This window comes from Aeromonas sp. FDAARGOS 1417, from assembly GCF_019046985.1.
In the GTDB taxonomy this organism is placed as follows: Bacteria; Pseudomonadota; Gammaproteobacteria; order Enterobacterales; family Aeromonadaceae; genus Aeromonas; species Aeromonas veronii.
The window spans coordinates 2,827,036-2,935,000 of record NZ_CP077221.1; the positions used below are offsets into that span (position 1 = coordinate 2,827,036).

Annotated in this window: 93 protein-coding genes, 1 tRNA gene and 2 rRNA genes (2 of these 96 running past the window's edge); 44 read left to right on the forward strand and 52 right to left on the reverse strand. The window is 58.8% G+C overall.

Annotated features, from left to right (window positions below):
• Nucleotides 1–3 carry the start of a chromophore lyase CpcT/CpeT gene (locus tag I6L47_RS13010; protein WP_216947566.1) on the reverse strand. Its footprint begins 648 nt before the window's first position, so the window shows 3 of its 651 coding nt (coding positions 1–3); it begins with the start codon at nucleotides 1–3; the stop codon falls past the left edge of the window.
• Between the two features lie 122 nt (nucleotides 4–125).
• Nucleotides 126–1,979: a methyl-accepting chemotaxis protein gene (locus tag I6L47_RS13015; protein WP_216947567.1), complete on the reverse strand. Its 1,854-nt coding sequence runs from the start codon at nucleotides 1,977–1,979 to the stop codon at nucleotides 126–128.
• 146 nt (nucleotides 1,980–2,125) lie between these two features.
• Between I6L47_RS13015 and rraA the strand changes: the two genes are divergently transcribed.
• Nucleotides 2,126–2,611, forward strand: a complete 486-nt coding sequence (gene rraA / locus I6L47_RS13020; protein ID WP_005340678.1) for a ribonuclease E activity regulator RraA — start codon at nucleotides 2,126–2,128, stop codon at nucleotides 2,609–2,611.
• 270 nt (nucleotides 2,612–2,881) lie between these two features.
• Here the strand turns inward: rraA and I6L47_RS13025 are convergent, their stop codons facing one another.
• From I6L47_RS13025 to I6L47_RS13035, 3 genes are all read right to left on the reverse strand, one after another.
• On the reverse strand, nucleotides 2,882–3,556 hold the full coding sequence (locus tag I6L47_RS13025) for a 7-cyano-7-deazaguanine/7-aminomethyl-7-deazaguanine transporter (RefSeq protein WP_005340680.1): 675 nt from the start codon (nucleotides 3,554–3,556) through the stop codon (nucleotides 2,882–2,884).
• Between the two features lie 159 nt (nucleotides 3,557–3,715).
• Entirely contained in the window at nucleotides 3,716–4,003 is a 288-nt protein-coding gene (locus tag I6L47_RS13030) for a DUF3630 family protein (protein ID WP_216947568.1), read from the reverse strand.
• Between the two features lie 10 nt (nucleotides 4,004–4,013).
• Entirely contained in the window at nucleotides 4,014–5,441 is a 1,428-nt protein-coding gene (locus I6L47_RS13035; RefSeq protein ID WP_216947569.1) for a YdiU family protein, read from the reverse strand.
• A 105-nt stretch (nucleotides 5,442–5,546) separates the two neighbouring features.
• On the opposite strand from I6L47_RS13035, the gene I6L47_RS13040 reads away from it, so the two are divergent.
• Nucleotides 5,547–5,849: a cytochrome c gene (locus I6L47_RS13040; protein WP_005340687.1), complete on the forward strand. Its 303-nt coding sequence runs from the start codon at nucleotides 5,547–5,549 to the stop codon at nucleotides 5,847–5,849.
• A gap of 66 nt (nucleotides 5,850–5,915) precedes the next feature.
• On the opposite strand, the gene recQ is transcribed toward I6L47_RS13040, so the two are convergent.
• A complete protein-coding gene (recQ, locus tag I6L47_RS13045) occupies nucleotides 5,916–7,751 on the reverse strand; it encodes an ATP-dependent DNA helicase RecQ (protein WP_139710577.1) in 1,836 nt (611 codons plus the stop codon).
• A 133-nt stretch (nucleotides 7,752–7,884) separates the two neighbouring features.
• Here recQ and I6L47_RS13050 point away from each other — a divergent pair, with 133 nt between their 5' ends.
• Complete coding sequence (locus tag I6L47_RS13050; RefSeq protein ID WP_005355465.1) at nucleotides 7,885–8,349, forward strand: thioesterase family protein; 465 nt, start codon at nucleotides 7,885–7,887, stop codon at nucleotides 8,347–8,349.
• 124 nt (nucleotides 8,350–8,473) lie between these two features.
• Nucleotides 8,474–9,001 (forward strand): hypothetical protein, encoded by a 528-nt coding sequence (locus tag I6L47_RS13055; RefSeq protein ID WP_005356927.1) that lies wholly within the window; start codon nucleotides 8,474–8,476, stop codon nucleotides 8,999–9,001.
• Nucleotides 9,002–9,261: 260 nt separating this feature from the next.
• On the opposite strand, the gene I6L47_RS13060 is transcribed toward I6L47_RS13055, so the two are convergent.
• The 9 genes from I6L47_RS13060 to I6L47_RS13100 all read right to left on the reverse strand — a co-directional run bounded on the left by I6L47_RS13060 (nucleotide 9,262) and on the right by I6L47_RS13100 (nucleotide 18,456).
• Nucleotides 9,262–9,338 (reverse strand) — tRNA-Pro (locus tag I6L47_RS13060).
• Between the two features lie 155 nt (nucleotides 9,339–9,493).
• Nucleotides 9,494–10,198: an MOSC domain-containing protein gene (locus tag I6L47_RS13065; RefSeq protein WP_103250827.1), complete on the reverse strand. Its 705-nt coding sequence runs from the start codon at nucleotides 10,196–10,198 to the stop codon at nucleotides 9,494–9,496.
• A 45-nt stretch (nucleotides 10,199–10,243) separates the two neighbouring features.
• Complete coding sequence (locus tag I6L47_RS13070; RefSeq protein ID WP_041202837.1) at nucleotides 10,244–11,086, reverse strand: ABC transporter permease subunit; 843 nt, start codon at nucleotides 11,084–11,086, stop codon at nucleotides 10,244–10,246.
• Nucleotides 11,086–11,991, reverse strand: a complete 906-nt coding sequence (locus I6L47_RS13075; RefSeq protein ID WP_005340703.1) for an ABC transporter permease subunit — start codon at nucleotides 11,989–11,991, stop codon at nucleotides 11,086–11,088. Before I6L47_RS13075 ends, I6L47_RS13070 begins: the two co-directional genes overlap by 1 nt.
• Nucleotides 11,988–13,142 carry a polyamine ABC transporter ATP-binding protein gene (gene potA / locus I6L47_RS13080; RefSeq protein ID WP_005340704.1) on the reverse strand — a complete coding sequence of 385 codons (1,155 nt, stop codon included), beginning with the start codon at nucleotides 13,140–13,142 and terminating at the stop codon, nucleotides 11,988–11,990. The genes I6L47_RS13075 and potA overlap by 4 nt, the downstream gene beginning before the upstream one ends.
• 78 nt (nucleotides 13,143–13,220) lie before the next feature.
• Nucleotides 13,221–14,306 (reverse strand): polyamine ABC transporter substrate-binding protein, encoded by a 1,086-nt coding sequence (locus tag I6L47_RS13085; RefSeq protein ID WP_005355476.1) that lies wholly within the window; start codon nucleotides 14,304–14,306, stop codon nucleotides 13,221–13,223.
• A gap of 119 nt (nucleotides 14,307–14,425) precedes the next feature.
• A complete protein-coding gene (locus I6L47_RS13090) occupies nucleotides 14,426–15,523 on the reverse strand; it encodes an extracellular solute-binding protein (RefSeq protein ID WP_005340709.1) in 1,098 nt (365 codons plus the stop codon).
• Nucleotides 15,524–15,576: 53 nt separating this feature from the next.
• The gene (locus I6L47_RS13095) at nucleotides 15,577–16,938 is read right to left on the reverse strand and encodes an aspartate aminotransferase family protein (RefSeq protein ID WP_216947570.1); all 1,362 of its coding nucleotides are present in this window, start codon (nucleotides 16,936–16,938) and stop codon (nucleotides 15,577–15,579) included.
• A gap of 186 nt (nucleotides 16,939–17,124) precedes the next feature.
• Complete coding sequence (locus tag I6L47_RS13100; protein WP_088868211.1) at nucleotides 17,125–18,456, reverse strand: glutamine synthetase family protein; 1,332 nt, start codon at nucleotides 18,454–18,456, stop codon at nucleotides 17,125–17,127.
• Between the two features lie 479 nt (nucleotides 18,457–18,935).
• Between I6L47_RS13100 and I6L47_RS13105 the strand changes: the two genes are divergently transcribed.
• The 9 genes from I6L47_RS13105 to malZ all read left to right on the forward strand — a co-directional run bounded on the left by I6L47_RS13105 (nucleotide 18,936) and on the right by malZ (nucleotide 27,579).
• Nucleotides 18,936–19,322, forward strand: coding sequence for a TraR/DksA C4-type zinc finger protein (locus I6L47_RS13105; RefSeq protein ID WP_005356952.1), 387 nt, complete (start codon nucleotides 18,936–18,938; stop codon nucleotides 19,320–19,322).
• Between the two features lie 147 nt (nucleotides 19,323–19,469).
• Nucleotides 19,470–20,327: a hypothetical protein gene (locus I6L47_RS13110; protein WP_216947571.1), complete on the forward strand. Its 858-nt coding sequence runs from the start codon at nucleotides 19,470–19,472 to the stop codon at nucleotides 20,325–20,327.
• A gap of 430 nt (nucleotides 20,328–20,757) precedes the next feature.
• Nucleotides 20,758–21,204 (forward strand): DUF962 domain-containing protein, encoded by a 447-nt coding sequence (locus I6L47_RS13115; RefSeq protein WP_043850626.1) that lies wholly within the window; start codon nucleotides 20,758–20,760, stop codon nucleotides 21,202–21,204.
• Nucleotides 21,205–21,230: 26 nt separating this feature from the next.
• Nucleotides 21,231–21,725, forward strand: a complete 495-nt coding sequence (locus I6L47_RS13120; RefSeq protein WP_216947572.1) for a CreA family protein — start codon at nucleotides 21,231–21,233, stop codon at nucleotides 21,723–21,725.
• 74 nt (nucleotides 21,726–21,799) lie between these two features.
• Nucleotides 21,800–22,789 carry a 2-hydroxyacid dehydrogenase gene (locus I6L47_RS13125; protein WP_216947573.1) on the forward strand — a complete coding sequence of 330 codons (990 nt, stop codon included), beginning with the start codon at nucleotides 21,800–21,802 and terminating at the stop codon, nucleotides 22,787–22,789.
• 92 nt (nucleotides 22,790–22,881) lie between these two features.
• On the forward strand, nucleotides 22,882–24,243 hold the full coding sequence (gene yegD, locus I6L47_RS13130; RefSeq protein ID WP_216947574.1) for a molecular chaperone: 1,362 nt from the start codon (nucleotides 22,882–22,884) through the stop codon (nucleotides 24,241–24,243).
• Nucleotides 24,244–24,408: 165 nt separating this feature from the next.
• The gene (locus tag I6L47_RS13135; protein WP_005340725.1) at nucleotides 24,409–24,825 is read left to right on the forward strand and encodes an META domain-containing protein; all 417 of its coding nucleotides are present in this window, start codon (nucleotides 24,409–24,411) and stop codon (nucleotides 24,823–24,825) included.
• Between the two features lie 88 nt (nucleotides 24,826–24,913).
• The gene (locus I6L47_RS13140; RefSeq protein ID WP_005355498.1) at nucleotides 24,914–25,744 is read left to right on the forward strand and encodes an HDOD domain-containing protein; all 831 of its coding nucleotides are present in this window, start codon (nucleotides 24,914–24,916) and stop codon (nucleotides 25,742–25,744) included.
• A gap of 5 nt (nucleotides 25,745–25,749) precedes the next feature.
• Complete coding sequence (malZ, locus tag I6L47_RS13145; RefSeq protein WP_120416355.1) at nucleotides 25,750–27,579, forward strand: maltodextrin glucosidase; 1,830 nt, start codon at nucleotides 25,750–25,752, stop codon at nucleotides 27,577–27,579.
• A gap of 99 nt (nucleotides 27,580–27,678) precedes the next feature.
• Here malZ and I6L47_RS13150 read toward each other — a convergent pair whose 3' ends face one another.
• A complete protein-coding gene (locus tag I6L47_RS13150) occupies nucleotides 27,679–28,212 on the reverse strand; it encodes an ATP--cob(I)alamin adenosyltransferase (RefSeq protein WP_216947575.1) in 534 nt (177 codons plus the stop codon).
• Nucleotides 28,213–28,301: 89 nt separating this feature from the next.
• On the reverse strand, nucleotides 28,302–29,444 hold the full coding sequence (locus tag I6L47_RS13155) for a DUF5610 domain-containing protein (RefSeq protein ID WP_216947576.1): 1,143 nt from the start codon (nucleotides 29,442–29,444) through the stop codon (nucleotides 28,302–28,304).
• Nucleotides 29,445–29,614: 170 nt separating this feature from the next.
• Here I6L47_RS13155 and trmA point away from each other — a divergent pair, with 170 nt between their 5' ends.
• Nucleotides 29,615–30,748: a tRNA (uridine(54)-C5)-methyltransferase TrmA gene (gene trmA, locus I6L47_RS13160; protein ID WP_216947577.1), complete on the forward strand. Its 1,134-nt coding sequence runs from the start codon at nucleotides 29,615–29,617 to the stop codon at nucleotides 30,746–30,748.
• Between the two features lie 67 nt (nucleotides 30,749–30,815).
• Here trmA and I6L47_RS13165 read toward each other — a convergent pair whose 3' ends face one another.
• From I6L47_RS13165 to I6L47_RS13190, 6 genes are all read right to left on the reverse strand, one after another.
• Complete coding sequence (locus I6L47_RS13165; RefSeq protein ID WP_216947578.1) at nucleotides 30,816–32,549, reverse strand: methyl-accepting chemotaxis protein; 1,734 nt, start codon at nucleotides 32,547–32,549, stop codon at nucleotides 30,816–30,818.
• A 51-nt stretch (nucleotides 32,550–32,600) separates the two neighbouring features.
• Nucleotides 32,601–33,611 carry a galactose/methyl galactoside ABC transporter permease MglC gene (gene mglC, locus I6L47_RS13170; protein ID WP_005342585.1) on the reverse strand — a complete coding sequence of 337 codons (1,011 nt, stop codon included), beginning with the start codon at nucleotides 33,609–33,611 and terminating at the stop codon, nucleotides 32,601–32,603.
• Nucleotides 33,612–33,627: 16 nt separating this feature from the next.
• Nucleotides 33,628–35,148, reverse strand: coding sequence for a galactose/methyl galactoside ABC transporter ATP-binding protein MglA (gene mglA / locus I6L47_RS13175; protein ID WP_033136359.1), 1,521 nt, complete (start codon nucleotides 35,146–35,148; stop codon nucleotides 33,628–33,630).
• 53 nt (nucleotides 35,149–35,201) lie between these two features.
• A complete protein-coding gene (gene mglB / locus I6L47_RS13180) occupies nucleotides 35,202–36,188 on the reverse strand; it encodes a galactose/glucose ABC transporter substrate-binding protein MglB (RefSeq protein WP_005340747.1) in 987 nt (328 codons plus the stop codon).
• Nucleotides 36,189–36,464: 276 nt separating this feature from the next.
• Entirely contained in the window at nucleotides 36,465–39,524 is a 3,060-nt protein-coding gene (locus tag I6L47_RS13185) for a beta-galactosidase (protein ID WP_216947579.1), read from the reverse strand.
• A 189-nt stretch (nucleotides 39,525–39,713) separates the two neighbouring features.
• Complete coding sequence (locus tag I6L47_RS13190) at nucleotides 39,714–40,721, reverse strand: substrate-binding domain-containing protein (RefSeq protein WP_005356970.1); 1,008 nt, start codon at nucleotides 40,719–40,721, stop codon at nucleotides 39,714–39,716.
• 201 nt (nucleotides 40,722–40,922) lie between these two features.
• Between I6L47_RS13190 and galE the strand changes: the two genes are divergently transcribed.
• The 5 genes from galE (at nucleotide 40,923) to bacA (ending at nucleotide 46,117) form a co-directional block, all read left to right on the forward strand.
• Nucleotides 40,923–41,936, forward strand: coding sequence for a UDP-glucose 4-epimerase GalE (galE, locus tag I6L47_RS13195; RefSeq protein WP_216947580.1), 1,014 nt, complete (start codon nucleotides 40,923–40,925; stop codon nucleotides 41,934–41,936).
• Nucleotides 41,937–41,996: 60 nt separating this feature from the next.
• A complete protein-coding gene (locus I6L47_RS13200; RefSeq protein WP_216949356.1) occupies nucleotides 41,997–43,055 on the forward strand; it encodes a UDP-glucose--hexose-1-phosphate uridylyltransferase in 1,059 nt (352 codons plus the stop codon).
• Nucleotides 43,052–44,200, forward strand: a complete 1,149-nt coding sequence (gene galK / locus I6L47_RS13205) for a galactokinase (protein ID WP_216947581.1) — start codon at nucleotides 43,052–43,054, stop codon at nucleotides 44,198–44,200. The genes I6L47_RS13200 and galK overlap by 4 nt, the downstream gene beginning before the upstream one ends.
• On the forward strand, nucleotides 44,197–45,186 hold the full coding sequence (gene galM, locus I6L47_RS13210; RefSeq protein ID WP_216947582.1) for a galactose-1-epimerase: 990 nt from the start codon (nucleotides 44,197–44,199) through the stop codon (nucleotides 45,184–45,186). The genes galK and galM overlap by 4 nt, the downstream gene beginning before the upstream one ends.
• Nucleotides 45,187–45,301: 115 nt before the next feature.
• Entirely contained in the window at nucleotides 45,302–46,117 is an 816-nt protein-coding gene (gene bacA / locus I6L47_RS13215; RefSeq protein ID WP_159142725.1) for an undecaprenyl-diphosphate phosphatase, read from the forward strand.
• 66 nt (nucleotides 46,118–46,183) lie between these two features.
• Here bacA and I6L47_RS13220 read toward each other — a convergent pair whose 3' ends face one another.
• From I6L47_RS13220 to I6L47_RS13230, 3 genes are all read right to left on the reverse strand, one after another.
• A complete protein-coding gene (locus I6L47_RS13220) occupies nucleotides 46,184–46,879 on the reverse strand; it encodes a ChrR family anti-sigma-E factor (RefSeq protein WP_216947583.1) in 696 nt (231 codons plus the stop codon).
• The gene (locus tag I6L47_RS13225) at nucleotides 46,872–47,441 is read right to left on the reverse strand and encodes a sigma-70 family RNA polymerase sigma factor (protein WP_005355542.1); all 570 of its coding nucleotides are present in this window, start codon (nucleotides 47,439–47,441) and stop codon (nucleotides 46,872–46,874) included. Before I6L47_RS13225 ends, I6L47_RS13220 begins: the two co-directional genes overlap by 8 nt.
• A 140-nt stretch (nucleotides 47,442–47,581) precedes the next feature.
• The gene (locus tag I6L47_RS13230) at nucleotides 47,582–48,148 is read right to left on the reverse strand and encodes an LON peptidase substrate-binding domain-containing protein (protein ID WP_139733598.1); all 567 of its coding nucleotides are present in this window, start codon (nucleotides 48,146–48,148) and stop codon (nucleotides 47,582–47,584) included.
• Between the two features lie 310 nt (nucleotides 48,149–48,458).
• Between I6L47_RS13230 and argS the strand changes: the two genes are divergently transcribed.
• From argS to mgtE, 9 genes are all read left to right on the forward strand, one after another.
• Nucleotides 48,459–50,204: an arginine--tRNA ligase gene (gene argS / locus I6L47_RS13235; protein ID WP_216947584.1), complete on the forward strand. Its 1,746-nt coding sequence runs from the start codon at nucleotides 48,459–48,461 to the stop codon at nucleotides 50,202–50,204.
• Nucleotides 50,205–50,207: 3 nt separating this feature from the next.
• Nucleotides 50,208–51,053, forward strand: coding sequence for an SPOR domain-containing protein (locus I6L47_RS13240; RefSeq protein WP_005340771.1), 846 nt, complete (start codon nucleotides 50,208–50,210; stop codon nucleotides 51,051–51,053).
• A gap of 187 nt (nucleotides 51,054–51,240) precedes the next feature.
• Nucleotides 51,241–51,774, forward strand: coding sequence for an ATP-dependent protease subunit HslV (hslV, locus tag I6L47_RS13245; RefSeq protein ID WP_139437848.1), 534 nt, complete (start codon nucleotides 51,241–51,243; stop codon nucleotides 51,772–51,774).
• Between the two features lie 66 nt (nucleotides 51,775–51,840).
• Nucleotides 51,841–53,169: an HslU--HslV peptidase ATPase subunit gene (hslU, locus tag I6L47_RS13250; protein WP_216947585.1), complete on the forward strand. Its 1,329-nt coding sequence runs from the start codon at nucleotides 51,841–51,843 to the stop codon at nucleotides 53,167–53,169.
• A gap of 264 nt (nucleotides 53,170–53,433) precedes the next feature.
• Nucleotides 53,434–55,980: a nitrite reductase large subunit NirB gene (nirB, locus tag I6L47_RS13255; protein WP_216947586.1), complete on the forward strand. Its 2,547-nt coding sequence runs from the start codon at nucleotides 53,434–53,436 to the stop codon at nucleotides 55,978–55,980.
• Nucleotides 55,980–56,297, forward strand: coding sequence for a nitrite reductase small subunit NirD (gene nirD, locus I6L47_RS13260; RefSeq protein WP_041202829.1), 318 nt, complete (start codon nucleotides 55,980–55,982; stop codon nucleotides 56,295–56,297). The genes nirB and nirD overlap by 1 nt, the downstream gene beginning before the upstream one ends.
• A gap of 134 nt (nucleotides 56,298–56,431) precedes the next feature.
• Nucleotides 56,432–57,244, forward strand: a complete 813-nt coding sequence (gene nirC / locus I6L47_RS13265) for a nitrite transporter NirC (RefSeq protein ID WP_216947587.1) — start codon at nucleotides 56,432–56,434, stop codon at nucleotides 57,242–57,244.
• A 12-nt stretch (nucleotides 57,245–57,256) separates the two neighbouring features.
• Entirely contained in the window at nucleotides 57,257–58,657 is a 1,401-nt protein-coding gene (gene cysG, locus I6L47_RS13270; protein ID WP_216947588.1) for a siroheme synthase CysG, read from the forward strand.
• Nucleotides 58,658–58,803: 146 nt separating this feature from the next.
• Nucleotides 58,804–60,228 (forward strand): magnesium transporter, encoded by a 1,425-nt coding sequence (gene mgtE / locus I6L47_RS13275; RefSeq protein WP_216947589.1) that lies wholly within the window; start codon nucleotides 58,804–58,806, stop codon nucleotides 60,226–60,228.
• A gap of 81 nt (nucleotides 60,229–60,309) precedes the next feature.
• Here mgtE and I6L47_RS13280 read toward each other — a convergent pair whose 3' ends face one another.
• On the reverse strand, nucleotides 60,310–61,251 hold the full coding sequence (locus I6L47_RS13280; protein ID WP_216947590.1) for a hypothetical protein: 942 nt from the start codon (nucleotides 61,249–61,251) through the stop codon (nucleotides 60,310–60,312).
• A gap of 348 nt (nucleotides 61,252–61,599) precedes the next feature.
• Between I6L47_RS13280 and I6L47_RS13285 the strand changes: the two genes are divergently transcribed.
• Nucleotides 61,600–63,591, forward strand: a complete 1,992-nt coding sequence (locus tag I6L47_RS13285; RefSeq protein ID WP_160880614.1) for a bifunctional 2',3'-cyclic-nucleotide 2'-phosphodiesterase/3'-nucleotidase — start codon at nucleotides 61,600–61,602, stop codon at nucleotides 63,589–63,591.
• Between the two features lie 266 nt (nucleotides 63,592–63,857).
• Here the strand turns inward: I6L47_RS13285 and I6L47_RS13290 are convergent, their stop codons facing one another.
• From I6L47_RS13290 to I6L47_RS13305, 4 genes are all read right to left on the reverse strand, one after another.
• Complete coding sequence (locus tag I6L47_RS13290; protein ID WP_021230728.1) at nucleotides 63,858–64,823, reverse strand: ABC transporter permease; 966 nt, start codon at nucleotides 64,821–64,823, stop codon at nucleotides 63,858–63,860.
• A gap of 2 nt (nucleotides 64,824–64,825) precedes the next feature.
• Nucleotides 64,826–65,944: an ABC transporter permease gene (locus tag I6L47_RS13295; protein ID WP_005357011.1), complete on the reverse strand. Its 1,119-nt coding sequence runs from the start codon at nucleotides 65,942–65,944 to the stop codon at nucleotides 64,826–64,828.
• Nucleotides 65,944–67,509 (reverse strand): ABC transporter ATP-binding protein, encoded by a 1,566-nt coding sequence (locus I6L47_RS13300; RefSeq protein WP_005342527.1) that lies wholly within the window; start codon nucleotides 67,507–67,509, stop codon nucleotides 65,944–65,946. The genes I6L47_RS13295 and I6L47_RS13300 overlap by 1 nt, the downstream gene beginning before the upstream one ends.
• Nucleotides 67,510–67,594: 85 nt before the next feature.
• A complete protein-coding gene (locus tag I6L47_RS13305) occupies nucleotides 67,595–68,593 on the reverse strand; it encodes a BMP family protein (RefSeq protein ID WP_005340803.1) in 999 nt (332 codons plus the stop codon).
• Nucleotides 68,594–69,236: 643 nt separating this feature from the next.
• Between I6L47_RS13305 and I6L47_RS13310 the strand changes: the two genes are divergently transcribed.
• The 4 genes from I6L47_RS13310 to I6L47_RS13325 all read left to right on the forward strand — a co-directional run bounded on the left by I6L47_RS13310 (nucleotide 69,237) and on the right by I6L47_RS13325 (nucleotide 74,741).
• On the forward strand, nucleotides 69,237–71,207 hold the full coding sequence (locus tag I6L47_RS13310; protein ID WP_216947591.1) for a hypothetical protein: 1,971 nt from the start codon (nucleotides 69,237–69,239) through the stop codon (nucleotides 71,205–71,207).
• Nucleotides 71,208–71,242: 35 nt separating this feature from the next.
• On the forward strand, nucleotides 71,243–71,665 hold the full coding sequence (locus I6L47_RS13315; RefSeq protein ID WP_167571523.1) for a hypothetical protein: 423 nt from the start codon (nucleotides 71,243–71,245) through the stop codon (nucleotides 71,663–71,665).
• Between the two features lie 69 nt (nucleotides 71,666–71,734).
• Nucleotides 71,735–73,906, forward strand: a complete 2,172-nt coding sequence (gene uvrD / locus I6L47_RS13320) for a DNA helicase II (protein WP_216947592.1) — start codon at nucleotides 71,735–71,737, stop codon at nucleotides 73,904–73,906.
• A 169-nt stretch (nucleotides 73,907–74,075) separates the two neighbouring features.
• On the forward strand, nucleotides 74,076–74,741 hold the full coding sequence (locus I6L47_RS13325) for a hypothetical protein (protein ID WP_216947593.1): 666 nt from the start codon (nucleotides 74,076–74,078) through the stop codon (nucleotides 74,739–74,741).
• A gap of 96 nt (nucleotides 74,742–74,837) precedes the next feature.
• Here I6L47_RS13325 and I6L47_RS13330 read toward each other — a convergent pair whose 3' ends face one another.
• Nucleotides 74,838–75,377 (reverse strand): transposase, encoded by a 540-nt coding sequence (locus tag I6L47_RS13330; protein ID WP_216949357.1) that lies wholly within the window; start codon nucleotides 75,375–75,377, stop codon nucleotides 74,838–74,840.
• A 623-nt stretch (nucleotides 75,378–76,000) separates the two neighbouring features.
• A complete protein-coding gene (gene ydfZ, locus I6L47_RS13335; RefSeq protein WP_216947594.1) occupies nucleotides 76,001–76,198 on the reverse strand; it encodes a putative selenium delivery protein YdfZ in 198 nt (65 codons plus the stop codon).
• Nucleotides 76,199–76,444: 246 nt separating this feature from the next.
• Here ydfZ and I6L47_RS13340 point away from each other — a divergent pair, with 246 nt between their 5' ends.
• Together I6L47_RS13340 and I6L47_RS13345 are read left to right on the forward strand one after the other, a co-directional pair.
• Nucleotides 76,445–76,669 (forward strand): hypothetical protein, encoded by a 225-nt coding sequence (locus I6L47_RS13340; RefSeq protein ID WP_216947595.1) that lies wholly within the window; start codon nucleotides 76,445–76,447, stop codon nucleotides 76,667–76,669.
• Between the two features lie 158 nt (nucleotides 76,670–76,827).
• Nucleotides 76,828–77,328 carry a DUF1993 domain-containing protein gene (locus I6L47_RS13345; RefSeq protein ID WP_216947596.1) on the forward strand — a complete coding sequence of 167 codons (501 nt, stop codon included), beginning with the start codon at nucleotides 76,828–76,830 and terminating at the stop codon, nucleotides 77,326–77,328.
• 99 nt (nucleotides 77,329–77,427) lie between these two features.
• On the opposite strand, the gene I6L47_RS13350 is transcribed toward I6L47_RS13345, so the two are convergent.
• From I6L47_RS13350 to I6L47_RS13385, 8 genes are all read right to left on the reverse strand, one after another.
• Nucleotides 77,428–77,874, reverse strand: a complete 447-nt coding sequence (locus I6L47_RS13350) for an SRPBCC family protein (protein WP_216947597.1) — start codon at nucleotides 77,872–77,874, stop codon at nucleotides 77,428–77,430.
• A 79-nt stretch (nucleotides 77,875–77,953) separates the two neighbouring features.
• The gene (locus I6L47_RS13355; RefSeq protein ID WP_216947598.1) at nucleotides 77,954–78,466 is read right to left on the reverse strand and encodes a cupin domain-containing protein; all 513 of its coding nucleotides are present in this window, start codon (nucleotides 78,464–78,466) and stop codon (nucleotides 77,954–77,956) included.
• A gap of 30 nt (nucleotides 78,467–78,496) precedes the next feature.
• On the reverse strand, nucleotides 78,497–79,009 hold the full coding sequence (locus tag I6L47_RS13360; protein WP_216947599.1) for a cupin domain-containing protein: 513 nt from the start codon (nucleotides 79,007–79,009) through the stop codon (nucleotides 78,497–78,499).
• 241 nt (nucleotides 79,010–79,250) lie between these two features.
• Nucleotides 79,251–79,907, reverse strand: coding sequence for a DUF3313 domain-containing protein (locus tag I6L47_RS13365; protein ID WP_216947600.1), 657 nt, complete (start codon nucleotides 79,905–79,907; stop codon nucleotides 79,251–79,253).
• Nucleotides 79,908–80,299: 392 nt separating this feature from the next.
• Complete coding sequence (locus I6L47_RS13370; protein WP_216947601.1) at nucleotides 80,300–81,430, reverse strand: PotD/PotF family extracellular solute-binding protein; 1,131 nt, start codon at nucleotides 81,428–81,430, stop codon at nucleotides 80,300–80,302.
• Nucleotides 81,431–81,487: 57 nt separating this feature from the next.
• Nucleotides 81,488–82,123, reverse strand: a complete 636-nt coding sequence (locus I6L47_RS13375; RefSeq protein WP_100652235.1) for a LysE family translocator — start codon at nucleotides 82,121–82,123, stop codon at nucleotides 81,488–81,490.
• Nucleotides 82,124–82,163: 40 nt separating this feature from the next.
• On the reverse strand, nucleotides 82,164–82,985 hold the full coding sequence (locus tag I6L47_RS13380) for an AraC family transcriptional regulator (protein ID WP_216947602.1): 822 nt from the start codon (nucleotides 82,983–82,985) through the stop codon (nucleotides 82,164–82,166).
• A gap of 60 nt (nucleotides 82,986–83,045) precedes the next feature.
• Entirely contained in the window at nucleotides 83,046–83,762 is a 717-nt protein-coding gene (locus I6L47_RS13385; RefSeq protein WP_216947603.1) for an ABC transporter substrate-binding protein, read from the reverse strand.
• A 299-nt stretch (nucleotides 83,763–84,061) separates the two neighbouring features.
• On the opposite strand from I6L47_RS13385, the gene I6L47_RS13390 reads away from it, so the two are divergent.
• Entirely contained in the window at nucleotides 84,062–84,601 is a 540-nt protein-coding gene (locus tag I6L47_RS13390; RefSeq protein ID WP_216947604.1) for a hypothetical protein, read from the forward strand.
• A 41-nt stretch (nucleotides 84,602–84,642) separates the two neighbouring features.
• On the opposite strand, the gene I6L47_RS13395 is transcribed toward I6L47_RS13390, so the two are convergent.
• Nucleotides 84,643–85,842, reverse strand: a complete 1,200-nt coding sequence (locus tag I6L47_RS13395; protein ID WP_216949358.1) for a 3-deoxy-D-manno-octulosonic acid transferase — start codon at nucleotides 85,840–85,842, stop codon at nucleotides 84,643–84,645.
• 236 nt (nucleotides 85,843–86,078) lie between these two features.
• Between I6L47_RS13395 and I6L47_RS13400 the strand changes: the two genes are divergently transcribed.
• Nucleotides 86,079–87,140, forward strand: a complete 1,062-nt coding sequence (locus I6L47_RS13400) for a glycosyltransferase (RefSeq protein ID WP_216947605.1) — start codon at nucleotides 86,079–86,081, stop codon at nucleotides 87,138–87,140.
• 27 nt (nucleotides 87,141–87,167) lie between these two features.
• On the opposite strand, the gene I6L47_RS13405 is transcribed toward I6L47_RS13400, so the two are convergent.
• The 6 genes from I6L47_RS13405 to rfaD form a co-directional block, all read right to left on the reverse strand.
• Nucleotides 87,168–88,235, reverse strand: a complete 1,068-nt coding sequence (locus I6L47_RS13405) for a glycosyltransferase family 9 protein (RefSeq protein WP_254204742.1) — start codon at nucleotides 88,233–88,235, stop codon at nucleotides 87,168–87,170.
• Nucleotides 88,236–88,249: 14 nt separating this feature from the next.
• Nucleotides 88,250–88,915 carry a glycosyltransferase family 25 protein gene (locus I6L47_RS13410; protein ID WP_216947606.1) on the reverse strand — a complete coding sequence of 222 codons (666 nt, stop codon included), beginning with the start codon at nucleotides 88,913–88,915 and terminating at the stop codon, nucleotides 88,250–88,252.
• On the reverse strand, nucleotides 88,912–90,120 hold the full coding sequence (locus I6L47_RS13415) for an O-antigen ligase (RefSeq protein ID WP_216947607.1): 1,209 nt from the start codon (nucleotides 90,118–90,120) through the stop codon (nucleotides 88,912–88,914). The genes I6L47_RS13410 and I6L47_RS13415 overlap by 4 nt, the downstream gene beginning before the upstream one ends.
• Nucleotides 90,121–90,123: 3 nt before the next feature.
• The gene (locus I6L47_RS13420) at nucleotides 90,124–91,884 is read right to left on the reverse strand and encodes a polysaccharide deacetylase family protein (RefSeq protein ID WP_216947608.1); all 1,761 of its coding nucleotides are present in this window, start codon (nucleotides 91,882–91,884) and stop codon (nucleotides 90,124–90,126) included.
• Entirely contained in the window at nucleotides 91,881–93,062 is a 1,182-nt protein-coding gene (locus I6L47_RS13425) for a glycosyltransferase (protein WP_216947609.1), read from the reverse strand. The genes I6L47_RS13420 and I6L47_RS13425 overlap by 4 nt, the downstream gene beginning before the upstream one ends.
• A 64-nt stretch (nucleotides 93,063–93,126) precedes the next feature.
• A complete protein-coding gene (gene rfaD / locus I6L47_RS13430; protein WP_021230709.1) occupies nucleotides 93,127–94,086 on the reverse strand; it encodes an ADP-glyceromanno-heptose 6-epimerase in 960 nt (319 codons plus the stop codon).
• A gap of 158 nt (nucleotides 94,087–94,244) precedes the next feature.
• Between rfaD and I6L47_RS13435 the strand changes: the two genes are divergently transcribed.
• From I6L47_RS13435 to I6L47_RS13455, 5 genes are all read left to right on the forward strand, one after another.
• A complete protein-coding gene (locus I6L47_RS13435; RefSeq protein ID WP_042054294.1) occupies nucleotides 94,245–94,889 on the forward strand; it encodes a TetR/AcrR family transcriptional regulator in 645 nt (214 codons plus the stop codon).
• A 115-nt stretch (nucleotides 94,890–95,004) separates the two neighbouring features.
• The gene (locus tag I6L47_RS13440) at nucleotides 95,005–96,195 is read left to right on the forward strand and encodes a glycine C-acetyltransferase (protein WP_005342487.1); all 1,191 of its coding nucleotides are present in this window, start codon (nucleotides 95,005–95,007) and stop codon (nucleotides 96,193–96,195) included.
• Nucleotides 96,196–96,250: 55 nt separating this feature from the next.
• The gene (gene tdh, locus I6L47_RS13445; RefSeq protein ID WP_005340852.1) at nucleotides 96,251–97,279 is read left to right on the forward strand and encodes an L-threonine 3-dehydrogenase; all 1,029 of its coding nucleotides are present in this window, start codon (nucleotides 96,251–96,253) and stop codon (nucleotides 97,277–97,279) included.
• Nucleotides 97,280–97,476: 197 nt separating this feature from the next.
• Nucleotides 97,477–97,932 (forward strand): cytochrome c5 family protein, encoded by a 456-nt coding sequence (locus I6L47_RS13450; RefSeq protein WP_058056430.1) that lies wholly within the window; start codon nucleotides 97,477–97,479, stop codon nucleotides 97,930–97,932.
• Nucleotides 97,933–98,016: 84 nt separating this feature from the next.
• Nucleotides 98,017–100,293: a bifunctional diguanylate cyclase/phosphodiesterase gene (locus I6L47_RS13455; RefSeq protein WP_139399871.1), complete on the forward strand. Its 2,277-nt coding sequence runs from the start codon at nucleotides 98,017–98,019 to the stop codon at nucleotides 100,291–100,293.
• A gap of 2 nt (nucleotides 100,294–100,295) precedes the next feature.
• Here the strand turns inward: I6L47_RS13455 and rep are convergent, their stop codons facing one another.
• Nucleotides 100,296–102,308 (reverse strand): DNA helicase Rep, encoded by a 2,013-nt coding sequence (gene rep, locus I6L47_RS13460; protein ID WP_216947610.1) that lies wholly within the window; start codon nucleotides 102,306–102,308, stop codon nucleotides 100,296–100,298.
• Between the two features lie 181 nt (nucleotides 102,309–102,489).
• On the opposite strand from rep, the gene I6L47_RS13465 reads away from it, so the two are divergent.
• Together I6L47_RS13465 and I6L47_RS13470 are read left to right on the forward strand one after the other, a co-directional pair.
• Nucleotides 102,490–103,710, forward strand: coding sequence for an aminotransferase class V-fold PLP-dependent enzyme (locus I6L47_RS13465; protein ID WP_216947611.1), 1,221 nt, complete (start codon nucleotides 102,490–102,492; stop codon nucleotides 103,708–103,710).
• Nucleotides 103,711–103,723: 13 nt separating this feature from the next.
• Nucleotides 103,724–104,158, forward strand: a complete 435-nt coding sequence (locus tag I6L47_RS13470; protein ID WP_041209816.1) for a SufE family protein — start codon at nucleotides 103,724–103,726, stop codon at nucleotides 104,156–104,158.
• A 21-nt stretch (nucleotides 104,159–104,179) separates the two neighbouring features.
• Here the strand turns inward: I6L47_RS13470 and tcdA are convergent, their stop codons facing one another.
• From tcdA to I6L47_RS13485, 3 genes are all read right to left on the reverse strand, one after another.
• Nucleotides 104,180–105,016, reverse strand: a complete 837-nt coding sequence (gene tcdA, locus I6L47_RS13475; RefSeq protein ID WP_064339107.1) for a tRNA cyclic N6-threonylcarbamoyladenosine(37) synthase TcdA — start codon at nucleotides 105,014–105,016, stop codon at nucleotides 104,180–104,182.
• 193 nt (nucleotides 105,017–105,209) lie between these two features.
• Nucleotides 105,210–105,324, reverse strand: a 5S ribosomal RNA gene (rrf, locus tag I6L47_RS13480).
• A 78-nt stretch (nucleotides 105,325–105,402) separates the two neighbouring features.
• A 23S ribosomal RNA gene (locus I6L47_RS13485) occupies nucleotides 105,403–107,965 on the reverse strand; it runs 327 nt beyond the window's last position.

Sequence of the window (107,965 nt, forward strand, 5' to 3'; positions counted from 1 at the left end):
CATCGAATCCTTCCGAATCATCATAGTGGCGGCGATTATATGAGCGAATTTCCCCAATAACAGCCATTACGATCAAATCATTGCCACTCTGGTGCAAAAACCTCACAAGGATGCCAGTCCGCTCACTAAACCCGATATTTTGCCACCGCCTTGTTGAGCAGCTGGGCCTGCTCGTTGAGACCCTCGCTGGATCTCGCATTTTCCTCCGCCATGATGCTCGACTCCTGGGCGATGTCGCGGATGTTGTTGACGTTGCGGTTCACCTCGTTGGCCACCAGACTCTGCTGTTCGATAGCCGCAGCAATCTGGGTGCTCATGTCCATGATGTGGGTAACATCCTGAGTGATCTGCCCCAGCAACTCCCCTGCGGTACTAGCCTGATCCGAGCTGCGGTTGCCCTGCTCGCGGCAGGTCGCCATCACATCGACGATGCTGCCGGTCTGTTTCTGCAGCGAGCTGATGATGCCGGCGATCTCCTGGGTCGATTTTTGGGTTCGGATGGCCAGATTGCGCACCTCATCGGCCACCACCGCAAAACCACGTCCCTGATCCCCTGCCCGAGCTGCTTCGATGGCTGCGTTGAGGGCCAGCAGGTTGGTCTGCTCGGCAATGCCGCGGATCACATCGAGCACGGAGCCGATGGTCTCGCTCTCTTTTTGCAGCTGGCTTACCTCGCGGGATGAACTCTCCAGATTGCCTGCCAGCGAGCGGATCTGCTCGACAGTATTCTCGACCGCAGTCCGCCCCTCCATCGCCTTGTTGTTGGTCGCCTGCGCATTGTTGGCCGCCTGCTCGGTGTTGCGGGCGATCTCTTCGATGGTGGAGCCCATCTCTGTGGACGCGGTCGCCACCATGTCGGTCTCCTGCAGCTGGCGCGCCGCCCCTTCGCTGGTGCGTTTGACGTTGGCCGAGAGGTGATCCGCCGCTTCGGTCAGGGTGTGCACGCTCTGCTTCACATCGCCAATCAGGTTGCGAAACCCGCCCAGCATCACGTCGAGATTGCCTGCCAGCTGGGCCATTTCATCTGCCCCGCGCAGCTCTATCTTCAGGCGCAGGTCATTATCCTGGCGAATGCGGTTGACGGTATCATTCACCTGAGTAATGGGACGGTCGATGCTGCGCCCCAGCAACACGCTCATGATGCCGATCAGCACCACAATCACCCCGCCACAGACCAGCATCAGGCTGTTGAGGCGAGCGCTCTGCCGCTCCAGCTCAGCGACAATGTGCTGATCGACGGCGGCAAACCCCTGTTCGGTCTGATGCACCAGATCCCGCATCTGGTTGCGCAGCCCCTCATCCTCTTTCAGCCCCAGTACCTGCATCCCCTGCACCAGCGCCACAAAGTCCTGCCGGTACTGCTTGCTGGCCTGCTCCAGCTTGCCGCGACCCGCCTCCGGCAAAGTGGCAAGGCTATCCTGAAAACTCTTGTGCAAGGTCTCGAAACGCTCCAGATACTGGATATCGGAACGCAGCATGAAGTCTTTCTCCGCCCGCCTCAGTTGCAGCATGGTGATGAGCAACCCCTGCTGATCCAGCTGCTTGAGCCCATTCTCCACCTCATGCACCGCCGCCCTCAGCTTGCCATAGAGCCCCTCCTCCGGCCCCAGACCAATCTTCTGCTGCTGGGCCACCAGATCGTTGAAGGCTCTGCCATAGCCGCTGATCTGCTGATCCAGTCTGGTCAGCTCCCCCTCGACAGCCGCCAGATTGTCATCGGTCACCAGCTCCCGATTGTGCTGGTGAAAATCTGACAGCCCCTGATTGAAGCGCTCGACGAAGGTCATATCCTTGCGGATCAGAAAATCCTTCTCGGCCCGCCGCAGGTTGAGCATGGCGATCTCCAGCTGGTCGATATTGCGCTGAGCTTCGGTCAGGTGACGGTGCACCTGGCTGGAGTAGATAAACAGGCCGCTCAGTACCAGCATGGCAACGGCAACCAGCACGGTATTCAGGATCAACTTATGACGGATAAGCACGATGGACCTCTCGCAAACAGGCAGTGAACTGCATTGAGCTTATGCAGAAAAGCGGCGACAGGTGATCTGTGCAAGGAATATTCATTGAAATGCCACACCCACTCCTTATACTGGTTGCACCTGTTTCCAGCCGTGGATTTGACACTATGGAATACAATACTTCTGAACTGTGCGACATCTATCAGGACATGGTGGATGTGCTTGAACCCATGCTCTGCTCCTTCGGCGGCCGCGCCTCTTTCGGCGGTGTCATCACCACCGTCAAATGCTTCGAATCGAATGGTCTTATCCGTGAACTCGTCAAAGAGAACGGACTGGGACGCGTCTTGCTGATCGATGGCGGTGGCTCCATGCGCCGCGCTCTGATCGACAGCGACATCGCCACAACAGCAGCAGAGAACGATTGGGAAGGGATTGTCTGCTACGGCTGCGTCCGCGAAGTCGACATTCTGGAAGATCTGGATATCGGCATTCAGGCACTGGCAGCCATTCCGGTCGGTGCCGACAGCAAGGATGTAGGGGAGACCGATCTGCCGGTCAACTTCGGTGGCGTTACCTTCCTGCCTGATGACCACCTCTACGCCGATACCACAGGGGTGATCCTCTCCCCCGAGGCACTCGATATCGAGTAAGCCACAGACAGCGTGACGACGGGAGCCTTGGCTCCCGTTTTTTATGCCTGCAACTTGCTGAAAAATGACAAAAAAAGAGGGCCAGATAAACTGGCCCTTAACTGGAAGCAATGTGAGCAATGTCGTGCCTTCACAAGAAGTCCATCACGTTGGAACGAATGAAGTCTTTCCCGGAAAACAAGTTAACAATAATCATTCTCATTTAACTAGGCAAGCGCTATTTGCAGAAAGTGCAAAAAAATTGACCACCGCGAAGGGTGGTCAATCTGGTCAGGCTTGCCGGGTGGCCGTTTGCAGGCTGGATAATCCGGCCTCGCCCACCAGCTTGCGGCTGAGGTAGCGCAACAAGACACCGTAGAGCGGCACGAACAAACCAAGGCTTATCAGCAACTTGAATACGTAATCGACGGTTGCGATCTCGACCCAGTGCTCTGCCATGAAAGGATCTGTGGTGCGCCAGAAGGCCACACTGAAGAAAGCGATGGTATCAACCAGATTACCGAACAGGGTGGAGGCCGCAGGTGCAATCCACCACTGCTTGAGCAGACGCAGGCGGTTGAACACCACCACATCCATGAACTGCCCTACCAGATAGGCCATAAAGCTGGCCAGCGCGATACGCGCCACGAACAGGTTGAATTCGGCCAGATGACCAACGCCCTGGAAGCTCCCTTCGAAGAAGAGCACGGAGAGCGCATAGGAGACCGCCAGCGCAGGCAGCATCACGGTCTGGATAATCTTGCGCGCCAGACCGGCACCGAAGATCCGCACTGTCAAGTCGGTCGCCAGGAAGATAAACGGGAAGCTGAACGCACCCCAGGTGGTGTGGAAGCCAAACACGGTGATCGGCAGCTGCACCAGATAGTTGCTGCTGGCAATGATCAGGATGTGGAACAACGACAGGCGAACGAGCGCCGTTTGGTACTGCGCAGGGGTCAGATTCATCTTGTGACCTTTTTGGTTAATGGGGTTAGGGAACCCATATCGCCACCATTGGCGATAATCGAGGGGCGAGATTATACGCCCCCAAACCGATAGTTCAATCTTTATGCGATTACGCTTGTCCAGGTTGGCCAGCGGCAGAGCAGGCCTTGCAGGCGATAGTCACACCTTGTGCTGTCTGGCGAGCCAGAGCAGCGCCTCCCGATCCGCCGGGCGCACCGCCTCCAGCCAGCAACCGCTGTAGTGTTCATACTCCAGCCGAAACTGGCTCTCTTCAAACTCCAGCAACCAACTATGGCGGTCGGCCCCGGCATCCTGATCGAGCGGCTGCAGCTCCCATTCTCGCAGCAAGGCCTGCGCCAACAGCGGGAACGTGTCCCAGTCGAGCGCCGGACAATCCAGCGTCACCACGCCAGCGTCGCTATCTACCTGTTTGATTTGCCAACTCATGCCCAATCTCTCAGCTACTGCAGGAGAGCTCACCACCGCAATACCATGCCGGAGTCGGGGTGGCGAGATCCTCATATTCGGGTTGTTCATCATAGGGGCGCTGCAAGGCGGCGAACAGCCGCTCGAAAGGCCGCATATCCCCTGCGTCGGCGGCGTCGATCACCTGCTGGGCCAGCGCATTACGCAGCACATACTTGGGATTGATGGCATCCATCTGCGCCTTGCGCACGGCATCCTTGCTTCCTTCGCGCATTAGCCGTGTCCGATAGCGTTCCAGCCACGCCAGCCAAACACCTGGTTCAGACAGCAGGGCCAGCAGAGACGCGGGCCACGCCCCCTCTTGCGTTACCTCACCGAGACGGCGCAGGAACAGGTGGTAATCCACCTTGTGGGCCGCCAGCAACCGGAACAACTCGCGAAACAGCGCCGGGTCATCCTCCTCCCACACTGCCAGCCCGAGTTTGGCCCGCATCAGCTCGGAGTAGTGCAGCATCAGCTGCTGCTCGTACTGGGCCAACGCAGCAGCCAGCTCATCACTGTCTACATGGCCAGCCAACGCCTGCGCCAGCTTTTGCAGATTCCAGTAACCGACCGCGGGCTGCTGATCCAGCGCGTAGCGGCCCGCAGGGTCCGAGTGGTTGCAGACAAAATCGGGCACATAGGCATCGATAAAGCCGTAGGGGCCGTAATCCAGCGTCAGGCCGAGCAGCGACATGTTGTCGGTATTCATTACCCCGTGACAGAAGCCCGCAGCCTGCCATTTGGCAATCAACCGCGCGGTGCGGCGCACTACCTCGGCAAACAGTTCGGCACCACTCTCCAGTTCGGGGAAGTGGTGGCGCAGCAGATAGTCGATGAGTGGCGGGATCTTCTCCCCCTGCCCGCTCCAGGCGAAATACTCGATATGGCCGAAGCGCAGATGGCTGGGGGCGGTGCGCAGCACAGTCGCCCCGGTCTCCACCTGTTCGCGATAAACAGGCTCCTGACTCCCCACCAATACCAGCGCCCGGGTGGTCGGGATGCCGAGAGCATGGAGCGCTTCGGAGGCGAGATATTCGCGGATGCTGGAGCGCAGCACGGCGCGACCGTCGCCAAAGCGGGAAAACGGCGTCTTTCCTGCCCCCTTCAGGTGCAGATCCCAGCGCTGACCATCCGGCGCCTGCTGCTCACCCAACAGCAGCGCACGACCATCCCCAAGCCGGGGGCTATAACCCCCGAACTGATGGCCGGCATAGACCTGCGCTACCGGCTGCATACCGGGCAGCACTTTTCCCTCGCCACAACAGGCGATCCAGTCAACCTCGCTGACGCCTCCCAATCCCAGCTCATCCAGCAAAGTCCGGTTGAGATGAAGCAACCGGGGTTGCTGCAGCGGCTGGGGGACCACGGGCTCACAGGCCCAAGGCAGCTCGGTCGCAAAAGTGTTGATCAACTTCATGGTTGTGCCATTCGTCCCTGCGTATGCTCGTGTCACTCTTTATACTGCCGTCAGCCATGCTTGTGCTCACTGGCAACCATCATTTTTCAATTCAAGGAGAAGAAGATGCAAAAATGGGTATATGCCCTGCCCTTGCTGGCACTGGCGTGGGGTCATCAGGCCAAGGCTGCAGATATCGAGGCAGGCAAGGCCAAGGCGGCGGTCTGTGCCGCCTGTCACGGCGTAGAAGGCAAGGCGATGATCCCCAACTATCCCCATCTGGCGGGCCAGAATGCCGCCTATCTGGTGAAACAGTTGAAAGCGTTCAAGGATGGCACCCGCAAAGAGCCCTTGATGGACCCCTTCATGGCGCCGCTGACCGATGCGGATATCGACAATCTGGCGGCCTTCTACGCCAGTCTGAAATAACCTCGCGTCTGACCCAGGTTCTTCCGAGCCGTGCTTGCCGTGGTCGATTAGGTTGCCTAATCGACCCTACCGGCGGCAGTAATCGATGATCAGGTCCATAAAGGCTTCGCCAAAGCGTTCCAGCTTGCGGTGACCCACACCGTTGATAGCCAGCATCTCGTCTTCGGTCATCGGCATCAGCTGAGCCATCTCCACCAGGGTCGCATCGTTGAATACCACGTAGGGCGGCACCTCTTCATCCTCGGCAATCTGCTTGCGCAGGCCGCGCAACTCCTTGAACAACCGCTTGTCATAGTTGGCATTGTCGAGCAGGCCATTGCGCTTCTCCTTGCGGCTGGAGATGGGCTGCAAGCGGGGCACCGCCAGCTCCAGCTTCACCTCGCCACGCAGCACGGGGCGGGCCGCTTCGGTCAGCTGCAGCACCAGATTGCGGGTGATGTTCTGGGTCAGCAGCCCCTTGTGGATCAGCTGGCGGATCACGCTCATCCAGTATTCGTGGCTCTGATCCTTGCCGATGCCGTAGGTCGACAGCTTGTCGTGGCCGTGATCCTTGATGCGCTGGTTCAGCGACCCGCGCAGCACCTCCACTACATAGCCCACCCCGAAATTCTGCCCCACCCGCCAGACGCAGGAGAGCGCCTTCTGGGCATCTTCGGTGCCGTCATAACTTTTGGGCGGATCGAGACAGATATCGCAGTTGCCGCACGGCTTGTCGTTGTACTCGCCGAAGTAGTTGAGCAGCACCTGACGGCGGCAGGTTTGCGCCTCGGCAAACGCCGCCATCACGTTGAGCTTGTATTGCTCCACCTGCAACTGCTGGGGATTCTCGATGTTGTCGAGCAGGCGGCGCACCCGGCCGATATCGGCGGGATCGTAGAGCAGCAGCGCCTCGGCGGGGGTGCCATCGCGCCCGGCGCGGCCGGTCTCCTGATAGTAGGATTCGATGTTCTTCGGGATATCGTAGTGCACCACGAAGCGCACATTGGGCTTGTCGATGCCCATACCGAACGCCACCGTCGCCACCACTATCTCGATGTCATCCTTGAGGAAGGCATCCTGGGTCTGCTGGCGCTGCTCGAGCGGCAGCCCCGCATGATAGGGCGCGGCCTTGCAGCCGTGGCGGGATAGCCGCTCGGCCACCTCCTCTACCCGGTTGCGGCTGGAGCAGTAGACGATGCCGCAGTTGCCCTTCTGGCTCTGCACGTAACGCAGCAACTGCTCGGCCGCCTTGAACTTCTCCACCAGGCTGTAACGGATATTGGGGCGATCGAAGCTGGCAGTGTGAATGAAGGGATCGCTCAGTTCCAACCGATGCAGCATGTCGCTGCGGGTCGCCTCGTCGGCAGTCGCAGTTAGCGCCACCACCGGCACCTGCGGGAACCACTGTTTTAGTCGCCCCAGCGCCGCATACTCAGGCCGGAAATCGTGGCCCCACTGGGAGACACAGTGCGCCTCATCGATGGCGAACAGCCCGAGCGGCAGCTCGGCCAGCCGATCCATAAACTCGTGCTGCAACAGTCGCTCGGGGGAGACATAGACCAGCTTGATCTCGCCGCGGCGCATGGCGGCGAAGTTCTGGATCATCTCCTCCCGACTGAGGGCCGAGTTGATGTAGACCGCCGCCACACCGTTGGCGCGCAGGCTGTCGACTTGATCCTTCATCAGCGAAATAAGGGGAGAGACCACCACCCCGAGCCCGGGCCGCAGCAGTGCCGGGATCTGGTAGCAGAGCGACTTGCCGCCACCGGTGGGCTTGAGGACTAGCGCATCGCGCCCCGCGACGATCTGCTCGATGATCTCGAGCTGACCCGGCCGAAACTGCTGATAGCCGAAGACCGCCTGCAGCAGGGCAAGCGGACTCTCTGGCTGAGGATCTGGCAGGGTCTCGGCAATCGCGGTCATGGGCTCTCCTTTGGGGTCGCCATTCTAAAGCAGCCGCCGCCCACAATAAACCTGCCATTGCGACTGTTAAGGAAGTGTTGCAGACTGGCTGGAGTTTTTACTCGGCTTTGATGACAAGGATTGGGAGCAGAGAATGAAACAGATGCTCAAGAAGATGGCGCTCAGTGGCATTGCCAACCTGTTTGCCGAGAAGATGCCCTTCAACAAGCTGATCGGCATGCAGGTGACCCACTACGACTTCGACAAGGTGGAGCTGCGCATCAAGATGGATGAGAAGCTGATCGGCAACCCCTTCCACAACATCCTGCACGGCGGCGTCACCGCCACGCTGCTGGATGTAGCGGGCGGCATGATCGTCGCCGCTTCCTGCATCGACGAGCTGGAGGAGTTCTCCCCCAGTTATCTCAAGGAGCGCTTCGCCCGCCTAGGCACCATAGATCTGCGGGTGGACTACCTGCGCCCTGGGCGCGGCAACGAGTTTATCGCCACCGCCCACATCATCCGGGCTGGCAGCAAGGTGGCCGTCGCCAGGATGGAGCTGCACAACGAAGAAGGCACCCACATCGCCTTCGGCACTGGTACCTATCTGGTGGGTTGAACCAAATTAGTGCATAAAAACCACGCGGCTAATCCAATTTTAATCATTAGATTCCTTACCCCCTCTGGCCGAACAAGGTCCATACTGATAGTCGGGATTGTGTGCAGAGGGAGGATTGCAGGCGATGAGTGCGAAACTGGCCATCAAACCATCCAGAGCCTTGTTGACACAGCTCGAGTCCATGCTCGACGAGGTGCAGACACCCGAGTGTCGCCACTGGTTGGAACAGGAGCTTGAGGGGTATTCTCTCTCCTCACCCCTGCCTTGGTATCGCATCGTTCCCTGTCGGCAACGCGGTCACTTTCTGGATCTGAAAACGGGAAAATATTTGACCTGTCACATCAACAGTCAAACGCTATGCCAACGCGATCTGGCCCAAATTCAGTTCATTTATGCCCGTGAACCCGCCGCCCACTATTTGCTGCAACGCAATTCCGGTATTGAACCCTGGCCAGAGCAGCTGCTGGAAGATTATCAGGAGCAGTTGATCCCCGGCCATCTATGCCTGCAAGCCTGGCATGAGCCCGTGATTTCATTACGTGCACAACTGATGGAGGGAATAGAACATTTCATTAGTGAGTACCCCAAGCACGCGGCCTTGCTGCCTCAACACAGTTTCAAGGCTTTGCGGCATCAGCACTGGCATATCTGAGTAAGCGCCTGGCGCGCAAGGAGGGCACCATAGACAAGACCCATAGCGAGATTGCCACAATCTAGAGTGCCGGAGTCAGGATCAGACTCCACCGATGGGCCACCGAGCGGTGGCCCTTTTAATGTCTGTGGTCTTGCTTCGACCCTGCATACTGCAAGTCAGATCACTTGGCCAGGTAACAGGTCAGCAGCCAAAGAAAATCGGGAAAACAGGAAGGATAAATGCAAAAAGGCCGCTCTATTGAGCGGCCTTTTCAAATTTGGTCGGTGTGAGAGGATTCGAACCTCCGACCCCTTCGTCCCGAACGAAGTGCGCTACCAAGCTGCGCTACACACCGATGTCTGCGGGACGGGAATTTACCGAAAGCCCCGACCCGACACAAGCCTTTTTTTCATTTGGCAGGGAAAAAAGTGCTGTTCGCTCAACTATTCAGCACTCTTTTCATCCGTTTACCGGGCTGCAGCCAGCTGGTGACATTCCGGTAACCGGCTGTCAGGCCAGGCGCAGGGATGCTGGCCCCAACAGACGGCGCTGCCAATCAGCCACAGTGCCATGCTCCAGCCAGTCGGCTGCATGCTGGCGCCAGTTGGGGGAAAGGGCCGGATTCTCCAGCAACAGCAGCAGGTCAGTCTCGTTGCGCACCTGATTGAACAGGATATCCGCCGTGCGCTTCACCGTCAGTTCGGGATAGGGTCTGTCTGCCAGCTCCATGGCCGACTCCGGCGACACCATCCCCTCCTCCAGCACCCGCAGCAGCCAGCCACAACGGCCATTTAGCTGCATCACCTGGGACATCTGGCCATAGCCAAAGCGCTGGTTGAGCTTGAAGCAGGGGGATCTTGGCTGACTTATCTGGATCAGCGCGTCGCCGAGTCGATAGACATCGCCAATGCAGGCTTGCGCCTCGGTCAGCCCGAGACCGGAGAGGTTCTCGCCAAAGGCGGCAGGTTGCCAGGCTGTACGTGGCGCAGGCAAGCTCAGCGCGGTTTGCCAGGTCTGCCACCAGAGATAGTGATCGGCCGGATAGTAGTGGAGCGCCCGATCCGGGCCACCGTGGTGGCGCAGGTCACACTGCTCATCCCCTTCCAGACCGGCAAAGGTACAGCGAACTGGTGCAGAGATCGGTTGCTTGTGAATGGCACTGGTGAGGCCGGGCACCAGCTCGGTGCCACGACCGCTAAAAAGGGAGATCCGCATACTCATCCTCCAGGTTGACGAGAGTAGGCGGATCTTATCATGGCGTCAGACGACGGCCTGCATCTGGGTGGTCATGGCTATCTCGGCGCGACGGCGCTTCTCCGCCCTGGCCATCAGATACCAGCTGCCGAAGGTAAAGAGCGATACCGACAGCAGGATCAGGCTGGCTACAGCGTTGATCTCGGGTTTCACCCCGAGCCGTACCGCCGAGAAGACCTCCATCGGCAAGGTAGTGGAGCCCGGGCCGGAGACGAAGCTCGCCAGCACCAGATCATCCAGCGACAGGGCAAACGACATCATGCCGCCTGCCGCCAGCGAGGGGGCAATCATCGGGATGGTGATCAGGAAGAACACCTTCCACGGCTTGGCGCCAAGATCCATCGCCGCCTCCTCGATGGAGAGATCAAGCTCCCGCAACCGCGCCGACACCACGATCGCCACGTAGGCGGTACAGAAGGTGGTGTGCGCGATCCAGATGGTCAGCATGCCCCGCTCGGCGGGCCAGCCCACCAGCTGGGCCATCGCCACGAACAGCAGCAGCAGCGAGAGACCGGTGATCACCTCGGGCATCACCAGCGGCGCCGTCACCATGCCGCCGAACAGGGTGCGACCACGGAAGTGGGGAATTCGGGTCAGCACGAAGGCTGCCACCGTCCCCAGCGCCACCGCGGCGATCGCGGTGTAGAAGGCGATCTCCAGCGAGCGGAACACAGACCCGATCAGCTGCTTGTTGTCGAGCAGGCCGAAGTACCACTTCAGCGACCAGCCACCCCAGACCGTCACCAGCTTGGAGGCGTTGAAGGAGTAGATCACCATGATGATCATGGGCAGGTAGATAAACAGCAGCCCCAGCCAGAGCATCAGTTTGGCAAAACCGAAACGCTTCATCATGCCTTGCCCTCCAGCTCTTTGGCCTGGTTACGGTTGAAGAGGATGATCGGAATGATCAGCACCGCCAGCATCACCACCGCCAGTGCAGAGGCAACCGGCCAGTCACGGTTGTTGAAGAACTCCTGCCACAGCACCTTACCGATCATCAGGGTCTCCGGGCCGCCCAGCATTTCCGGAATAACGAACTCCCCCACCACAGGAATAAACACCAGCATGCAGCCGGCGATAATGCCGTTTTTGGAGAGCGGCACCGTGATCTGCCAGAAACGGGTCAGGTTGCGGGCCCCCAGGTCGGAAGCAGCCTCCAGCAGGCTCTGGTCATGTTTGACCAGATTGGCGTAGAGCGGTAGCACCATGAAGGGCAGGTAGGAGTAAACGATGCCGATATAGACCGCCAGGTTGGTGTTGAGGATCTGCAGCGGCTCGTCGATCACTCCGATCCCCAGCAAGACGCTGTTGAGCAGGCCGTTGTTGCTGAGGATCCCCATCCACGCATAGACCCGGATCAGAATGGCGGTCCAGGTCGGCATCATTATCAGCAGCAGCAGAACGGTCTGGGTCTCCTTGTTGGCCCGGGCGATGGAGTAGGCCATCGGATAGCCAATCAGCAGGCAGAGCAAAGTGCTGACGAAGGCCATCTTGAGGGAGCCCAGATAGGCCGCGATATAGAGCTCATCCTCCTGCAGCAGCAGGTAGTTGCCCATATTGAGCAGGATGGTGAGCTGATTGTCGGCCCAGCTCACCACGTCGGTGTAGGGCGGGATCGCCACATCCGCTTCCGCAAAACTGATCTTCACCACGATGACGAAGGGCAGCAGGAAGAAGAGGAACAGCCAGAAGAAGGGGATGCCAATCACCAGTCGGCGCCCCCCGACCCGCTTCAGTCGTTGCAAGAACTTCATGATTGCAGCACCACGCCGCTGTCATCTTCCCAGTAGAGGAACACCTGGTCATCCCAGGTTGGCCGCTTGCCGTGGCGTTCGGCATTGGCGATGAAAGCCTGAACGATTTTGCCCGAGGGCAGCTGGATGTGATAAACCGAGTGACCGCCCAGATAGGCGATGTCATAGACCTCACCCTTGGTCCAGTTGAAGTCCGGGTGCTCGATCTCTTCCGGTTTTTGCAGACTCATCAGCAGTTTTTCCGGCCGCAGGGCGTAGGTCACCTTCTTGTTTTCGGCGCGGGAGCTGATGCCGTGGCCCACATAGATGGGCTGCTCCAGATCGGCGCAAGCGATGGTGGCGTGGTCCTGCTCATCCTCCACCAGCAGGCCGTCAAACAGGTTGACGTTGCCGATGAACTCGCACACCAGCCGACTGGCCGGAGTCTCGTAGATATCCATCGGGCTGCCGATCTGCTCGATGCAACCGAGGTGCATGATGGCGATCCGTTCCGCCATGGTCATGGCCTCTTCCTGATCGTGGGTCACCATGACGCAGGTAACCCCGACCCGCTCGATGATCTCAACCAGCTCCAGCTGCATCTTGGAACGCAGCTTCTTGTCGAGCGCCCCCATGGGTTCATCCAGCAGCAGCAGCTTGGGACGCTTGGCCAAGGAACGAGCCAACGCCACCCGCTGGCGCTGGCCACCGGAGAGCTGATGCGGCTTGCGGCGGGCGTACTGGGTCATCTGTACCAGCTTGAGCATCTCCTCCACCCGGGCATCGATCTCGGCCTTGGGCAGGCCATCCTGCTTGAGGCCAAAGGCGATGTTTTGGGCCACCGTCATATGGGGGAACAGGGCGTAGGACTGGAACATCATGTTGATGGGGCGTTCATAGGGGGGCATGTCGGTGATGTCGACCCCGTCGAGGAACAGCCGCCCCTCGGTCGGGCGCTCGAAACCGGCCAGCATCCGCAGCAGGGTCGATTTGCCGGAACCGGACCCGCCGAGCAGGGCGAAAATCTCCCCCTTGTGAATATTGAGAGATACGTTATCGACCGCCAGCGTTTCGTCGAACTGCTTGCTTACCCGATCAATTTTCACCAGCACTTCTTTGCGCTGCTGACTGCCCTCGAGGGCTTTCTTGTAGGCACTGGAGGCTATCGCCATTACCAAACTCCCCAACGTGATACCAGCCTTGCGGCCGATTCATAAAAGCGATTTGGCGCCCCCGAACGGGCACCAAGGTTAGGTACCGGACTTGATCTTGGTCCAACTCCGGGTGATTAGACGCTGTACCGAGCGGGGATGTGCTTCCTGCACATAGAGTCGCTCCAGCACGGCCTGAGGGGGATAAACCTCCTCATTGTTGCGCACCGCCTCATCCATAAACTCGCCCGCCCTTGAGTTGGGATTCGCGTAGCCCACATAGTCGCTGACCTTGGCGATCACTTCGGGCTGCAGGACGTAGTTGATGAGGGCGTGCGCCTCTTTGACATTGGTGGCATCGGATGGGATCGCCATCATGTCGAACCAGAGATTGCCCCCCTCTTTCGGAATGCTGTAGGCAATTTTCACCCCCTTGCCAGCTTCATCGGCGCGGGCAGCGGCTTGCAGGATGTCGCCGGAAAAACCGGCCGCCACGCAGATGTCACCATTGGCGAGATCGCCGATGTATTTGGAGGAGTGGAAGTAGGCCACATAGGGCCGCACCTTGAGCAGCAGCGCCTCGGCCTGCTTGATATCCCCCGTCGCATGACTGTTGGGATCGAGCCCGAGGTAGTTGAGGGCAGCAGGGATCATCTCGTCGGCAGAGTCGAGAAAGGCGACGCCGCAGCGAGAGAGTTTCGCCATGTTTTCCGGTTCGAAGATGGTGGCCCAGGAGTCAATCTTGTCGACCCCCAGCACCGCCTTGATTTTGTCGACGTTGTAGCCGATGCCGTTGGTCCCCCACAGATAGGGCACCGCGTACTGATGACCCGGATCCACCTTGTCGAGCTGCTTGAGCAGCACGGGATCCAGATTGGCCAGATTGGGCAGCAGGGATTTATCCAGTTTCTGGAAGGCTCCCGCCTTGATCTGCTTGGCCAGGAAATTATTGGAGGGCACCACCAAATCGTAACCGGTCCGCCCCGTCAGCAACTTGCCTTCCAGGGTCTCGTTGGAGTCAAACACGTCATAGACGGTCTTGATCCCGGTCGCCTGCTGGAAATCGCTGAGGGTGGTCTCGCCGATATAGTCAGACCAGTTGTAGAAGTGCAGCACAGGGGCAGCCTGGGCCACATTCGCCAATCCCATGGTCAGCGCTATGGTTAGCAATCTGGTTGTATTCACGGTGTCAGTTCTCCTGTTTCAGTGGCTGACCGTCTGCGCATCCATTCGCGCGGCCCATCCGGATGGATGGCATCACTACCCTCCCGGCCGAACTGCGGACCGGGAGGGGCATTCGTTACTTACTTGCCGGACTTGATCTTGGTCCAGCTGCGGGTCATCAGACGCTGCACCTTGGCCGGCAGATCCGGGAAGGTGTAGATCTTCTGCAGGGTCGCCGCATCAGGGTAGATACCCGGATCGGTGCGGATCGCCTCATCCACCAGCGGGGTCGCCGCCTTGTTGCCGTTCGGGAACTGCACCACGTTGGTGATATTGGCGATCACCTCAGGCTTCATCAGGTAGTTGATGAAGGTGTGGGCCGCCTCGACGTTCTTGGCATCCGCCGGAATGGCGATCATGTCAAAGAAGCTGCCTGCCCCCTCTTTCGGAATGGTGTAGGTGAGCGCGACGCCATTCTTGGCCTCGGCTGCCCGCGCCTTGGACTGCTGCAAGTCACCGGAGTAACCGACCGCTACGCAGAGGTTGCCGTTGGCCAGATCCGAGATGTACTTGGAGGAGTGGAAATAGGCGGTATAGGGACGGATGGAGAGGAACAGCTCCTCAGCCTTCTTCAGCTCGGCCGGTTTCTGGCTATCCGGTTTGAAGCCCAGATATTGCAGGGCAGCCGGCAGCATTTCGGTCGGTGAATCTAGGAAGGAGACGCCACACTCTTTCAACTTGGCCATGTTCTCCGGCTTGAACACCAGATCCCAGGAGTTGACCGGGGCATCGGCCCCCAGCACGGCTTTCACTTTCTCGGCGTTGTAGGCATAGCCGATGGTGCCCCACAGGTAGGGGATGGAGTACTGGTTGCCCGGATCGCTCGGCTCGAGCGCCTTGAGCAGGTCGACATCCATATTTTGCCAGTTGGAGAGCTTGGACTTGTCCAGTTTCTGGAACACGCCCGCCTTGATCTGCTTGGCCAGGAAGGGGTTGGATGGCACCACGATGTCGTAGCCCGAACTACCCGCCAGCAACTTGGCTTCCAGTACCTCGTTACTGTCGAACACGTCATAGACCACCTTGATCCCCGTCTCCTTCTGGAAGTTATCCAGGGTATCCGGCGCTATGTAGTCGCTCCAGTTGTAGACGTGCAGCACCTTCTCTTCAGCCATTGCTCCGGCACTTGCCATGACCAGAGCCACAGAGGCAGCGATCACTCCTGTTTTGAAAGACATCATCCTTGTCTCCTAAGCAAATTGTATGCGCATGCCAACCTGCCCGACTTGCCTCAACCCTTCAGCTTTGCGGCTGTCAGATCCAGACTGCGCCTGGCCAGATCGACCAATTCATCAACCTGTTCCTCGGTGATGACCAAGGGGGGCGATATGATCATGGTATCGCCTACCGCCCTCATCACCAAGCCATTGTTAAAGCAGAACTCCCGGCAAGTCATCCCCGCATTTGCCTGAGCCGGGAAACGCCGGTTGGTCTGCTTGTCCTCAACGATTTCCAGCGCGGCGACCAATCCTTTGCCACGGGTTTCTCCCACCAGCGGATGATCGGCCAGCTCCGCCCAACGGCGCTGCAAATAGGGGCCGATAGTATCATGCACTCGCTTAACTATGCTCTCTTTCTGCATAAGCTGGATATTGGCCACCGCCACGGCGCAAGAGACCGGATGACCCGAGTAGGTGAAGCCGTGGTTGAACTCCCCCCCCTCCTCCACCAACCCCTTGGCAACCCGGTCGCTCACCATCACTGCGCCGAGCGGCAGATAACCGGAGGTGATCCCCTTGGCCAGACACATCAGGTCCGGCTTGATGCCAAACCCTTCGCTGGCAAACCAGTGGCCGGTACGGCCAAAGCCGCAGATCACCTCGTCGGCGATCAGCAGGATGCCGTAGTGATCGCAGATGCGCTGGATCTCCGGCCAGTAGCTGTCAGGCGGAATGATGACGCCGCCCGCCCCCTGGATCGGCTCGCCGATAAAGGCAGCCACCTTGTCCACCCCCAGCTCCAGAATCTTCTGCTCCAGCTGACGGGCCCGCTCCAGCCCGAACTCGTGGGCACTCATCCCCTGCCCCTCACCGAAGTGGTAGGGCTGATCGATGTGCACTATGCCGGGAATGGGCAAGCCGCCCTGGGCATGCATCCCCTTCATGCCACCCAGACTCGCCCCCGCCACGGTGGAGCCGTGATAGGCGTTGTGGCGGCTGATGATCACCCGTTTGTCAGGCTGACCCTTGCTGGCCCAGTAGTGGCGCACCATCCGCAGCACGGTGTCGTTGCACTCGGAGCCGGAGCCAGTAAAGAAGACGTAGTTGAGATGGGCGGGTGTCACCTCGGCCAGCAGGGTCGCCAGCTCGATCACCGGCGGGTGAGCGGTCTGGAAGAAGAGGTTGTAGTAGGGCAACTGCTGCATCTGGCGGGTAGCGGCATCCACCAGCTCCTGGCGGCCATAGCCCATATTGACGCACCACAGGCCCGCCATACCGTCGAGGATGCGTTTGCCCTCGGAGTCTTCCAGATAGACGCCGCTGGCTTTGGTAATGATGCGCGAGCCCTTCTTGTTCAGGGCCTGAAAGTCGGTAAAGGGGTGCAGGTGGTGGCTGGCATCCAGTTGTTGCCACTCACGGGTTGTCTGCTGCATTTGTTGCTCCTCGGTTCCTTCGATTTAGCAATATTCTGTCGTCAAACAGTCAGGTGGGTAGTCAGGCGGGCTTGCATGCTCGCAGCCACAACCGCTCACAGGTGGCTGCCGCCACCTGACTCACGTTCCAGTCTCTTCGATACAGGGATCGGGGAGGCCGACTCCGGCCTCCCCGTTACAGGGGGATCAGACGTTCAGCAGCAGGAACTCCCGCTCCCAGCGACTGATCACCCCGAAGTAGGTCTCGTACTCTTTGCGTTTGACCGCGACGAAGGCGCGGGTGAAGCGCTCACCCAACATCTCCTTGATGGGCTCGCACTGTTCGAGATGGCTGAGTGCCTCCTCCAGCGAGCGGGGCAGGCTGTAGGGCAGGTCATAGGCGCTCGACTTCATCTCCGGCAGCGGCTCCAGCTTCTCCATCATGCCGAGATAGCCACAGGCTAGAGTGGCGGCCAGCGCCAGATAGGGGTTGGCATCGGCACCGGCGAAGCGGTTCTCCACCCGGCGGGCACTGGGGTCGGAGAAGGGCACCCGCAGGCCACAGGTACGGTTCTCAACCCCCCACTGGACGTTGCGCGGCGCGCTCTCGCCAAAGGTGAGGCGGCGGTAGGAGTTGACGTTGGGGGCCAGCAGGGCGGTCACCGCCGGGGTGTATTTCTGCAGACCGGCGATGAAGTGCATGAACTGTTCGCTGTTGCCGCCGCTCGGGGTGCCGAACAGGTTGTGGCCGTTCACATCTTCCAGACTCTGGTGGATGTGCATGGCCGACCCCGGTTCGTCGCTCATCGGCTTGGCCATAAAGGTGGCATAGATGCCGTGGCGGTGAGCGGCCTCACGCATGGTGCGCTTGAACAGGAACACCTGATCCGCCAGATCGATGGCATCACCATGCAGGAAGTTGATCTCCATCTGGGCGGCGCCCGACTCGTGGATCAGGGTGTCCACTTCCAGTTCCTGCGCCTCACAGTAGTCATACATGTCTTCAAAAATGGGGTCGAACTCGTTGACCGCATCGATACTGAACGACTGGCGGGCGGTCTCAGGGCGGCCGTTGCGACCCACCGGCGGCACCAGCGGATAGTCGGGGTCTTCGTTGCGGGTGACCAGATAGAATTCCAGCTCGGGCGCCACCACCGGCTTCCAGCCCTGCTTCTCGTAAAATGACAGAACCCGACGCAGCACGGAGCGCGGCGCGATGTCGATCAGCTTGCCGTTGACGTCGAAACAGTCGTGGATCACCTGTGCAGTGGGCTCCAGCGCCCAGGGGACAAAACGGATGGTGTTGGGGTCGGGATAGAGCTGCATGTCCCGCTCCAGCGGGTCGATCATGCTGTCGTCATCCGGATATTCGCCGGTCACCGTCTGGGTGAAAATCACCTCGGGCAGACGCATGCCCCCTTCGCGCAAAAACTTGTTGGCTGGGATGATCTTGCCCCGGGCGTTGCCGGTGAAATCCGGGAACAGGCACTCCACTTCCGTGATGCGATTGCTCTCCATCCAGCCTTTGATACTGTCCATGTTAAACCCCGACTTTACGGTTGCCATTGGCAAGGGTGTCTAATATATGGAACACCCTTGTTATAAAATTGTAATCAACATCACCATAAAAGCCCGCCATCAAGGGCAATGTCAAGCGGGCGTGTTTAAAAAACTATAAATAACGGCGCATATAATGACCAAGGCGGCACCAAATACTAAACACTCAAATCCGTACGAAGCCCCCCCTCTCATCGTTGCAAAGGCGATGCCAACAGAGGGTGAAGCAGGCGCCAGATCCCGACCAATCCCCCGCAGGAACGGACCATTTTTTTGCAAGGGCGCACAATCCTTATCCTATTTGCTTTGCTTGGCTGCATTTTTTTGGTACAAGGCCCGCCCTGATTTGCACTCTCTTGCATGAAACAGGTGCAAATCGGGATACAAGGGCTTGGTCTGTAGGCAGACAGCCCCCATAAACAGGGATAATTGGGTTAGTAAACTGACTGGTAGTTAATCGTATGTGTGATTTCATGACTGAAGACCAACTGGCCTTTTACAAGGGGCAGATCGAGCGACAGATCGTCGAGCTCGAAGAGCGCCTGAACTCCCAGGCCAGCCAGGCCATCGCCACCGACACCAACGAGATGGCTGATGAAATTGACCGTGCCAGTATCGAGGAAGCCCGCCGTCTGGAGCTGAACCGCATCGAGCACGACAAGCTGCACCTGCGCAAGCTGCGGGGCGCATTGAAGCGCATCAGCGAAGGGGATTTTGGTTACTGCGAATCTTGCGGTGACGAGATCTCCCTCAAGCGGCTGCATGCCCGTCCGGAATCCCGTTTCTGCGTCGAATGCCAGAGCACCAAGGAATTTAACGATACCCACGTGTTCCGTCGCGTCGCCTGATTCTTCGAAGAACCGTCACCATTCTGGTGCAACAGACGCCAGCAAGGCAGGGCACCGCGCTCAAACCTTGCACAACGCCTCGCAGCAAGATGGTGACAAGTTCTGTTAGACTCCGGACACCTTCCGGAATCTACAGGAGAACAGAGAGTGAAATGGCTCATCAAGCTGTGTTTGTGCCTGCCACTGCTGGCACAAGCACAGGTTCTGACGGTCAAGGTCCCCAGCCGTCCCGTCAACAATCTTGACCAGGAGTACCAGTACAAGCTGCTGGAACTGGCCCTGACCCACTCCGGTACCCCCTTTCGCATCCAGCCCGTCGAGCTTGATCTCAACCAGTTCACCCTCCAGCAGCAGCTGAGCAAGGGCAAGACCATCAATGTTTTCTGGATGGGCACCTCCAGCACGCTCGAATCCTCCCTGCTGGCCGTCCCCATTCCGCTGTTTCGCGGTCTGGAAGGGCTGCGCCTCTCCTTCATTCATGCTGATGCCCAGGAGAAGTTCAACCAGATCAATACCCTGGCTGATTTGAGGCAGATGAAAGCGGCGCAAGGGGTCGGCTGGGCCGACAACAAGATTCTGGAAAGCGCCGGCATCCCCACCTACTCCGGTCGCTTCAGCAGCCTGTTTCGCCTGATCAACGACGGCGACAAGGTCGATTTCTTTCCGCGCGCCATGGTGGAGATCTTCGCCGAGCGCAGCGAGCTGGTGGCGCAATACCCCAACCTCGCCATCGAGCAGCATCTGCTGATCCGCTACCCCTTCGCCCAGTTCTTCTTCGTCAGCCCCAAGTACCCCGAGCTGGCCAAGGCGATCCAGACCGGCCTTGAGCGGGCCTATGCCGACGGCAGCTTCATGCAGTTCTTCCGTGAAAACCCGAAGATCCGCGAAGCGCTGGCCAGCGCCAATCTCGACCAGCGGGTCACCATCCAGCTGCCCAACCCCGATATGACGCCGTTGCTCAAGAGCATTCCGGCACAATATTGGGAATACCCTCCGCAGGGATAAGCTGCCAGCCGCCCCGTCTGGGGCGGTGCTGTTTTTGTCCCTATCAATGCTGATGCAGCCGGACTCCCCTCTTGGAATCGGACAACCACCTGTGACAACCGCTGACGGGCACAGAGCTGCGCCTATGGCGGGATCCGGCTAGCTATAAGTTAAAATTGGGCCATAAAGGCAAAACCCATAAATTAAATTTATAGTGATGCCAAAGCCCGCCGGGCAGGCGGTCAGCACGGTTCACAGGCCCGCCAGAGCCATCGCCCGATCCACACCATCTCACTTGCCTCCCCCCTTGCCGCTATCTGATCAGAACCCGGCATGGGCCGGCGTTGCCATCTGGCATTGGTCGCGCGCTTCCGCCATCATGCTTGCGATGCCGCCCCGTTTACCGGGGGCGGCCAGAGCAGCAAACCAGAGCGTGCGCCAGGGTGGTGCCATGAAGGGAATCGAAGAGTGGTTTGAGGAGTACGGCCAGAGCCATCGCCATCCGGTCAACGTCGCCATCCACAAGCTGGCGGTGCCGGGCATCTATCTCTGCTCGCTGGGTCTGCTCTGGAGCCTGCCTGCCGGACCGCTGCCAGCGGGGCTCAACTGGGCGGCGGTGGCCGCCATTCCGGTGCTGGCCTTCTACCTGCAGCTGTCGTTTGCCCTGTTCGTCGGGATGGCGGGGCTGACCGCGCTCGGGCTGGCCTTCTGCCACCAGTGGCAGGGGCCGCTGCTGTGGCCCGCGCTGTTTATCTTCGTGCTGCTCTGGATAGCCCAGTTTGTCGGCCACAGGATCGAGGGCAAGCGCCCCTCCTTCCTCGCCGACCTGCAATTTCTGCTGATAGGCCCCGCCTGGGTGCTTGCCAGCCTCTATCGTCGCCTTGGCATTCCCTATTGAGGGAGGCCGGGCCAACAGGAGAGACCATGTCATACCGCCACACTCTTAATTCACCTCTGCGCCGCGCCCTGCCCTTGCTGCTGGGCGCCCTGTTTGCCGGACCGGCGCTGGCCGACAAGGCTGATACCGTCGGCGAGGTGAGTACCGCCTTCAAGCTCTTCGGTCCCAACCACAAGATCCTGGTGGAGGCGTTCGACGATCCCCGCATCGACGGTGTCGCCTGCTATCTGGCGCGCCCCAAGACCGGCGGCGTCAAGGGCGGGCTCGGGCTGGCGGAAGATCCCTCCCACGCCTCCCTCTCGTGCCACCAGATCAGCCCCATCACCCTGCCGGCGAAGCTGAAGGCAGGGGAAGAGGTGTTCGACGTCAGCACCTCGCTGGTGTTCAAGGAGCAGAAGGTGGTGCGCTTTTACGACCAGAAGCGCAATGCGCTGGTTTACCTGACCTACAGCACCAAGCTGGTAGATGGTTCGTACAAGAGTGCAGTCAGCGCCGTACCCATCATGCCGTGGGGGCAATAACCAGCCGGTTTGTCCGGTGATAGTTGACTCGCTTTGTTGTAATTTAACTACAAATCATCTGCGGAGAGCACACTATGAAAGTCGCCGTATTCAGCACCAAGAGCTATGACAAAGAGCATTTCACTCAGGCCAACAGCCGCTTCGGCTTTGAACTGGAGTTCTTCGATGTGCGGCTGGAGGCCAAGACGGCCCGACTGGCCCACGGCTTCCCGGTGGTGTGTCTGTTCGTCAACGACGACGCCGACCGCGAGGTGCTGACCGAGCTGGCGGCCAACGGCACCAGAGTGATCGCCCTGCGCTGCGCCGGTTACAACAACGTGGATCTGGTCGCCGCCAGGGAGCTGGGGCTGAAGGTGGTGCGAGTGCCCGCCTACTCCCCCGAGGCGACCGCCGAGCATGCGGTCGGCATGATGATGTGCCTCAACCGCCGCATCCACAAAGCCTATCAACGCACCCGCGACGCCAACTTCTCGCTGGAGGGGCTGGTCGGCTTCAACATGTATGGCAAGACGGTCGGCGTCATCGGCACCGGCAAGATCGGTCTGGCCGCCCTGCGCATCCTCAAGGGCTTCGGGGTTCGCCTGCTGGTGAACGACCCTTACCAGAATCCGGCTGCCATCGAGCTGGGGGCCGAGTATGTGGATCTCGACACCCTGTTCCGCCAGTCCGACATCATCAGCCTGCACTGCCCGCTGTTCAAAGAGAACTACCACCTGCTCAATCAGGAGGCGTTCGCCAAGATGAAGGACGGGGTGATGATCATCAACACCAGCCGCGGCGGCCTGCTCGACTCCAACGCCGCCATCGAGGCACTCAAGACCTCCCGCATCGGCGCGCTGGGGCTGGACGTCTACGAAGAGGAAGAGGATCTCTTCTTCTCCGACAAGTCCAACGAGGTGATCACCGATGATGTGTTCCGCCGCCTGTCAGCCTGCCACAACGTGCTGTTCACCGGTCATCAGGCGTTCCTGACCCGCGAGGCGCTGCACGCCATCGCCGATACCACCCTCGGCAATATCCGCGCTATCGAGAGCCTGGGCCGCTGCGACAACGAAGTGGAATAAGGGCTCGCCCTCTCTTCGTCACGCGCCGGGTTGTGAGACCCGGCGCCTTCGGGTAGGCTAGCCCCCCTTTTTTATTCAGGAGTCTGGCGCCCATGTTTATCGGATTTGATTACGGCACCTCCAACTGTGCCGTGGCCGTGATGGAACAAGGTAGCCCCAGGCTGCTGAATCTTGGCGCATCCCGCTATCTCCCCTCCACCCTGCATGCCCCCCACCGGGATGCTATCGCAGGTCTGTTGGCCGAAGGGCTGGCCCCCGCCCAGCAGGCGGAGTACCTCAAGCTGCGTGGCCCCGTGGTCACCCGCGCCCAGATGGTTCGCCGCCAAATGCGCGAAGAGGGGCTGATCGATGAGCTGAGCTTTGGCGGTGCCGCGCTGGAGCGCTATCTGGAAGAGCCGGACGACGGCTACTACATCAAATCGCCGAAATCCTTCCTCGGGGCTTATGGTCTCAAGGCCCCCCAGATCGCCCTGTTTGAAGACATCGTCTGCGCCATGATGCTCCACGTCCGCCAGCAGGCGGAACAGCAGCTCGGCGCCCCGATCCGCCAGGCGGTGATCGGCCGTCCGGTCAACTTCCAGGGTCTGGCGGGGGAAGAGAGCAACCAGCAAGCTATCGCCATCCTGACCGAGGCAGCCCGTCTGGCCGGTTTCGAGCAGGTGGAGTTCCTCTATGAACCGGTGGCCGCCGGGTTTGAATTCGAGGCGCGCCTCACCGAAGACGCCGTGGTGCTGGTAGTGGATATCGGCGGCGGTACCACCGACTGCTCCATGCTGCGGATGGGCCCCAGCTACCGCGATCAGCTGGATCGCAGCGGCGATCTGCTCGGCCACAGCGGCCAGCGGATCGGTGGCAACGACTTCGATATCCGCCTGACGGTAGAGGGGATGATGCCGCTGCTCGGCATGCACGAGACCCTCAAGACCGGCAAGCCGCTGCCCCACCCGCTGTTCTGGGATGCGGCCGCCATCAACGACGTCAGCGCCCAGAACCGCTTCTACAGCCTCGACACCGCCCGCCAGCTGCAGGATCTGCAGCTCGACAGCCAGCCCGGCAGCAAGCTGGGGCGTCTGGCCAACCTGCGGGCACACAAGCTGAGCCACCAGCTGGTATGGCGTGCCGAGCAGGGCAAAATCGCCCTCTCGGAGCAGGAACTCAATCGCCAGTCGCTGGCCGAGCTGGAAAAAGGGCTGGAAGCCGAACTGACCCGCGAACAGCTGGCCAACGCCTCGGCCCTGCTGCTGGAGAAAATTGGCGAGCTGATGGACGAAGCGATTGCCGCCGCCGGTGTGCAGCCGGATCGCATCTTCGTCACTGGTGGTAGCGCCCGCTCGCCGCTGATCGCCAGCTTTATCCGCCAGAAGCTCCCGTCCATCCCGCTTGAAGGGGGCGATGACTTCGGCTCGGTGGCTGCCGGTCTTGCCCGTTATGCCGAGCGGCTGTTCGCCAACTGATCCCTGAGATAGCGTAAATTGATGGCAACATCACCCGTGTGTTGCCATTAAGCGACAGTCGTGCGGGACAAGGGACGACAGAAGCGGTCGGTCGTCCCCTCTCCCGCCCTGCTCCCGACTGCCTAAAAAGGGTATTCTTGACGCTCCCCCAACCGGAGCCCCCTCATGCCCAGATTGCCCTTTTTGCTGATCCCCCTGTTACTGCTCGCTGGCTGCAGCTCGACCGCCTTTGTTCAGCAAGATCTGCAACACCACCACTGGGTACTGAGCAAACTGGATGGCGAACCGATCAAGGCCCCCCGCGACAATCCCCCCGATTTCGAGATCGGCGAGCACTTCACCGTCAACGGCATCGCCGGTTGCAACCGCTACTTCGGTCAGGGCCATCTGGAAGATGACAAACTGTGGGTCACCAGTCTGGGCAGCACCGAAATGGCCTGCATGCCACCGCTCGACACTATCGAACAGGCTGTACTGACCACCCTTACCGAGGGTGCGACCCTGAGCGGCACCAGTCAGAACCTGATCCTGCAGGGCAAACAGCACCGTTTGGAATACACCTTGCGCGACTGGGTGTTCTAGCGCTCACAAAGCCGCATCACAAACAGGAACATGTTGTCCGGCTGTGGCACAATATGAGGCAGAGTTCGCAACGGAGGCTGCCTCAGCCATGTCGATGGATCGCCTGTTTGACAAGATCAAACAACTCCCCACTATTCCCAAGCTGCTGCACGAGTTGATGCAGAGCTTCAACGACGAGAATGCCCGCATCGACGAGATTGCGGCCAAGATCGCCATGGATCAGGTGATCAGCGTCAAAGTGCTGCGGATGGCCAACTCGGCCGCCCTGCGCCGGGGCAACGAAGTGACCTCCATCGAACAGGCGGTGATCCGGCTCGGCTTCAACCGGCTGCGCTCCGTGGTGGTCGCCTCCGGCATCATCGGCACCTTCAAGGCCCCGCCCAGCTTCGACAAGAACAAGTTCTGGACCGAGACCTTCCAGGTCGCCACCATCGCCAAAACCCTGGCCCAGGAGGCCAAGGTGATGGATCCCGAGACCGCCTTTACCTGCGCCCTGATCCACAACATCGGCGAACTGCTTATCCAGAGCACCTTGCCGGAGGAGGCCGAGCTCATCAACATGGCGATCCAGAACGGCAGCAGCCGGGTCGAGGCCCAGCGGGAGATGCTGGGCTACGACTATGCCCAGCTCGGTGCCGAGCTGGCGCGGCGCTGGAACCTCTCCGAGGCCTTCGTCGATGCCATCTCCCAACAGCTTGACCCGCTCTCCCACGATCCGGTCAGCAAGGAGGCGGTGCTGATCCGCCTCGCCGTGTTTATCTCCTTCGCCTGGAACGCGGGCGTGCCTGCCCAGGCCATCATCGCCCGCTTCCCCAAACCGCTCGCCGACCAGTTGGGACTGGATCCCAAGTCGCTGGCAGGCCAGCTCGAAACATTGCATGAACAGGGTAATGCCCTCGCCGATCTTCTGACTCAATAAGCATCATGACCCATCCGTTTCTGTTTCATCCCCAGGTGGCGCCCTGGTTCAAAGAGAGCGCCGACGCACTGCAATTGACCCTTTTTAGCGAGCTGGATGCGCCGATCCGCGAGGTATGGCTGCGCCACGAGCCGGATAACGAGGAGTACCTGATCCCGATGACGGCGGTCTCCACCCGCGATCGGCTGCAGGTATGGCAGGCGACCCTGCCGCTCATCAAGGGACAGGATATCCACCTCTACAGCTTCAAGTGCCTCACCGACGAGGAGCAGTGGTGGCTGCACGGGGCGGGCGTCAGCGCGTCCATGCCGCCACGGGAACAGCATTTTCGCTTCAACAGCCTGCACCAGCCACCGGCCTGGGTGCAGGATCAGGTGTTCTACCAGATCTTCCCCGACCGTTTCTGCAACGGCGATCCGTCGCTGAGCGTCAAGCATCACGAGTACGAGTACCGTGGCAAGGCGGTGATCAGCAAGGCGTGGGGCGAGCCGGTCAGTCGCCATGAAGAGGGCCACGGCGCCTGCGAATTTTACGGCGGCGATCTGGCGGGCATCGATGCCAAGCTGCACTATCTGCAATCTCTCGGGGTGACGGCGCTCTACCTCAACCCCATCTTCGATTCGCCGAGCAACCACAAGTACGACACCCAGGACTACTTCAAGGTGGACGCCCACCTCGGCAGCAACGAGCAGTTCGCCGAGCTGACCCGCAACCTGCACCAGCGCGGCATGAAGATCATTCTCGATGCGGTGGTCAACCACACCTCCACCGAACACCCCTGGTTCTGCCCGCCACTGGGAGCCCAGAGCAACCCGGATTCCCCGTGGCGCAGCTTCTACACCTTCGATAAAGAAGGGGATTACGTCAGCTGGAAGGGCATTCGCAGCCTGCCCAAGCTGGACTTCTCCTGCGAGAAGGTACAGGACGCCGTCTATCGGGCCGACGACGCCATCCTCCGTTACTGGATGCGTGCCCCCTACCAGATCGATGGCTGGCGCTTTGACGTCATCCACATGCTGGGTGAGCGCGGCACCGCCGAGGGCAACAGTGGTCACGTGCGCGCCATTCGCGGGGCAGTGAAGCAGGAGAACCCGGACGCCTATGTGCTCGGCGAACACTTCTTCGAGGCGAGCCAGTGGCTGCAAGGGGATCAGGAGGATGGCGCCATGAACTACTATGGCTTCGCCCATCCGATCCGCGCCTTCCTGGCTGGCAAGGACATCGCCTACCACCCCATCAAGATCAGCGCCGAAGAGCTGGATCGCTGGCTCAAGCTGGCGCGGGCCCACATCCCGTTCAAGAACCAGCTGGCCCAGTTCAACCTGCTGGACAGCCACGACACCGCCCGTTTCCTCCACCTGCTGGGAGAGGACAAACAGCGGATGCAGCTGGCCGCCACCCTGCTGCTCACCTATATCGGTGTGCCCTCCATCTACTACGGCGATGAAGTGGGGCTCTCCGGCGGCAACGATCCGGACTGCCGCCGCTGCTTCCCGTGGGATACCACAGACTGGGATCACGTGCTGCACGACCACTATCGTCGGCTGATCCAGATCCGCCGCCAGCGCCCCTCCCTGCGCCGTGGCGATATCCAGACCCTCTACGCCGGGCCCCACAGCTATGTGTTCGCCCGTACCCTGCAAAGCGATCAGGTGGTAGTAGCCTGCAACCGCCACCCGAGCGAGCCGCGCACCATCAGCCTGCCCCTGTGGCAGACCGCCAGCCCTGCCAGCCGCTTCACCGACGCCTTCAACGGTGAGAAGTTTGAAGTGGTGCAGGGCGAGGTGCAGCTCACCATCCCTGCCAACTCGGCCCGGGTGCTGATCTCCAGCTGAGTGGGCAACTGACATGCTGAAAAACAAAACCGGAGCCCAAGGCTCCGGTTTTTTATTCCGTTCAATCCACCATGACGTTTGGCTCTTTGCCTGCCGCCATCAGTAGTTGATGCTGACGTAGGGCACTTCCGGCACCTGCCAGCACTGCTTGAGGTATACGGTAAGCACGAAGAAGAAGTTGGCCAGCAGGTTGGCGAAGCGATAGAGAATGGGATCGAAGGCCACCCCGCTCTCTTCCAGCCGGACCAGCAGCCGCACCACCTTCTTGCTGCCGCAGCGGCACAGATGGAGGGTGGGAATGGGCTGTGGCCCCTGTGGCAGCACAAAACCGGTGACGCTGCCGCGACTCGCCTCGTTGTAGTGGTCGTAACGGGCCTTGAGCCACTCAAGGTCTGCATCGAAGATCCCCAGCTTGCCGCGCACCGAGCCGTTGAGGTTGTAGATAAGCCGCTGCAACGCCGCGAGATCCGCCAGCATGGGCTCGGTATCGGCATCCGGCGCAAGGTGTGACAGCACAGCCCCGACCTGACAGCAGAGCTCGTCGGTGGCGATTTCAAAATCACATTTGAGCGAGGTTTCGAAGATAAAGGGGTAGCAGAGCTCGCGCTTGTCTCTTGGCTTCTTGGGGTTCATGGGGCAACCGGATTGGAGAAAAGGCCAGTTTGCCAGCCCCGGGAAGGGCTGGCAAACGGCAGGTCATTACTTGCGTTACGCGCTGTGGCTCAGGCGTTTTTACTGGCGGGCTCGGTGGAGGGCTGGAACTGGTTGATCATCCGCAGCGCCTCCAGCATCCGCTGGTTGAAGCTGGTGAAGCGATCGACCTGCGCCGGTTCCTCTTCACCTCTCGCGGCCAGCACGGCCGGGGTCAGCGCTTGTTGCTGGGATGGTGGCAGCAGGGTATCCGCCTGTTTCTGCACCTGATCCAGCTTGGGCAGGTAGTCTGCAAACGGCTTGATCAGATCCTGCAGGGAGTGCGCCCCCTGATAGGTCTGGCTCAGCTTGACGCTCTGTTTGAGCTTGAGGGAGTAGGAGGCCAGCTGGCTGTCATCCAGTTTCAGCTCGCCCGCCTTGTCCAGCAGATCCTCGAAGTTGCCGGAGAAGAAGTTCCCCGCCAGCTCATCGATCCCTTTGACCAGCTTGCCGATGGACTCCATCTCGTCGCTGCTGAGCTCCCCTTCAAGCGAGAAGCTGAAGCTCTGGCTCGACTTGAGGCTGAACTGACTGCCGCTCTCGCTGCTCTGGGACTTGGTCTGCCAGCTATCGTTGAAGCGCAGCACCACCTTGTCGCCATCCTTGGTCTGGATCTCCAGATACCCCTGCTGGCGACTGGCCATCTCGGCCTGCCCCATGTCGGTCGGAGAGACCTTGCCGAAGAACTCCTTCTCGAACTCCTCGAGCCCTTTCTGGATCAGCTTGTAGCTCTGATCGATACCGGTTTTGATATCGTCGTTGTCAGTCGCCCACTTGCCGAGCTGCTTCTTCGCCTCCTCAAAGCCCTTGTCGACCCCATTGCGGGCCTGCTCCATCATCCCGGTCAGGTCGTCGTCAGATTTGCCATCGGCCCGCGCGGCACCAAGCCGCCCGGTCACAAACTGCAGCACGTTGTCCGCCACCGACTGGAAGTCGAACAGGGTCTCCGGCGTGATCTCTTCGGGCTCCTTCATTTTGGGAGCCTGATAGCCCTGGCCGTTGATTTCCAGCGAGAACTGCAATGCCTGCTGGATCAGCACCTGCGCCCACTTGGGCGGCTTGTGCAAGGAGACCGCCTCCTCGATCTTGACCTGTTTCTGCTCCGCCTGTTGGGGCGATTTGGGAGAAACACCCACTCCCTTGGGTTGGGCTGCGCCCACGCCTTCGATCTGCATAATGTGTCCTCCCACCATGCCTGTAGATCAGCTATCGGCCTGACTGAACACTTCTTGACCACAAAATGCTGGACAATCTGCGGCTGGCTTTTAAAATCGGGCCCCTTTGGGTGGCCTGTTGCCTTCCCCCGATTTCGACCCGGCCCGGCCGGTGTGCATGTGAGGTATTTATGACCCAATCCCAACAGCCTTCCGCGAACGCTCCGGCGCCTAGAACCGCGGCCGACTATCAGGCCCAACTCGACGAAAAGCGCGCTCGCCTCACCGAGCTGTTTGCCGGCTTCACCCTCCCGGCGCTGGAAGTGCATAGCTCGCCGGCGGAGTACTACCGGATGCGCGCCGAATTTCGCATCTGGCACGAAGGGGATGACCTCTTCCACTGCATGTATGCCCCGGCGACCAAAGAGATCATCAAGATAGACCACTTCCCCACCGCCAGCCGCCTCATCAACCAGTTGATGCCGCTGCTGCTGGAGGGGCTGCGCCCACACCCGGTGCTGCGCCGCAAGCTGTTCCAGATCGACTACCTCTCCACCCAGTCCGGCCAGATCATTGTCAGCCTGCTCTATCACCGCAAGCTGGAGGCCGAATGGCAACAAGCCGCCGAAGCGCTGCAGGCCGACCTGCGCACCAAAGGGTTCGAGCTGCAGCTGATTGGCCGTGCCCACAAGCAGAAGATCTGTCTGGGGGATGACTTCGTCATCGAACAGCTCAACGTGGCCGGTCGCCAGCTAACTTACAAGCAGGTGGAGAACAGCTTCACCCAGCCCAACGCCGCCATCAACGAGCAGATGCTGGCCTGGGCGCTGGATGTGACCAAGGGGAGCGAAGGGGACCTACTGGAGCTCTATTGCGGCAACGGCAACTTCTCCATCGCGCTGGCGCAGAACTTCCGCAAGGTGCTGGCCACCGAGATCGCCAAGCCGAGCGTCGACTCCGCCCAGTTCAACATCGCCGCCAACGGCGTCGACAACCTGATCATCCTGCGCATGTCAGCCGAGGAGTTCACCATGGCGATGCGTGGCGAGCGGGAGTTCAACCGCCTCAAGGGGGTCGACCTCAAGAGCTACCAGTGCAACACCATCTTCGTTGACCCGCCCCGCGCCGGTCTCGACGATGCCACCGTCAAGCTGGTGCAGGAGTACGACAACATCCTCTACATCTCCTGCAACCCAGAAACCCTGCAGGCCAACATGGCCGTGCTGGGCGAAACCCACGAAATCGCCCGTTTCGCCCTGTTCGACCAGTTCCCTTGGACCCATCACATGGAAGCCGGGGTCTATCTGCGCCGCAAGGCCGGTTGATTCAGGCAGACAGGAAAACAACAACAGGGCCGGATGGCCCTGTTTTGTTATTGACTGAACATCGGCCTCACTCCAGCTGGAAGTGACCCACGATCTCCCGCAGCCGGTCGTAGGTCTGCTGCATCGCCGCAGAGCTGGCGACCGTCGCTTCGCCATTGTGGGTCAGCTGGCGGATCACTTCGGCGATGGCGCTCATGTTGCGATTGATCTCTTCGGCCACCGCGCTCTGCTGCTCCGCAGCCGTGGCGATATGGCTGATGAGATCGTTGATCTCCACCACTTCTCCCGCCATCAGATCCAGCGACTCGTTGACCCTGGTGGTGTTCTCGGCCGCCCCCTGACAGCTCTGCTTGGTATTGTCCATGGCATCCACCACAGTTCGGGTGCCCCGCTGCAGACTGGCCAGCATGGTCTGGATCTCGGCTGTGCTCTGCTGGGTGCGGGCAGCGAGGGAACGCACCTCGTCCGCCACCACCGCAAAACCGCGCCCCTGTTCACCAGCGCGGGCCGCCTCGATGGCGGCGTTGAGGGCCAGCAGGTTGGTCTGTTCGGCAATGCTGCCGATCACCCCCAGCACAGAGCCAATCTGCTGCACATCCTGCTGCATCGCCTCGATGGAGCGGGCAGTGGTTTCCACTTCGTCCACCAGCGCCATCACGCTGGCCATGGCCTGATCCACCACCTGACGGGACTGGCTTGCCAGCTGCTGGCTCTGGCTGGTGAGCTGGGCGGTGCTGGCCGCACTCTCGGAGACGGAGACCGCGGTGCGGCTCATCTCGTTGATGGCGGTCACCACCTGCTCGGTCTCGCGTACATGGTCCGCCAGCAGAGACTGGGCGGCGCCGGTCTGGCTGGCCAGCCCCTCGATACCGCTGTTAAGCTGGCCGCTCGCCTGCCGCACCTCCCCCATCATCTCCTGCAGCCGCTCGATAAAGCGGTTGATCCCGGCCGAGATCTGGCCCAGATCATCCTTGCTGGTCACCGCCAGCCGGCGGGTGAGATCGCCGCTACCGCGGGAGAGCTCCAGCACCAGATCCCGCAACGAGAGAATGGGGCGATAAGCCACGTTGAGCGCCAGCATCGCCAGCACCATCACCACGATCGCCACACCGCACAGCGCCATGATGATCTGGCCGTTGAGGGCCCGGGTCATGGCACGGATGTAATCGAGGTCGATGTAGCCGGTCAGCGTCCAGCTGCTGCCACGAATATCCAGCTGGTTGGGGCGCGCTTCGCTCTCCCCCTGCGGCTTGTTGTCATAGAGGCTGTTGCCCTGACTGTCGGCCAGCGAGAAGTAGCGGCCATCGCCACTCATCTTCTCCAGCAGGCTTTTGAACTCGCTCATGTCGAGGTAGTAGAGATAGGCGGAATCGGCACCGCGCGGCACCAGAATGGTGATGACCGGCTTGCCATCCACCTGTTGCAGCGGGCTGACGGTGATCTGGTTGTTGGCAGCGGGGATCAGCTTGCGCAGGGCATCGACTTTGGCGCTGTCGTTGATGACCCCGCTCACGTCGAAGGCCATGTCGCCGATCACTTTGACGATGTTGTGAAAGCCGGTCTCTTGCAGAGTTTTCTTGACGTTGGTCACCCCGAAGTTGAGGTTGGCGGCCAACAGGATCTTCTGATTGATGTCGCTGGCCAGCTTCTCTTTGACCAGAGTGATCTGCTCGGTGATGTTGTGGGTGGCCTGAGTGCGAATGTAGCCACTGATGAAGTGATTCACACTGAGTCCGGCGGTGCCGATGGTGACCAGAATGGCCAGTAGCAGCAAGAGGTAAATCTTGACCTTGAATGGCATGGGTTCCCTCCAGAAGAGAGGGCTGGCAACGCCAACCCTCTCTGCCAATCGTTACTTCTTCTTGGCGTACTTCATGGAGTCCAGGGCCACCGCCAGAATGATGATGCCGCCCTTGATGATGAACTGCCAGTAAGGGCTGACCCCGATATAGGTCAAGCCATAGTTGATCAGGGTGAAGATAAGTACGCCGGTGATCACACCCGCGACCGTTCCCACCCCGCCGGCAAACGACACCCCGCCCACCACGCACGCCGCGATGGCATCCAGCTCATACATGAAGCCGAGGTTGTTGGTGGCGCTACCGATCCGGCCCGCTTCCAGCATGCCGCCGAAGGCGTAGAAGACCCCCGCCAGCGCATAGATCATCACCAGATTGACCGCCACATTGACGCCGGAGACCTTGGCAGCCTCGGGGTTGCCGCCGATGGCGAAGATGTTCTTGCCAAAGCGGGTCTTGTTCCACAGCACCCAGACAAAGACGCTGGCGATGGCCGCATAGAAGGTGAGATAGGAGAGCTTGAATCCTCCTATCCGGATAAAGCCCTGCGCGAAGCTGGAGAAGCGGGGATCAAACCCGGCCACCGGCGAGGCCCCGACCGAGTCAAAGTAGAGGGAGTTGATACCGTAAACGATGATCATGGTGCCCAGGGTGGTAATGAACGGGGTGACGTTCAGGTAGGCCACAATGAGACCGTTGACCAGACCAATCAGCGCCCCCACCACACAGACCAGCAGGATCACCGCCGGAATGGGCACCTCTCCCAGCGTCGGGAACACCTTGTTGACGTTGGTCAGCGCCTGCAACATGGTTGCTGCTATGAGTGCCGCCAGACCGACCTGACGACCGGCCGAGAGATCCGTCCCCTGGGTGATGATGATGCCCGCCACCCCCAGCGCTATGATGACCCGCACCGAGGACTGGGTCAGGATGTTGCTGAAGTTGGTGAGGCTCAGGAAGGAGGGCTCCTGGATCACGATGACCATGAGCAGCACCAGCAGCACCAGATAGATGGCGTTTTCCTTGAGCGCCTGCATCAGATTGAAATTTTTAGCCGACTCCATAAATGTCTTCCTGTCTCTAGAGGTACAGAGATGCCAGGCGCAGTATCTCGCTCTGGTCAGTTTCTTTGGTATTGACGATCCCGGCGACCCGGCCATTGCTCATCACCATGATGCGGTCGGTGATCCCCAGCAATTCCGGCATCTCTGACGAGATGATGATGATCCCCTTGTCCTTCTTCGCCAGCTCCAGGATGAGCTGGTAGATCTCGAACTTGGCCCCGACGTCGATGCCGCGGGTGGGCTCGTCGAGCATCAGGATCTCCGGCTGGGTCAGCAGCCAGCGGCCGATAATCACCTTCTGCTGGTTACCCCCGGAGAGGGAACCGATCTGGGTCTGCTGGGTCGGCGTCTTGACCCGCATGGAGTCGATCACCCACTGGGTATCGCTCTTCATCTTGTTGTCGCTGAGCAGCCCCATGGAGCCCTTGTAGCTGTCCATGTTGGCGATCAGGGAGTTGAAGGCGATATCGAGCCGGGAGTAGATACCGGTGGAGCGGCGCTCTTCCGTCACCAGCGCAAAGCCGTTGCGGATCGCTTCGTGGGCGTTGTGGTTGGCCACCTCTTTGCCGTGCAGCTTGATGCTGCCCTGGCTGCGATCGCGAATACCGAACAGGGTCTCGACGATGTCGGTGCGCTTGGCCCCCACCAGTCCGGCGATGCCGAGGATCTCCCCCTTGTGCAGGTTGAAGGTCACATCCTGAATGGAGGGCTGGTTCTTCGCCGTCAGGTGTTCGATCTCGAGGATCACCTCTTTCGGCTGGTTGGTTTTTTCCGGGAAGCGCTGGGTCAGTTCACGGCCGACCATCATCCCGATGATCTGATCCATGGTCATGCCCTTGAGCGGTTGGGTTGCCACCCACTGGCCATCCCGCAATATGGTGATCTCGTCACAGAGCTGGAAGATCTCCTCCATCTTGTGAGAGATGTAGACGATGCCGCACCCCTTATCCTTCAACTTGTTGATGATCTTGAAGAGGTGGTTCACCTCTTTCTCGGTCAGGGAGGAAGTAGGTTCGTCCATGATGACGATCTTGGCATCGTAGGAGAACGCCTTGGCGATCTCGATCATCTGCATCTGGGAGACCGACAGGGTCGCGACCTTCACCTTGGGGTCGATGTCGATATCCAGCTCATCGAAGATGCGCTTGGTGTCGTCATACATCTTGCCGTGGTCGATAAACCACCCCTTGGTGGGGTAGCGGCCGAGCCACATGTTGTCCATCACGGTACGCTGCAGCACCAGGTTGAGCTCCTGATGCACCATGGAGACGCCATTTTCCAGCGCCTCTTTGGAGGAGGTGAAGTTGATCTCCTGCCCCTTGAAGAAGATCTTGCCCTGATCCTTCTCGTAAATGCCGAACAGGCACTTGAGCAGTGTGGATTTTCCCGCTCCGTTCTCGCCCATCAACGCATGCACAGAATGAGGACGGACCCGTAAATTGACATTATCGAGTGCCTTGACGCCGGGAAAGCTCTTACTGACGTCAATCATCTCCAACAGCCATTCTGATTGTTGCTGTGTTGTCATATCAGCCATCACATCTGGTTGAAAAAAGGGCAAGGGGATCTCCCTTGCCCTGGAGGAGGGAATTACTCGAATTGGGACAGGTTGTCTTTATCCACACCGACGTAGGCAACACGTACTACCTTGTCGACAATATTCCACTTGGTGCCTTCACCGGCCGGTTTGCCTTCAGCCAGGTTCTTGGTCAGCTCGAAGGTGGCTTTGGCCTGGTTGGCCGCATCGTTCAGCACGGTACCCGCCATGGCACCGCTCTTGACCATGGCCAGCGCTTCCGGCAACGCATCGACGCCGAACACCGGAATGGCGGTCTTGCCCTGGGCTTTCAGTGATTCGACTGCGCCCATTGCCATGCCGTCGTTGTTGGCGATGACCACTTCGATCTTGTTGGCGTTGGGGCCGGAGATCCAGGCGTCCATCTTGTCTTTCGCCATAGCGGTATCCCACATACCGGTATCCATGTGCAGTTGCTCGGTCTTGACGCCGCCATCGTTCAGGGTCTTGACCACGTAGGAGGTGCGCGCTTCGGCATCCGGGTGGCCCGGCTCCCCTTTCAGCAGCACGAACTGGATCACACCATCCTTGTTCAGATCCCACTCCGGATGGGCTTTCCAGTGTTTGGCAATCAGCTGACCCTGGATGATCCCTGACTCCTTGGAGTCGGTGCCCACGTAGTAGGCCTTGTCGTAGCTGGCCAGATCGGTAGCGCTCGGCTCCTTGTTGTAGAAGACCACCGGGATATCTTCGCCACGGGCTTTCTCAATCACCACCGGGGCCGCAGCCGGGTCTACCAGGTTGATGGCCAGCGCCTTCACCCCTTTGGCCAGCAGCACATCGATCTGGTCGTTCTGCTTGGACTGGTCGTTCTGGGAGTCGTTCATCAGCAGCTCCACCCCCGGAGTGGCTGCTGCCTCCTTCTCGATGGCCTTGCGCACGACCGCCATGAAGTTGTCGTCGTATTTGTAGACGGTTACCCCGATACGAGTGTCAGCCTGGGCATTGGCTCCAGCCATCATGCCCATCAGCAGGGCGGCAACTGTGGTCAGTTTTTTCATTATGTGTGCTCCGATGTGTCTATCTGTGTTGTAGGGTGGCGAGCAATTGAGCAAGCGCCAATCAATGTAATCAGTTTGTTGTCATTTCTTCTGTGATCATGACGACAAAATGAAAACGTTTACACTCTGTTACATTGAAACTTTATATTTATTTTTCAAATACATATAAATAAAAATCAGATTTGAGACTCAATCTTTCCCACAGCATTGAGGCTAGTCGTTACTGGTCTGTTGTCAAAATGGCGCACTGGCTCGACAGTCGTCTCAATAGCTGGCTTAACGGAGAGTGCAGCCCCAACGGTAACGACGCTCGAGCAGTTGATACTCGGGACGCACGCTCTGGCTCCAGGAGTCATCCCCGCCCACCCCCATGTGGGCGCCATCGAGACAGACCCACAGCCCCTCTTCGGCCACCAGATCGCTCTGGTGACGAGCAGCGGCCAGCTGTTGCTGACTGAAGCGGCTGGCACTGAAATGGAAGCTGCCGTTCACCGTCGTGCTGCCCAACTGCAACTGGCGGGTATCGCAGCGCAAGCCGTTGTCACTCGGGAAAATGTAAGGGGTATGCATGGCCTCCAGCGGCAGGCTCCAGCGCCCCAGATCGGCGCCCAGCAGGCGATCCGGATAGTTCTCGTGAGGGCCGCGTCCCAACCATTCGGCTCGCGCCGGTACCTCGGCCAGATGAAGCAGCAGGCCGATCCGCGGCAGCGACGGCAGCACCTGTGCCAGCTCGGTCTCTATCTCGAGGCTCATAGCGCCATCGTCGGTAAAGTGATGATGCCAGTGACTCACCAGCAGCAGCTCATCACGGTGGAAGTAGCCATGGCTGACCCGGATATCCCCTCCGGCGACCGCGATCCCCAGACAGCGGTGCTGCCACTGACCGAGGCCACAGCCCTGCCAGCGAGCAATCCAGGAGTTGGGGTCGGCGTGATCCGCTTCGCTGGTGCCGATGTCGTTGTCGAGCGGCGCTCGGTAGAAGTGATCCATGATCGGCGCCAGCAACTGCTCCTGCCCCGATTTTTGCCAACTGGTGATGCGGCCGCTCTGCTTGTCGAGCCGCCACTGGTTGTTTGCGGCGGTGATCCGCCAGCCATCCGGCTGCTCGCTCAGGGTGGCGGCAGCGACCGGCGCTGGCAGGGCAAGGGGAGTCGGCAGGGTGAACTGCTGACGGGCGACCTTGTGATCTGCCTGCGACCAAGGGGTGGCCTGCGGCTGAACGATGGCCAGATCGAGCCAGGCCAGTGAGCCTGCCGCAAAGGGGGGCAGCCTCTCGCTCAGGGTCAACTCGACCACCCCTTGCGGCACCAGCATGAGGGAAACCTCCCCCTGCTGCTGCACATGACCGTTCTCGCACAGCTGCCAGCAAAGCCGCTCGTTGTCGGTTTCCCGAAACAGGTATTCACTCTCGATCCGCACCCGCAGCGGGGTGTGCTCAAGCAGAGTGAAGCGGAACGGCTGCTGGGCACGCTTCGCCTCGCACAGGGCGGGATGGGGAGTGCGATCCGGGAACAGCAGGCCGTTGCAGCAGAACTGGCGATCGTTTTGCACATCACCAAAATCGCCGCCATAGCCCCAGTAGTGGCGACCATCGGCGGTGTATTTGTCGAGCCCCTGATCGACCCAATCCCAGACAAAGCCGCCCTGCAGACGTGGATGATCGCGAAACGCCTGCCAGTAGTGGGCGTAGCCCCCCAGACTGTTGCCCATGGCATGGGCGTACTCGCAGAGGATCAACGGCCGGTGCTCGCCGGGCAGGCCGATCCACTTGGCCAGCGCCCACTTGGGCACCGCCGGGAAGGGCTGATCCTGATGGGTTCTGGCATACATGGGGCAGATGATGTCGGTCGCCGGGGTATCGGCCCCGCCCCCCTCGTACTGCACCGGACGGCTCGGGTCGCTGCGCTTGATCCAGCCATACATGGCATCGTGGGCCGGGCCGTAACCCGACTCGTTGCCCAGCGACCAGATGATGATCGAGGGGTGGTTGAAATCCCGTGCCACCATGCGGGTGGCCCGCTCCAGAAAGGCGTTGCTCCAGGCAGGATCCCGCGCCAGCCGCCCCATGGGGGTCATGCCGTGAGTCTCCAGATTCGCCTCGTCCACCACATAGAGACCGAGCCGATCGCAGAGGCGATAGAAATCGGGGTGGTTGGGATAGTGGGAACAGCGCACCGCATTGAAGTTGTGCCGCTTCATCAGCAGCAGATCCCGCTCCATGGTGGCGCGATCGATGGCATAACCCTTGGCGGGATGGTGTTCATGACGGTTGGCACCACGAATAAGCAGCGGCTGACCGTTGACCCGCAGCAGGCCACCACGGATCTCCACCACCCGAAAGCCCACATCGCACGCCTCGCTCTCGATGGCCTGGCCCTGCTCGTCCAGCAGGGTCAGGGTCAGGCGATAGAGATGGGGCGTCTCGGCGCTCCACTTGCGCGGCGCAACCACGTCGAGCCAGAACTCGGCGCGATCGTCATATGCCCCTTTCTCATCAATGGCTTGGGTGCCGATCGGCTGGCGCAGGGTCGCGACCCGCTCGCTACCGTCATAGAGATTGGCCTCTACCGACAGACCGGCCCCATTGGCGACTTGCAGGGCAATCTTGAGACGGCCATCCCGATAGCAGGCATCCAGCTCGGGGGTCACCCGCATATCCATCAGATGGCGGGACGGTTTGTGCAACAGGCTGACGGAGCGGAAGATCCCCGACAGCCACCACATATCCTGATCTTCCAGATAGGATCCGTCGGACCAGCGCAGCACCAGCACCGCCAACCGGTTGCGACCGGCTTGCAGATAAGGAGTCAAATCAAACTCGGCGGGCAGCCGGCTGTCCTGGGAGTAACCGACCCAGCGGCCGTTGCAGAACAGGTGGAAGGCGCTGCTCACCCCGTCAAAGATGATCCGGCTCTGACCGCTGGCCAGCCAGTCGGCGGGCAGTTCGAACTCGCGGGAGTAGCAGCCAGTAGGATTGTCTGCCGGCACTCGCGGTGGATCGCAAGGAAAGGGGTACTTGATATTGGTGTAGATGGGGCCATCAGTGAGCGGCCGCGCAGCCGGATAGGCGGCATCCAGCTGCCAGTTGCCCGGCACGGTAATGGGAGTGGCATCAACCAGATCCTGCGCCAGCCAGCTCTCGGGCACCAATTCGGGAGCGGCAAAGAAGGAGAAGCGCCACTCGCCATCAAGCAAGAGACGGGAGGAAGAGGCCAGATCACCCCTGGCATCCGCTTCGCTGCGCCAGCTGAACATGGGGGTATGGGCAGCCAGACGGTTTACCGACGTAATAGCCTGAGTCTGCCAATCCTGACGCGCCACTATCTCCCTGAGCATTCACTCTCTCCCTGCTGATTGGAAAACGTATTCAGTCTAGAGAAGTATGACGCAGGGAACGGCGATCTCGCTCACACAGATGTAAACGATTACACTGATTTTGTTAAGTAAAGCGGAGTAAAAATGATTAAAAATAGGTAAAACAATAACCGTGCAAGAAACGGCCCCGAACTGGGCCGCAAAAGGGGGCTATCCGGCCCGAACCGGTGCCACCGAGTGGCGATTGATCAGGGTGGGGGTATAGATCCGGCTCTGGGTCGCGTCACTCTCCCCCGCCGCCAGCTGAATGGCCAGCTTGGCCGCCTGGGCCGCCATCAACTCGATGGGATAGCGCATGGTGGAGAGCTTGGGGCGCAAATATCTGGCATAGATGATGTCATCGAAGCCCACTACCGAAACCTCCTCCGGCACTCGCAGGCCGTTGTCCGCCAGCACAGAGATGGCGCCAGCCGCCATGGCATCGTTATAGGCCACCACGGCGGTCACCTTGAGCCCCTTGGCCAGCAGGTTGAGCATGGCACGCTCCCCCCCCTCCTCGTTCGGCGTGCCGCTCTCGATAAGCTCGGGATCGGCTGCCAGACCCGCCTCCATCAGCCCATCCTGATAACCCTGCAAACGCAAGGTGGCATCCTCGATGGCGTGATCCGAGCTGATAAAGGCGATATGGCGGTGACCCAGTTCGATCAAGTGGCGAGTCGCCGTAGCCGCACCCAACCGGTTGTTGAGGGCGATGCAGCGCCCCTTGAGGGCCGGAATATCGCGGTTGATCAGCACCATACCGGGCACCCGCATGGCGTAATCGTACAGCTCCTCGTCGCTCAGCGCCTTGCTGTGCACCACCAGCGCCTCGCAGCGCTTGCCGATCAGCAGCTCGATCGCTTCACGCTCCTGACGCGCCTTGTGAAAACCGTTACCCATCAGCAGGTGAAGGTTCTGCTCGACGGCCACGCCGGAGACCCCCTTCACCAGTGCACCGAAGAAGGGATCGGCCACGTCACCGACCACCACCCCCATGGTGTCGCAAGTCTGGCTCACCAGTGCCCGCGCGTTGGCGTTGGGAGTGTAGCCCAGTTCGGCCATGGCCTTCTGCACCACTTCGCGAGACGCGGCGCTGGCCTTGGGGGAGTTGTTCATCACCCGTGAAACCGTTGCCACTGACACATTGGCCAAACGGGCGACATCCTTGATGGTGCTCATACTGTTTTCACTTATTTCACTGTGCAATAGAGCGCCATTATACCCAGCAAACCCATTGAAAACAGAGGTGAAACGCATATCTGCCGTCAGGATGACCACAGAAACAGTGTAATCGTTTACACTATTTTGCAAGCAAGCTCACAGTTTGGTCGCCACACCCTCGGCTAGACTCCTTCCAGACACTTTTCAGTGGAGAGCAAGATGAACGTTCTGGTCACCGGCGGTTGCGGATATATCGGCAGCCACACCTGTCTGGCCCTGCAAGCGGCAGGCATGAATCCCGTGGTGGTCGACAACCTCTGCAACAGCAAGCGCAGCGTATTGACTCGAGTCGCGGCTATCAGCGGCCAGCAACCCGTGTTCTATCAAGGAGATATTCGCGATGCCGCCCTGCTGGACCGGATCTTCGCCGAACAGCAGATCGATGCAGTGATCCACTTTGCCGCCCTCAAGGCGGTCGGTGAGTCGACCCGCATTCCACTGGATTACTACGAAAACAACCTCGGCGGCACCCTCACCCTGCTGCAGGCGATGAAGCGGGCCAATGTGCACAATCTGGTGTTCAGCTCCTCGGCCACCGTCTATGGCGATCCCGCCAGCCTGCCGATCCGCGAGGATTTCCCTCGCAGCGCCACCAACCCTTACGGGCGATCCAAGCTGATCATCGAGGAGATCCTCGAAGATCTGCAGCTGGCCGAGCCCCACTGGAGCATGACCCTGCTGCGTTACTTCAATCCGGTCGGCGCCCACGAATCGGGCACCATGGGTGAAGACCCGCAAGGGATCCCCAACAACCTGATGCCCTATATCACCCAGGTCGCCATCGGCCGTCGCAACTGCCTGTCGGTCTTTGGAAACGATTACCCCACCCCGGACGGCACCGGCGTGCGCGACTACATCCACGTGATGGATCTCGCCGAGGGGCATGTCAAGGCACTGCAACACTGTGCCGGCAAGGGTGGCGTGCATACCTACAACCTGGGTACCGGCCAGGGCCAGAGCGTGTTGCAGCTGGTCGCCGCTTTCTCTGCCGCCTGTGGCAAGCCGCTGCCATTTCGCATCGAACCGCGCCGCCCGGGCGACATCGCCGCCTGCTGGGCCGATCCGGCCAAGGCGCAGCGTGAGCTGGGCTGGCAGGCGACCCGCAACATCGACGCCATGTGCGCCGACAGCTGGCGCTGGCAATCCGCCAATCCGAACGGTTACGAAGAGTAGGTCTGCCTGCTCCCCGGTAATAAACGACTTTATTTTTCAATACCTTATTCAGGAGAGATGATGTTCAACCCCGTCGATCATCCCCATCGCCGCTTCAACCCGCTGACCGGCCAGTATGTGCTGGTCTCCCCCCACCGGGCCAAACGCCCCTGGCAGGGACAGGTGGAGAAGGTGAGTCAGGCCCCCAAACAGGCCCACGATCCCGACTGCTTCCTCTGCGCTGGCAACACCCGGGTCACCGGCGACATCAACCCCGACTACAAGGGCACCTTCGTCTTTACCAACGACTTCGCTGCTCTGATGCAGGATACCCCGGCCGCCGATAGCGCCAGCGATCCCCTGCTGAAACTGGAGGCCGCCCGCGGCACCAGCCGGGTCATCTGCTTCTCGCCGGATCACGGCAAGACCCTGCCCGAGCTGCCGCTGCCCGCCATCGAGGGGGTGATCACCACCTGGATGGATCAGGTCGCCGAGCTGTCGGCCCAGTGGCAGTGGGTGCAGGTCTTTGAAAACAAAGGGGCAGTCATGGGCTGCTCTAACCCGCACCCCCACGGCCAGATCTGGGGCAGCGATTTCCTGCCCAACGAGATCGCCCGCGAAGAGCAGCACCAGCGCGACTGGCTGGCTGAGCATGGCCGCCCCATGCTGCTGGAGTATGTGGAGCGGGAGCTGGCGGATCGCTCGCGCATCGTGGTAGAGACCGAGCACTGGCTTGCCGTCGTCCCCTTCTGGGCCGCCTGGCCGTTCGAAACCCTACTGCTGCCCAAGGCGCACGTCACCTCCATGCTCAATCTGACCAAGGCCCAGCAACAGGATCTGGCGGTAGCGCTCAAGGCGCTCACCAGCCGCTACGACAACCTGTTCGAGTGCAGCTTCCCCTACTCCATGGGCTGGCACTTTGCACCACCCAAGTCGGATTGCCCCGAGGCCTGGCAGCTGCACGCCCACTTCTATCCGCCCCTGCTGCGCTCCGCTACCGTGCGCAAATTCATGGTGGGCTTCGAGATGCTGGCCGAAACCCAGCGCGACCTTACCCCCGAGCAGGCCGCCGAGCGACTGCGCGCCCTGAGCCCCATTCACTACAACCAGACCAGCCACACCAATGAGGAGGCCCTATGACCCCCAGCCAACGCGTCAGCACCGTTTTTGCCGAGCAATTTGCCAAAGCGCCCGATCTGCTGGTGCGCGCCCCCGGTCGCGTCAACCTCATCGGTGAACATACCGACTACAACGACGGCTTCGTGCTGCCCTGCGCCATCGACTACGAGACCTGCGTCGCCATCGGCCTGCGCGATGACCGGCAAGTGCAGGTGATCGCCGCCGACTACGACAACCAGCGCGACCAGTTCGACCTCGACCAGCCCATCGAGCACCACCCCAGCCAACGCTGGAGCGACTACATCCGCGGCGTGGTGAAGTATCTGCAGGAGCGCGGTTATGCCCTGCGCGGCCTCGATCTGGTGGTCTCCGGCAACGTGCCGCAGGGGGCGGGGCTCTCCTCCTCTGCCTCGCTGGAAGTAGCCATCGGTCAGGCATTCAAAGAAGCGCTGGGGCTCGATATCAGCCAGGCCGAGATCGCCCTCAACGGCCAGCAGGCGGAGAACAAGTTCGTCGGCTGCAACTGCGGCATCATGGATCAGATGATCTCCGCCAGCGGCAAAACGGATCATGCCCTGCTGCTCGACTGCCGCTCGCTGGAGACCCGCCTCATCCCCATGCCGGCGGATCTGGCGGTGCTGATCGTCAACTCCAATGTGCGCCGCGGTCTGGTGGACAGCGAATACAATACCCGTCGTCAGCAGTGCGAAGCGGCCGCCCGTCACTACGGGGTCAAGGCGCTGCGCGACCTCGATCTGGCCGGACTGGAAGCGGGCAAAGCCGGGCTGGATGATGCTTGCTATCGTCGTGCCCGCCACATCGTCGGGGAAAATGCCCGCACCCTGGCGGCGGCCGATGCACTGGCAAGCCACGATCTGACCCGACTCGGCGAGCTGATGGCCGAGTCGCACGCCGCCATGCGCGATGACTTCGAGATCACAGTGCCCGCCATCGACGGTCTGGTGGAGATCATCAAGGCCAGGATCGGCACAGATGGTGGCGTGCGGATGACAGGTGGCGGCTTCGGCGGCTGCGTGGTCGCCCTGCTGCGCCCGGAGAAAGTGGCCGAGGTGATTGCCGCCGTCGAGGCGGAGTATCCGGCCATCTCGGGCCTCAAGGCCGACTGCTACGTCTGCTCTGCCAGCGCCGGTGCAGGCAAGCTATGAGCAGCGCCATGACCCCGTTCGAGCTGGAAAATGAAGAGGGGCTGCGGCTGCGCGGCCTCGACTTCGGCGCCACCCTCACCTCCCTCACCCTGCCGGTGGCGGGCAAACGGCGTGAAGTGCTGCTGGGCTGTGCCGACGACGCCTATCCCACCCAGCAGGTGTGGCTGGGTGCGGTGGCCGGGCGTTTCGCCAACCGCATCGGCGGTGCCGAGCTGGTGCGTGATGGAGAGCGCTGGCCGCTGAATGCCAATCAGGCACCCAACTGTCTTCACGGCGGGCAGGCTGGCTTTCATCGCCAGCGCTGGCAAATCAGGGAGCTGGAGGCGGATCGGGTCAAGCTGGCGCTGCTCTCCCGGGCGGGGGATCAGGGCTTTCCCGGCAATCTGCGGGTCACCCTGGAGTACCGGCTGGAGCAGAACGATCTGGTGGTGGATTTCATCGCCAGCACGGATGCCACAACTCCGGTCAGCCTCACCAGCCACGCCTACTTCAATCTCGATGGGCAAACCGATGGCGGCGATATCCGTGACCACCTCATCAGCATCAATGCCGACCACTTCCTGCCGACCGACCCGAACGGTTTGCCGATCACCATCACCCCGGTGGAGGGGCCATTCGATCTGCGCCAAGAGCGCCTGATTGGCCAGAATTGGCTGAACCATCCCCAGCAGCAACAGGCCAAGGGGTACGATCACGCCTTTGTGCTCAACGGCCCAACGCAAGAGTGGGCTGCTCGTGTGGTATCAGGGGACAGGCAGCTGGCGATGGAAGTCTATACCAACCAGCCCTCGCTGCAGTTCTACACCGGAAACTGGCTGGCCAACACCCCAAACCGCAGCGGCCTGTCGCACCGGGATCACGACGGCTTCTGTCTTGAGGCGCAACAGCTACCGGACAGCCCCAATCGCCCCGAGCTGGGCAACCCCTGGCTGCTGCCTGGCGAGCGTTATCACCACCAGACCCGCTACCGCTTTATCCGCGACTAACTTAAAGAATTCATGATTTTTACATAGCCTCAGCAGTCACAATCGAGCAAGATATGCCGCCCCGAGACCCTTTCGGGGCGTTTTTACATCAACGAAGTTAAGGATTGTTTGTTCGATGACTGACACTTATAGCCTGCTGGTCGCCTTTATTCTGGGCGTCGTCGAGGGGCTGACCGAGTTCCTCCCCGTCTCCTCCACCGGCCACATGATTATCGTCGGCCATCTGCTGGGCTTTGAAGGGCCCAAGGCTGCCACTTTCGAAGTGGTGATCCAGCTTGGCTCCATCCTCGCCGTGGTCGCCGTCTTCTGGCGCCGCCTGTTTGGCCTGATTGGCATCCACTTCGGCCAGAAGCCGGAACCGGGCCATGCCACCCTGTCGCTGATCCACGTCATCCTCGGCATGCTGCCCGCCATCGTGGTCGGTCTGGCCATCCACAGCTGGATCAAGGCCAACCTGTTTGGCCCGCAGACCGTCATGTACGCGCTGGTCGCGGGGGGCATCCTGCTGATCATCGCCGAGAAGTTCCGCCCGGCCGTCACAGCCGAAACCCTGGATGACATCAGCTACAAGCAGGCGTTCGGCATCGGTCTGTTCCAGTGTCTGGCCCTGTGGCCCGGCTTCTCCCGCTCCGGCGCCACCATCAGTGGTGGCATGCTGATGGGGATCAGTCGTCACGCCGCCGCCGAGTTCTCCTTCATCATGGCGGTGCCCATGATGGTGGCGGCTAGCGGGCTTGATCTCTACAAGAGCCGCGATTTCCTCTCGATGGCCGACTTCCCGATGTTTGCAGTGGGCTTTATCACCGCCTTCGTGGTAGCGATGTTTGCGATCAAGACCTTCCTGACATTGATCCGCCGCATCGACTTCATCCCGTTCGCCATCTACCGCTTTATCGTGGCATTCGCCGTCTATCTGGTGTTTGTCGCCTGACCGGCAGCCTGCAATGAAATGACAAAAGGGACCTATATGGTCCCTTTTTCTATGACATCATGGTGCTCAGTAGAGGTGCTGGCTGATGCCGTTCAGCAGCCGCGACAGCCCTTTGGTGAACTGCACCGGCGCATCCTGCACCGTGTAGCAGAGGCAGCCATCGGGCGTATGCGGGCTGTGGGAGTGGCTGGCATCGCGCCAGATGAAATCTCCCGCCTTGTAAAGGGTATCGCCATCCTGAATATTGCCAGCCAGCAGCAGGGTCAGCTCATAGCCCTGATGGGTGTGCTCGGGGATGCGACCGCCCGCCTCGATATGGAGCAAACTGGCGCGCGCCCCCATCTCGTCCAGCGGCAGACTCTGCTGACTAATGGCCCCGATATGGCGCCACTTGGGCGAACGGTAGCGGGCCAACACCCGTGGCAAGCGGTAGGCGTGACCGGCTACCTCCAGCTCGCCGTGCTGCGTTCGGGGCTGGTCATGTGTTGGCTCGGAGAGGGGCTCTGCCAGCGGCTGCGCCAGAATATCCGCCAGCATGGCGTCGAATCCGGCGTCCAGTCCCACTTCATCGCGGGAGTCCAGCTCGGGCTCTGCCGGCGAGGCAAGATATTGCTGCGCCAGCTCCTCTTCGAATGTCTTCAGTCGGGCAGCACAATCGGGGCAGAGTTCACAGTGAGCGGAGAGCCCCACCGCCAGCGGCAGAGGGAGCTCGTCGGCGGCGAAGGCACGCAGCATAGGGTCGGTCGGATGGGCTTTAATCATGGCCTTGCTCCACTTGCTCTTTCAGTTTCTGTAACGCCAACCGGAGGCGGGACTTGATGGTGCCGAGCGGCACGCCGAGTCGCTCCGCCAACTCCTGCTGGGAGAACTCCTGCAGATAGATGCCGCGCACCACCTGCTGTTGCGGCTCCGGCAGGGTGCCCAGATAATGGGCCATCTGACGGGTCAGCACCGCATCCTCCCCCCCGCTCAGATGCTCCTCTTCGGCCTGAAACTCCAGCACCGGCCACAGCTCCTCGGCACAGAGATCCTCCTTGCTGGCGCGACGACGGCGCAGCATGTCGAAGCACTGGTTGCGCATCACGGTGTAGATCCAGGTGGTCGGCGCCCCCTTCTCGGGGTGGTAGAGACGCGCCTTCTGCCACACCAGCAGCATGGTCTCCTGCACCAGCTCCATGGCGTTGGCTTCGCTGCCGAGGTGGCGCAGGCCGTAGCTGCGAATACGCGGCGCAAAGTGTTGGAACAGGCGGGCAAAAGCAGCCTTGTCGGCCTGCTCTGCCACCCTGATCAGCAGAGATTTGAGGTCGCCATCCGGGTTATCCATCACGGGCGAGGTCCTGCGTATGGTCGAGTGTGGTTGGCCAGTATATGCCATTGCGCCATCCCTTTGGTGTGCTGTCGAACATGCTGTGGTGATGACTTGTACGGCGCTGCGGCGCTGGCGGATCAGCGGGTCAGAAAAAATCAGTGGCTGGCCACCAGTACCCCCTTGAGCAGGGCGATGGCGGGCTGATTGTCGGCAGCGGCCAGCAACAACTGCTTCTGTTCAGGGGGGATCGGCAGCACCTCCAGCCAGCGCTGGGCCACCCAGTTGCCATCGTCCCAGCGGGGGGCGGGATAGAGGGCGGCGTAGTCGGGATAGTCGGTAAACACCTCCCGCAACGCCTCGACCAGCGGCTGCTGATCGGGATGGAGCCGGCGGGGCGGCCAGGCCGTCAGCGGCGTCACCTCGCCGATACGCAGGCCATCCTGCTCCTGCCACAGATCCTCTATCTGCACCCGCTCCATCCCCTGTACCGTGATCCCCAGCATGCCGTCCGGCAACCGGTCGAAATCGATGATGGTGACCCGGGTGGCGATGGGCAGCATGTTGCGCAGGGCGTCGGGCTGACGAGGGTCCACCATGCAGAGGGCAAAGCCGGACTCCCCCGCCTCGGCGATCATCCGCTGGTATCTCGGTTCGAAGATCCGCAGCGGCATGATGCCGCCGGGCAGCAGGTGGGCAGATAGGGGAAACAGCGCCAGTCGCATCGCAAACTCCTCGGTTGGGAACCTCTGTTGATACGCCGGGCCAGAGGGAGGAGATCATTCCCGTCAGCGGAAAGGAAAAACCCTTAACAATCAGGGGAAAATAGCCTGGACAAGCCGCTTCGATATGCAGTAGAAATGGATAAGCACCATAATTTCCGTCCAATATTCTGGAATATGGCGCCAAACGCAGTGAAATATCCGCCCGACAGCGAGCGGCGGGTCATCCCTATAGTTTTCTCGGGCCGATGCGGGTAAAATTCACGCCCTTATATATCAGTCATTTTTCGACGCGCAACCTTGGTGGTCAGTTATGAAAGAGCATATTCATCATCTACTTGAACAAACGGTAGCCAATCTGAAGTCTGCGGGCGTCCTGCCGGCGGACCTGGAAGCCCGCGTGCAAGTAGACCGATGCAAGGAGAAGGCTCACGGCGACCTGGCCACCAACCTGGCCATGCTGCTGGCCAAACCGGCCCGCAAGAATCCCCGTGAGCTGGCCGCTGCCATCATCGAGCACCTGCCCGCCTCCGATCTGATCGCCAAAGTCGAGATCGCCGGCCCCGGCTTCATCAACTTCTTCTTCGACCCGAGCTGGCTGGCAGGCCAGGTGGAGGCCATGGTGACCTCCGCCAACGCCAACGTGAAGCTGCCGGCGCCGCAGACCGTGGTGGTGGACTACTCCGCCCCCAACGTGGCCAAGGAGATGGCGGTGCACCACATCCGTTCCACCGTCCTCGGTGACGTGGCCGCCCGCGCACTGGAGTTCCTCGGCCACAAGGTGGTGCGTGCCAACCACATCGGCGACTGGGGTACCCAGTTCGGCATGCTGATCGCCTATCTGGAGAAGATGGCCAACGAGCACGCCTCCGACATGGAGCTGCGCGATCTGGAAGCCTTCTACACCCAGGCCAAGCGCCACTACGACGAAGACGAAGCCTTCGCCGAGCGCGCGCGCAACTACGTGGTCAAGCTGCAGGGCGGCGATGAGTACTGCCGCACCATGTGGAAGAAGCTGGTCGACATGACCATGGAGCAGAACCAGCGCAACTACGACCGCCTGAATGTCTCCCTGACCAACAAGGACATCATGGGCGAGTCCATGTACAACGACATGCTGCCGGAGATCGTCGCCGATCTGAAAGCGCGCGGTCTGGCGGTCGAGAGCGAAGGCGCCACCGTCGTCTTCTTGGACGAGTACAAGAACAAGGATGGCGAGCCCATGGGCGTCATCATCCAGAAGAGCGATGGCGGCTTCCTCTACACCACCACCGACATCGCCTGTGCCAAATATCGTTACGAAACCCTGGGCGCCGACCGGGTGATGTACTTCATCGACTCCCGTCAGCACCAGCACCTGATGCAGGCCTGGACCATCACCCGCAAGGCGGGCTATGTGCCGGAATCCGTGCCGCTCGAGCACCACGCCTTCGGCATGATGCTGGGCAAGGACGGCCGTCCCTACAAGACCCGTTCCGGCGGTACCGTCAAGCTGGTCGAACTGCTGAACGAAGCCGAAGAGCGCGCCAGCGCCCTGCTGGAGAGCCGCAACAGCGACCTCTCCGCCGAAGAGAAGGCCCAGGTGGTGCACGCCATCGCCATGGGTGCGGTCAAGTATGCGGATCTCTCCAAGAACCGTACCACCGACTACATCTTCGACTGGGACCTGATGCTCTCCTTTGAAGGCAACACGGCGCCGTACCTGCAGTACGCCTACACCCGTATCCAGTCCATCTTCCGCAAGGCCGGCGTCGATGCCGACACCCTGAGCGGTCATGTGATCCTGAACGAGGAAGCGGAAGAGGTGCTGGCCCAGAAGCTGATCCAGTTCTCCGACGCGGTCAACGGCGTGGCGGACAAGGGCATGCCGCACCTGCTCTGTACCTATCTGTACGAGCTGTCCGGCAACTTCATGACCTTCTACGAAGCCTGCCCGATCAACAAGGATGGCGTCGACGAAGCGACCCGTCAGAGCCGTCTGCTGCTGTGCGCCGCCACCGCCAAGGTCCTCAAGCTGGGTCTGGGCGTATTGGGCATCCACACCCTGGAGCGCATGTAATAGATGGCGACCCGGGATTATGTCGGCAGCCGCCCGCGACGTCGGGCGGGTGGTCGCAACACCAAGAAAGCGGCACCTCGCCGCTTTCCTGTTATTCCAGTGCTGCTGGTCGTGGCACTGCTGGCAGGCTTTGGTGGCTTCCTTTACATGATCAATGGCAAGGGCAACGACGCCCCCACCATTGAGGAGCAGGTAAAGGCCAACAAGCCAAAAGCGCAGAATAACGGGCTGCCTCAGGAGAAGTGGAGCTACATCGAACGGCTTGAGAACAAGCAGGTCGATATCATAGAGCCGCCGACCCAGCCGGGTGTGCTGCCGCCACCACCGGCAGATACCATGACCCTGCAACCGGAAAAACTGCCACAGCCGGTGCCGACCGACATTCCCCAACCGGGAACACCCATCGGCCAGCCCAAGCCCTATCAGCCCAATCCGGCGACCACCCCTTCCACCTCGGGTGCACCGGTTGCCAGCGCGCAAGAGCAGGTGATCGACCGCAAGGCCGAACGGGAACGGATGGAGCGGGAGATCCGCGCCGAGCTGGAACGGGAGCGGGCCGAAGCGGCCAAGGCCAAAGCGGCCACTCCGCCAGCCCAGACCGCAGCCGCCGACAGCGGTCGCTATATGATGCAGTGCGCCGCCCTGCGCTCGCAGGATTCCGCAGAGTCGCTCAAGGCACGTATCGCCTTCACCGCCGGTCTCTCTTCCAGCCTGCAGGTGATCAATGGCGCCAACGGCACCGTCTACAAGGTGATGGTGGGCCCCTTCAACGGCAAGGCGGCCGCCGATGCGGCCAACAGCAAGCTGCAGAGCTCCGGCATCAGCGGCTGCATTCCCAAGAAAGGGTAATCCGCTTACCGATGACACAGGGCCGGGTGGCAACACCCGGCCCTGTTCTTTTGGTGCCACTCGCACCCACGCTGTTTGCTACCCCGTTTATCCCGACTAAAGGCAGGGTTGAAAAGCCCGTTTGCTATCCCCATCTTTCTTGCCATGCACAGTCAGGCCGTCATTCGGCTCAAGCGAGGTAAGTAAAGTGACTACCATAGTTTCAGTTCGCCGCAACGGTCAGGTCGTCATCGGTGGCGATGGCCAGGTCTCTCTTGGCAACACCGTCATGAAGGGCAACGCCCGCAAGGTTCATCGCCTCTATAACGGCAAGGTGCTGGCCGGTTTCGCTGGCGGTACCGCCGACGCATTCACCCTGCTCGAACGTTTCGAAGCAAAACTGCAGGCCCATCAGGGTAATCTGGAGCGCGCCGCCGTGGCGCTGGCCAAAGATTGGCGCACCGATCGCGCCCTGCGCCGCCTCGAAGCGCTGTTGGCCGTGGCCGACGAACACAAATCCTTCATCATCACCGGCAACGGTGACGTGGTGCAGCCGGAGCACGATCTCATCGCCATCGGCAGCGGCGGCAACTTCGCCCAGTCCGCCGCCATCGCGCTGCTGGAAAACACCGAGCTGGATGCCAGGGCCATTGTCGAGAAGTCCCTCAAGATTGCGGGCGACATCTGCGTCTTCACCAATGGCAACCACACCATTGAAGTGCTGGACTACGCAGCCAAATAAGGCCACCAGCCAAACCCCATTCTCCAAGGGGTGGGCCCTGCCCGCCCCGGATACAGGAACACCATCATGTCCGAGATGACCCCGAGAGAAATCGTCCACGAGCTGGACAGACACATCATTGGTCAGGCCGATGCCAAGCGCGCCGTTGCCGTTGCCCTGCGCAACCGCTGGCGCCGGATGCAGCTCAACGAAGAGATGCGCCATGAAGTGACCCCGAAAAACATCCTGATGATCGGCCCGACCGGTGTCGGCAAGACCGAGATCGCCCGTCGTCTGGCCAAGCTGGCCAACGCCCCCTTCATCAAGGTGGAAGCGACCAAGTTCACCGAAGTGGGCTATGTCGGCAAGGAAGTGGACAGCATCATCCGCGATCTGACCGATGCCGCCATCAAGCTGGTGCGCGAAACCGAGATGGAGAAGATGAAATATCGCGCTGAGGAAGCCGCCGAAGAGCGCATCCTCGACGCCCTGCTGCCCAACCCGCGCAACACCTGGGGTGAGGAAGAGAAAGCCGACAACTCCAACACCCGCCAGATCTTCCGCAAGAAACTGCGGGAAGGTCAGCTGGATGACAAGGAGATCGAGCTGGAACTCTCCGCCTCCCCGATGGGCGTCGAAATCATGACCCCGCCGGGCATGGAAGAGATGGCCAACCAGCTGCAGGGGCTGTTCCAGAATCTGGGCCAGAACCAGAAGAAGAAGCGCAAGATCAAGGTCAAAGAGGCCATGAAGGCGCTGATCGAAGAGGAAGCGGCCCGTCTGGTCAATCCGGAAGAGCTGAAGCAGAAAGCGATCGCAGCGGTCGAGAACAACGGCATCGTCTTCCTCGACGAGATCGACAAGATCTGCAAGCGCGGCGAGAACTCGGGCCCCGATGTCTCCCGTGAAGGGGTACAGCGCGACCTGCTGCCGCTGGTCGAGGGCTGCACCGTCAACACCAAGCACGGCATGGTCAAGACCGACCACATCCTGTTTGTCGCCTCCGGCGCCTTCCAGATTGCCAAGCCGTCCGACCTCATCCCCGAGCTGCAGGGCCGTCTGCCGATCCGGGTCGAGCTGACCGCCCTGACCACTGATGACTTCGAGCGCATCCTGACCGAACCGAACGCCTCCCTGACCGATCAGTACAAGGCGCTGATGGCCACCGAAGGGGTCAACATCGAGTTCACCAAGGATGGCATCCGCCGTCTGGCCGAAGCGGCCTGGCAGGTCAACGAGCGTACCGAGAACATCGGTGCCCGTCGTCTGCACACCGTGATGGAGCGCCTGATGGAAGATATCTCCTACGACGCCTCCGAGAAGTCCGGCGAGACCTTTGTCATCGACACCGACTACGTCAACGCCCACCTCGGCAAGCTGATTGAAGACGAGGACCTGAGCCGCTTTATTCTGTAAGCGCAGTTCTGTTTGTAAAAAAACGCCTCCAGCAATGGGGGCGTTTTGCATTTTAAGACCCAGCTCCCTCCTCTCTATGTCCCACTCGCACCCAGTAGCAAAACTCTCAACTGGTATACCTATTTTTGTATATCTTTGAATTTTATCGAATTACCCCTGACGAGATATATAAATAGACACTTGATTTGCATCAATTGCCCGCCCCGACTGACTGGGTAGCCTAGCCCCAGAATGATGTTTTATTACTCCAAACTAGAGGCAATCATGAGCAAAGTCAGACTGGTCGTTGTGGGCAACGGCATGGTGGGGCACCGCTTCATCGAAGAGCTGATCGAGCGGGCCGAGCCGGGTCGCTACGAGATCACTGTATTCGGTGCAGAACCCCGTCCTGCTTACGATCGCGTCCATCTCTCCTCCTACTTCTCCCATCACACCAGCGAAGATCTCTCCCTCGTCAAACCCGGCTTCTACGACAAGCACGGCATCCGCCTGCTGCTCGGCGAAGCGGTGAAAAAAATCGACAGGGCCAACCGCGAAGTGCACTCCAACAAGGGTACTGTGGTCGGGTACGACAAGCTGGTGCTGGCCACCGGCTCCTACCCCTGGGTGCCGCCCATTGCGGGCAGTCAGCACCACGAGTGCTTCGTCTATCGCACCATCGAGGATCTGAAAGCCATTCGCAGCGCCGCCAAGAGTGGCAAGAGCGGGGTGGTGATCGGGGGCGGCCTGCTTGGCCTCGAAGCGGCCGGTGCCCTCAAGGCGCTGGGTCTCGAGACCCACGTTGTGGAGTTTGCTCCTGTGCTGATGGCCGAGCAGCTCGACGGTCAGGGCGGCCAGCTGCTGCGCCGCAAAATTGAATCCATGGGCGTACAGGTACACACCAGCAAGAGCACCAGCGAGATCCTGATGCACGGCGGCGAACAGGCGAAACACCGCCTCGCCTTCGCCGACGGCAGCCAACTGGAAGTGGACGTGGTGGTCTTCTCCACCGGCATTCGCCCGCAAGATACCCTGGGCCGTTACGGTGATCTCGCTATCGCCGAGCGCGGCGGCATCGTCATCGACGATCACTGCCTCACCTCCGATCCCGACATCTATGCCATCGGCGAGTGCGCCGCCTGGCAGGGCCGCTTCTTCGGGCTGGTGGCGCCGGGCTACAAGATGGCCCAGATCACCGTCGACCACCTGCTCGGCGGCGACAGCCGTTTCGAGGGGGCAGACATGAGCGCCAAGCTCAAGCTGCTCGGCGTCTCCGTCGGCTCCATCGGTGATGCCCACGGCCGCACCCCGGGCAGCCACAGCTATGTGTTCCAGGACGACCAGGCTGGCGTTTACAAGAAGATCGTGGTGAGCGAGGACAACAGCCGATTGCTCGGCGCCGTGCTGGTGGGTGACGTGGAAGATTACGGCAACCTGCTGCAGATGATGCTCAACGCCCTACCGCTGCCGAGCCACCCGGACACCCTGATCCTGCCCGCCTACGCCGGTGCCAAGCCGACGCTGGGGGTAGATGCCCTGCCGGAGAGCGCCCAGATCTGCTCCTGCTTCGACGTCTCCAAGGGCGACATCGCCCAGGCCGTCGCCGAGGGCCACACCACCCTGGCCGCCATCAAGCAGCACACCAAGGCCGGTACCGGCTGCGGCGGCTGCGTGCCGCTCATCAGTCAGGTGCTCAACGCCGAACTGGTGAAGCAGGGCATCGAGGTCAACAACCACCTCTGCGCCCACTTCCCCCACTCCCGTCAGGAGCTGTTCCATCTGGTCAAGGTGGAGGGGATCAAGAGCTTCGACGAACTGCTGGCCAAGCACGGTCAGGGCTATGGCTGCGAGGTGTGCAAACCGACCGTCGGCTCCATCCTCGCCTCCTGCTGGAACGAGCATGTGCTGAGCCCGCGCAACACCCCGCTGCAGGACACTAACGACATCTTCCTCGGCAACATGCAGAAGGACGGCAGCTACTCCGTCATCCCGCGCATGGCCGGTGGCGAAGTGACTCCGGAAGGGCTGCTGGCGGTGGCCGAAGTGGCCCGCGACTACAAGCTCTACACCAAGATCACCGGCGCCCAGCGCATCGGCCTGTTCGGGGCCCAGAAGGATGATCTGCCGGCCATCTGGCGCAAGCTGCTGGCGGCCGGATTCGAGACCGGTCAGGCCTACGCCAAGGCGCTGCGCATGGCCAAGACCTGCGTCGGCAGCACCTGGTGCCGCTTCGGCGTGCAGGACAGCGTTGGCCTCGGGGTCTTCCTCGAGAACCGCTACAAGGGGATTCGCACTCCGCACAAGATGAAGTTCGGCGTCTCCGGCTGTACCCGCGAATGTGCGGAAGCGCAAGGTAAGGATGTCGGCATCATCGCCACCGATGCGGGTTGGAACCTCTATGTGGGCGGCAACGGCGGCATGAAGCCACGCCACGCCGACCTGCTGGCGTCTGACCTCGACCGCGAGACCCTCATCAAGCTGATCGACCGTTTCATGATGTTCTACGTCACCAGCGCCGACAAACTACAGCGCACCTCGGTCTGGCTCGGCAATCTGGAAGGGGGCGTCGACTACCTGCGCGAGGTGATCGTCGATGACAAGCTGGGGCTGGCCGACACGCTCGAGCGCGATATCCAGACCCTCATCGACAGCTACGAGTGCGAATGGTCGCGCACCCTCAATGAAGAGGAGGCGCTCAAGCGCTTCAGCCACTTCATCAACAGCGACAAGCGCGATCCGGACGTCCAGTTTGTCGCCGAGCGTGACCAGCACAGACCCGCCACTCCGGCCGAGCGCATCCCCGTCTACCAGATCGAGGTGGAAACCAAATGATGAAACTTGCCTGCCAACTCAACGACATCCTGCCGGGAACCGGTGTCTGCGCACTCATTGAGGGTCGCCAGATCGCCCTGTTCCGCCCGAGCGCGGCCGCCGAGGTGTTCGCCATCGACAACCGGGATCCCTTCTTCGCTGCCAACGTGCTGTCACGGGGCCTGATCTGCGAACACGACGGCGAGCTCTGGGTCGCCAGTCCGCTCAAGAAGCAGCGCTTTCGTCTGAGCGATGGCCACTGTTTCGACAATCCGGCGATGTCGGTTCAAAGCTATCCCGTTGAAGTGCGCGATCAGCAGGTCTGGGTCGCCGTCTGATGTCGACAACCCCCAGATCCATGCCGGTACAGGGCTACGTCCCCGTCGAAGTACGAGATCAGTAGGTCTGGGTCGCAGTCTAACACCATGAATATCAGGGCCGCCCACGGGTGGCCCGCTTGAAGGAAACAAAAATGTACACCGAAACCATTAACAAGTGCGCCGCCAACGCGGCCCGTATCAACCGCTTCGAGCGCAGCGACAAGCTCGGCTTCTGGCTCAGCTCCGCCATGGCAGGGGCCTATGTGGGCCTCGGCATCATCCTGATCTTCACCCTCGGCAATCTGGTGGATCCGGCCATCCGGCCGCTGGTAATGGGGGCCACCTTCGGCATCGCCCTGACCCTGGTGATCATCGCCGGCTCCGAGCTGTTTACCGGCCACACCATGTTCCTCACCTTCGGGGTGAAGAGCGGCAAGATCACCATGGCCGACCTGCTGCGCATCCTGCCGCAGACCTGGGCGGGCAACCTGATTGGCTCCGTCGTGGTGGCGCTCATCTACTCCTACGGCGGCAGCCTGCTGCCGGACGCGGGCAGCCTGGCCCACAAGGTGGCGCTGGCCAAGACCCAGGCACCGGCCCTGACCCTGTTTATGAAGGGGATCCTCTGCAACTGGCTGGTCTGCCTCGCCATCTGGATGGCGCTGCGCACCGAAGGGGCCGCCCGCTTCATCGCCATCTGGTGGTGCCTGCTGGCCTTTATCGCCTCCGGCTACGAGCACTCCATCGCCAACATGACCCTGTTCGCTCTCTCCTGGTTCGGCGCCCACTCCGAGGCCTACACCCTGAGTGGCATCGGCCACAACCTGCTGTGGGTAACCCTGGGCAACACCGTCTCCGGCGTCCTCTTTATGGGCCTCGGTTACTGGTATGCCACCCCCAAGGCTGAGCGCCCGGTCGCAGTGACTGAAACCACCAGCACTGCCAACCAGACCCAAACCGCCTGATCAGGAGGCCCCATGGACTACTTGCCCATCTTTTGCCAACTCGACAACAAACCCGTGCTGCTGGTCGGCGGCGGTGAGGTAGCGGAGCGCAAAGCGCGCCTGCTGCTGGATGCCGGTGCCCACCTCACAGTGGTCGCGCCCGAGCTCGACCCCGAGCTGGCGGAACTGGCAGCCAACGGCAGCATCGAGTGGCTGGCCGGTGAATTCGCGCCACAACAACTGGTGGGCAAGTGGCTGGTGGTGGCCGCCACCGATCGGCGCGAGGTGAACGCACTGGTCTACCAAAGTGCCAACCGGGCGCGGATCTTTGCCAACGTGGTGGATGACCCGAAACGCTCCAGCTTCATCATGCCGTCGATCATCGATCGCTCGCCGCTGATGGTGGCCATCTCCTCCGGCGGCAAGGCACCGGTGCTGGCCCGCTTGCTGCGGGAAAAACTCGAAGCCCTGCTGCCGCAACATCTGGGCGCCGTGGCGACCTTTGCTGGCAGCCTGCGGGAGCGGGTCAAGGCGCGCTTCGCCAGCATGGGCGAGCGGCGCCGCTTCTGGGAGCGGTTACTCGGGGCAGACCGACTCGGTCAGGCGCTGGCGCGGGGGGATAGCGCCTCTGCCCACCAGCTGGCCGACAACCTGTTTGCCGACGAGAGCCAGAGCGCTGGCGAAGTGGTGCTGGTGGGAGCTGGCCCCGGCGATCCGGGTCTGCTCACCCTGCACGCCCTGCGCCAGATGCAGCAGGCGGACGTGGTGGTCTATGACCGACTGGTCTCCGACGAGGTGATGGCACTGGTGCGCCGGGATGCCAAGCGCATCTTCGTCGGCAAGCAGGCGGGTAACCACTGCGTGCCGCAGGAGGGGATCAACCAGCTCTTGCTGGAGGAGGCGAAGAAGGGGCTGCGGGTGGTACGGCTCAAGGGGGGCGACCCTTTTATCTTCGGCCGTGGCGGCGAAGAGCTGGAGACGCTAGTTGGTACTGGCATTGGCTTTCAGGTGGTGCCGGGGATCACCGCTGCCAGCGGCTGCGCCGCTTACGCTGGCATTCCGCTCACTCACCGTGATCACGCCCAGAGCGTGCGCTTCGTCACCGCCCACGGCAAGGGGGGCGCCCGGGATCTCGACTGGCCGCTGCTGGCCAAAGATCGGCAGACGCTGGTCTTCTATATGGGGCTCTCCTCCTGCGCCACCATCCGCGAGCAACTGCTGGCCCACGGCAAGGCAGGCAATACCCCGGTGGCGCTGATCGAGCGCGGCACCCAACCCTGCCAGCGGGTCATTCGCGGCACCCTCGATGAGCTACCCGCACTAGCGGTGGGGGTCGAGAGTCCTGCCCTCATCATGGTGGGCTCGGTGGTCACTTTGGCCGACCGGCTCGCCTGGTTTGGCGAGGCCCCACCGCGCCAGCGAGCCCTCGCCTGAGGTATCCTCGGCAACTCACCATGAGGCCACCAGCAGGTGGCCTCACTTTTACCTCCCTCTTCTCCCATCACGGTCATAACCTGTTGTTTTAAGTCTGGTATCCTATGGGCATTGAGCCCTTGGCTACCATCTCAGGAATTCATCCCATGTCTCTTCCCATCAAGAACAGCGCCCGGCAGCGCGCGGATGACAGATCCCGCATTCTCACCCTGCTGCTACGCGATGACGCCCTCACCGACAGCCTGCTCGACCCGCAAGCGGTGCAGGATGCAGAGCAGCGCGATCAGACCAGCGAACTCACGGCGCTGGTCAACGGGTTGCCCGCCGCCGACGTCGCCGATGCGCTGGAGTCGCTGCCGCCCGATGAGCGTCATGCCCTGTGGGCGCTGGTGGAGGAGGAGAAGCGCGGCCAGATCCTGGTCGAAGCCTCCGAGACGGTGTGGGACAGCCTGATCAGCGGGATGAGCGACAAGGAGCTGCTGCACGCCCTGCGTACCCTGGATATCGACGATCAGATCTATCTGGGCCAGTACCTGCCACGCAACCTGATGGGGCGGCTCCTCACCTATATGGCCCCCGCCGACCGGGATCGGGTGCGGGAGGTGATCCGCTACGGCAAGCACACCGTCGGCGCCATGATGGACTTCGAGATCATCACCATCCGCCCCGATGTGAGTCTGGCCACGGTGCAGCGCTATTTGCGGCTGCGCGGCAAGATCCCCGCCAACACCGACAAGCTGTTCGTCATCGATCGGCGCAACCATCTGCTGGGGGAGCTGGCCCTCACCACAGTGCTGCTGCACAAGCCCGCCACCCTGGTGAGCGACGTGATGGAGCGGGATCCGGTCACCTTCGATCCGGAGGATAACGACGAAGCGGCCGCCCGCACCTTCGAACGGGATGACCTGCTCTCCGCCGCCGTGGTGGATGGCAAGGGCAAGCTGATGGGCCGCCTCACCGTCGAAGAGGTGGTGGATCTGGTCTATGAGGAGAGTGACACCGACCTGCGCCGGATGGGGGGTATCAGCGAGGATGAAGACGTGTTCGCCCCGGTCTCCAAGGCGGTCAAGACCCGCTGGGCCTGGCTCGCCATCAACCTCTGCACCGCCTTTGTCGCCTCGCGGGTGATCGGCCTGTTCGAGCACACCATCTCCCAGCTGGTGGCGCTGGCGGCCCTGATGCCCATCGTCGCCGGGATCGGCGGCAACACCGGCAACCAGGCCATCACCATGATAGTGCGGGCGCTGGCGCTGCAGCACATTCAGGCGGGCAACCTCTCCTTCCTGCTGCTACGGGAACTCGGGGTCGCCTTTATCAACGGGCTGGTGTGGGGCGGCACCATGGGCATCGCCACCTATCTGCTCTATCAGGATGCGGCGCTCGGCGCCGTGATGACCCTGGCCATGATGCTCAACCTGCTGGTGGCGGCGCTGATGGGGGTCATTATCCCTATGACCATGACCCGCCTCGGCCGCGACCCGGCAGTCGGTGCCAGCGTGATGATCACCGCCATCACCGATACCGGCGGCTTCTTTATCTTCCTCGGGCTGGCGACCCTGTTCCTGCTGTAAACCGTGCGTTGAAAACAACAAGGGAGCCACTGGCTCCCTTGTTGTTTCAGGCGCGTTTGCCCGCCCCTGCCGTTGGGCTGCTTATCGCTTGTCAGCGGTGATCAGCAAGCCATTGGTGTCGGGGAAGCCGATGACCAGCGCCTCTTTTTTGGCATCCGTGGTAAAGGTGGTGACATAGGCAACGCTGTTATCCATCGCCCGGGCCAGAGCGGCAGTCCAGAGGTTTTCGATCGGCGTGGCGGCAGCGGATTGCTTGAAGTTGCACTTGCCAAACCCGCTCATGGTCAGCTTGCTCAACCCGGCCGTCGCACTCCCCTCGCCCACCAGCGTACAACCTGCCGCCGGAAACTCGATCGCTACCGTCAGCTTGCCGCCGTTGTTGGTGGTATCCACCTTGCCCACCATGTCGCTGCTGAAGCCATCGCTGTCCGTGGCACTCCAGCTGGCCGTGGTCACCGCTTTGGTGGTCAGGGCCGTCACCGCCACATGACCGCTGAAACCGGAATAGATGGGGGAATTGTCGGAGAACTTGGTGCCGGTCCGAGTGAAATCAAAAACCCAGCGCTTGATCTCCTTGCCCTGCAGATCGATGACCGGCTGATCCTGGAAGGTGATGAGGTTGTGGTCATTGGTCACCGAGCTGAGCGCAGTGCTGGTGCCGAGCCGTTCGCTGTTGCGGATCAACTGCACCGGGTAGATCCCGTCTTTGTCGGCTTTCTGGTCAGCCTGCCCCAACCACTGGCTGTTGGTCTCGACCTTGCCCACCTGATGATCCACCCAGACACCCCAGTGCTGCACGGTTTCACCCTTCGGGTAGACCAGCGCCAGACCATCCAGATCCTTGATCATGCGCGGCGTCGCCTTGTCGCCGTCGCGGCTCATCAGATTCGCTTGGTAAAGACCCGCCTCCGGCAGGGCTAGTGGCACCCGCTTGGCGATGCTGTTGGCAGCTTTTTCGCTGTCACAGGCAGACAGGGCCGCAGCACAGGCGATGGCCAGCAGCGCTTTGTTGTGCATTTTCATGAAGCTTTATTCCTTGCTGTCGCTTTGTAATTTTTAGATGCAATCAATCGCCGCTGAATTTAAGGGAAAGGTCATCTATCAGTCGAATGGAGATCTGTAACCAACCATTACAGCCTCGCAGGAGCGGCAAGCCGCGCAGCTTGCTCCGACCGCACAACGGTGACGACAGGGTGACTCACGGCGGAAAAGCAGCGAGGGTAGCGACCCGAAAAAACAGATGAAAATCAGAGTCATAACTCTATTAACAGGAGGGTAATTAGCCCGAATTGCCAGCCTGCTCACAATCGGATTCTTTTGCTGTCGATAGAATGCACCACGCTGGCATACCCATAACAAGAGAATCCAACAATGAAAACCACCCTCAAACTGAGCGCGGTGGCAGTTATCTTTTTGCTGTCCGGCTGTGATGACAACAACTCTCAGGCCCCCGGTGATCTCACCCTGCGGCTGATCGAAACCTCTGATATCCACTCCAACCTGCTGAGCTACGACTACTACCAGAACAAGCCGGATGCCTCGCTGGGCTTTGCCCGCACCGCTGTGCTGATCCGCAAGGCCCGCGAAGAGAACGCCAACAACTTGCTGATCGACAACGGCGACCTGATCCAGGGCACCCCGCTGGCCGACTATATCCACGACCAGCAGGTCAAACAGCAGTGGCTGAGCAAGCAGACCCACCCCGCCATCAAGGCGCTCAACACCATGAGCTATGATGTCGGCAACCTGGGCAACCACGAATTCAACTTCGGTCTCGACTTCCTCTCAGAGACCCTGAAAGGGGCCAACTACCCCTACATCAACGCCAACGTCTTCCAGGCCGATGCCTTCAGCCGTGATGGCAAGGGCACCATCGACTGGAGCAAGCAGAAGTTCAAACCCTATGTGGTGCTGGATCGTCAGGTGAAGGATGCCAACGGCAATACCCAGACCATCAAGGTCGGGGTGCTGGGGCTGACTCCCCCCCAGATCACCCAGTGGGACAAGCGCAATCTGGAAGGCAAGGTGGTGGTGGCCGATATGGTCGAGACCGCCGAACACTATGTACCCGAAATCCGCGCCAAGGGCGCAGACATCGTCGTAGTCGTGGCCCATACCGGCATCATAGGTGACCCGCGCGAACCCATGATGGAGAACGCCGCACTGCCGCTGGCCAAGGTGAAGGGGGTCGATGCCCTGCTGCTGGGCCATGCCCACCGCACCTTCCCGGGCGACTACCCCAACATGACCGACGTGGACAACGAGAAAGGCACCCTGGCGGGCGTACCGACCGTGATGCCGGGCGTCTGGGGCAACCACCTCGGCATCATCGACCTGCACATGACCTGGAAAGAGGGTCGCTGGGAAGTGGCCTCCAGCCAGTCCCAGCTGCGCAAAATCGACAGCAGCGCCAGCAGCACCGAAGATCAGGCGGTGGTCGATCAGGTCATTGCCGAGCACGAGCAGGCCAACCAGTGGCTGGACGAACCCCTCAGCAAGATCACCAAGCCAATCCACAGCTTCTTCGCGCTGGTACAGGATGACCCCTCCATCCAGATCGTCAGCGACGCCCAGCTGTGGCATGCCAAGAAACTGCAACAGGATGGTCAGCTCAAGGAGAAATGGCCCATCCTCTCCGCCGCCGCGCCATTCCGTGGCGGTCGCAACGGCCCGACCGACTTCACCTATGTACCGGCTGGCGATATCTCCCTGCGCAACGTGGCCGACCTCTATGTCTACCCCAACACCCTGCAGGTGGTCGCCATCAATGGCGCGACCGTACAGGAGTGGCTGGAGAAGAGCGCCGTCCAGTTCAACAAGATCGATGCCGCCAGCACCGCTACCCAGTGGTTGGTGAACGAGAAGTACCGCACCTACAACTTCGACGTGATCGACGGGGTGAACTATCAGGTCGATGTGACCAAACCCGCCCGTTACGATGTGGATGGCAACAAGGTGAGCGACAGCTATCGCATCACCAACCTCACCTATCAGGGCAAGGCGATCGACCCGACCCAGATGTTCTACGTGGTGACCAACAACTACCGCGCCAGCGGTGGTGGCAACTTCCCGGGCATCAACGCCAAGGTGATCGTCCATGAAGATCAGTTCGAAACCCGCGAAGTGCTCTCCGAATACCTCAAGGATCTGGCAGAGAAGAATCCGGCCGGTTTCGAGCCTCCAGCAGACAACAACTGGCAGCTGGCCCCCCTGCCCGCCAATCTGGATCTGCGCATCTACAGCTCGCCACGCAGCGAGGCGCAAGCCCTGACCGGTGGCAAGCTGAACTATGTGGAGACCCTGCCACCCACCGATGCCAAACACCCCGGCTTTGGCGTCTACAAGCTGGTGTTGGCACCCTGAACCTCAGGGTTAATCTGGCAATAACCTCTGCAACCCCCTCCTGATACGAGGGGGTTTTTAATGGTACTGGCAGCGGGATATGCACCTGTAAGCCAGCCGCTCCCCGCAGCAACTCACGCAGCCCCTTTATCCCTTCACGCCATCGCCTCCCTCTATCACACCATCCAGATCCCGACTGATCTGTCCCATCCCGCCCATAAAAAAACAGGCCCACCGAAGTGGGCCTGTTGTTATCTGGGTGGTCGGGTATATCGCGATAAAGGGCGCTACTCCCGTTCCTTCACATAGGGGGTGCCGAGCGCCTTCGGCGCCACCGCACGGCCGATAAAGCCGGCCAGCAGGAACACGGTCAGGATGTAGGGCAGTGCCTCGATGGCCTGCACCGGAATGGCGAAGCCACCGATACTGACCCCTTGCAAGCGGATGGCGACCGCATCGAGGAAGCCGAACAGCAGGCAGGCTGCCATGGCATTCCAGGGACGCCACTTGCCGAACACCAGCGCCGCCAGCGCCATAAAGCCCTTGCCCGCACTCATGTTGGGGATGAACTGGGCCGTCTGGGCCACCGCCAGATAGGTGCCACCGATACCGGCCAGCAGGCCGCCGATGAGGAGCGCGGTGTAGCGCATCCGCACCACAGAGATACCGGCGGTATCGACCGCTGCGGGCGCCTCACCCACCGCCCGCAGACGCAGACCGAAGCGGGTACGGAACATCACCCACCAGGCCAGCGGCACGCAGGCAAACGCCACGTACTCCAGCAGGGAGTGGCCGCTCAGCAGCTCGCTGTAGAGCTGGCCGATCACCGGCACATCCCACAGCTCCTTGGCATAGGGCAGATCGATGGGGGCGAAACGGGCATCACCGGAGAGTGCCGGAGTCTGGCCACCCTGATCGAACCAGTAACGGCCCAGGGTGACGGTCAGACCGGCCGCCAGAATGTTGATGGCCATGCCGCTCACCACCTGATCACCACGGTGGGTGATGGTGGCAAAGCCGTGCATCAGAGCAAACAGGATAGAGACACCCACCCCGGCCCCCAGACCTATCCAGGCAGAACCGGAGACCGCAGCTGCCGCACCACTGGCGAACGCCGCCGCCAGCAGTTTGCCTTCCAGCGCGATGTTGACCACCCCGGAGCGCTCGCAGAACATACCCGCCATGGCCGCCAGAATGAGCGGCGGCGCGGTACGGATGGTCGCATCCAGCATCAGGATCAGAATTTCAAACATGATCAGACTCCTTTAGCTTGTGCGGCTGAGCGGTTGGCAAACGCCAGATAGAGCTGCTCGATGCGCGGGCGCATCATGTGCTCAAGGGCGCCACAGAACAGGATCACCAGACCCTGCAACACCACCACGATGTTGCGGTCGACACCGAACTCGAAGCTGAGCTCGGCGCCTCCCTGATAGAGGAAACCGAACAGCAGGCTGGCGATGATGACGCCAACCGGATGGTTGCGCCCCATCAGCGCCACCGCGATACCGGTGAAGCCGAACCCTTCCACAAAGTTGAGCTTGATCTGGTGCAGCTCACCCTGCAGCACGTTGAGGGCAAAGAAGCCCGACAGCATGCCGGAGATCACCATCGCCAGGATCACCACCTTGGGATAGGAGATACCGGCGTAGGCGGAGGCACTTTGGCTGGCGCCGACCGAGCGGATCTCGTAACCCCAGCGGGTGTGCCAAATAAAGACCCACACCAGCGCCGCACAGATCAGCGCCCAGAAGAAGCTGATATTGAGGGGGCTGTTGGGGATCTCCATCCCGAACAGGTTCGCCAGCCCGCTCATCTTGGGCAGCCAGCTTGCCTCGGCAAACACCTTGCTCTCGGTCGCCATCGAGCCGGGCGGCTTGAACACCTCCACCAGCAGATAGGCCATCAGCGAGGCGGCGATGAAGTTGAACATGATGGTGGTGATCACGATATGGCTGCCGCGCTTGGCTTGCAGCCAGGCCGGAATAAAGGCCCAGGCCGCACCGAACAGACCACCGGCAATGATGGAGAGCGGCAACAGCAGGGCAAACGGCAGCACATCGCCGAGCATCAGACAGACCAGACCGACACCGAGACCGCCGATATAGGCCTGACCTTCACCACCGATATTGAACAGACCGGCGTGGAAGGCGACCGCCACCGACAGACCGGTAAAGATAAAGCCGGTTGCGTAGTAGAGGGTGAAGCCGACCCCTTCACCGGTGCCGAACGCGCCGTACCACATGATCTTGGCGGCATCGACCGGGTTGATGTCGAGGTAGTAGAACAGAATGGCCGACACCAGGAAGGCCAGCAGGATGTTGACCGCAGACAAGACGCCTACGGAGACCCAGGCAGGAATACGTACTTGGCTCATCAGTGGGCCTCCTTGGCAACTTCGTCCGGCACTATGTTCGCCATCATCAGACCAATGGTGCGCTCATCCGCCTTGGCACCATCCAGCTCGCCAACGATGCGACCATCGGCAATGACCAGAATCCGGTCTGCGAGGCTCATGATCTCGTCCAGCTCCACCGAGACCAGCAAGACAGCCTTGCCCTTATCGCGCATGGCGATGATCTGCTGGTGGATATACTCGATGGCGCCGATGTCGACCCCGCGGGTCGGCTGGCCGATCAACAGCACATCCGGGTCCTGCTCCACTTCACGGGCGATCACCAGCTTCTGCTGGTTGCCACCGGAGAAGTTGGCAGTCTTGTGATCGGGATGGGGCGGGCGCACGTCCCACTTCTCCATCTTGGCCTGACAATCCTGCTGGATCGCCTCCTTGTTCTGCAGCCAACCCTTGTTGTATTGCGGGCGGCGGTGATAACCGAGAATAAAGGCCTCTTTCGCCTCGAAGCGGTTGATCAGCCCCATCTTGTGGCGATCTTCCGGCACATGGCCGAGACCGTAATTGCGCACCAGCTCCGGATCGGCCGGGTGCTCCGCGCTCACCTTGTGCACGCCGCTGCGGCTGCTGATGGTGAAGCCGCCCTTGCTCGGCTTGAGAATGCCGCCAAGCAGGCTGAGCAGTTCGGACTGACCGTTGCCGGAGACCCCGGCGATGCCGACCACTTCACCGGCCCGCACCTCGAAGCTGACCGATTTGACCCGCTCCACCTTGCTGGCGTCGAAATAGCTGAGCCCTTCGATCTTCAGCTTGGCTTCACCGGGCTGGGTTGGCCCCTTGTCGACCTTGAGGCGTACCTTGCGGCCCACCATCAGCTCGGCCAGCTGCTCCTTGTCGGTATCCTTGGTGGCGACGTGCGCCACCATCTCGCCACGGCGCATGATGGAGACCTGATCGGTAATGGCCAGGATCTCCCGCAGCTTGTGGGTGATAAGGATGATGGTTGCCCCCTGATCCCGCAGCTTTTTCAGCACCTCGAACAGGTGATCCGCCTCTTGCGGGGTCAGTACCCCGGTCGGCTCGTCGAGGATCAGGATGCGGGCGCCGCGATAGAGCGCCTTGAGTATTTCGACCCGCTGTTGCAAGCCAACCGGCAGATCTTCGACCTTCTCGTGCAGCGGCACGTCGAGGCCATAATCCCGCGCCAGTTCGCCCAGCAGCTTTTCGGCTGACGCCACGCTCTGCTGAAGGTGCCAGCCGTTCTCAGCGCCGAGGATGACGTTTTCCAATACGGTGAAGTTATTGACCAGCATGAAGTGCTGGTGAACCATGCCCACCCCTGCGGCAATCGCATCTTGTGAGCCATGGGGTTTGAAAGGATTCCCGTCGATCAGCATCTCGCCTTTGTCGGCATGGTAGAAACCATAAATGATGCTCATCAGGGTGGACTTACCGGCGCCATTTTCGCCGACAATGCCGTGGATACTGCCTTTGCGAACCTTAAGGTCGATCAGCTTGTTGGCGTACACTTCGCCGAACCGCTTATCGATACCTCTTAATTCGATGGCATAGCGATCTGTCTGGTCCATGATGCAGCCCTGCGTTTCATGAAATAAGACTAAAAACCGGCCCGTGCGGGCCGGTGGTGCGTTGAGAGTCGTAGCAACTATCTAATTAGTATTTGCAGGTGTTATCGCTCATGTAGTCATGAACCTTGACCTTGCCAGCGATGATTTCAGCCTTGATGGCATCTACCTTGGCTTTCATTTCCGGGGTGATCAGCTTCTCGTTGTCCTTGTCGAGCGCCCAATCCACACCGCCTTCGGCCAGACCCAGGTTCTTGATACCCGGCTTCCACTCGCCTTTGGCAGCGTCATCCCAGGTCTGGTAAGCGGCCAGACCCACAGACTTGACCATGGAGGTCAGCATGGTGCCCGGTTGCAGGTGGTTCTGGTTGGAGTCCACACCGATAGCGAACTTGCCGCTGTCCTTGGCTGCCTGATAGACACCGATACCGGTACCGCCAGCTGCGGCGTAAACCACGTCAGCACCTTTGGCGAACTGGGACTTGGCCAGCTCGGCACCTTTCGCCGGGTCAGCAAACGCGGCCGGGGTAGAGCCCGCCATGTTCTGGAACACTTCGATCTTCGGATTGACGAACTTGGCACCCTGCTCGTAACCGCACTGGAATTTACGGATCAGCGGGATATCCATGCCGCCCACGAAGCCGACCTTGCCACTCTTGGAAGCGATGGCAGCCAGTGCGCCCACCAGGAAGGAACCTTCATGCTCCTTGAAGATGACGGACTGGACGTTCGGCTTGTCGACCACCATGTCGATGATGGTGAACTGGGTTTTCGGGAATTCGGTCGCAACCTTCTCTACCGCAGAACCCATGTTGAAACCGACCGCCACGATCGGGCCGTTGCCACGGCTGGCCAGACGACGCAGACCCTGCTCGCGCTGGGCTTCGTTCTGGGGTTCAAACTCTTTGACCTTGACGCCCTTGTCCTTGTTGTAGAGCTCGACGCCGTTACGGAACACGGCTTCGTTGAATGATTTGTCATACTTGCCCGCGGTGTCATAAATGACGGCTGGCTCGGAAGCAGCCTGAGCAGAGAGAGCAGCGAGAGTGAGGGAGGCCACGGTGGCCAGCTTGAGCACTTTAGTCACGATCGTATCCTTGATTGTTATTAAGTGAGGGAACTTGCTTGCCTGTCAGAGCAGGCTATCTAGCACGCAGGCTTACTCTAAGTCAGCCCCGATGCGGGTCAAGCAAATGATAAGGGAAAAACGTTTGCGTTAACGGTTTGAATTCTAAGCAAATAACCTTATAAGCAGTTGTTTTTTAGCTACTTTTCAGTTTTTTATGCTAACAACAAAAAGACCCAAACGACATTTCTCTTATTGTTCAGCAAGTTACTGTAAACCGTTTTCCCCTGTTATTCATCCAGCCCCCCGGCAAGCCCGTGATCCGGCTCGCAAAATCCCCACAAACCGCGCGAGCAAGAGTTGGCTACAGCTGGAAACGACCAACACTTACAGACCCTCTCTCTAATACTCTCCAGTCAACATTCCCTAACCAACAATCAGCCCCCGCTTCCACTTTGTTGAGCAAGCTCACAATTCATATGAACTCGAGATCCAGATCAAGTTGAAAACCATATGAGCCCCTGTATGATGCCCGCCGCATAGATCTCAAATGAAACTAACAAAAACATCAATTGGGCTTCTTTTGCATCAATTCATGCCACCCATTCTGACTTCCTCAGCCAGGTGCCGGTGACATATGCATCGTTGTTTCAGGAAAATAAAAATGAAAAAAAATATTCTGGCTTTATCGGTTGTGACGGCGTTATCCAGCTTGGCGCTGGCAGGTTGTGGCGGTGGTGGCGACGGTGCCAGCACAAATAATGGCAATAACAGTGGCAATGGTGGAAACGCCACCAAACCTGCGTTGACTGCCACCTTTATTGATAGTGCGGTAGCCGGTTTGAACTACACCTGCGGCAATTACTCGGACGTCACGAACTCGCAAGGTCAGTTCCTCTTTAATGACGGTGACACCTGTACCTTCAAACTGGGCTCAATCCCGCTTGGGGAAACTCAGGTTAAAAAGGGCCAGACCCTGGTAACCCCATACACCATCGCCGAGAAAGGTGACAAAGATCGCGCCATTCGTATTGCCGCCCTGCTGCAAACCATGGATGGCAATAACAACCCCGATGACGGGATTCAGCTGGTTAAGGAAGAGGTCGCCAAGCTGGGCAATACCCTACGCTTTGACAGCGATGACGCTTTTAATACAAGCCTGAATGAAGCCCTGAAAGCGGTGCAACCAGGCAAGACAGTGGTTGATACAGCAACCGCAGCAGCACATATGAATGCCTCGCTGGCAGTGATTAATGGTCAATCAGTTGCTGTAGATAAAGTCCTGCGAAACCTGCTCGAAGAAAGCCAAGATTGGCAAAAAACCAACGTTGAAAACAAACTGCGTGAATACAAGGATATCTTGAACGCAGAAACCGGCGATCAGGGCAAAGCCGATCGCGAGGTGGTCAAATCTGTCATTACCTTGATGGAAATCACCAATGACCCCATAGTCAGCAACCGCTTTGATATCCAGCCTCATTCGGCTCCTGGCCAGGGATACCAGACCTCACTGGCTAAAATTCTGGATATCATCGTCAATCCATCCGATATGATCACTTTTGCTATCAAGGAGCAGCCCACCCAGACCGAAGATATCTCTCGTCTGATGGGTAAATATGCGCTGGAGCTGGAAAGTATCAACAATACCTTGGCAAATATTGTCAAGCCTGATTATCTCGCAAAATATGGTGATAATGATAAGCTGACCCTGACTTTTGCTCAGGTTCAGGAACTCCGTGCAACTGCTCTGGCCATGTCATCGGCAATGAATGTGATCTCTGCATATCAATATGGTTCAGCTAGCCAGTTTAAAGTCACTCAAGAAAATGTCACCTTTGACAAGTTCAGCACAACATTTAGCTCAGCTACAGGTAACACTCGTAAAATTACTTTAGGTACTGAGACCGTTGATGCGGAATACCTGAACGCCAATATTCGCCCGGCCGAACTGCTTAAAGACAACAATTTCTTCAAATTCAATCAAAACTATGGTGCACTGCTAGCAAAAGCCAAGAAGCAGTTGCAACAAGCCATCCAGCTGACGCTCGCCACATCGTTGCCAGAGTCAGACTCTGATTTGAACCGGGAGATGCTGAAGGACCTGCAAAAACACCTCGCTGGCGAGAAGAGCACTGTTGAACTCAGTGACTATGTGCTGATCGATGATGAAGGTGAGTGGCTGGGCCAACATGTCGAGACCAAGTACACCGTCGACCTGAACAGCTACTTCTCGTACGGTATCGACCGCGATGCAGTAGACATTGGCGTAACTGAATATTGCAAATACAGAGGGGAGACGATTGGCGAATATGACGTTAATCTATCCAAAGCACTAGACACCGCCATGTGTCACCTGAGTGAGTCAGAGGTTAAATCTATCTATCAACAAATAGATGCCTACCACTCGAACTACCCATTTTATAGTCTTGGGACTCCAGATACTGGTGAAAATTATTGGACACAAAATTATGCCCAAGGTATCCCAATGCGCTGGTTTGCAGATATCCGAGCAAAACAGGGTGGGAATTTCGGCAAAGTATTCGTCTCTTGTAAAGCTCGTCTACCTGCAGCCGGCCAAGAGTGGCAAGAGAAACCGTGTGATTGGCTGCTCTCCAATAGCCTGTCTGAAGAATGATAAAAGTCGTTCTATTGATAGGTCTGTTCACCCCGATGGCTCACGCCATCGGGGTTATTTCGCAATATTCAGATTTGCGGCAGTCTTATTTTGATGCTGATGGAAAATTCAAATACCGCATTACTGTCGAGAAATACAGAGAAGACTTTTCTGCGATCAAATCCGCCAATTGGCTGAGTCTGATGTCAATTAGCCGTTTGCAGAGTCAGAGCGTTTCTCTTGGCCAAGGAACATTTGAAACTTTATCAACCAGTATTAGATTCACACATGGCACCTATAGTCGCGGTGACATTGTGTTATTCAATACCTATGGTTGTAACCCGTCGAACTGTTTCTCCAGCCATGAAGTCCGCATTCGCCCAAGCGACCTTCAATTGCAAGCCGGACGAACCATGTTGTTTGATACCGATGGTCACGCGTTTGCACACAAACGCAGCTATCAACTCTCCCTCCGCTAACGCAACAGGTTAGCCATTCCATTCACATGGCCGTATAATCCCCGCCTGTATAAATAAACAGGAGTGGTGATGGACGTTTCAACCCTGCTCGACGGGCTCAACGACAAGCAAAGAGATGCCGTTGCGGCGCCCCGCAGCAACCTGCTGGTGCTGGCCGGTGCCGGTTCGGGCAAGACCCGGGTGCTGGTGCACCGTATCGCCTGGCTGATGCAGGTGGAACGCTGTTCACCCTTCTCCATCATCGCGGTCACCTTTACCAACAAGGCGGCGGCCGAGATGCGCGGCCGGGTCGAAAAAGTGATCGGCGACGGCGTGCGCGGCATGTGGATCGGCACCTTCCACGGTATCGCCCACCGCCTGCTGCGGGCCCACCATCTGGATGCCGGCCTGCCGCAGGATTTCCAGATCCTCGACTCCGACGACCAGTACCGGCTGATCCGCCGGGTGCTCAAGGCGCTCAACCTCGACGAGAAGCACTGGGCCCCCCGCGCCGTGATGGGCTACATCAACGGCAAGAAGGATGAGGGCTTGCGCCCCGGCGACATCGACCTCTACGGCGACCCCGTCACCCGAACCTATCAGCAGATCTACAAGACCTATCAGGAGACCTGCGATCGCTCCGGTCTGGTGGACTTCGCCGAGCTGCTGCTGCGCGCCCACGAGCTGTGGCTCAACAAGCCGCACATCCTCGAGCACTACCGCGACCGCTTCCAGAACATCCTGGTGGACGAGTTTCAGGATACCAACGGCATCCAGTACGCCTGGCTGCGGATGCTGGCGGGCAACAGCGGCAAGGTGATGATCGTCGGTGACGATGATCAGTCCATCTACGGCTGGCGCGGCGCCAAGATCGAGAACATCCAGCGCTTCCTGACCGACTATCAGGGGGCCGAGACCATCCGCCTCGAGCAGAACTACCGCTCCACCGCCAATATCCTCAAAGCGGCCAACAGCGTCATCGCCAACAACGCCGAGCGCCTTGGCAAGGAGCTGTGGACCGAAGGGGCCGAGGGTGAGCCGATTTCGCTCTACGCCGCCTTCAACGAGGTGGACGAAGCGCGCTTCGTGGTCGGCCGCCTCAAGGATTGGAAGGAAAAGGGCGGCCTCCTGGCCGACTGCGCCATCCTCTATCGCTCCAACGCCCAGTCACGGGTGCTGGAAGAGGCGCTGATGCAGGACGCCATGCCCTACCGCATTTACGGCGGCCTGCGCTTCTTCGAGCGCCAGGAAATCAAGGACGCCATGGCCTACCTGCGGCTTATCAACAACCGTGGTGACGACGCCAGCTTCGAGCGGGTGGTCAACACCCCGACTCGCGGCATCGGCGATCGCACCCTCGAGATCCTGCGCGGCAACGCCCGCGATCAGGGGCTCAACCTGTGGCAATCGGCCAAGGCCCTGCTCAACGACAAGGTGCTGACCGGTCGCGCCGGCAATGCGGTGCGCGGCTTTGTGGATCTCATCGATGCGCTGGAGGAACAGGTCTCCCTGCTGCCCCTGCACCAGCAGGCGGACATCGCCATCCAGCACTCCGGCCTCAAGGCAATGTATCTGGCGGAAAAGGGCGAGAAATCCCAGGCGCGGGTAGAGAACCTCGACGAACTGGTCACCGCCTGCCGCCAGTACCAGCGCCCGGACGAGCTGGAAGATATGAGCGATCTCTCCGCCTTCCTCGCCCACGCGGCGCTGGAATCCGGCGAGAATCAGGCCGACGAATATGCCGACGCGGTGCAGCTTATGACATTGCACAGCGCCAAGGGCTTGGAGTTCCCGCTGGTGCTGCTGGTCGGCGTCGAAGAAGGCATGTTCCCCAGCCAGCAATCGACCGAGGAGTCTGGCCGACTGGAAGAGGAGCGCCGCCTCTGTTACGTCGGCATGACCCGCGCCATGGAGAAGCTCTACATCTGTTATGCGGAGAGCCGCCGCATCTATGGCCGCGAGATGTTCCACAAGCCGAGCCGCTTTATCCGCGAGATGCCCGCCGAGTGTCTGGAAGAGATCCGGCTGCGCACTCAGGTCAGCCGCCCCACCCAGTACGGCCGCTTTAGCCAGAACGAGGTGCAGCAGAGCTTCGACGCCAGCGGCATCAAGCTCGGCCAGCGGGTGCTCCATCCGAAATTCGGCGAAGGAATAGTGCTCAACTTCGAAGGGGTCGGCCAGCAGAGCCGGGTGCAGATCCAGTTCGACGACGTCGGCGCCAAGTGGCTGGTGACGGCCTATGCCAGATTGGAAGCGCTCTGATTTTTCCCGCCTTTAGATACAACCAACCCGGCTTAGGCCGGGTTGGTTTTTCTCTCTGTGATAAAGGCAGCATTAATTACGCGTTCGTCCGAATACGCTTCGCTATTCGAACCTACAGATCTTATTTCTCGGATACATAATGGACAGTACAACTAAACTGATAGATAACATGAAAGAAGATAGTGATCTTAATACAAAAAGAAAGCTATTGGTTATTGTCAGCATTTTATTAATGGCAATGAGTGTGAGTGGAGCCACTTTGCTTGAGGCGAATACATTTATATTTAAAGTTGGCTTTGCAAACTCAAAGGGTCTTGGTTATCTGTTGTTCCTTGGAGTTATTACGCTAACAATCAGGTATTATTCTGCGGCTTATCAATACCATGCGCAACTCTATGAGATGTGGGCCAATGACATGGTTCGTGATTATTATGTTTTTGGTTATTTATATGATGATCACTGGTTTAGTCCATGTGGATTGCTAAGTAATATCAGCATGTTTTCAAAGGGATTCGCTGAATCTCATGATGAGGACGAGAACATGCGCAATAAGTTTGTTTTTAAGTATGAAGTATCGGGAGTTTTTAGACGCACAGTGTCGTATACATGTGATTATGGTGAACATCTCTCGCTCGAGAGAGTATCTCTTAACACCTTTAAAGATGGGTGGAAATTCACGCATTTAGTACAATTACTAAAAATTGAATTAAGATTTCAATCTGCTGCCTTTTTCAGAAGGACTGAGCACTTGGAAATCATATTGCCTTATATAATTTCCGTGTTATCCCTACTTTCATTTATTTTTAAATCGAGTATCCAAGTATGGATGCAATAATTCAATTTTCAGAACCGTAGGTTCGATTAGCGAAGCGTAATCGGACGATCGCGTAAGACGTTCGCGTAATCGGTCGCTTACAACGGAGCAACCCTTTTAGAGGTCTACTCCAATCCCCCCCTGCACCCCATCCACCGACCCGCACCAATCCTGCGGATAGACGCCGCTCGTCACATAACGATGGAAGGTGGAATACGGCCAATCGACCACCCTCGTGACATGACCATGCTTGAGCGGATTGATATGGACGTAATCCATATGGCGGCGGTAATCCTGCTCATCCCGGATCAGATGTTCCCAATAATGGCGTTGCCAGATGCCCCGCTCCCCGTGACGTAACCGGGTCTGGCTGCGCCGCTCGTTCACTGGCAAGGTGCGGGAAAAGTGGCTTTTGATCAGCCGCCAACGCAGGGGGAAATCGCTGTCCCCCTCCGGCAAAGAGAGAATGCAGTGGAGATGGTCGGGCAACACCACCCATGCATGAATGGCGAAGGGGTGAGCCTGTTGCACCTTGGCAACGCTGTGGCGCAGCAGGTCAATCTGCTCCACCAGCAAGCGGTTGTTGCGCCGCTCCAGCAGGTTGACGGTGAAGAACCAGGTTCCTCCGGGCCACCATGCCCGCCGCCAGTTGGCCATCCCTTTCCCCTCATCGAGACCGAAAAGCCAAGCATAGTCTTGCCTCACGTCGATCTGCTTGCGGGCTGTGCTGGTGCGGATATTCCTGACGCGATCGTCCGATTACGCTTCGCTAATCGAACCTACAAATCCCTTTCACTTCGAGCCATTCCCGTTATCTCAAATCGGCCATTGCCCTCCCAGCGCCCCGCTGGCGGCCAAACGGGCGCTTGTGGCTTGCCGCCTGTCGGCATAAGACAAAGCGATGCCATTTTCGCAAAACCTATAAATTAAATTTATACCAACCGTTTTGGCTGCAACTCAAGGCTCGGGGCTGCCATCACAGGCGCCAACAAGGGGTTGGCCGATCGATCCATAGGGTGGTGAGAGGGGATGGGTTAGCGCGCGGATGATAGCGGCGGCCAGTGGGTGGCAAGCAATGCCCTCACCCCAGCCCTCTCCCACAGGGCGAGGGAGCAACATCGGCAAGATGGCGGGCAATGACTGACAGGCAGCATGCGGTGTGCAGCGGCAGAGAGAGTGGCCAAACGAGATTGCGGTAATAGAGGAAGGGAACTCAGAAACCCGGCCGTCAGGCGCGGCGGCCGGGTGAATTGTAAAGAGTAGGGTGACAGGGAAAGGGATCAGCCTAGTCTAATCAACTCGATGGGGGCGTAGCGCTCCCCGGAGTTTGCCAGCAGCACGCACTTCTCGTGCTCCGCCTGATAGGGAGTCATGTTGTCGATATAAGCCTCTTTCAGGAAGTCGACGGCGCCGGTGGCGGCAATCATGACGCGCTGACCCTGGTTCAGCACATTTCGGTTCCGGTCATAGATCTTCATTACACTCTCCTTTTCTTGTACCCGGGTGGGTGCTCCGGGCAGCGGGATCAGCCTACGCCTCTGAAAAAAGGTGATTTATGTCACAGATCAAAAAAGGGGCAGAGAGGGACTCATGGGGCGAAAAAGTCAGCGTTGCCGCAGCCAGTCCCTGCGTTGGCCCGGCTCGCTATCACTCGCGCGGATATCGCTCGCCACCCCGTCGTGCCAAGCTGAGGGGGACTGGGTGTGACGGCGCCACCGGAGGGGATGATGTCACTGCTGCAACTGCTCTACGACCTGCTCGACCTTGTCGATTTCATTACCGACTTCCCGCGCTTCTGGCGGGTCTATGTGGGGCTCCTCTGCACCCTTGGCGCCTGTGCGCTGGTTGCCAGCACCCGGGATTCGCCCGACGGGCTGGAGTTCGTGTTCGGCATCATTGTGGTGCTTGGCATCGGCCTGACCCTGCTCTGGCAGCGCGCCGCCCGCTGATCGCCACCTCCTGTCGTATCACAGACCCCTGCCCCGCGCTTTTGTGCGCGCCAGGCTCGAACCCGGCAGCGGTTGGGGTATATTGGTGGCCGATTAGCCAGTCTCATTCACCGTGGCCGCGCACGCTGGCCGCTGTTTCAACAAGATGGAGAGTGCTCATGAATCGCGATATCACCGCCCAGTTCATCAAGATGCTGACCAATCTGGATCACTGTCTGGCCAAGGCCGAGGCCCACGCCGCGGCGAAGCAGTTCAACGTGGATAACTTCTTCGGCGATCGGCTGATCGTCGATATGCTGCCTTTCAGCAAGCAGGTGCTGATCTGCTGCGATGCAGCCCGCAGCGTGGTCGCCACCGCCAGCCACAGCGAGCTGCCGGCCATGGGCGATGAGCCCAAAACCATCGCCGATCTGCGCGCCCATATCGGCAAGACCATCAGCTATCTGCAGGGCAAGCTGGACGCGGACTACAGCCAGTATGCCAGCGGCCGTTACGTGCCCCACTGGGCGGGCGGCAAGGGGATGGATGGCCATACCTGCGTCCATGAGTACGGCATTCCCAACTTCTACTTCCACCTCACCATGGCCTACGCCCTGCTGCGCCGCGCCGGGGTCGATCTCGGCAAGCGCGACTATCTGGGCGGGCTCGATATGCAATAAGGTCGCCCCGACCAGAATGAAGAGAGCCTGCCATCTGGCAGGCTCTTTTTGTTGCAAGCAGCTGGCGAGCGGGGTGAATGCCCGGCCCGCCACCGGCCATTAAGCGGGGATATCCGGTTCCACCAGCGCCACCAGCTGGGTCAGCGACTCCTGCCAGCCGAGATAGCACATCTCCAGCGGGATGGCGGCGGGGATCCCCTCCTGCACCACCGCCAGCTCGCTGCCGCAGCTCACCGTGGTCAGGATGATGGAGACATGGATCACCCCGGCGAGGCCGGGCTCATCGAAGCGATCGGTGTAGCGAATCCGCTCGCCCGGCACCAGTTCGAGGTATTCACCGCCGAAGGTCTGGTTATGGCCGCTGGCGAAGTTGGTGAAGGACATCCGGAACGAGCCGCCAACCCGGGCATCCAGATGCTCCACCTGACAGGTAAAACCGTGGGGCGGCAGCCATTTGGCCAGCGCCTGCGCCTCGGTAAAGGCCCGATAGACCCGCATCGGCGGCGCCTTGATGACGCGATGAAGTCGCACTGTTCCTGTTGTCATGTTCACCTCCTTGCTGGATTGAGTCCCAAAGGATAGTCGCCAGAGCGGGAAACGCCCCATCGGGCGGCCCTCCCCTGCGCTAGAAGGGGCCGTTGCTCTCGCGCAGCTTGTCGGGCAGGCCGTCGTGATCGCCCAGCTCGCGCGCGGGTACGTCGTCCCAGTGCAGCTTGCCGAGGGTGATATTGCGCTCGGGGTGGACGGCGTAGTGGATGCGGTTATCCTCCCGGTCGGTATCGCCGATGCAGAGCAGGCGGACAATCTCTTCGGTGTTGTTGATAAAGGCGTGGGCCAGCCCGTCACCGGCCTTGAAGCCGACCGAATCGCCCGGTTGCAGCCGATAGAGCACGCCATCGAGCCAGACATCGGGGATGCCTTCCAGCACGTGGACGAACTCGTCCTCGGTCTTTTCGGCGTGGGGCCAGCTGGTGCGATGGCCGGGCTCGACGATCTCGTGGTGGATGCCGATGCGGCTGAAGCCAAAGTGCTTGCCGAGGGCGCAACCGCGCGACAGGGGCTCCTGACTGCCGGAGTAGTAGCGCGGCTCCTGCTCTTGCAGCTCGCTCCAGTGTTTGATGCAGGGGTGGCGGTTCATAGTAGTTCCTTATGATGCTATGAGGGGCAGTTAGAAAGGGTCGTTGCGCTCGCGCAGCCGGTCAGGCAGCCCATCGTGAGCACCCAGCTCCCGCTCGGGCACGTCATCCCAATGGCGTGCACCAATCTGGCGGTTGTACGCGGGGTGCAGGGCATAGTGGATGCGGTTGTCGGCGCGATCCCGATCACCTACGCAGAGCAGTCGTACCGGCTCATCGGTATTGTTGATAAAGGTGTGGGCCAGCCCGTCACCGGCCTTGAAGCCAACCGAGTCGCCCGGTTGCAGCCGATAGAGCACGCCATCGAGCCAGACATCGGGGGTGCCTTCCAGCACGTGGACGAACTCGTCCTCGGTCTTTTCTGCGTGGGGCCAGCTGGTGCGGTGGCCGGGCGCCACCAGCTCGTGGTGAATACCGATGCGGCTGAAGCCAAAGTGCCTGCCCAGTGCGCTGCCGAGGGACATCTGTTCCTGACTACCGGGATAGCATCCCGGCTCCGGTTCTTGCAGTTCGCGCCAGTGTTTGATGTTGGGGTGACGGGTCATAGCGATTCCTTTTCTATGAGGGGGTGGTCACGGAAGGGTCATCCTAACTGCCAAAATGCGGGGGAGAAAAGCAGAAATCGGTCAGCTCGTTGCGCAGCGGATGGTATGGTGACGGACTCGGCAACGGGCTGATCACCCTGCTGACAAGGGCTGCGAGCCGTGGCGGCGGCCCGCCAGCGGGCCAAAAAAAGAGGGAGCCGCTGGCTCCCCTCTCGATGATGTCGGTGCTTACTTGCCGAGCTTACTTGCCAAGATTGTCGGCCAGCTGTTTGGCACGGTTGGCCGCCCACTGGTCGATCATCTTCTCCATCTCCTCGGCGGTGATGGGCGAATCCTTGTGGGTGGTATCCGGGGTCTCGCGGGCATCCATCACCCGCACCAGCAGCTTGCCGCTCTGGGAGTCGAGCAGCTGGGCCATGCTGCCCACCTTGAGCAGGTAGGGCTCCTTGCCGATCACTTCGCGGGTGACGTTGATGGCGATCTTGGCCGGCATCAGGTCACGTAGTTTCGGGTCGGGGCGGGTCAGGTCGAAGTTGGTGACGGCAGCCTGGATCCGCATCACTTTCGGGCCGGGGGCGGTGGCGATCTTGACGCCGTGCTTTATCAGTTCGCTCTGGAACTTGTCGTGGTAGTAGCGGCCAATCTGGTTCTGTTCGTTGGCGGTCAGCAGATACCACTGGCCATTCTCCTGCCGGATAAACTGCAGCGGATCGAGCAGCACCTCATTGTATTGGCGCAGGTCAACGCCCGGCTCCTTGTAGACACGCTGGTTGGGGTTGCTCTCGCTCGGCTGGAAGGCTGTCAACGGGATCGCCTGCAAGCTGTGGGATACCTGATTCTTGACGGCGCAGCCACCCAGCAGGGCCGCAGCCACGGCAACCATCACGACCTTTTTCATATTTGCTCCTGCATTTTACTGTTTGTTTTTGCTGTGGATTTCGCACCACATGGCTGGAGAACCCGTGCCGGATGCCGCCAATGTCACAGAGAAATAACCTATTCATCACCTTCCCACAAGGGACAGTTCAGGATTGTTCAGCTCACATCCAAGTTGTCACAATTGAGGCACTTTTGTACAGGGTCAGCCAGGGTATGAACGGCAATCTGGCGAGGGTTCGGTTGTTTAATCCGGCTAAATGGGGCTGCGCAAAGCGCTCAGTTTTTTCAAACGATGGGGGCCAGCGAGCGGCGTGAGTTGAACGGGGGAATGCCCTGGAACGGGCGATGACCGATCATCAGCCATCTTGCGCAAACTTGCCTGCCGCCGGAGAAGCGACAGGGCACTCCTCTTCAGTTATCCAGATCCCAGGGGCACTGCTTGACCAGCCCCTCTTTGCCGCTGGCGACGATCGCCTGCTGCACCATCCGTTTGTAGCGATTCTTGATATGGGCGGGCAACGCGGGCACCAACAGCCGCTCGTCAAACTCCGGCAGCGGGCGATCCGGCAGCACCGCCTGCTCCTGCGGGCTGAGGGGCGGCCGGGAGGCCATATTGCTGGCCGAGATGGTGGGCGTGCCCACCAGCATCTGGCGTTGCAGCGGCGCGCTCAGCAGAAAATCCACCAGCAGGTAGGCGGCCTTGAGCCGTGCGGGATCATCCCCGACATGGCGGGCGATGGAGATCGCATCGAGGGCATAGATGGCCCCCTCCTGCACCATGGCGATTCGCCACTGCTGCTCGTTCTGCTTGTTGCACTCCACCAGCTCCAGCCCCCAGGTGGTGGCAAAGGTCTGCTGGCGCAGATCCTCACAGCGGTTGGCCTGATTGAACCAAAAGCCGCGACTGGCTTGCAGCCGCTGCGAGAGCTGCTGCTCCACCTCTTGCTGCAAGGTCTTGTCGGCCAGCATCTCGCCGCTGGCAAACAGGGCGGGCGACTTGCCAAGGGAGAGCAGCACCGAAAAGAGCAGCGGCTCGAACTGGTCGCAGAACTCGGCAAACTGGTCCGGCGGCGAGCTGTTGGCGAGCACCTGCCAACTGGTGGGCGCTTGCGGCACCTGCTTGCTGTCATAGGCGAGGCTGAACATGGCGTAGGAGAAGGGCACCGAGTAGTTGCGCTCCCCCTGCTTGTCATACTCGGTGTTCTTGAGGGCGGGCTTCATCTCGGCGTAGTGCTGCAGGCGACGGAAATCGATGGGGAGCAGCAGCTTGAACAGCGGCTGGTGATGGGCCTTGTAGAAGTAGCTGGTCGGCAGCACCACATCGGCGCTGCGGGTGCGCAGGGCGCGGTAGACGCTGTCGAAATCGGTCAGCAGCGGCTCGATCCGGCTGACCGTCGCTTCCACCCCATGGGCTTTAGCGTAGTCGGCAAACTGTTGTTCATAACCCGCTGGCAGATAGCCCCACTCCAGCAATTTGAGCTGAACCGGGGCCGCCAGCGCCGGGGTCATCCCCAACAACCAGCAAAGAGGCAGTAGACGCATGGCCGGGTACTCCTGACAGGTAAACCTTGTTGGAGTATAGGCCCATGCGCCCACTCGTCAGGCCACCAGCTCGGCTCCCATGCTCGCCAGAATGGAGAGGCTGACCACCGCAAACAGCACGCCGGTCACCAGATTGAGCGGTCGCTGCACCCGCAGCAGCAGGCGCTGGGCACGATCGGTGGAGAGGCTCCACGCCAGCAGCCCGAACCAGCAGAGGGAAATGATGAAGAGCTCGCCCACCAGCAGGCTGCGGGTCATTCCGTCCACCTCTGGCGTCACCATGGCGGCCAGCAGACCGATAAAGAACACCAGCGCCTTGGGGTTAAGCAGGTTGGTGGCAAGGCCAGTGCGCACGCCCCTGCCCCAGCCGCGCAGCTCGTTGGCGGCGCTGGCCATCAGGGTGCTGCTCTGCTGGCGAGCCGCCATCAGGGCACCCCACCCCAACCAGCCCAGATAGAGGGCACCGCAGCACTTGATCACCATAAACAGCAGCGGATGGCTGGCAATCAGCATGCTGATCCCGGTCAGACTCAGGGTGGCGTGCACCATGATCGCCAGCGAGATGCCCAGCGCCGCGCCAAGAGCGGTCGGCCGGTGCAGGCTGGTGCGCAGGATCAGGGCGAAATCGGGGCCGGGGCTGGCCAGTGCAATCAGGTGCATCAGGCCGAGGGTAACGAACAGACTGGTCAGCATAACAACTCTCGCTTTAACGACGGAGAGCCAGCATGGCGGATCAGCGGGGGGCGCGGCTTGTAAAAGATTGCATCTGGGCACGAAATTCGGCGGGTGTCAGACCGAATGCCTGGCGAAAGCCGTGGTGGAAGTGACTCTGATCGAAGAAACCGACCGCCAGCGCCACCTCGCTCACCGCCATCCCGCTCGCCAGCAGCCGTTTGCCCTGCTCCAGCCGCAGCCGTTTCAGCCAGGCGTAGGGGGTCATGCCGCTGCGCTTCTTGAACTGGCGCAGGAAGGCGAAGCGGTCGAGCCCAAGCAGCCCCGCCAGCTCTTCCAGCGAGTGGGGCTCGTCGAGGGCGGCCATCAGGTAGTCGCGCAGGAATCGCAACTGGGGATCGGCAAGCTGGTGTACCTCGGGGGCCAGATGCAGCAGCTCCCCCAGCAGGGCGAGCAGCTGGCTCTCGATCAGCAGGCCATCGGCCTTGGGGTTGTCGAGATAGCCGTGCAGCTGGGCAAAGCTCTGATAGAGGTCGGGGCGGCTCTGCAATCCCTTGTCGAAGAAGGGTTCCGGCTGCTCCGGCAGCCAGAGCGCCAGCTGCTGGGGATCGATGGCGAAGACCCGCACCTCGTACCCTTCCGGCAGCAGGCTGAGGCCGTCGTGCACCTCGTCCGGGTTAACGGTAGAGAGCACCCCGCGCACCAGATGGTGGCTGTTTCCCTTGTGGATAAACTTCTGGCCACCCCGCTGCACCAGCCCGATATGGTAGTCGAGATGGACATGGCGGCCGTAGCTGAACGCCCTGTGGTGGGAGTGTGACAGCTCGACCCCCGGCAGGTGCGGGGATTGCCAGTAGCGGATGAGGGAATCGGTGGTATTCATGGGTTATAGATACACCAGAAGCGGGCCTTGGACTTGTAGATTATTGCACGCAACCCCCTCTCAACGCCCCCACAGCCGAGGGGTTGGCTCCACCAGCGAGGCGAGCGGCACCCGCTCCACCATCTGACGCATATGTTGCACCAGCTCGGGATTGCCATCCCCCAACGACTTGTTCAACACGATATGCACCTGCAGCGGGGTGACCGGCAGGTAGATGAGGCGGGTCGCCGCAGGGAGCTTGGCACGAAAATGGTTGGCGGAAATATCGTTGGAGAAGAGTGCGGCATCAATCCGCCCGCGCAGCAACTTCTGCATGTTGCCATGCTCCCAGCTGAGCTGGGATAGGGTGTCGATGTGGATCTGCGGATGCTGCAACAGCGGCGGCACGATCGCCTGACTCGACCAGCCGATAGTCGTGCCGAAGAGATCTTCCTGCCGTTCGACCGAGTGAAGCCGCGATGGCACCAGTACCACCAGCACCGGCCGCAGCAGCAACAGGTGGGGGTCGATATAGCGGAAGTGACGGGCACGCTCGGGGCTGTAACTCAGCAATGGGGTCAGATCGCACTCGCCGCTCTCGAGGTTGCTGAGCAGCCGCGCCACATTGAGCCCCTGCCACTCGATGGTGCGCCCGATCGCAGGTTCGATATGACGGCGAAAGTAGTCTATCACCGGCCCGGAGACCTTGCCCTGCTGATCGATGGTGACCAGCGGCGCTAGCTGAAAGACGCATCCCCGCAGTGGCGCGTTGATCGCCACAGCCTGGCTGATGGTCATAAGAGGGAGAAGAAGTGCCGATAGCAGTAATACCAAACGCGTGCCCGAACGAGAGATGCCCATAAGTGCCGACCCGATGCCCTGATAGTCATCAGCATGGCACAAGGCAAATGAGCGGGCTATCCGCTCCCGCCGCGCTTCGGCCTCTTGCCCCCCCTACTCCCATGACCAATGGGCCCCCGTTTTATTGAAGTGAAAATCAATAATTCCGCGGCTTTGATGGATTTTGGTCTCTTGAGATATAGTGCGGCCCCATTCATCAAACCGGCGGGTGAGCGCCCAGCCGGACAGGTAAATTCATGAGACTGTTTTTGCTGTTGTTGTCGTTGTTTGCCACGACCGTAAATTCTGATGAAAAGCCGCGCCTGCCCTATTACGACTGGGGTCGCTGCCCGTTTGAAGGTTGCACCTATCAGACATGGACCACCAAGCAAGAGGTGATCGTCAGAGCCGAGCCATCCCTGACGGCCAAAGCGCTGTTCCGGCTACCCCGCGGCCAACAGGTGGAAGGACTGACCGGGGTTGTCATTACCGAACAACCGGGGATCGTCGAAATACTCAGATCGGTCAAGCTGGGCTACAGCAAAGAGGGCAAAGGGCCGCTGTTGAATATGAAGGCAGGGGAAACGCTTTATATCCTTGGCGGACTGGGCGAAGGCAATAGCCTGTTCTGGTACAAGGGCAAAACCTACATTCTCGATTATGACTATGCGCGCAAAGAGATCAGATACGGCCGGTCACCGCAGAACCAGTGGTGGGTAAAAATTCGGGACAAGCAGGGACGTGAGGGTTGGGTTGCCGAAGCCAAAAACTTCGCCCATATGGACCGTTTCGAATAGTGATAGCCAGCCCCCCGAGATCGGGCCTGGCCGTGAATGACTCACTGCTTGGGTTGCAGCTTCATCTCTTGCAGATATTCCAGCACCTGGGTTTTGTAGTCCGCCTGATAAGAGAACTTGGTGCTGTCGCACGCCGCGATCAGGTTCACCGCGCTGCAGAACAGGGTGGCCGCCAGCAGCCCCTTGCCAAGCCACTGCGGATAACGACGGCTCCAACGCACCAGCAGCAGCAGGATCGGGAACAGGGCGTAGGGGAAGATCAGCATCAGGTGCCAGTAGTTGAAGATGATGGGCGAGAGCGCCGCACTCACCAGCACCGCCAGCACCGCCGCCAGCGCATAGAGGCCGAGCCAGCTCTCGCCATCCACTGGCACGCGATCACTACGCAACAGACGCGGCTTGAGTTCACGCCACAGCTGCCAGTTGGCCTTGGCCGCCAGCAATACGGTCGCCGAGCCTACCCCGTAAATCACCACCCGCCACAGCCAGACTGCCGCCATCTGCAGGTATTCGTGCCCCGCCAACCAGATGAACTGGGTATCGTTGACCAGCTTGCTGGCAAACAGCCAGGAGCCGTAACGCAGCCAGTAGAGCACTGATTTCAACACCGGATAGACATGCACCAGCCCCCAGCCGATATAGCGCTGGCGCGCCTCGGGATCGACGTTCTGGGTAATATGGCTGTTGCTCATCACTTCCATGGCGTAGGGGATCAGGGAAGCACCGATCAGCAGGGTAGCGACCACCACCCCGCTCCAGCTCACCTTGAGAATGCGGCGCCAGAACAGATAGGTGGACATTACCGCCAGCAGCGGCCAGGAGTAGTGCAGCTGCATCGCCATGCCGATGGCCAGCAGGTGAACGATCATGTGCCAGAAGGAGGCCCGCTCGCGCATATGCCAGGCAGACCAGCAGTGCATGGCCGAGAAAAGGAACAGATAAGAGGGGTTGTAGAGCAGACTCTCGTACTGGAACCAGGGGTTGAGCCAGCAGAGCACCAGAAACAGCAGACGCACCCTGTCATCAAACACCTGACGGATCACTGCATCAAACAGCAGGAAGCCGACCAACCGCATCACCAGCAGCAACACCATGGGGGCATAGGGAGAATCCCACAGCAGCAGCGGCCCGCCAATCAGCCAGGCCGACAAGCTCCCCGGCACATTGCCCACCGCACTCGCCGCATTGCCATAGCTGAGCCAGACCCCCTCATAGGCCCCAAGGTAGCCCTTATAGAGCATCTGGGTCTGGTCGCCGGTGAGGAGTTGGTGATCGGAAAACAACCAGGAAAGCAGCAGCCCGGCAAATATACAGGCCGCGAATAATGCGTTATGGTATCGCCCACTAAGACCAATCATTGATCCATACCTATTGAAAAAATTGCTAACGACTTTAACAGTTGCCACCTGATTTTGCTCGTTTACGATTCACATTTTTAGTAGATTTACCAGTCAGTTATGAGACCCGCGGAGCAGTTATGACCCCACCAGTTAAAAAGTTTTTATTCATTGTTGAAGACTTGTATGGTGGTGGTGCGGAAAAGGTTTTGCTCAATACCGCATCATTGCTAAAAGATGCCGGTGCAGATGTAACCTTGTTTACCTTGCGGGAAAAAATAGATCATACGTTGCCCGACAATATTCATCCTATCGACCTTGGCATTGTCACAAAACTGACCAAAGCCATATCCAATATTGCGGTTGAAAAAATACAAGCATCGCTGATCCTGAAAAGAATCAAAGAGATTTCACCTGACGTCATCATCTCATGCTCATGTGATAAAATTACCAGACACCTGCCTGATACATTGAATATCTATTACTGGATCCACGGAAATGTCACCGGCTTTGCCAAAAACAACGCCAAAGGATATGGAAAATTCAAGCGCTTCTATAATGGCAAGAAACTGATCTGCGTATCTCGTGGCATCGCGGACGACATTTTACAAAATGTAAAAGCCACACCAAAATCGTGTCAGGTTATATACAATCCGTTTGATATCGAGAAAATTCAGGCGTTGGCTAATGTGCCTTTCAGCAAGCCATTCGACAAGTATTTTATCCATGTCGGCACCTTCGAAGAGCGGAAACGCCATGATCGTCTCTTGCAGGCATATCAGCTAAGCGGCGTTGACACACCACTCGTCCTGATGGGAAAAGGGGAGCGGCGTCCTCACATTGAGGCCATGATCGAGGAGATGAACCTTGCCAACAAGGTGAAAATCATCGATTTTCAGAAGAATCCCTATCCCTATATCAGGGCTGCCCAAGCACTTATCCTGACATCGGATGCTGAAGGATTGCCAACAGTACTTATTGAAGCACTTATCTGCCATACCCCGGTGATCAGCGTGGATTGCCCGTCTGGGCCGGCAGAGATATTGACGAAACCACTCGATAAATTTCTAATCCCGATGGAAGATATCAGTGAACTGGCCATGGCAATTACAAGTGTTGATCGAATAAGAATTTCCATTGATTCAAACTGTTATCAACCATTTTCTAGTGAAAGTGTGACCGAGCAGTTTATATCTTTATGAGAAAGAGTTGGGGAAAACCCCAACTCTCTATAGATAATCAGCCACCCATTTGTTAAATACTGTTTTAAATTCAGCAACGTTTATAAAATTTACGTCTTGTTGTGCAGACCTGGTTTCTGCGTAGATAACACTTGCGCGAGGATTATTTGGATGCCACTCCACATTTTCTGGCATCCCGAAATTATCATTGTAAATACCAAGAACAGGTTTATTCAAACCTGTTGCAATATGCACTGTTGCAGTATCCACAGAGACCATACCGGCACAATGCCTTGTCTGTGCAAAGAGGGCAGCCAGAGATGGTTTTTCATGATCACTAACAACCCTGGTTGGGTCACAAACATGAGATAAAACTCGTTCAACGTCCCTTTCACGCCCAGGTGGATACAAGAGACAAATGTTGTAATTTGATGAATCAAGCATCGTGTTAATTAACGCTATACTTTTCTCAACACTGAAACAACGGGATGTCCCACTGCCATATGGATTGAAACACAACGTTTTATTACTTGGCCACCAAGAGCCAACCCGATCCTCAGCATCCTGACACGAAGGCACTATATAACTGGTATCAGGGTTAGCAATCCCCATATGCTCCAGCAGCACCTTAAATTTCTTAGCGAAGTGCATTCCTGCTGTTTTTTGGCCCAGCTTGATATTAATACAGTCAAGCTCATCATCGACCCCTGCTACATTTTTGCTCCCAACTTTGGAGATGAAATAAAGGTCTTTCATCTTCATCTTTTGGCTAAAATGCACAAGATAATCCACATCCCCAATTTCATTGGCTAATTTTTTGAGCTCCATATAGCCAGCCCTCTTGGGTATTTCAAAGACGTAATCAAAGTTAAAAAAGTCTCTAAACAATGGTGCCATTTCAGAGCTGGTAATGACATAAACTTTCCGCTCCGGAAATTTACTTTTAATCTCCCTTGCTACCCAGGAAGAGACGATTGCATCACCAAGCTTAGCATCCCACCTAACAAAAACAGTGGCACCATGTGATGACGATCTCACTGATGAATGACGATCAAAAAGTAAAATACCCAGCTTGCGGCGAAGTGTATCTCTCCACAACTGCAAAGTTCTAATCACAACTATTACCTTAATTACTTTATATGTTGACCATAATTACGATCATCAATCGTCGTATCAAAATACCCCACATCTAAGCAACATGGTTCAATACCTGACGCATTAAGTGCATTTAATTGAAGCCGTCCCGTCAAGTAATCAGATGGCATTCTTACAGGATAGGCACATTTCAATAATTTTCGCGCACCAGCCAGATTTAATATATATCCGGCTGTCGATATAATTCCTCTATTTGATTTTTTACTCGGTCGAAGATAACGGGATAAGCGATAACCCTCTGGTAATTTCCTAGCCCAAGGCCACTGCTTTGCTTTTCCATGATGAATAAATATAATTTCTGAAGATGATTTTTTTATCGCCCCCTCCACAACATTCTTGAAATGCATGTGAAGATGAATATCATCCTCTAATATGATAGCCCTATCTATATTTTTTTTTACCATCATTTCATAGAGTCTGATATGACTCAATGCACAACCCACCTCACCCAAGCTTAAGGAATGCCCACAAAAGACCTTAGCCAGCTTCAGATCGACCTTAGAGAGATCGTTATCATTCAGTAACTTTCCATCTACCGCATCAAAAAAAGTAAAAGACAATCCTAAACGAGCCATTTGTTTCTCAATAGCTTCACGCCGCTCATGGCTTCGCAACAAACTGATGACAAAAATTGGAATCATCGAGTACCTCTAATATCATTTGGACCACAAAGCCATATGAACAACAGCCCCAGCGCATATAGTAACAATGTATTTTGATGCTCAAATGGAACATCACTCACACTGCCGATGGCAAAGGAAAGTGGTAACAATACACCAACCGAACTCACACCCCAACATTTTACCGCCCACCACATGGGCCATCCCAAGAATAGTAGAAGTGCCACGCCCCCAACCGTCCCACGAATGATCAAGTTTTGCATATATTGATTGTGAGAATGGGCCAACACAGGATTGAGTAATAAAGGAGAGCTAACACCGGATGCAACCAGTGATTTTTTTATGGCATCAAACCCATCAGTTCCCACCCCAAGAATGGGTGAGGTTAGAAAGCCTTGCCATGCTCCCTGCCATGCAACTAGGCGTAGCCCCCAAGAGGTATCATACTGCCCCTTCTCTGCGTTACTGAGATCGGAGATACTAGCCTGAACTCGTTCTTGCAACACAGAACTCTGGTGGTAAAAAGCAGTTCCGCTGCCCAATATCAGAAGCAAAAAAACAATATATTTTAGTGGTTTTTTTATTGCCTTAACAATCACCATCAAGCCAATAATTGTCATAAATGCCAGCCAAACACCACGGCTCTGCGAAGCATAGAGGCTGTAGAGCGCCATCAAGACAGATAACAATGCACACCCTTTCTCCCACCCAAGCAGAGACTTTTCTCTATGTATCCCCCAAGCCAGTAGTGCTATCACCAAGCTTGCTTGTGAAAATAGTATTGCATTGGTAAATCCCTCAACCCTATAGACACCCTGAGACTGTTGCCACAAACTGATACAGCCCATTCCTACTCCACCCAGCATGATGGCGTATCGACTAACTTTTAGAACGATTTCTTTTCTCGGTACCAAGAGGCCGAATAAGGCAACATAGCCAAGACTGCGCATAACTCCATACTGATCACCATGAATAAGACGGTTTATTTGAATAAAAGCAGCATACCCAAGAAAGAGCCATAGAATGCGACGATCATGTAGCCCTACATCCCTGCTCTTACAAATGACCAGATTCACAATGCCAGCCAAAATAGAGATAACCAACATATTGGAAAGGATTGTCTTGCCGTTAGGTAGTAAAAAAAGCCCACAAAATGTAAATGCCAAGGTCAAGGAAAAAAGTGCTGTGGTCAGACGATCAATCCTGACCTGTAAGACTGAAGACATTGATTACTTCCTGAATACATAATTTCCGCGAATTTTTCGCCATAACCCAAACACATCTGTGCGGGGAAAGATGGCGATCCGGCGGATCTGGAAAGGGTCCTGGTGCATTGCTTTGGGGCCGCTATTGGTAGCGACGGCAAAACGATACCCGGCGGTGATAGCCTGCTCCTTGGCACTCTCGTTCATATCTCCGTAAGGGTAGGCAAACGAGAGCAACGGATGGCCAAGCAGGGCCTCCAGTTGGCGTTTATTCTCCTGAATTTCATGGGCTTGTTGTTCGGGTGTGAGCTTGCTCAAGCGGGGATGGGTCAGGGTATGACCACCAATTTCCACATGACCGCTGGCGGCCAACGCCTTGACCTGCTCATCACTCATCAATGAAACCTTGGTGTCCGGATTGGTCGGATGCTCCACATCCCAACGGTTATAGCCTTCACCGGTAACCACGTACACCACGGCTTTGTAACCATATTTTTCCAGCAGCGGCAGCATGCGGGTCAAGTTGTCCTGATAGCCGTCATCGGCGGTGATCATCAGGTACTTCTTGCCGTATTGCAGACGGTGGATAAAGCCTTTGTCCGCCAGATCGCCGAACGTCAGGGTTTCGTAGCCGAGCCACTTCATCAGGCGTAGGTGCTTTTCGAACATGGCGATCGGCATCCAGGTACCGTGCACTCCTTTCTCGCAATCCTGCTCGATAAAGCGGTGGTACATGATGACGGGCATCTCCCGGTGCAAGGTTTCGACTACGGCATCCTGATAGATGGTTTCGAGGCCGGATACTACCCCCTGCAAGCCATACTCATCCTGAATGCGCTGCCGAATGACTTCCGGCACCGTATTGCTGGCCAAGGCGGTCTCGATTTCTCCCTTCAGGGCAGCAAAATCGATAGCCAGATCCTTGGGGCCGATATCGCCAAAATTACTCGCCAGCGCCTCGTCCAGATTTCGTTCCGTCACCAGACCAATGGCCCTGGCTTCACCAATGGCAAAGGCGGGCCGACCGCAGAGCAGTGCTTCCATCGCTACCCGACCGGCGCCGATCACCAGATCGCAACTCGCCAGCAGAGCGGGCACATCCTCGACATAACCGACAAACTCGGCGCGTCCTGCGAAACGGGCAAAGCGCTCAGGCACTTTGGTACCGCTGACAATCCGCACCCGACAGGTATCCAGGTCGAGCACTTCCTCGAGCAGACGGTAACAGAGCTCCCCCTTGGGGCCGCTCAGGCGCCCGATGATGGCAATCACCGGCTTTGGGTTGTCCGGCACAGGCACAGGCTGGAATTTGTCGGTTTCGATACCGTTGCGCAGCACCTGCACGATCGCAGGATCGACCCCCAGATTGTCGACAATCTGATGGGCAATATCCTCACAAACAGCAACAGCCCTCAGCCCAAGGGCATGGAACGCCTTGCGCGAAGCGTGCACCGGCTGGCGACCATGAACCGTGGTGATCATCGGGGTGCCAGTCAGCTTGCAGGCCACATAACTACTCCAGCCGGAGGCGCGGGAGTGAGCATGCACCAACTGAATATGATGCTTCTTGATGAGATAGATGAGGTAAAAGACGTGCCAGAAGCGGCGCAGAATGCTGCGCTTGTTGAATCTCAGCTTGAAGACGGGGCCAAGCGTCGGCTTGGTCAGGGTATCTGACACATAAAAGACGTTGTGACCACGCCGTGTCAGTTCGTTACCGACCGTGGTGGCATAGACCTCGGCGCCCGTGACTTCGAGCTGGGAGAGTGCCATCAATATATTCACCCTACACCTCCGTTAACAAGACTCGAATGAAGGGTGCAACTGGAAGGATGTTTGCTCCCCCCATCTAATAATTGCTCGATCTGCCTCATACTCTCCCCAAGATTGAAAATCTTGGCTCGTTCCTTCGATAAGGAACTATATGTTGATAGCATTTCTTTATTTTCAATCATTTTTCGTATTGCCAATGCAAGCGCATTTGCATCCCCGACAGGAACGAGAACACCATATTTCCCGCCATCGAGAGCTTCATTAGGTCCAGTACAATTTGTTGATACAATGGCCTTCCCCAACGCCATTGCTTCTACGAGTACAACTGGGTAACCCTCATAATGTGAGGACATAACGAATAGATCGCCATCAGCAAGATATGGATATGGATTTTCCTTGAATCCAAGTAATTTAGTACTATCACCAATATTATTAATATTGATAAATGACTCTAACCCAGCTCTATCATCACCTTCTCCCAAAATTGTAAGGTGATATTTAACCCCTGCATCAATATTTATTTTATGAGCAGCCAGCAAGATGTCGAATCCTTTTTGGGCATTGCATAGCCGTCCAATAGCAATAACTTTTATTTGCCCCTCACTCGTAATAGGCTCACGACTTTTCCTCATTATGCCTTCTATATCAACAGGATTATACACCACTTGAGTATATGGTTCCACTTCAGGATACAATTTCAATAATGCATTCTGTGCACCTTTAGAGACACAGACAATGTTATCCATTTTTTTATAAACGGTACGCTCAATTTTTCTGGAAAGAATTTGATGGTACAACAAGTCTATATGGACCCATGCCATCTTTCGAACAACAGAGTTCAGGTGCGATAACAACAGAGAGCTATTACCTTCCAAAAATGCGATACCAACATCATATCGTTCATTAAATACGACATTTGCTAACCATTTGCTATTTAGAACGAAATTCCACCAGCGTTTTTTAATAGAGAAAAGAATTCTACGCTGAAACAACCCCGATGGTTCGGTCGGCAACAGAAATTCTACTTTTACATTTTTCGGAACTTGAGATAAATATACACCCTCACACCTTAATAACAGCAGCGTAATAGCGTATTTACTAAAATCCAAACGCTTAAGCGTTTCAACAAGGACCTTTTCGGCGCCTCCTCCGCCCAATGTTTCCATTATAAATAAAACTTTTTTCTTCATGCTAACCACATAGGAAATAATGAAAAAGCCGCCTCATTGGCGGCCATTCCGCAAAAGCGAATAATCATGCCCGGTTGAGCCAGGCCATGTAATCCGCTACCCCTTCGGCAACGGTTTTGAACTCGGCGTCATAACCCACGCTGCGCAGCTTGGTCATATCAGCCTGGGTGAAGCTCTGGTAGCGGCCCTTGAGGTGATCCGGGAAGGGAATATACTCAATGGCTCCCTTCTGATGATGCTTGATCACCGCTTCGGCCACGTTCTGGAACGGCTCGGCACGGCCGGTACCGCAGTTGAAGATGCCGGAGTGCTGCGGGTTCTGCCAGAACCACAGGTTTACCTTGCAGACGTCGTCAATATAGATGAAGTCACGCATCTGGCCACCGTTCGGGAAGCCATCGCAACCTTCGAACAGCTTGGGATTCTCGCCCTTCTTCACCTGGGTATTGAGGTGGAAGGCAACGGAGGCCATGGAGCCTTTATGCTGCTCGCGCGGGCCGTAGACGTTGAAGTACTTGAGGCCGACAACCTGAGAGTTGATCTCCGGCATCCAGCGGCGCACGTACTGGTCAAACAGCTGCTTGGAGTAGCCGTAGACGTTGAGCGGCTGTTCGAACTTGGGATCTTCGATAAAGTTGTCATTGCGGCCACCGTAGGTCGCGGCAGAAGAGGCGTAAATAAACGGGATTTCACGCTCGATGCAGTAGTGGAACAGATCCTTGGAGTACTCGTAGTTGACCTCCATGATGAACTTGCCGTTCCATTCGGTGGTAGCAGAGCAGGCGCCTTCGTGGAAGATCACCTCGATACCGTTGTCCCACTCTTCAAACTCGTCGCCGGAGACGATGCGAGCCTGAAACTCGTCCTTGTCCATGTAGTCAGCGATGGTCAGATCGACCAGGTTGACGAACTTGGTGCCGTCGGTCAGGTCATCAATGACCACGATATCGGTCCGTCCTTGAGCGTTCAGCTGCTTGACCAGATTGCTGCCGATAAAGCCAGCACCGCCAGTTACTACGATCATGGAGTTTGCCTCTCGTACGTTGATGGCTACATGTGACTGCTTGTTAAAGCTGTGTATAGTGAGCCAATTTGAAATTGCCGAAAAGTTTATCACGGGCCGTCCGGGGATTCGACCTTGTTCAAAACTGCCCCGAGCGGAACCTGTTGGAGGAATGAGTGATGAAAACCAGAGACAGGATCATTCACAGCGCGACCGAGCTGTTCAACGATCAGGGTGAACGCAACATCACCACCAACCACATTGCGGCGCACATGGGTATCAGCCCGGGCAACCTCTACTACCACTTCCGCAATAAAGAAGACATCATCCACTCCATCTTCGACCAGTATGCCCGTCACCTGAGCGAGAGCTTCGTGCCGACCCGCAACCGTGAAATCACCCTACAGGATCTGATGGGCTATCTCGATGCCATCTTCTATCTGATGTGGCAGTTCCGCTTCTTCTACGCCAACCTGCCGGACATCCTGAGCCGTGACGAACCGCTGCAACAGAAGTACCTCAAGGCCCAGGAGCAGATGCGTTCTTCAGTGGTCGCGCTGCTCAGAAGCCTGCGCGAAGGGGGCATTATCGATGTCAGCGATGAAGACCTGCCGGATCTGGGACAGACCATCAAGATGGTGGTGACCTGCTGGATCCCCTTCCAGATTGCCCAGGCCCCCAACACCCGCATCACCAAACCGCTGCTCTATCAGGGCGTGTTGAAGGTGCTGTTCCTGCTGCGCCCCTATGTGCAACCCCAGGTAGCCGGACAGATCCAGCAGCTGGAACTTCACTACCGTCAGCTGGCCCAACCAGCTGGGTGAGATCTGTTTCACATTTGTTGAATATCAGCACAATCATTTGAATTTACCGCAACAGATTGCAGTAAAATGTCGCCCTCTGTTGATACGCAGCTGAAATAGCCAATAAGGATCGAGGATGTCTAACGGATTCTATCGTCACCTGACCGAGCAACTGAACCAGGTGCAAGCTGAAGGGTTGTACAAGCAGGAGCGCATCATCACCTCCGCCCAGCAGGCCAGCATCGCCGTCGGTGGTGAGCAGGTACTGAACTTCTGTGCCAACAACTATCTGGGGCTGGCCAACCACCCGGATCTGATCGCCGCCGCCCATCAGGGACTCGACAGCCACGGCTTCGGCATGGCCTCGGTGCGCTTCATCTGCGGCACCCAGGACCAGCACAAAGCGCTGGAGCAGAAGATGTCAGCCTTCCTCGGCACCGAAGACACCATCCTCTACTCCTCCTGTTTCGATGCCAATGGCGGTCTTTTTGAAACCCTGTTCGGCGCCGAAGATGCCATCATCTCCGATGCCCTCAACCACGCCTCCATCATCGACGGCGTGCGGCTGTGCAAGGCCAAGCGCTATCGCTACGCCAACAACGACATGGCCGAGCTGGAAGCCCAGCTAAAGCAGGCTGACGCCGATGGCGCCCGCTTCAAGCTGATCGCCACCGACGGTGTCTTCTCCATGGATGGCGTCATCGCCGACCTCAAATCCATCTGCGATCTGGCGGACAAATACGATGCGCTGGTGATGGTGGATGACTCCCACGCCGTCGGCTTTATCGGCGAAAACGGCCGTGGCACCCACGAATATTGCGGCGTGATGGATCGGGTCGATATCATCACCGGCACCCTGGGCAAGGCGCTCGGCGGCGCATCCGGCGGCTATACCTCCGGCAAGAAAGAGGTGATCGACTGGCTGCGTCAGCGCTCCCGCCCGTACCTCTTCTCCAACTCGCTGGCCCCCTCCATCGTTGCCGCCACCATCAAGGTGATCGACATGCTGGCCGAGGGTCACGACCTGCGCGCCCGCCTGAAAGAGAACAGCCGTTACTTCCGCGAGCGGATGAGCGCCGCTGGCTTCACTCTGGCTGGCGCCGACCACGCCATCATTCCGGTGATGCTGGGGGATGCCAAACTGGCCTCCGAAATGGCAAGCCGCATGCTGGCAGCTGGCATCTATGTGGTGGGCTTCTCCTTCCCGGTCGTGCCCAAGGGTCAGGCCCGCATTCGTACCCAGATGTCTGCCGCTCACACCCGCGAGCAGCTGGACAAGGCGATCGACGCCTTTATCCGCATCGGCCGTGAACTCGGCGTTATCTGATTTGAATCAAGGGGCTGCAGCCCCTTTTTTCTGCATTCATATTGAAGGAACAGCCATGAAAGCACTCTCCAAACTGCACAAAGAGGTCGGCATCTGGATGACAGATGTGCCGGCTCCCGAGCTCGGCCACAACGACCTGCTGATCAAGATCCGCAAAACCGCCATCTGCGGCACCGATATCCACATTTACAACTGGGACGAGTGGTCCCAGAAGACCATTCCGGTACCCATGGTGGTCGGCCACGAATATGTTGGGGAAGTGGTCGCCATCGGTCAGGAGGTGCGCGGCTTCGCCATCGGCGATCGGGTCTCCGGCGAAGGGCACATCACCTGCGGTCATTGCCGCAACTGCCGCGCCGGGCGCACTCATCTGTGCCGCAACACCATTGGTGTTGGTGTCAACCGCCCGGGCGCCTTTGCCGAGTATCTGGTGATCCCCGCATTCAACGCCTTCAAGCTGCCGGACAACATCCCGGACGAGCTGGCCGCCATCTTCGACCCGTTCGGCAATGCGGTGCACACCGCCCTCTCCTTCGATCTGGTGGGTGAAGATGTGCTCATCACCGGTGCAGGCCCCATCGGCATCATGGCTGCCGCCGTCTGCCGCCATGTGGGTGCGCGCCACGTGGTGATCACCGACGTCAACGAATACCGGCTGGAGCTGGCCCGCAAGATGGGCGCCACCCGCGCGGTCAACGTGGCCAAGGAGAAGCTGGCCGACGTGATGAGCGAGCTGGGCATGACCGAAGGCTTCGACGTGGGGCTGGAGATGTCCGGCGTCCCGAGCGCCTTCCAGGAGATGCTCGACAAGATGAACCACGGCGGCAAGATCGCCATGCTTGGCATCCCGCCCTCCACCATGGCCATCGACTGGAACAAGGTGATCTTCAAGGGGCTGTTTATCAAAGGGATCTATGGCCGCGAGATGTTCGAGACCTGGTACAAAATGGCCAGCCTGATCCAGTCCGGGCTGGATCTCTCCCCCATCATCACCCACAGATTCCACATCGACGAATTCCAGCAGGGGTTCGATGCGATGCGCTCCGGCCACTCCGGCAAGGTGATCCTGAGCTGGGATAAATAGGACGTTTCACCCCTTGGTTACCCGAAACCCGGCGAATGCCGGGTTTCTTTTTATCTCCACCACCCGAATTGCCGTGATATTGCCCAAAACTTTGCACGCAGAGTGTTTAACACTTCACACACAAGCGTTTAAATGGCTGTAACTATTCGGTTATAATCCCGTCGTTTACATGGATAATAAAAGACTGCTGGGAGTATATGAGCGTGTTGAAAAAACTGAGCTATTTGCTGGCTGTCGGGATGACGGCCGCCAGCTTGTCTGGGGCAGTGCTTGCTGCCGATGAGATGTCACCGGAGGCCATTGCCGAGCGGATCAAACCAATCGGTCAGGTCTATACCGCCAAGGATCTGGAAGGTATTGCCGGCGCGAGTGCTGCACCTGCTGCGACTGCCTCCTCCGGTCCCCGCGATGGCGAAACGGTATACAAGGGCGCCTGCTTTGCCTGTCACGACACCGGTGCAGCCGGTGCCCCCAAACGGGGTGACAAGGCAGCCTGGGATCCTCGCATCGCCCAGGGCATTGATACTCTCAAGAAACATGCCATTGAAGGCTTTACCGGCAAGTCCGGCATGATGCCTCCGCGCGGCACCTGTGCGAACTGTAGTGATGAAGAGATTGAAAACGCCATCCACTACATGATCGACAAGCTGTAAGTATTTGAAAGGGCCGCAATTGCGGCCCTTTCAATCTATCGGCTTCCGACTACTCTTGTAAGGTAGACATATCGGGAGTTGCACATGTCGTCCCAATCCATCGAACCCCACTACTCAACTCCTCTGTTGGCGTTGGTCTCTGCCATTATGGACTTCCCGGCGCCACAAACCGCCACGTCTGACGATTACGATGCCCTGATCCAGCAGATTGACCAACTCTGCCCGCTGCAACATTTCGGCATGCTGGGCCTCTCCGATACCGGCCTGAACTGGCTTTACGCCTACAAGGTCAGCGACATCTTCAAACAACAGCTGGGCCGTGAGCAATCCCGCATCACCGATCAGCTCACCCAACTGGATGAGGCCGAAGGGTGGTGCGTCTTCCCCATCGAGCATGGCCAGATACAGTGGTTGCTGGCTCGCGGCACCCCTGCCGACCTGCCGACCCTGCGTCTGCTGCTGGAGTGTCTGGCCAAGCGGCTGACCGAAACCCAGGCGGGATCCCATCTCACCGAGCTCCCTTCGCCGCTGATCCGCAAAGACCCGAACTGGAAAAAGAAAATCGAGAGCATCAGCCGCATCATGCGGCTCGCCAATACCCTGCCGGCTCAGGCGCTCTTCTCCCAACTGGAAGCGGTACTGCGCCAGATGCTCACCATTGAGGACATGCTGCTGGTCAGGTTAACCAGTCAGAAGCTGGAAAAGATCTACCCTGCACATCCCCATCAGGGAGACGAGTTCATCAGCGGCTTGTGCCACAGCACCAGCAATATCGAGGTGAGCAGGGAGTCCCGCTACTGGCACAGCATGCCGCTGCGGCTGCAACAACAGTACTTCGCCCACTTCATCATCAGCACGGCTCAACCGCTGGAGACCGACGACAAGCTGTTTCTCGACTTCTTGCGTGGCCAGCTCACCCTGCTGCTGGAGCTGAGACGGATCCGCCAGCAGCTCAACGACATCAATACCGAAGACTCCATCAACCAGCGGCTACAACAGCTGCGTCAGACCAACCTCAGGCTGCAAAAGCAGCTCAAGCAGCATCAGGAGCTGGAACGGCGGCTGCAATTCGATGCGCTTCACGACCCGCTGACCCAGCTGCCCAACCGCGCGCTGTTGATGAACCACCTCAACCATGCCATGACCCACTACAACCGCTACAAATCGCCGGGATTCGCGGTGATTTTTATCGATGTGGATCACTTCAAGCAGATCAATGACACCCTGGGCCACAGTGCTGGCGATCAGCTGCTCAAGGAGGTGAGCCGCCGCCTGCAGACCTGCATCCGGCAAAATGATCTGGTGGCCAGACTGGGGGGCGATGAGTTCGTCATCTATCTGGACAGCAGCAAGAGCGATGATGACATCAGCCCAGTGCTCAACCGCATTATCAGCCGTCTCTCCTACCCGTTCCGGCTACTCGGCAACGAGTTGAGCATTACCGTCAGCCTTGGGGTATCGAGCGTCTCCGAGCAAACCTCAGATATCAGCCAGCTGCTCCATCAGGCCGATCTGGCCATGTATCAGGCCAAGCGCAATGGTCGCAGTCGCATCGTCAGCTACTCGGATGATTGCATCAACCAGAACTGGAATTCGCCGGAAGAGATGCTGGCCAGAGCCCTGCGGGAGGGGCGTATCGTCCCCTACTTCCAGCCGGTGATCCGGCTGCAGGATAGCCGCCTGACCGGACTGGAGGTGATGGCGCGCTGGCTGACCGAGGAGGGGATTCTGAAGGATGCGTTCGACTTTATTCCGCTGGCGGAGCAGTGCGGCCTGATTCTGGAGCTGGATTACCAGATCCTGCGCCACACCTGTCAGCAACTGAAGAACTGGCTGCCAATCTCCGGGCAGAGCAAGTTCAAGGTCGCCATCAATCTGTCGGGCAAGCATCTGGTCAACCATGACCACATCATGCGGCTGATGGGAATTATCGAAGAGGAAGGGGTCGCCCCCGGCTATCTGATTTTTGAATTCAACGAGCGGGAGCTGTCGCGGCAAGATTCCGATGCGCTGGCATCCCTGCATGACCTGAGGGCCAAGGGTATCCAGATCAGCCTCGATGATTTCGGCACCGGCTTCTCCTCCCTCAACGCTCTGTTCCACTTCCCGGTGGATTACATCAAGGTGGATGACAGCTTTACCCAGAGGATGCTGCAATCGCCCAAAGATTTGGCGCTGATCCGCGCCATGCGGGATATCTGTCAGGATCTTGATTACACCCTGGTGGTCGAGGGGATCGAGAACCAGCAGCAGTTGCAGAAGCTGATTGATATTGGCTGCCGGATGGGGCAAGGGCGCTATATCTCTCCGCCCATGCCGGGAGCAGACATAGTGCCGCTACTGACCCCGGCCAATCCTTAGGGTTAATCCTTCTTGAACAACGCCCGCAGGTTGGCAACACCGACCTGCCCCTTCTGCTGGCGCTCCTCGGCAGTCACCTTCTTCTGGTTTTCCCATTCAAGATCATCCTGCGGCAGCTCCAGCAGGAAGCGGCTCGGCTCCGGACGTACCGACTCGCCAAACTGACGCCGCTCCTTGCAGAGGGTGAAGGTCAGTTCGGTCTGAGCCCGGGTGATCCCCACGTAGGCGAGACGCCGCTCCTCCTCCACATTGTCCTCGTCGATGCTGGTCTGGTGGGGCAGCAAGCCCTCCTCCATCCCCACCATATAGACATAGGGGAACTCCAACCCCTTGGAGGCATGCAGGGTCATCAACTGCACCTGATCGGCGTCGTCCTCCCCCTCGTTGCGCTCCATCATGTCACGCAGGGTGAGGCGAGTGACCACCTGAGCCAGCGTCATCGACTCCTCCAGCTCATCCCCTTCCAGCATCTCGGTGATCCAGCGATAGAGGGTGGAGACGTTCTGCATCCGCATTTCGGCCGCTTTCGGGCTGGGGGAGGTCTCGTAGAGCCACTCTTCGTAGTGGATCTCCTTGATCATGTCCCGCACCGCCTCCACCGGATTGCCACGCAGCGCCTGATCGCCAAGGCGTACCAGCCAGTTGGTGAAGGCCTGTAATGCAGTGAGGCCACGGCCTGAGAGGTGCTGCTCCAGCCCCAGCTCGAAGCTGGCGGCAAACAGACTCTTGCCGCGCTGATTGGCATACTGACCCAGTTTTTCGAGGGTAGTGGGGCCAATCTCGCGGCGCGGCAGGTTGACCACCCGCAGGAAGGCGGTGTCCTCGTCCGGATTCACCAGCAGCTTGAGGTAGGCCATGATGTCCTTGATCTCGGTGCGGGAGAAAAACGAGGTGCCGCCGGAAATACGATAGGGAATGCGGTTAGTCATCAGCGCCTTTTCGAAGATGCGCGACTGATGGTTGCCCCGATAGAGGATGGCGTAATCCTTGAACCGGGTGCGGTTCATAAACTTGTGGCCCATCATCTCGGCAGCGATCCGCTCCGCTTCGTGCTCCTCGTTCTTGGCGAACAGCACCTTGAGCTTCACCCCCTCATCAAGCTCGGAGAAGAGCGCCTTGTCATAGACGTGCGGGTTGTTGGCGATCAGGATGTTGGCGCACTTGAGGATCCGCCGCTTGGAGCGGTAGTTCTGTTCCAGCTTGATCAGCTTGAGGCTGGGGAAATCTTCGCTCAGCAGCACCAGATTCTGCGGCTTGGCACCGCGCCAGGAGTAGATGGACTGGTCATCATCCCCCACCACGGTAAAACGGGCACGCTCGCCGACAATCTGCTTCACCAGCTCGTACTGGCTGGTGTTGGTGTCCTGATACTCATCGACCAGCAGATAGCGGATCTTGTTCTGCCAGCGCTCACGTACCTCCTGATTGCTCTTGAGCAACAGGGTCGGCATCACGATGAGGTCATCAAAATCCAGCGCGTTATAGGCCACCATCTGGCGGTGATAGCGCTCGTAGAGCTGGGCCATCAACACCTCTTCCGGCCCGTGAGCAATACGCATGGCGCGGGCGGGCAGGATAAGATCGTTCTTCCAGTTGGAGATTTGGCTGATAAGGGCCGAGAGCTTGTCCTTGTCGTTGTCGAGCTCGTCTTCAGTCAATTCTTTCAGCAGCGCCAGCTGGTCGGTATCATCGAACAGGGAGAAGTTCGCCTTGAGATTCAGGCTCTTGTGCTCCCGACGAATGATATCGAGACCCAGAGTATGGAAGGTGGAGACCATCAGCCCCCGCGCCTCCTTGCGACCCAAAGTCTGGCCGACCCGCTCCTTCATCTCCCGCGCCGCCTTGTTGGTAAAGGTGACCGCAGCGATGTTGCGGGCGCTGTAGCCGCACTGCTGCACCAGATAGGCAATCTTGTTGGTGATGACGCGGGTCTTGCCCGATCCGGCACCCGCCAGCACCAGGCAAGGGCCGGAGACATACTTGACCGCTTCGTTCTGATTGGGGTTGAGCTTCATGGGCCGGATCTCTTGGCTTATGATGAGGGGCGGCATTGTACCAGAAATCACCCGATGAGCCGTACCTGCTGCACGGCAGGCAACCGCCATTCCGGCTTATCGCGCCTTGTGTTCGGGCGCTATTTTCAGGATCATGGCCGACCTTTCGAGATGATGACTTTTTCCGGATGATGAGGGGAGCATGAATCAGCAACAGCACGACCAACTGCGCAGCCAGTTTCCGGCCTTGGCGCAGGAGGTAAACGGCCACCCTCTGGTCTATCTGGATAACGCCGCCACCACCCAGAAACCGCAAGCGGTACTGGATGCCATCGCTCACTACTATCGGGCCGACAACGCCAACGTGCACCGTGCAGCCCACGCCCTGAGTGGCCGCGCTACCCGCGCCTTTGAGGCTGCCCGCGAGACTGTCACCCGCTTTATCAATGCGCCCCGCAGCCATGAGGTGATCTGGACTCGCGGCACCACGGAGGCAATCAATCTGGTGGCCCAGAGCTGGGGGATGAGCGAGCTCAAGGCAGGGGACGAAATTATCCTCAGCACCCTGGAGCACCACGCCAATATCGTCCCATGGCAGCTGGTCGCCCAGCGCACCGGCGCAGTCATCCGGGTTATCCCCCTCGATGAGCGGGGCGATCTCGATCTGGCCGCCTATCACGCCATGCTGGGGCCACGCACCCGGCTGGTAAGCGTGGCCCACGTATCCAATGCCCTTGGCACCGTCAATCCAGTCAAAGAGATGGTGGCAGCAGCCAAGGCAGTCGGCGCTCTGACCCTGATCGACGGCGCCCAAGCGGTGGCTCATCTCGAGGTGGATGTGCAAACCATCGGTTGCGACTTCTATGCCTTCTCCGGCCACAAACTCTATGGCCCGACCGGCATCGGCGTGTTGTGGGGCCGCACCGAGCTATTGGAGCGGATGCCGCCCTGGCAAGCCGGTGGCGAGATGATCGATCGGGTCAGTTTCAGCGGCACCACCTTCAATACCCTACCCTTCAAGTTCGAGGCGGGCACCCCCCATATCGCCGGTGCTATCGGCCTCGCCGCCGCCATCGACTTTGTGATGGAGCAAGACCGGCAATGGCTCGCCAACCATGAACAGGCACTGACCGACTATCTGGTCGCAGGTCTGCAACAGGTGCCGGGGCTACGTCTGGTCGGCGAACCCGGCCAACGCGCCGGTGCGGTCTCTTTCTTGCTCGACGACATCCACCCGCAGGATGCCGCCACCCTGCTCGATATGCAGGGGATCGCCCTGCGAGTCGGCCATCACTGCGCCATGCCATTGATGGAATCGCTCGGGATCGGCGGCACCATGCGCGCCTCGCTGGCTTGCTACAACAATCGGGACGATGTCGACGCCCTGCTGGCCGCCCTGCACAAACTCAGTGACTTCTTCTAAGGCAGACAACCGAATGAGTGACCTCGCAAGCTATACCCAGATTGGCCTTGAGCCCAACGCCGACACCATCCGCCAGCAGTTTGCCGCCGCCCACGGCTGGGAGAACCAGTATCGGCTCATCATCCAGCTCGGCAAGCAGCTGCCAGCGCTTCCCGCCGAATGGCAGCAGGAGGAGTTCCGCCTCAAGGGGTGTGAAAGCCTGGCTTGGCTGAAGGGAGAACAAAGCGAGGATGGCTGCTGGCACTTTGCCTGTGATTCCGATGCTCGCATCGTGCGTGGCCTCATCGTCATCGTGCTGGCGGCACTCAACCACCAATCGTCTGCGGCGATCCAGGCATTTGATATGGAAGGGTATTTCACCGAACTGGGACTTGAGAAACACTTGAGCCCGTCACGAGGTAACGGGCTCAGAGCGATCGTACTGGCGATCCGGGAACAGGCTGTCTAACCCGCTCTGTTCAGTGGTCGATTAAGCTTCGCCAATCGATCCAGCTTCTTCATTCCCGCTCTCTTTCTCGGCTCGGGCGCCCCGCTCGGCAATCTTCTTCAATACCCGGGACGCGGCAACCAGCCCGAAGGTTGCCGTCACCGGCGTCACGGCGCCAAAGCCGGAGGCGCAATCCATCTTCATGGTGCCATCGCTGGCCGCTTTGGCCTGACAGGTGCCACCATTACCATCCGGATAACTCAGCTGCTCGGTTGAGAAGACACACTCCACCCCGAATTTGCGCGCCGGATTCTTGCTGAAGTTGTGCAACCGGCGCAGGTCGGAGCGTACCTTGGCCGCCAACGGGTCTTGAATAGTCTTGGCCAGATCCGCCACAGTGATCTGGGTCGGATCCATCTGCCCGCCGGCACCACCGGCCACAATTACCGGTATCTTGTTGCGCTTGCAGAAGGCAATCAGCGCCACCTTGGCCTTGACCGAGTCGATGGCGTCCACCACATAGTCAAACTCCCGCTTGATATGCTCGGCCAGATTATCGGCAGTGACGAAATCATCCACCTCGATCACTTCGCAATCCGGATTGATGGCGCGAATACGCTCGGCCATCACCTCGGTCTTGAGGCGACCGACCGTCCCCTGCATAGCGTGGATCTGGCGATTGGTGTTGGTGATGCAGATATCGTCCATGTCGATCAGGGTGATCTGGTTGATACCGGCGCGGGCCAGCGCCTCGGCCGCCCAGGAGCCTACGCCACCGATCCCCACCACACAGACCTTGGCTTGGCTAAAGGAACGCAGTGCGTTCTGACCATAAAGACGGGCAATGCCCCCGAATCGCTGTAGATATTCTGCTTTCATACCACCACCTTGCTTGAGGGCGGCCATTATAACGACAACCAACGCCAGCGGCGATGGCAGAACCGGAGAAAATCGGGGAGAAAAAACAGAGAAAACGGCAGGGAAGAGAGAATAAAAGGTCAATTATCAGACGACTTTCTGAATTACAGGCAATAAAAAACCCCGCTCGATGAGCGGGGTTCTTAAATTTGGTGCCTGGCAGTGTCCTACTCTCGCATGGCGAATGCCACACTACCATCGGCGCTACCGCGTTTCACTTCTGAGTTCGGCATGGGATCAGGTGGTTCCACGGCGCTATGGCCGCCAGGCAAATTCTTCAATCTGTGAAAGCTGATGTAAGTAGTATCGTATTCGTTACAAGGCTCGAAACACTTCTTGGGTGTTGTATGGTTAAGCCTCACGGGTAATTAGTATGGGTTAGCTCAACACGTCGCCGCGCTTACACACCCCACCTATCAACGTTGTGGTCTCCAACGGCCCTTTAGGACCCTCAAGGGGTCAGGGATGACTCATCTCAGGGCTCGCTTCCCGCTTAGATGCTTTCAGCGGTTATCGATTCCGAACTTAGCTACCGGGCAGTGCCACTGGCGTGACAACCCGAACACCAGAGGTTCGTTCACTCCGGTCCTCTCGTACTAGGAGCAACTCCCTTCAATCATCCAACGCCCACGGCAGATAGGGACCGAACTGTCTCACGACGTTCTGAACCCAGCTCGCGTACCACTTTAAATGGCGAACAGCCATACCCTTGGGACCGACTTCAGCCCCAGGATGTGATGAGCCGACATCGAGGTGCCAAACACCGCCGTCGATATGAACTCTTGGGCGGTATCAGCCTGTTATCCCCGGAGTACCTTTTATCCGTTGAGCGATGGCCCTTCCATTCAGAACCACCGGATCACTATGACCTACTTTCGTACCTGCTCGACCTGTCCGTCTCGCAGTTAAGCTGGCTTATGCCATTGCACTAACCTCCTGATGTCCGACCAGGATTAGCCAACCTTCGTGCTCCTCCGTTACTCTTTGGGAGGAGACCGCCCCAGTCAAACTACCCACCAGGCACTGTCCGCGAGCCCGATTCAGGGCCCTGCGTTAGAACATCAAACATACAAGGGTGGTATTTCAAGGACGGCTCCAGCGCAACTGGCGTCACGCCTTCAAAGCCTCCCACCTATCCTACACATGTAGGTTCAATGTTCAGTGCCAAGCTGTAGTAAAGGTTCACGGGGTCTTTCCGTCTAGCCGCGGGTACACCGCATCTTCACGGCGAATTCGATTTCACTGAGTCTCGGGTGGAGACAGCATGGCCATGGTTACACCATTCGTGCAGGTCGGAACTTACCCGACAAGGAATTTCGCTACCTTAGGACCGTTATAGTTACGGCCGCCGTTTACCGGGGCTTCGATCAAGAGCTTCGCTTGCGCTAACCCCATCAATTAACCTTCCGGCACCGGGCAGGTGTCACACCCTATACGTCCACTTTCGTGTTTGCAGAGTGCTGTGTTTTTGATAAACAGTCCCAGCCATCTGGTCACTGCGACTCCCAACTGCTCCATCCGCGAGGGACTTCACTGTCAAGAGCGAACCTTCTCCCGAAGTTACGGTTCTATTTTGCCTAGTTCCTTCACCCGAGTTCTCTCAAGCGCCTTGGTATTCTCTACCCGACCACCTGTGTCGGTTTGGGGTACGATGACTTGTAATCTGAAGCTTAGAGGCTTTTCCTGGAAGCAGGGCATCAATGGCTTCCACACCGTAGTGTGTTCGTCTCGTGTCTCAGTGTTGTGTCTCCGGATTTGCCTAGAAACACCACCTACGCACTTTCACCAGGACAACCGTCGCCTGGCCCACCTAGCCTTCTCCGTCCCCCCATCGCAATTACAAGTCGTGCAGGAATATTAACCTGCTTCCCATCGACTACGCCTTTCGGCCTCGCCTTAGGGGTCGACTCACCCTGCCCCGATTAACGTTGGACAGGAACCCTTGGTCTTCCGGCGAGGAGGCTTTTCACCCCCTTTATCGTTACTTACGTCAGCATTCGCACTTCTGATATCTCCAGCATACCTCTCGATACACCTTCGCAGACTTACAGAACGCTCCCCTACCACTCACACATAAGTGTGAATCCGCGGCTTCGGTGCCTGGTTTGAGCCCCGTTACATCTTCCGCGCAGGCCGACTCGACTAGTGAGCTATTACGCTTTCTTTAAATGATGGCTGCTTCTAAGCCAACATCCTAGCTGTCTGAGCCTTCCCACATCGTTTCCCACTTAACCAGAACTTTGGGACCTTAGCCGGCGGTCTGGGTTGTTTCCCTCTTCACGACGGACGTTAGCACCCGCCGTGTGTCTCCCGGATATTACTTACTGGTATTCGGAGTTTGCATGGGGTTGGTAAGTCGGGATGACCCCCTAGCCCAAACAGTGCTCTACCCCCAGTAGTATTCGTCCGAGGCGCTACCTAAATAGCTTTCGGGGAGAACCAGCTATCTCCGAGTTTGATTGGCCTTTCACCCCCAGCCACAGGTCATCCCCTAACTTTGCAACGTTAGTGGGTTCGGTCCTCCAGTTGATGTTACTCAACCTTCAACCTGCCCATGGCTAGATCACCCGGTTTCGGGTCTACACCTTGCAACTAGACGCCCAGTTAAGACTCGGTTTCCCTACGGCTCCCCTATACGGTTAACCTCGCTACAAAATGTAAGTCGCTGACCCATTATACAAAAGGTACGCAGTCACCCCGAAGGGCTCCCACTGCTTGTACGTACACGGTTTCAGGTTCTATTTCACTCCCCTCACAGGGGTTCTTTTCGCCTTTCCCTCACGGTACTGGTTCACTATCGGTCAGTCAGGAGTATTTAGCCTTGGAGGATGGTCCCCCCATATTCAGACAGGATGTCACGTGTCCCGCCCTACTCGATTTCACATCAAGGTTGTTTTCGTGTACGGGGCT

Coding starts and splice junctions, on each gene's coding strand:
- I6L47_RS13030 (WP_216947568.1), bottom strand. CDS start 4,003: ATGAGTTGGCAAATCAAACAGGTAGATAGCGACGCTGGCGTGGTGACG.
- I6L47_RS13345 (WP_216947596.1), top strand. CDS start 76,828: ATGAATCGCGATATCACCGCCCAGTTCATCAAGATGCTGACCAATCTG.
- I6L47_RS13455 (WP_139399871.1), top strand. CDS start 98,017: ATGTCGTCCCAATCCATCGAACCCCACTACTCAACTCCTCTGTTGGCG.
- mglA (WP_033136359.1), bottom strand. CDS start 35,148: ATGGCTGATATGACAACACAGCAACAATCAGAATGGCTGTTGGAGATG.
- I6L47_RS13225 (WP_005355542.1), bottom strand. CDS start 47,441: ATGGATAACCCGGATGGCGACCTCAAATCTCTGCTGATCAGGGTGGCA.
- I6L47_RS13315 (WP_167571523.1), top strand. CDS start 71,243: ATGGCTCACGCCATCGGGGTTATTTCGCAATATTCAGATTTGCGGCAG.
- I6L47_RS13325 (WP_216947593.1), top strand. CDS start 74,076: ATGAAAGAAGATAGTGATCTTAATACAAAAAGAAAGCTATTGGTTATT.
- nirB (WP_216947586.1), top strand. CDS start 53,434: ATGAGCAAAGTCAGACTGGTCGTTGTGGGCAACGGCATGGTGGGGCAC.
- I6L47_RS13155 (WP_216947576.1), bottom strand. CDS start 29,444: ATGCAGATCGAAGGCGTGGGCGCAGCCCAACCCAAGGGAGTGGGTGTT.
- I6L47_RS13100 (WP_088868211.1), bottom strand. CDS start 18,456: ATGGACAGTATCAAAGGCTGGATGGAGAGCAATCGCATCACGGAAGTG.
- I6L47_RS13395 (WP_216949358.1), bottom strand. CDS start 85,842: ATGCTCTATAAGGGCTACCTTGGGGCCTATGAGGGGGTCTGGCTCAGC.
- galM (WP_216947582.1), top strand. CDS start 44,197: ATGAGCAGCGCCATGACCCCGTTCGAGCTGGAAAATGAAGAGGGGCTG.
- I6L47_RS13090 (WP_005340709.1), bottom strand. CDS start 15,523: ATGTCTTTCAAAACAGGAGTGATCGCTGCCTCTGTGGCTCTGGTCATG.
- I6L47_RS13310 (WP_216947591.1), top strand. CDS start 69,237: ATGAAAAAAAATATTCTGGCTTTATCGGTTGTGACGGCGTTATCCAGC.
- I6L47_RS13040 (WP_005340687.1), top strand. CDS start 5,547: ATGCAAAAATGGGTATATGCCCTGCCCTTGCTGGCACTGGCGTGGGGT.
- I6L47_RS13425 (WP_216947609.1), bottom strand. CDS start 93,062: ATGAAGAAAAAAGTTTTATTTATAATGGAAACATTGGGCGGAGGAGGC.
- I6L47_RS13400 (WP_216947605.1), top strand. CDS start 86,079: ATGACCCCACCAGTTAAAAAGTTTTTATTCATTGTTGAAGACTTGTAT.
- I6L47_RS13470 (WP_041209816.1), top strand. CDS start 103,724: ATGAGTGACCTCGCAAGCTATACCCAGATTGGCCTTGAGCCCAACGCC.
- I6L47_RS13435 (WP_042054294.1), top strand. CDS start 94,245: ATGAAAACCAGAGACAGGATCATTCACAGCGCGACCGAGCTGTTCAAC.
- bacA (WP_159142725.1), top strand. CDS start 45,302: ATGACTGACACTTATAGCCTGCTGGTCGCCTTTATTCTGGGCGTCGTC.
- I6L47_RS13125 (WP_216947573.1), top strand. CDS start 21,800: ATGAAAGTCGCCGTATTCAGCACCAAGAGCTATGACAAAGAGCATTTC.
- I6L47_RS13190 (WP_005356970.1), bottom strand. CDS start 40,721: ATGAGCACCATCAAGGATGTCGCCCGTTTGGCCAATGTGTCAGTGGCA.
- I6L47_RS13280 (WP_216947590.1), bottom strand. CDS start 61,251: ATGAAAATGCACAACAAAGCGCTGCTGGCCATCGCCTGTGCTGCGGCC.
- galE (WP_216947580.1), top strand. CDS start 40,923: ATGAACGTTCTGGTCACCGGCGGTTGCGGATATATCGGCAGCCACACC.
- tdh (WP_005340852.1), top strand. CDS start 96,251: ATGAAAGCACTCTCCAAACTGCACAAAGAGGTCGGCATCTGGATGACA.
- I6L47_RS13365 (WP_216947600.1), bottom strand. CDS start 79,907: ATGAAAAAGGTCGTGATGGTTGCCGTGGCTGCGGCCCTGCTGGGTGGC.
- malZ (WP_120416355.1), top strand. CDS start 25,750: ATGACCCATCCGTTTCTGTTTCATCCCCAGGTGGCGCCCTGGTTCAAA.
- tcdA (WP_064339107.1), bottom strand. CDS start 105,016: ATGAAAGCAGAATATCTACAGCGATTCGGGGGCATTGCCCGTCTTTAT.
- I6L47_RS13200 (WP_216949356.1), top strand. CDS start 41,997: ATGTTCAACCCCGTCGATCATCCCCATCGCCGCTTCAACCCGCTGACC.
- I6L47_RS13385 (WP_216947603.1), bottom strand. CDS start 83,762: ATGACCATCAGCCAGGCTGTGGCGATCAACGCGCCACTGCGGGGATGC.
- I6L47_RS13465 (WP_216947611.1), top strand. CDS start 102,490: ATGAATCAGCAACAGCACGACCAACTGCGCAGCCAGTTTCCGGCCTTG.
- I6L47_RS13340 (WP_216947595.1), top strand. CDS start 76,445: ATGATGTCACTGCTGCAACTGCTCTACGACCTGCTCGACCTTGTCGAT.
- I6L47_RS13285 (WP_160880614.1), top strand. CDS start 61,600: ATGAAAACCACCCTCAAACTGAGCGCGGTGGCAGTTATCTTTTTGCTG.
- I6L47_RS13330 (WP_216949357.1), bottom strand. CDS start 75,377: ATGGCCAACTGGCGGCGGGCATGGTGGCCCGGAGGAACCTGGTTCTTC.
- I6L47_RS13230 (WP_139733598.1), bottom strand. CDS start 48,148: ATGCGACTGGCGCTGTTTCCCCTATCTGCCCACCTGCTGCCCGGCGGC.
- galK (WP_216947581.1), top strand. CDS start 43,052: ATGACCCCCAGCCAACGCGTCAGCACCGTTTTTGCCGAGCAATTTGCC.
- I6L47_RS13450 (WP_058056430.1), top strand. CDS start 97,477: ATGAGCGTGTTGAAAAAACTGAGCTATTTGCTGGCTGTCGGGATGACG.
- mglC (WP_005342585.1), bottom strand. CDS start 33,611: ATGGAGTCGGCTAAAAATTTCAATCTGATGCAGGCGCTCAAGGAAAAC.
- I6L47_RS13375 (WP_100652235.1), bottom strand. CDS start 82,123: ATGCTGACCAGTCTGTTCGTTACCCTCGGCCTGATGCACCTGATTGCA.
- I6L47_RS13290 (WP_021230728.1), bottom strand. CDS start 64,823: ATGTTTGAAATTCTGATCCTGATGCTGGATGCGACCATCCGTACCGCG.
- I6L47_RS13025 (WP_005340680.1), bottom strand. CDS start 3,556: ATGAATCTGACCCCTGCGCAGTACCAAACGGCGCTCGTTCGCCTGTCG.
- I6L47_RS13350 (WP_216947597.1), bottom strand. CDS start 77,874: ATGACAACAGGAACAGTGCGACTTCATCGCGTCATCAAGGCGCCGCCG.
- uvrD (WP_216947592.1), top strand. CDS start 71,735: ATGGACGTTTCAACCCTGCTCGACGGGCTCAACGACAAGCAAAGAGAT.
- I6L47_RS13135 (WP_005340725.1), top strand. CDS start 24,409: ATGCCCAGATTGCCCTTTTTGCTGATCCCCCTGTTACTGCTCGCTGGC.
- I6L47_RS13115 (WP_043850626.1), top strand. CDS start 20,758: ATGAAGGGAATCGAAGAGTGGTTTGAGGAGTACGGCCAGAGCCATCGC.
- I6L47_RS13380 (WP_216947602.1), bottom strand. CDS start 82,985: ATGAATACCACCGATTCCCTCATCCGCTACTGGCAATCCCCGCACCTG.
- rep (WP_216947610.1), bottom strand. CDS start 102,308: ATGAAGCTCAACCCCAATCAGAACGAAGCGGTCAAGTATGTCTCCGGC.
- mgtE (WP_216947589.1), top strand. CDS start 58,804: ATGTCTCTTCCCATCAAGAACAGCGCCCGGCAGCGCGCGGATGACAGA.
- I6L47_RS13105 (WP_005356952.1), top strand. CDS start 18,936: ATGTGTGATTTCATGACTGAAGACCAACTGGCCTTTTACAAGGGGCAG.
- nirC (WP_216947587.1), top strand. CDS start 56,432: ATGTACACCGAAACCATTAACAAGTGCGCCGCCAACGCGGCCCGTATC.
- I6L47_RS13055 (WP_005356927.1), top strand. CDS start 8,474: ATGAGTGCGAAACTGGCCATCAAACCATCCAGAGCCTTGTTGACACAG.
- I6L47_RS13295 (WP_005357011.1), bottom strand. CDS start 65,944: ATGAGCCAAGTACGTATTCCTGCCTGGGTCTCCGTAGGCGTCTTGTCT.
- cysG (WP_216947588.1), top strand. CDS start 57,257: ATGGACTACTTGCCCATCTTTTGCCAACTCGACAACAAACCCGTGCTG.
- I6L47_RS13300 (WP_005342527.1), bottom strand. CDS start 67,509: ATGGACCAGACAGATCGCTATGCCATCGAATTAAGAGGTATCGATAAG.
- I6L47_RS13120 (WP_216947572.1), top strand. CDS start 21,231: ATGTCATACCGCCACACTCTTAATTCACCTCTGCGCCGCGCCCTGCCC.
- I6L47_RS13065 (WP_103250827.1), bottom strand. CDS start 10,198: ATGCGGATCTCCCTTTTTAGCGGTCGTGGCACCGAGCTGGTGCCCGGC.
- argS (WP_216947584.1), top strand. CDS start 48,459: ATGAAAGAGCATATTCATCATCTACTTGAACAAACGGTAGCCAATCTG.
- mglB (WP_005340747.1), bottom strand. CDS start 36,188: ATGAAAAAACTGACCACAGTTGCCGCCCTGCTGATGGGCATGATGGCT.
- I6L47_RS13070 (WP_041202837.1), bottom strand. CDS start 11,086: ATGAAGCGTTTCGGTTTTGCCAAACTGATGCTCTGGCTGGGGCTGCTG.
- nirD (WP_041202829.1), top strand. CDS start 55,980: ATGAAACTTGCCTGCCAACTCAACGACATCCTGCCGGGAACCGGTGTC.
- I6L47_RS13440 (WP_005342487.1), top strand. CDS start 95,005: ATGTCTAACGGATTCTATCGTCACCTGACCGAGCAACTGAACCAGGTG.
- potA (WP_005340704.1), bottom strand. CDS start 13,142: ATGGCGATAGCCTCCAGTGCCTACAAGAAAGCCCTCGAGGGCAGTCAG.
- rfaD (WP_021230709.1), bottom strand. CDS start 94,086: ATGATCGTAGTAACTGGCGGTGCTGGCTTTATCGGCAGCAATCTGGTC.
- I6L47_RS13165 (WP_216947578.1), bottom strand. CDS start 32,549: ATGCCATTCAAGGTCAAGATTTACCTCTTGCTGCTACTGGCCATTCTG.
- trmA (WP_216947577.1), top strand. CDS start 29,615: ATGACCCAATCCCAACAGCCTTCCGCGAACGCTCCGGCGCCTAGAACC.
- I6L47_RS13360 (WP_216947599.1), bottom strand. CDS start 79,009: ATGACCCGTCACCCCAACATCAAACACTGGCGCGAACTGCAAGAACCG.
- I6L47_RS13095 (WP_216947570.1), bottom strand. CDS start 16,938: ATGCAGCAGACAACCCGTGAGTGGCAACAACTGGATGCCAGCCACCAC.
- I6L47_RS13370 (WP_216947601.1), bottom strand. CDS start 81,430: ATGCGTCTACTGCCTCTTTGCTGGTTGTTGGGGATGACCCCGGCGCTG.
- ydfZ (WP_216947594.1), bottom strand. CDS start 76,198: ATGAAGATCTATGACCGGAACCGAAATGTGCTGAACCAGGGTCAGCGC.
- yegD (WP_216947574.1), top strand. CDS start 22,882: ATGTTTATCGGATTTGATTACGGCACCTCCAACTGTGCCGTGGCCGTG.
- I6L47_RS13185 (WP_216947579.1), bottom strand. CDS start 39,524: ATGCTCAGGGAGATAGTGGCGCGTCAGGATTGGCAGACTCAGGCTATT.
- I6L47_RS13075 (WP_005340703.1), bottom strand. CDS start 11,991: ATGAAGTTCTTGCAACGACTGAAGCGGGTCGGGGGGCGCCGACTGGTG.
- I6L47_RS13150 (WP_216947575.1), bottom strand. CDS start 28,212: ATGAACCCCAAGAAGCCAAGAGACAAGCGCGAGCTCTGCTACCCCTTT.
- I6L47_RS13140 (WP_005355498.1), top strand. CDS start 24,914: ATGTCGATGGATCGCCTGTTTGACAAGATCAAACAACTCCCCACTATT.
- I6L47_RS13355 (WP_216947598.1), bottom strand. CDS start 78,466: ATGAACCGCCACCCCTGCATCAAACACTGGAGCGAGCTGCAAGAGCAG.
- I6L47_RS13390 (WP_216947604.1), top strand. CDS start 84,062: ATGAGACTGTTTTTGCTGTTGTTGTCGTTGTTTGCCACGACCGTAAAT.
- I6L47_RS13035 (WP_216947569.1), bottom strand. CDS start 5,441: ATGAAGTTGATCAACACTTTTGCGACCGAGCTGCCTTGGGCCTGTGAG.
- I6L47_RS13410 (WP_216947606.1), bottom strand. CDS start 88,915: ATGATTCCAATTTTTGTCATCAGTTTGTTGCGAAGCCATGAGCGGCGT.
- I6L47_RS13050 (WP_005355465.1), top strand. CDS start 7,885: ATGAAACAGATGCTCAAGAAGATGGCGCTCAGTGGCATTGCCAACCTG.
- hslU (WP_216947585.1), top strand. CDS start 51,841: ATGTCCGAGATGACCCCGAGAGAAATCGTCCACGAGCTGGACAGACAC.
- recQ (WP_139710577.1), bottom strand. CDS start 7,751: ATGACCGCGATTGCCGAGACCCTGCCAGATCCTCAGCCAGAGAGTCCG.
- I6L47_RS13415 (WP_216947607.1), bottom strand. CDS start 90,120: ATGTCTTCAGTCTTACAGGTCAGGATTGATCGTCTGACCACAGCACTT.
- rraA (WP_005340678.1), top strand. CDS start 2,126: ATGGAATACAATACTTCTGAACTGTGCGACATCTATCAGGACATGGTG.
- I6L47_RS13240 (WP_005340771.1), top strand. CDS start 50,208: ATGGCGACCCGGGATTATGTCGGCAGCCGCCCGCGACGTCGGGCGGGT.
- I6L47_RS13220 (WP_216947583.1), bottom strand. CDS start 46,879: ATGATTAAAGCCCATCCGACCGACCCTATGCTGCGTGCCTTCGCCGCC.